We start from the raw sequence: 112,298 nt of genomic DNA, 5'->3' as shown, positions 1-112,298 counted from the left end.
TTCAATGTTCGGCTGGCGGCCGATGGAAACAAGCATTTGTTCCGCGTGATACGTTTCTTTTTTTCCATTCTTTTCAGCGGCAATTGAAACGCCGTCCGCTTTTTCCAATGTATCCGGAAGCACTTTCGCACCCGTTACGATCTTAATTCCTTTTTTCGTTAACAGTTTTTCCATCTCGCTTGAAATATCACGGTCTTCAGTCGGCAAAATGCGGTCCGCATATTCAATCACAGTGATATTGACGCCGAAATCGTTCAGCATGGATGCCCATTCAATTCCGATGACACCGCCGCCGACGATCATCATGGATTTGGGCAGACGCTCAAGCTCTAACGCTTCATCTGATGTCAGAATATATGTACCGTCTGCTTCTAAACCCGGCAGCATTTTCGGCCTTGAACCGGTTGCGATAATCAATTGTTTCGGTATCAGCATGTCGTTTTCTTCACCATTTGCGTATTCGACAGAAACCGTACCGGGAAGAGGTGAGAAGATGGAAGGGCCGAGCATACGTCCGTACCCGTTGAATACATCAATCTTCCCCTTTTTCATCAAGTGGGCGACACCGCCGGCCAGACGGTCAACGATTCCCTGCTTTCGTTTTTGCACGCTGTCAAAGCGGAGGGAGACACCTTCCGTTTCAATGCCGAATGCTGCCGCTTCCTTTGCGGTTCGGTACACTTCCGCGCTTCTTAACAGCGCTTTACTCGGGATACATCCTTTATGCAGGCATGTTCCGCCGAGCTTTTCTTTTTCTACAACGGCCGTTTTTAAGCCGAGCTGGGCCGCTCTGATGGCGGCTACATAACCGCCCGTCCCGCCGCCCAGAATGACCACATCATATTCAGTCGCCATTTGTTTTCACTCCTTCGCCGATCTGATATTGCTTTGACTGCTCCTCACCGGCTAAAACCCGAAGCGCGCCTTGCGCGAGAGATTGCAGTTCATTTTCTCCCGGGTACACCAGTACATCCGAAATCCAATCTATGTACGATCTGATGGCGGATACGAAACTTTTCCCGTACGCCAATCCGCCCGTCAGGACGATAATGTCTACTTTTCCTTTTAATACGGCGCTTGCCGCCCCGATTTCTTTTGCTACTTGATAAGCCATGGCGTCATAAATGAGCCTCGCATGCTCATCTCCGGCCTGAATGCGTTTTTCCACCTTCACCGCGTCCGTTGTCCCCAGGTAGCCGGAGAGTCCGCCCGTGCCGACAAGTTTTTTCATCATATCGGCTTTTGAATACTTGCCGGAAAAACACATCTCCACCAAATCACCCGCAGGAACGGTTCCCGCGCGCTCCGGGCTGAAGGGCCCTTCTCCGTGAAGCCCGTTGTTGACATCCGTCACCCGTCCGCAATCATGGACACCGACTGTGATGCCGCCGCCCATATGAGTGACGATCATCTTCATCTGTTCATACCGTTTGCCGAGGGACGCCGCCGCCTGACGGGCAACAGCTTTTTGGTTCAAAGCATGAAAAATGCTTTTCCGCTTGATTTCAGGCATCCCTGATACTTTAGCGAGCGGAGTCATCTCATCCACCACGACCGGATCGACGATATACGCGGGGATATTTAGTCCGTCAGCTATTTCCCTGGCAATAATTCCGCCCAGATTAGAAGCATGCTGGCCGTTGTAGCCGTTTTTCAAATCAGTGATCATGGCGTCATTCACTTCATATGTGCCGCCCTCAATCGGTCTGAGCAGGCCGCCCCTGGCACAAACGGCATCAAACTTTGAAATGTTGATGCCCTGTTCGTGCAAAGACTCAAGAATGCTTATTTTTCGAAATTCGTACTGGTCGATAATGCCGTTAAATGTTTTCAGCTCTTCTTCGGGATGTCGCAGCGTCTTTTCAAAGATACAGCGTTCATTGTGAAAGACACCGATTTTCGTTGATGTTGAGCCTGGATTCAGAATGAGAATGCGTTTTTCCTTTTCGAACATTTTCATACCTCCAGATCAAATTCCTATCGTCTGCTTAATATACTTTGGCCGTTTTGCAGAAACTGGCTTCTTGAACGGCGCATGCGTTCAATTCGTTCCTCAGCCAGACGGTCGGCCGCTAAGTATGTCGGAATGCCGTCACGCGCGGAAATATCGAGCACCCGCTCAATGTTTGCATAGATGCCTTCAACTTTTTTCAAAGCCCGCTCAGCATTGTAGCCGTAAAGCTCATCGGCCACATTGATGACGCCGCCTGCATTGATGACATAATCCGGAGCGTACACGATTCCCATTTCATGAATGGTATCGCCGTGACGTGTTTCTTTCAGCTGGTTATTGGCCGCTCCCGCAATGACTTTCGCCTTCAGCTGTTTAATCGTGTCATCGTTAATGACGGCGCCGAGAGCACATGGGGCATAAATATCGCACGCCTGTGAGTAAATGTCGCCGGGATCAACTGCGCGGGCGCCGAAGTCCTCAACGGCACGTTTAACAGATTCTTTATTGATATCCGTTACGATTAAAGAAGCGCCTTCTTCGTGAAGGTGGCGGCATAGATTGTAAGCCACATTTCCCACGCCCTGCACGGCAATTGTTTTACCTTCCAGTGAATCAGTGCCAAACGCCGCTTTCGCTGCGGCTTTCATCCCTTTGTAGACGCCGTACGCCGTAACCGGGGACGGATTTCCTGATGAACCGAATGCCGGAGAAATTCCGGTTACATAGTCTGTTTCATCATGAATAATGTCCATATCTTCAACGGTGGTGCCGACGTCTTCCGCCGTAATATACCTTCCGTTTAAGCCTTGGATGTAGCGGCCGAACGCGCGGAACATTTCTTCATTTTTATCTTTGCGCGGGTCTCCGATAATAACGGTTTTCCCGCCGCCTAAGTTTAAACCGGCAGCCGCATTTTTATAAGTCATGCCTTTTGCGAGTCTCAGTGCATCTTCAATCGCCGCTTCTTCACTGTCATATGTCCACATTCTTGTTCCGCCGAGTGCAGGGCCGAGCGTCGTATCATGAATCGCGATGATCGCTTTTAATCCGGATTGTTCATCTTGGCAGAATACCAATTGTTCGTAATCGTAAGTCTCCATATATTTGAAAATTTCCATAGGTTCGTTCCTCCTACTGTTCTTGTGATGCGCAAATCGCAAGCGCAATTGAATACAGTTTATTTTCTGCGGTATCCGCTCTGCTCGTTAATGCGATCGGCGCTTTTGCACCGGCGATGACGGCAGCAACATTTGCTTTCGCAAAATAAATCATTGACTTATAAAGCATATTTCCGGCCTCGATTGAAGGAACCAAGAGAATATCCGCCTGGCCCGCTACGCTTCCGGAAATCCCTTTTTGCAGCGCAGCCGCTTGGGATACGGCATTATCCAAAGCAAGCGGTCCGTCCGCAATGCAGCCGGTAATCTGTCCTCTATTGCACATCTGGACGATCGCAGCCGCGTTCAGCGTCGCCTCCATTTTCGGATTAACCGTTTCAATAGCGGCAAGGACTGCGGCTTTCGGCATAGGGTTCCCTACAGAATGTGCGACATGAACCGCATTTTGCAGAATATGCCCGAGCTCTTCAAGAGACGGGGCAATGTTCAGCGCTGAATCAGTCACATACATCAGCCGGTCATAGTCCGGCACCTCAAAAACGGCTACATGTGATAACACCCTTTTTGAACGAAGCCCTTCCTGGCGGTTTAAAACCGATTTCAGAAGAGTTGAGCTCGGGAGATTCCCTTTCATTAAAACGTCCGCCTCTTGTTCACGCACTGCGCGCACTGCTTTTGCCGCAGATTCTTCGGGTGAATCGGCGTGGATGATGTCAGCATTGAACTTCGGCTCACTTGCCAGAAGCTCTTTCAGCTTTCCGCTGTCACCCGTCAGTAAAAATCGTGCCGACAAGTGTTCTGCCGCCATTTTGACGGCCTGGATCACTTCTTTATCTGCTGCGTGGGCCACTGCAATGGTTTTTGCGTTTTTTGCCGCGGCTTTTTCAACTAGGTCTTTCAGCTTCATTTTGTACCACCTTTCTTGTGCGAATCCGCTTTTAACAATGCAAGTTCCGTGCCAAATATGCGAAAGGGTTTATTCCGGCTTTTTTCAAGAACACATGCAGCTGTTTGCGCTTTCTCTGCAACTTATTGCATGCCGTCATTTGCAAGGCCGTACTTGTCCATTTTGTAGTACAGATTCCGAATGCTGACACCAAGCGCTTTCGCCGTTTTGGTTCGGTTGAATTTATGCTTTTCAAGCGTTTTTTGAATGACGTGCGCTTCAAATTTTTCAACAGCCTGAGACAGCTTTTCCCCTTCTATATCCGGAAAATCACTTTGGGTGCCGTTTTTTTCATTCAGCTCTGATTCGAAAACAGGCAGATGCTGCTGTTCGATCCGTTCCATGTGCGGCTCTAAAAATATCATTGCCCGTCCGAGAACATTTTCAAGCTCCCGTACGTTTCCCGGCCAGCTGTAGGCTGATAAAGCTCGCAGCGCGTTCGGCGTGAGCCCCTTTACATTGCGGCCGTAATCCTGATTGATTTTTTCAATGAGCCGAATGCTCAGCGCTTCAATATCTTCTTTGCGCTGCCGAAGCGGCGGGATTGAGATCGGATAGCGGTTAATCCGGTAATACAGGTCTTCACGGAACGCGCCTTCCGCCATGGCCTTTTCGATGTTGACGTTTGTCGCTGCGATAATTCTGACATTGACAGAAATCGCTTTAGCGCCGCCGACTCTGATAATTTCTTTTTCCTGCAGAACTCTGAGCAGCTTTGCCTGGGTGCTTTGGGTCAGCTCTCCGATTTCATCTAAGAAAATGCTGCCGTTATTCGCTTCCTCAAAAAGTCCTTTTTTGCCCCCGCGCCTCGCGCCCGTAAACGCGCCTTCCTCATAGCCGAAAAGCTCGGATTCAAGCAGGGATTCAGACAGGGCCGCACAATTGACCCGGATGAATTTATTGTATTTTCGGTCGCTTTCATTATGGATGGCGTGGGCGAAAAGTTCTTTCCCTGTGCCGGATTCTCCCCGCAGCAGAATCGTCGCCGGCGTTTTCGCCCCGAGCTTCGCCTGTTCAAGGGCGACCAGCATTTGTTCACTCGTGCCGATAATGTCATCAAACGTGTATTTCGCTTCAAGGGTGCGGATGATCTGGCGCGCCCGATTCAGCTCAGCAGTCAGCGTTTTAATTTCTGACACGTCGTGGATGACGCCGACGCTGCCTTTTAAAATACCGTCCACAATAACGGGGGCAACATTTACGATGACATCCTTTTTATTGGGGCCGACCTTCATCCTCACACCCCGCACGGGCCGCCTTGTCCCCAATACTTTCAGGTGCATGCTTTCCCCTTCTGAGATATCGGTGGAAGCGGGTTTTCCGATGACTTCGCTTTCTGACAGCCCGGTCATTTTTGTATAAGCTTTGTTGATTAACATTCCGATGCCGTTTTCATCAACGACGGAAATGGCCTCGTCTGACGATTGAATAATCGCTTCAAGCATGGTGCGGATTTGTTTTAAGTTCGTGACCTCTTCCGCCAGTTCAACTGCGTCGGTGATGTCTTTAAACACGCATAACGCGCCGAGAAGTTTTCCGCCTTCATCAATGATCGGCAGTCTTGTCGTGACAATCTGCAGGTGCTTGCCGAGAAGCTGCTTCTGGTTATATTCCGGCTCTCTCGTTTCCAGAATCCGCGGCAGCTTTGTGTTCGGCACTACATCTTTAATTTGGCGGCCGATGACATCCTCCCGTTTTCGGCCGACCATTTTTTCTGCCATCTGATTAAATAAAATGATCGTTTCGTTGACGTCTATAAAAATCATACCGTCGTGCGTTGAATTAAAAATGCGGTCATGCTTATACGTCTGCGACTTCAGCATTTGGATAAGCTGCTGTTTTTCCTCCATCAGCTGAAACACCATGTACGCCAATTTTCCCGGCATGACGATGGTTTGTTCTTTTTTCTCATGGAGCAGCTCATCCATGACCGCTTTATCGCCTGTTGTATGGATGATAATATCTATATCTTCAGTTATGTAGGGTTTCCAATCTGATGAGGTTGCAATTCCATATCTCCGGGCTTCTTGCAGCCCTTGCGCCTCCGGATCTTGATCAACCACCGCAATAATCCGGATCAGTTTTGTTTTCATCAAAATCTGTAGGAGCGCCGTGCCTCCTTTACCAGCACCTATAATCAGCACCTTCTGCATCCCGATACCCCTTTATATGAAAAAATTTGCACACCTGTATTTCCCGTTGCAATAATTTGCACAACCCCTATGTTACCACGTTTTGATCTCTTGACAAAATATTTTTTCGATTGGACAATAAAGGAAATCATATCGTAAAGGGGTTTTCTGAATATGAGCCGGCTTGTTGCGCTTTTGATTCTGGTCCTCCCCGGCGCTGTCGCGGCGCTCGGCATTAAGCTGATGAGAGATGCATTATTCGGGCATGCGTTTTCCCCGTTTCCGTCCCTTTTTCTTCAGGGGGCGGCCGGATTGGCGTTTTTTTTGTTCGGCCTTTATGTTCTGGCCGGGTTTATTTTGTACAGAGATCGGAAACGCAATCAAGTCAGCCCGCGGTTCAGGAAAAAAAAGCTGTAAAAAAAGCCCTTGCAAAAAAGGGCTTTTTCAGTCGTCCGGCAGTATCGTTTTGGCAATGGATTGATCCAGTTCTTCATAGTCATCGTAAGCGATCGTTTCATATAATTCTTTTCTCGTCTGCATATCCGAAAGCCCCTCTTTTTGAGAGCCTTCTTCTTTCAGAAGGCGGAAAATACGCTCAAAAGCCTTGGCAGCCGTTCTGAGTGACGTGACCGGGTAAATGACCATCTGACAGCCCATATCGGAAAATTCATCAGCACTGTAATACGGCGTTTGTCCGAATTCAGTCATATTTGCGAGAATCGGCACACTGATTTGTTTGGAAAACGCTCTGAATTCACTTTCGGATTGGAGCGCTTCCGGAAAAACAGCGTCAGCACCCGCTTTTATATAAGCGGACGCCCTTTTTAATGCCCCCTCCAGCCCTTCCTGCTGTCTGGCGTCTGTTCTCGCAACAACAAGAAGAGTCGGCGCTGCCCGCTTGACCGCTTGGATTTTTTGCGCCATTTCTTCAATCGGCACGAGCTGCTTCCCATTCAGATGTCCGCATTTTTTCGGCAGGCGCTGATCCTCCATTTGGACGGCGGCCGCGCGCGCTTCATACATTTCTTTCGCCGTCCGGGCGGCATTCAGCACGCCTCCGAAACCCGTGTCAATATCGACGAGGACGGGCAGATCAGACGAGCGGACCAGATCTTTAACCCGTTCAGCCATTTCCGCCGACGTGATGATGCCTAAATCGGGCAGCCCTCTGCTCGCCGTGTAAGCCGCGCCTGATAAATAAAGAGCCGAAAAACCCGTTTTCTTGGCAATAAGAGCGGCCATCGCATCGTGAGCGCCGGGAATCTGCAATAGATCCGGCGCTGCCATCAGCGCACGGAACCGCTCTGCAAGCTCCTCTTGAGACGACTGCTTGCTGACGATCCACGTCATGTTTGTCACCCTCCTATTTTATATGAGAAATAAGTCCATAAATTCACTAACGCTGAGCTTCTGCATTCGGCCGCTATCTTTACAGGCCTCTTCGATTTTCCGCTGCTGCTTCAATGAAAAATGAGTGCTGATGTTTGCTGAAAACTTGGCAAGAATCTTCGGAACGGCTTCTTTTCTGCGGAACCGGTGCCCGAGCGGATATTCACATTCAATCCGTCCCGTAGCCGTGCCGTCTGTAAAATGCACCTGTACGGCATTTGAGATGGATCGCTTATTCGGGTCTAGGTAATCTTTTGAGTACGCTTTATGTTCTGTCACCTCCATTTTGCTCCGCAATGTATCAATTCGCGGGTCAGACGCCGTTTCCTCTTCATAATGATCCGCCGTGATATCTCCGAAAAGCAGCCCGATTGCCGTAATATACTGGAGGCAGTGATCCCGGTCAGCCGGATTGTGAAGCGGCCCTTTTTTATCGATAATCCGGATTGCCGACTCATGGGTCATAATCGTGATCCTGTCAATGTCTTCGATGCGGTCTTTCACCTCCGGATGAAGCCGGACCGCGCACTCCGCCGCTGTCTGGGCGTGGAATTCAGCCGGGTAGGATACTTTAAACAAAACATTCTCCATCACATAGGACCCAAGCGGGCGGGCAAGCTTCATTTCCTGCCGGTTAAATAATACGTCTTGAAATCCCCACCCGGATGCGGTCAGAGCCGTCGGGTACCCCATCTCACCTTTTTGCGCCATAAGGGCCAAATATACGCCTCTGCTCGTCGCGTCGCCGGCCGCCCATGATTTGCGTGATCCGGTGTTCGGCGCATGACGATACGTTCTGAGGCTTGAATTATCAATCCAAGCGTGAGATACGGCGTTATTGATTTCCTCTCTTGAGCCGCCCAGCATTTGTGCGCAAACAGCCGCAGTCGCCACCTTCACAAACAGCACATGGTCAAGCCCGACTCTGTTTAAACTGTTTTCCAAAGCGAGAATTCCTTGAATTTCGTGCGCTTTGATCATTGCGCAAAGCACATCACGCACGGTAAGCGGTTCTTTCCCTTCTGAAATCCGCACTCTGGATATATAATCCGCACAAGCCAATATGCCTCCGAGATTGTCAGACGGATGCCCCCATTCGGCCGCAAGCCACGTATCATTATAATCGAGCCACCTGTTGATACAGCCGATATTAAAGGCAGCCGTGACCGGGTCTAAAACAAAAGGCGTGCCCGGGACTCTGCTGCCGTTGGGTACTGAGGTTCCCGGGACAATCGGGCCGAGCAGCTTTGTACATTCGGGATAGCTGAGCGCCAAAATTCCGCAGCCTATCGTATCAAGAAGCACATGTCCTGCCGTAGTGAAAGCTTCCGAACTGTCAATCTCCTGATGGAGCACGTAGTCAGAAATCTCTTCGATTACGGCGTCCATTCGGCGGGGTTCTGTCATGTTTTCATCTTCCTTTCTCATCTGTTTACAGACGCGCTCCGGTATAGCGGACACGCGGGCGGAAAAGCCGGTTTCGGCTGTGCTGTTCAATGACGTGGGCGCACAGCCCGACCGTCCGTGCGCTGAAGAATATAGGCGTATACAGCGGGATCGGGATGCCGAGCATGTAATAGACCGGCGCTGCGTAGTAATCTAAGTTCGGATAAAGGCCTTTTTTCTCCCGCATGACGGTTTCTCCTGCTTCACACATATGATAAAGACGGAAATCACCTGAAAGATCAGACAGTTTTTTCAATGCTTCTTTCATCATGAGCGCCCTCGGGTCCATTTTTTTCATGTAGACACGGTGGCCGAAGCCCATGATTTTTTCTTTGTTTGCGAGTTTTTGAGTTAATAATTGTGTAAACCCGTCTGTATCCTTCGCTTCCTCAAGCATGTACATAACTGCTTCATTCGCTCCGCCGTGAAGGTTTCCCTTAAGCGAGGCGACGGCTCCGGTCAGAGCGCCGTAAATATCCGATTGCGTCGAAGCAATGACACGGGCCGTAAACGTTGAGTTCGGCAATTCATGCTCACTGTATAAAAGAAGCGACCGGTCGAATATTTCTTCTTCCAAGGAGGACGGCGTTTTTCCGGTAATCATATATAAAAAGTTTGCGCTGTACGATAAGGTTCCGACAGGCGCTAAAGGCTCCAGTCCGTTGATGACTCGATAGCTGTTGACGGTCAGATTGGGCATTTTGCCTATCAGCCCGCGGACACGGTGCCGATTTACAGAAGAGGTGCGGTTATCAATATCCTTATCAAAGCCTCCAAGCGCGGACAAACCTGTCCTCAGTCCGTCCATCGGGTGAGTACGTTCGGGCAGCAGACGGCATATACGCAAGATTTCCTCGGGAAGGTGTCCGCCGCGCCGAACGTCTTCTTCAAGCGCCTTCTTCTCTTTCGCATCAGGAAGTCTGTCTTCCAATAAGAGATGAACAATGTCCATATAGCCGGCCGTTTTAGAAAGCTCAATCAGATCGTGGCCTTTGATTAAAATACTGCCCTGCTGTGTATCCAGGAAAGAAATCCCCGTTTCCACCGCAATGACGCCATCTAAACCGGGAGAATAAGATTCCATGGTTTCGCTCCTTTGCGCACTTTTTATTGAAGAAGATACTTAGAAATAATCAGCCTTTGAATCTCATTGGTTCCTTCATAGATTTGCGTGACTTTCGCATCCCGAAATAAACGCTCCGCGGGATACTCTTTCATATAGCCGTAGCCGCCGTGAATCTGCACAGCCTCCACCGCCGCTTTCATCGCCGCATCGGACGCGAATTGCTTCGCCATAGATGCTTCTTTTCCGCACGGAAGCCCTCGCTGATACAGGTCAGCCGCATGATAGACCAATAATTTGGCAGCTTCCGCATTCGTTGCCATGTCAGATAATTTAAATGAAACGGCCTGATTCGAAGCGATGGGTCTGCCGAACTGGCTGCGGGTTTTGGCGTACTCCACCGAGCAGCCGAGCGCCGCTTCGATAATCCCGAGCGCCTGAGCCGCTATGCCGATCCGTCCGACGTCAAGGTTTTTCATGGCGATTGAAAAACCCTCGCCCTCTTCGCCGAGCCGGTTTTCAATCGGAATTTCCGCTTGGTCAAACTGCAATTCGACAGTATTGGAACCTAACAATCCGAGCTTTTTTTCTTTTTTTCCGACAGAAAAACCGGGTGTGTTTTTTTCAACGATAAACGCTGAAATTCCCTTTCTCCCTTTACCCGGATCGGTTATGGCGAATGTCAGATACAGATCTGCCGCTCCGCCGTTTGTAATAAAGATTTTTGAACCGTTCAGAATATATGAACCGCCTCGTCGCACGGCTGTTGTTTTCAGACTTCCCGCATCAGATCCGGATTGAGGCTCAGTAAGCGCAAAAGCCCCAATATATTCGCCCGCTGCCAGCTTCGGAATATACGTTTGTTTTTGGGCTTCTGTCCCGAAATGCAAAATCGGGATTGTGCCTACCGATGTGTGGACGGACAAAATGACGCCGACGGCCGCGCTGACTTTTGATATTTCATGAATCGCTAAAATGTAAGATGTTGTATCAGCACCCGCCCCGCCGTAAGCTTCCGGGACGGGAATGCCCATCAATCCCGCTTCGCCCATTTTTTTAATCAGCCGCTCCGGAAATTCATCTGTTGATTCCATGAGCTCAACCACCGGCGCGATTTCCTTGCGGGCAAAATCACGCACCATTTTTCTCATCATGATGTGCTCTTCTGTAAAATGCATGGCTGCCGTCTCCCCTCATGATCTTTACATCATCTGCCGTACTCATAAAAACCGCGCCCGCTTTTTTTGCCGAGCCAGCCGGCGCTGACATATTTTCTGAGCAGAGGGCATGGGCGGTATTTCGGATCTCCGAGCCCCGCGTAGAGAACCTCCATAATGGAAAGGCACGTATCCAGCCCGATGAAGTCAGCTAATGTTAAAGGACCCATCGGATGACGCATGCCGAGCTTCATCACCTCATCAATCGCTTCCTTTGAAGCTGCTCCTTCGTAAAGGCAATAAACGGCTTCGTTAATCATCGGCATTAATATGCGATTAGATATAAAGCCCGGGAAGTCATTGACTTCGACAGGGGTTTTATTCATCCGGACGGCAAGCTTCTTTACTGTTTCCGCCGTTTCTTCCGATGTGGCGAGTCCTCTGATGACTTCGACAAGCTCCATGACAGGAACCGGATTCATAAAATGCATGCCGATTACTTTTTCAGGCCTTTTTGTGGCCGCGGCAAGCTCCGTAATGGGAAGAGAAGACGTATTGCTTGCCAATACGGCATGAGGGGGACAGATTTTATCAAGTGTGTCAAACAATTCCGCTTTTGCTTTTTTGTTTTCGGCAATGGCTTCAATGATAAAATCAGCATCTCCCGCTTCTGTGAGCTCTGTCGGGGAAATACGGCTGAAAACGGCATCTGTCTCCTGCTGTGACTTCCGTCCTTTTGCCTGATCTTTCTCCAGGTTTGTCTTTATGCGGTGAAGACCTTTTGTTACCGTTTCCGGCTCCCAATCGTATAACTTGACGGCAAACCCGGCTTCTGCAGCCGTCTGAGCGATGCCTGCTCCCATCTGACCGGCACCTGCGACCATGATTGTTTTCATCTTCATCCGGCGCTCCCTCCTTTGATCAGTACACCTCCAGCAGGACGGCATCTCCTTGAGCCGCTCCGCTGCATATAGCCGCTATGCCTAAACCTCCTCCGCGACGCTTTAATTCGTATATTAAACTCATGATGATTCTCGCTCCGCTTGCGCCGATCGGGTGGCCGAACGCGATTGCCCCTCCGTTTACATTCACTTTCTCCCGGCTGAACCCGGCTATTTTTTCACTCACGAGCACGACGGACGCAAATGCTTCATTTACTTCAAACAAATCAATATCGTCAACGGACAGTCCTGTTTTTTTCAAGAGCCGGCTGATGGCCTCTCCCGGCGCGCTTGCCAGCTCGGACGCTTCCAGTCCGACTGACGCAAAGCCAAGTATTGCTGCGAGCGGCCTGACATGCTGCTTTGCTGCTTTTTCCTCTGACATCAGCACAAATGCTCCGGCCCCGTCATTTACACCGGGAGCATTTCCGGCTGTAACCGTTCCGTCGGCTGTAAAAATTGGCTTGAGCGCTGCGAGCTGCTCAAGGCTTGTATCAGGACGCAGCCCCTCATCCGCTTCAACGATATGCTGTTTGCCCTTTTTGCCGATCCAGGTGACGGGGACAATTTCTTCACGCAATTTGCCCGCCTCAGCCGCCTCAGCCGCGCGTTTCTGGCTCAAAAGAGCGTAATGATCCTGTTCATCCCGGGAAATGCCGTACTTTTTGGCCGCAGTGCTTCCGTGGACAGCCATATGCACCTGGTCGAACGCACAGGTGAGCCCGTCATGAACCATTAAATCCTGAAAAACCCCGTCCCCCATCCTCACACCCCAGCGGCCGGCCGGAATGGCGTACGGAATGTTGCTCATGCTTTCCATTCCGCCTGCAATCAGCACGTCCGCATCTTTCGCCCGGATCATTTGATCACAGATAGTAACGGCCCTGAGCCCTGATGCACAGACCTTATTAATGGTTTCAGCCGGAACAGACCATGGAAGCCCGGCATATCTTGCAGCCTGCCGTGCCGGAATCTGCCCGGCACCCGCCTGGACGACCATTCCTATCACCGCTCCTTCCGCTTCGCTTTCACTGATAGCGGCGCGCTTCATTGCTTCTTTTATGGCAATGCCGCCAAGCTCGGCTGCCTTTACCTCTTTTAATGCACCGCCGAATTTTCCGAACGGCGTTCTTGCCGCACTGACGATAACCGTTTTTCCCACAATTTTGCCTCACTTTCAATAAGATAAAAGATAACGCTTACAGAAAACGCCCTGTTACAATATATGAACCGGCTGACCGAGTTATGAGTGCACCGCCTTTTTCCCGCCCATAAAAAAAGAAGACTGTCTGAACAGTCTTCTCAGCTGCGGCATTCTTCTTTTATAGAAACAGCCAGCTTTGGATAATCGGTAAAAATTGCGTCTATCCCCGCTTTCATCATCTGCTTCATATCCTCAGGACGATTGACAGTGAACGGACGGAGCGCCGCTTGGTGTTTTGCAAGATGTGTGATCACTTCAGCGCTGACCGCAGGCGTACCGAGCTTCGGATGATAACCCGAAGCGGGAATGGCGGCAAGATACCGTTCAGGCCGGTACAGCACATCCATTGTCAGCACCGCCCGTTCAATTTCAGGCGCCAGGGCGTGGCAAACCGCGAGACTCTCATGATTAAATGAAGAAAAAATAACGCGCTTTTCCAGTCCGTAATATCTGACTTTTTTAATCACTTCTTCTTCCATTCCTTCGTAACGGAATACACTGTTTTTCAGCTCAATGTTTATCAGAAAATCAGCACGTTCCGCAAAACGCAGCACATCTGACAAAAGCGGAACTCTGACACCTTTAAAAGCATCTTTCCATTTTCCGGCGGCATCGGCGGTTCTGATTTTGTCATACGCCGTATCTTTCACAAATCCTTTCAAAGACGTCGTGCGGTCGAGGGTTTCATCGTGAATGACCACGATCCGGCCGTCTTTTGTCATCTGTACATCAAGTTCGATTCCGTCAGCCCCGTCCTCAATCGCTTTTTTGAATGCGGGCATCGTATTTTCAGGGCAGTCGCCCGACGCCCCCCGGTGGGCAAAAATATTCGTCATATGTGTCACCTCAGATGTTTGTCATCGGTTTTCTCTATTATAATCGTTATGCACATCAGGAGGGCGCTATTTACACATATTTTATCATTACCGTCCGCTGTAATAGGTTTCGATTCCGTTTACAACGGCGTCCGCGGCGTGCTCTTGTCCGTTATCGCTTTTCAGCTTGTCCGCATCTTGAGGATTTGTGATAAAACCTAATTCAGCCAGCACACTCGGCATCTTTGAATATGTAATAACATAAAAAGGAGCTTCTTTTACGCCTCTGTCCCTCATCCCTAAAGACGTGACAAGCTGCTGCTGAATGTCGGAAGCAAGCCTTTCGCTGTCCGCGCCTTCATATGTCGAATTAAAATACGTTTCCGTGCCCGATGCCGTTGATACGGCTGAATTCGTATGGAGGCTGACGAATAAATCGGATTGGCTGGCGCTCGCTTTCGCCACCCGCTCGTCCAAACGTAAAAAAGTATCGTCAGTCCTTGAAGCTACAGGTTTTGCACCTTCTGCCTCCAATTTGGCGATCACCTTGTTTGACACCGCTAAATTGATGTTTTTCTCAAGCAGTCCATTTCCGCCGGCCCCGCTGTCTTCTCCGCCATGTCCGGCATCGATATAAATGGTTTTCCCTTGCAAAGGTTCGGCTGCATAAGCGGACGGCGCAAGCAGAAGCAGAGCGGCACCGAAGGCAGCAGCGCTTTTTGTCAGTAAACCCACGTTTTTTCCTCCCCGTTTTCACATATCTGTTTCTTTTTTCAGTTTCTCAAGCCGTAATTGTCCGTTGCTCTCTTTTTTATAGGTGATTTGCACCGCCGTATGTTCAGGCAGCGACTGACATTCAAACCGCTTAGCGAAAGGCACCTTCACCTCTTGCCTTTCTCCGTCAATTTCGACCGCGATCGTATCGTTTCCGGCCGCTTTTATAAATGTTCCTTCCTGTGTAAATGACGGCGCCGCATCAGCCTCCGCGGTATACTCGCAGCCTGATAACAGCCATGCGGTGAAGATCAGAAGTATGACAGACTTCACACAGATCACCTCACGTTTTCTCATTCGGCTTTATCTTTGAACAGAATGGCCGATTTGTAAAGGGAGCCTCCATTCCTCCAGCGTTTTTCCATATTTGGAATGAAGGCTATCTGACCTGCTGTTTACCTGAACTTAGAAAGAAAACAAGCTGATCAGTCTATGAAAAAGGTTCTGTCTGAAGGCCGAATATGCAGAATTTAACGGAAACGGACGACTTTCTGTTCATTTTGAAAAAATATCAGATCGGCAAAAAAAAGAGAGCCGCGTCATGCACTCTCCCGAATAGAAACATTCATATTTATTTTGAGCTTTTCATAAAATGAACGGGACAACTTAAAAGAGCAGCGTATTGGCGGCAATGATGAGAATAATCACTCCGCTCAGCACCGTGCTGAACTGTCCGACGTGAAAAGAACCGATGCGCAATGAAGCGGCTTTTTTTCCAAGCGAGCAGCCGATCCATATGGTCAGAAAGCTTCCGACCGCCGCAGTAATGGAAATGGCAGCGGGAGAAAGCCCGATCAACCCCGCGCTTAATCCGTTGGTCAGCGCATTTGCGGATACGGCCACCCCGAGAACCATGGATTCCAATATACCGATTTCTCCCGAACCGTCGGCATCCGCTGCCTCCGGATTTTGCAGCAGACCGGCAAAACGGCCTTTTTTTCCTGACGCGCCAACACGCGCTGTTTTTCTCGGCACAGCCAGCAGAATGATGCGGATACCGATGACAGATAAAATAAACGCCGCCAGCAATACAGGAAGAAAGCCCGGTAAAACGGCTGAAATCCATTTGCCGAAATAAATTCCGATATAACTGAATACAAAACAGATAAAAGCGATCATCATATTTGACGCATGCGATATTTTGATTTTTCTGATGCCGTATGACATCCCCACTCCTAAATTATCAATGCTTGAGGACACTGCCAAACCTAAAATCAATAACCAAGCCATGTTCGTTTCTCTCCATTCTTTGATGTCTTTTCAACATGTTGTGCCGTTGAATCTACACTATCCTATTCAGCAGCACAGAAAAGGTACCTTTTCTGCAAAAATTATTGATTGACGATCATCATTCCGGCGGAAACGAGGTGACACCCTTGACAGAAAATAAAAATAAGACACTGGGACCCCTTTTAAAATCACTGCTTGATAAGCACTCGCTCTCCATGAGAAAGCTCGGCGCCTTAACAAACATTGATACGGCCACCATCTCCCGGATTATCAACGGCAAACAGAAGGCCAATTTAAAGCATCTTCAGGAATTTTCAAAACACCTCCGCACCCCGCTGGAGGAATTGCTTGAGGCGTCAGGCATAGACATCGGTCATGAAAAAGAAGCTGCGCCGCAAGACCCGATGCACGCGATTCAGGATATGCTGAATATGGCCGAGATGTTTGATCAGCCTTTTTCCCGGGAGCAAATTGAGCGCGAACTGACCAGATATGAACAATACGCCAAAACCCAGCAGGGCCATCGCCTGATTTGCGATGAGTTTCAAAAGAAAATGGACAATGAAGAAAGCGTCGGCCCTTTTATTGATCATTTGAAAAACATGCATCATCAGTATATGGATGAATCAACACCGGCTGAAGACCGCGCGATTCTCGGGAGCGCGCTGCTGTATTATATTTTAGCGACCGACGTCATTCCGGATTACATGTTTCCGATCGGCTACCTGGATGACGCCATCGCCGTTCAAATCGCTTTGAACCGGCTGAAAAAAAAAAGTAAAGGCGCTTAAAAAAGCGCCCTTTTTGTGTTGAAAAATATGAAACACCGCATTACGGTTTTGTCAAAACAGAGACAGCTGTCATATGATACATCAACCTAACAAAAAGGAGGGTGTCTTCTATGGACAGCAACACAGTAGTGGCAGTGTGCGCTCTGTTAAGTGTTGTGATTCAGATCGGAACGATATTCGCCGCAGCAAAGTGGAAAAAAGAATAAACAAATTGACGGTTTTTTCGCACAAGCGTATGCTTATAAATAACCTTGTAAAAGATAAGAAAGAAGATATGCATATGAAAAAAATCATTCTCCTCTTCGCCGCCGCTGTCATATTCAGCTCGATCGGCCATCAAATTTCAGGAGGATATAAAGATCCTGAAAAGGAACGGAGAAAACCGTTTCATTCGTTTAAATGGTTCAGCCGGTCATAACCTCCGGAAGAAGAACAAGCAAAATAATTGCACACAATGAAAACATAAGCTAGAATACGGACGAGTTAAACTCCTAAGGAAGAAGGCGAAATGATGAAGCAAACTTATCAACCGCTGTTTGAACCTTTTACTTTCGAAAGCGGCGTCACCATACCAAACCGTATTTCAGTCGCACCGATGACACATTATTCATCAAATGATGACGGAACGATTTCCGACCGTGAATTAAGCTACATTACTCCCCGTTCAAAAGAAATGGGCATGGTCATTACGGCATGTGCAAACGTAACGCCGGACGGCAAAGCGTTTCCAGGCCAGCCCGGCATCTATGATGATTCTCACATTCCCGGCTTGAAAAAACTCGCTCAGGCGATCAAGTCTCAAGGAGCGAAAGCCGTTGTGCAGATTCATCACGGAGGATTGGAATGCCCTCCTGAACTCGTGCCAAACAACGACGTCGTCAGTCCGAGCGGCTCAGAAGAAGACGGCAGACAAACGTCCCGGGCTCTCACCGAACAAGAAATTGAGCACATCGTGAAAGCATTCGGCGAAGCGACACGCAGAGCGATTGAAGCCGGCTTTGACGGTGTTGAAATTCACGGGGCAAACGGGTACCTGATTCACCAATTTTATTCACCGAAAACAAACCGGCGCACAGACCGCTGGGGCGGAAGCGATGAAAAGCGCCTTGCGTTCCCGCTTGCAGTCGTTGACGCTGTCAAACAGGCGATTGATACACACGCTGAAAATCCATTCGTTCTCGGCTACCGCCTGTCACCGGAAGAGCCGGAAACACCGGGGCTTACAATGAAAGAAACATTCATGCTCGCCGACGCGCTTGCGGAAGAGAACTTGGATTATCTGCATATTTCACTGATGGATGTCAATTCCAAAGCCCGCCGCGGCGCGGATACTTCACGGACCCGGATGGATTTATTAAACGAACGCGTCGGCCATAAAGTGCCGCTGATGGCCGTCGGTTCCATCTATACCGCGGACGAAGCGCTTGCCGTATTAGAAAGCGGAATTCCGCTGGTGGCTCTGGGACGTGTCATTTTGATTAACCCCGAATGGGCGGTGCTGGTCAAAGAAGGCCGCGAACAGGAAATCGAAAAAGCCATTCAAGCATCTGAAATTGAGAAATACCGACTTCCTGAACCGTTATGGGAAATGATTCAGAATACAGGCGGCTGGGTGCCGTTTGAAAAGTAGACTAAAAAAACTGCCGGATGTCCGGCAGTTTTTTTGATTCACAAGTTTTTACCGCTTTGTTTACTCCTATTTCCAACACACAGCGTACATATAGTAAATAGATTAATAGAAAGGAGACCGTATATGATGGCTGGTTTCCCTATTACGATTAACAGTCTTTCCGGAAACGGGGTTGTCAATGTCGGCGGTGCGTTTTCGATAAGTCATTTAACCGTATCAAAAACCGTCTACGGCTCAGGAGGGGGAAATACAGGTATGGTCCTGCAAATGAATCAATCCAGCACATCTCAATCTTCAAACTCTCAATACTCTGATCAAAATGTAACGAAAACATTATGACATCCGTATTTCCCTCCCTTTCCGGCTGGCAAGCAGCCGGATTCTTTTTTGCCGTTTTGTTTAATCTTATTCAAATATCACAGCGTACATATAGTTAGTAGACTGAGAGAGAAAGGAGAAAAAATAGAATGAGCGGTTGCCCGATTACGATAAACAACGTATCAGGAAACGGAGTTGTCAATGTTGGCGGCGCCATATCCATCAGTCCGCTGACTGCATCAAAAACCGTTTTCGGTGCCGGAGGGGGAAATATCGGCATTGTCATTCAAAACAATGCTGTAAGCCAGTCCAAAATGTTTGAACATCAATTTTCAGATCAGAATATTGTAAAGTCAATTTAAGGGCTGCCAAGCAGCCCTAACTGCATAAATAAAGCAGGCACACTGATTTCCCGAAAACTTGATTTTAAACATCAGCGGTCACCTTCTCATGTTTTGAATGATTTCAGTTAAAGATGAATAGAATGCAGATTGAAAGCATGAGTACTGAATCTCATTAAGGAAAGAAGGAATCGTGATGAAAAAACTTTGCCGGGAAGTTTGGATTGAAGTTGACCTTGATGCGATAAAAAAGAATGTACGGGCGATCCGCCGCCATATTCCGAATACGTCTAAAATTATGGCCGTCGTAAAAGCGAACGCTTATGGCCACGGGTCTGTGGAAGTAGCGCGGCAGGCACTGGAAAGCGGGGCGAGCGAGCTTGCTGTCGCAAGCGTCGAAGAGGGAATTGTGTTACGGAGAGCGGGAATTACGGTACCTATTCTCGTGCTCGGCTTTACAGCTCTCAGCTGTGTGAAAAAATCTGCCGTTTGGAACATCACATTATCAGCGTTTCAGGTCAGCTGGATCAAAAAAGCGAATCGGATATTGGAAAAAGAAGCAGATTCGAAACGGCTGTCCATTCATATCAATGTGGATACCGGAATGGGCCGGCTGGGTGTGCGCACGGAAGAAGATCTTTTAGCAGTGGTGAAAGCGCTCAAGTCGAGTACATACCTGTCATGGGATGGCATCTTTACACATTTTTCAACAGCGGATGAACCGGACACTGAGCTGACGATGCTGCAGCACGAAAAGTTTATCAGCTTTCTCCGCTTTTTAAGGAATCAAGACATTACGCTGCCCACCGTGCATATGTGCAATACAGCCGCCGCTATCGCATTCCCGGAATTCAGCGCCGACATGATCCGTTTAGGTATTGGGTTATATGGTTTATATCCGTCCGCCTCGATAAAAGAGCTGAGCCTCGTGGATCTCACGCCCGCACTAAGTTTAAAGGCGCGTATCGCTTATGTGAAAGCCATGGTGACAGATCCCCGGACCGTCAGTTATGGTGCCACATATATCGCCGAACCGGGTGAAATCATCGCGACGATTCCGATCGGCTATGCTGACGGTTACTCCCGCGCCCTGTCCAACCGCGGGTTTATTCTGCACCGCGGCAGACGGGTGCAGGTAGCGGGGAGAGTGACAATGGATATGATAATGGTCAGTTTAGGTGAGAATGAGGGCAAACAAGGAGAAGAAGTCGTCATCTACGGCAAACAAAAAGAAGCCGAGATTTCCGTTGATGAAATTGCCGAAATGCTCGGTACGATCAGCTACGAAGTCCTGTCTGTGTTAAGCCGCCGCATCCCCCGCTTTTATTTCAGAGAGGGCAAAATCATTAAAATATCAGCTCCGGTATTATACGTATAGACGCCATAGTTCCCGCATTTATGTATAGAACAAGTACCAGCGTGAGTGGTTCCCATTGTTTTCGTCAGCAAAATCTCAAAACGCCTTCTCTTCCGCGTTCATGCACGGAATAGAAGGCGCAAAAAGACATTTAGCCAAAGGCTTGCGTTACGAAGCTTTATGCTCCAATCTCAGCTTGTCAGCAACCATCGCGATGAACTCTGAGTTGGTTGGTTTTGCTTTTGTCATGCTTACGGTATATCCGAACAGTGAAGAAATGGAATCAATATTTCCCCTGCTCCATGCGACTTCAATGGCGTGGCGGATGGCCCGTTCTACACGGCTTGCGGTCGTGTTGAATTTTTTGGCAATGTCGGGATAAAGGACTTTTGTGATGCTGCCGAGGAGTTCAATATCGTTATACACCATGGAAATGGCTTCACGCAAATAAAGATAGCCTTTGATATGGGCAGGCACACCGATCTCATGGATAATGCTTGTAATGCTGGCATCGAGATTTTTCCGTTTCGGCTCCGGCTGGCTGCGGATAATGCTGCTTTGCGCGGACGGCGCACGGTGTGTGACACTGCTGACATTTCCGCTTACCTGGCGGATATGGCCGACAAGGTTTTCCATATCAAACGGCTTCAGGATAAAATAGGACGCGCCTAAATCGACGGCTTTTTTCGTAACGTCTTCCTGACCGAATGCCGTCAGCATGATGACGTTCGGCTGCTTCTCGAGCTCTGATTCCCGCAGACGCTCCAAAACCGCAAGTCCGTCCAGATGCGGCATGATAATGTCTAACACGAGCACATCGGGATTCTTATCTTTAAACAAAGAAAGACATTCCTGTCCGTTATAAGCAACGCCGATCACTTCCATATCATCCTGTCCCTCTATATATTCACTCAACAGGCTTACAAGCTCTCGATTATCATCAGCAACACAAACTTTAATTTTCTCCACGTTTCTTCCTCCCCCAATGTATTAACAGGACGCAACCCATTTGACTGCTATATGTTACATTCGACAAAACCACTACTTCCCCTTTTAAAAAATCCATATTTACCAATAATAGTGGTATATCTTTGTTTTTCTAGCATTTTCTAGGTTTTTCGACTAAAAATTAAGTTTGACAAATCAGGAAACGTGAATTTGTCGAAAAATCTTCATGTCTTATTTTACATGAATCCCGGAAAGAAGTGAAGAACGCATCACATAAAAAAACTGCCGGATCATCCGGCAGTCAGCTTGCTTTGTCTTTCCCGTAAACATCAACACCCGCTTCAGACAGCATCCATTCGATATGAACGCCGTAGCCGCTTGTCGGATCATTGACAAATACGTGGGTTACGGCTCCGACGACCTTTCCATTCTGAATGATCGGACTTCCGCTCATCCCCTGAACGATTCCGCCGGTTCTTTTCAGCAGTTTCGGATCTGTCACTTTCAACACCATTCCCTTTGTCGCCGGGAATTTTTGCGGCGTGGTGCTGACGATTTCAATATCAAATTTCTCTACTTTATCGTTTTCGATAACCGTCAGCATTTGCGCAGGTCCTTTTTTTACTTCATTTGACAAAGCAATCGGAAGCGCTTTGTCGGAAATGTTGTTTTTAATCGGCTGATGCAGTGTCCCAAAAATGCCGAACGGGCTGTTGCGGTTAATATCGCCGATTGTTTTCCGTTCTGACGAAAACCTTGCCAGTTTTTCGCCGGGATTGCCGCCTTTTCCTTTTTCAATCGATGTTACAGTAGAACGGACGATTTCTCCGTCTTCTACAACAATCGGTTTTTTTGTATCCATATCAGAGATGACGTGGCCCAATGCGCCGTATTTTTTTGTTTTCGGTTCAAAAAATGTCATGGTGCCGATGCCGGCTGCCGAATCGCGGATATAAAGGCCGATTCGATATTTCCCCTCGGCTTCGTCCTTTGTCGGAATCAGCTTTGTTTTGATTTTTTGCTTATCGCGTTTCACCAATAAATCCAAAGATTCACCGGTTTTGCCCGCTTTTTGAATAAACGGGGCGATGTCGCTCATTTTTTCAATTTTATGTCCGTTCATTTTAATAATGATGTCGCCAGATTCAATACCCGCTTGTTCTCCCGGAGACTTTTTCCCATCCTTTGTCATCACCTGGTGAAAACCGACGACCAAAACACCGACTGAATGCAGTTTTACACCGATGGACTGTCCGCCCGGAATGACCTTCAATTCTGGAAGGACACGCACTTTCGTTTTTTTAATGGGAAACCCGGCAAGATCATATACTACTTCTGACCGGCCTTGTGTTTGCCCTGTTATGTTTGCATGACCGTGCTCTTCTTTCAGCGTAAAGGCTTCTGATAATTCGCCCTTTTCAGCGCTTATTGATGCATTGACCGGAACGGCCTGAGTCTGGTTTTCAAAGACGCTCATTTCTGACGGTATCAGTAAATATTCTTTAAACGGCTTAAAAAAGCCTACACTTAGTAAAGAAACAAGGAGAATTACACCTATTGCTTTCCTCATGTTATCGTGCATTCATTCCTTCACTCTCCTCGCTCCTATCCCACACCACTTTCTTTTTCTGCTACATCTATACTTTTGCCTTCCTGCGCTTGATTTATAACCGGCATACGAAGAAAAACATTGGATACACTGTTAGAGAAATGGAACAAAAAAATAAGCTGCCTGTATCAGCAGCTTATCCTGTCGTTTTTACCTGTCCGGCCTGTTTTAAAAGCTCTTGTGCATGCCGCTTCGTCAGCTCGGTCACTTCAACACCCGCAATCATACGGCCGATTTCCGCTACCTTATCCTGCTTGGAAAGCGGCGTGACATGCGTTGTAGTCCGTCCGTCTTTGAATTCTTTTGCGATCAGAAGGTGCGTATCCGCCATGGCGGCAACCTGGGGCAGGTGTGTAATGCAGAGCACCTGTGAACCGGTCGATACTTTATGGATTTTTTCCGCGATGGCTTGGGCAACCCGCCCGCTTACACCGGTGTCCACTTCGTCAAAGATGATGGAGGTGACATCCTGCTGGGAAGAAAAAATACTCTTCATCGCCAGCATCACCCTTGAAAGCTCGCCTCCGGAAGCGACCTTTGACAGCGGTTTTAAAGGCTCACCGGTGTTTGTTGAAATTAAAAACTTCACAAGGTCAATCCCCTTTTGGGTAAGCTGCACGGGCTGCCCGTTGACAACCGGTGCTTCACTGGCTGACGGATCGGTTTTCACGAGAAATTCCGTATCAAACGTTGATTTGCCCATATACAGACTTTTTAATTCCTGATGAATCGCTTCCGCCAGTTTCTTGGCCCATGCTTTTCTGATTTTTGATAAATTGGCGGCTTCTACGGCCACATCTTTGCCGACCGACTCCAATTCCTTCTTCAGGGCTTCAAGGTGGCTGTCGCGGTTCTCGATTTGATCGATTTCCTCTTCTATTTTAGAGCCGTATTCCAAAATGTCTTCTACCGTCGCTCCGTATTTGCGCTTCAGCTGTTTGATCTCATTTAAACGGGTTTCAATAAAATTCAGCCGTTCCGGATCATATTCCAGATCATCTAACAGATTGCGCATCTGAAAGGTTGCATCCTCCAACAGATAATAGGAACTTGACACACTTTCAGACAGCTTTTGCAGCGGTTCATTGATATCCGAAATATCTTCAAGCTGGGCAGAGGCCATTCCGACCCAGTCAAGCCCCCCCTGCTCGCTGCGGAGCGCATTATAGGCGTTTTGCAATGATTCATAAATTTTTTCAAAGTTGGATATCTGCTTCCGCTCTTCCTGAAGAAGTTCGTCTTCATTCAATTCAAGCTTCGCCGACTCGATTTCTTCAAGCTGAAATTGAATCAGGTCTAACCGATGCGCCATTTCCTGCTCGCTTTCTGACAGCTTCTTCACTTTTTTGAGCAGCTTCATATAACGCTCATAGCCTTCATGGTAAGCCTGAAGCGCGGATTCGGCCTCAGCGCCCGCAAATTTATCCAAAAGCTCCAAGTGTTTGTCGTCCTCCATTAACAGCTGGTTATCATGCTGTCCGTGAATATCTAATAAAAGTCTGCCGATTTCCCTTAAAGCCGCAATCGTCACTAATTTTCCGTTGACACGGCAGACGCTTTTTCCTCCGGCATTGATGTCCCTTCTCATGACAATCATGTCGTCAGATGCGTCTATTCCCTGCTCACGGCATACTTCAAAAACGGGATGACCGCTGTCCAATAGAAACAGTCCTTCAAGCTCGGCCTTTGTTTCACCGTAACGGACAAATTCAGACGAGCCGCGGCCGCCGACTAATAGGGAAACGGCGTCTATAATAATTGACTTGCCGGCCCCTGTTTCTCCCGTCAGGACGGTGAGCCCCCGTTCAAACGAAATCGTCAGTTCCTCTATAATGGCAAAGTTTTTTATTGATAGTTCAGCTAACAAACAGCATTCCACCTTTTATCTGATAATTACGCTACAGCAGCTCCAAAAGACGGCTTTGTACGCCTTCCGTATCTTCAGGCGTCCTGCAGATGATTAAGATCGTGTCATCTCCGCAGATCGTGCCCATGATTTCTTCCCATTCGAGGTTATCCATCAGAGCGCCGATTGCCTGAGCATTCCCCGGCATCGTTTTTAATACGATCATATGGCTTGCTGAGTCAATTTTTACGAACGCATCCATTAATGAACGCTTCAGTTTTGACAGCGGATTGAACCGCTGATCCGCCGGCAGGCTGTATTTGTAGGAGCCGTTGTTCGTCGGCACCTTTACGAGATGCAGCTCTTTAATGTCTCTGGAGACAGTCGCCTGGGTTACCTTATATCCTTCTTCTCTCAGCATGTCAACTAAGTCATCCTGCGTTTCAATCTCATGGCTTGTAATAAGCTCTCTGATTTTTATATGCCTTTGGCCTTTTGTCATGTAAGCACCTCTGTTTTCAAGCTGTTTGTCATTATGTTAACCGCTTCTTGATAAAAAGTACATGATGGCAGAAAAAAGGAATAATAGCCCCCTATTATTCCGGTACATCTGTCTTTTTGGCTTTTAATGTCTCATGTGCTTCACGGACGGTACGGAGAATGTCTTCTTCCGGCAGTTCAGCGCCGTTTCCGTCTTCTCCGCCCCATTCCAAATGAAGCAGAAACTCAATATTGCCGTCTCCCCCCGTAATCGGTGAGAAGGACAGTCCTTTTACTGTATATCCTTCAGAAGCGGCAAATTGATTCATGCGGCGGAGAACGTCAGCATGAACGCCGGGATCTCTGACAATGCCTTTTTTTCCGACGGATTCCCGTCCGGCTTCAAATTGCGGTTTCACCAGTGCGATACAATCGCTCCCCGGTACAAGCAGCGTTTTTAAAACCGGCAGAATGAGGCGGAGTGAGATGAAAGAAACATCGATTGTCGCAAATTCCGGCAAACCCTCTGTGAAATCGGAAGGCTCGGAATAGCGGAAATTCGTCCGTTCCATGACGACGACCCTCTCGTCCTGTCTGAGCTTCCAAGCAAGCTGATTATAGCCGACATCCACTGCGTAGGACCGCTCAGCTCCGTTTTGGAGGGCGCAATCCGTGAATCCCCCTGTAGACGAGCCGATGTCAATCATCGTTTTGCCTTTTACCGAGACAGGAAACACTTCCAAGGCTTTTTCAAGCTTTAATCCGCCTCTGCTGACGTATTTAAGAGGGTTTCCTTTTACCGTTAACGGAAGATCCCGGGCGATTTTTTCACCCGGTTTGTCCAATCGGTTTTCATTTGAGTATACGATGCCCGCCATAATGGCGCGTTTCGCTTTTTCCCGCGTTTCCGCAAGGCCTTTTTCTACAAGAAGTACATCTAATCGTTCTTTTTTTGCTGTCATGATCCAATTCCTTTATGTGTCTTCGGCGGCATCAGCAGTTTTATCCGGTTCATAACCTCAGCCTTCGTGAGACCGATTTCTTCAAGCAGGGCGGTTACGCTGCCGTGTTCAATAAACCGGTCAGGGATGCCCATTCTGTCAATCGGTGTATGATACATGCCGAGGTCATGAGCGTATTCAAGAATCGTGCTGCCGAATCCGCCTTCAAGCACGGCTTCTTCTATCGTTAAAATCGGCAGACCTTCATTAAGAATGGCCTTCATCATTTGTTTATCAATCGGCTTTATGAACCTCGCATTCACGACACGCACGGACAGGCCTTCTTTTTGCAGTTCTTCAGCCGCTTCAAGCGCCATTTCAATGGTCGTACCGAATGTTAAAATGACCGCGTCTTTTCCGGGACGGAGCACTTCCCATGTTCCGATCGGAATGGTTTTCAGCTCTTTATCCATCTTAACGCCGAGCCCGTTTCCGCGCGGGAAGCGCATCGCGATCGGACCTTCCTCATAGGAAAGGGCTGTATTGACCATATGGCGGCCTTCATTTTCATCCTTCGGCATCATTAAAACGAGGTTCGGTATATGCCGCAAAAAGGCGATGTCAAAGACGCCTTGATGCGTCTCCCCGTCAGCGCCGACCAAACCGGCGCGGTCAATGCCGATAAATACATTCGCGTTTTGACGGCAGATATCATGGACGACCTGATCGTACGCCCGCTGCAAAAAGGTCGAATAGATCGCAAGAAACGGCTTCATACCCTGAAGCGCCATTCCCGCGGCCATTGTCGCCGCATGCTGTTCTGCGATTCCGACGTCAAACATGCGCTCAGGAAATTCTTTCGCAAATCCTTCAAGCTTAGAGCCGACCGGCATAGCCGGTGTAATCGCGACAATTCTGTCATCCTCGCGCGCCAGCTCCTGCACGGTGCCGCTGACAAGTCCGCTCCATGAAGGCGCCGCGGCTTTCGGTTTGACAAAATCACCCGTATTGATTTTATAAGGACCCGTTCCGTGCCATGTGCCGATTGTGTCGGTCTCAGCCGGTTTATAGCCTTTGCCCTTTTTCGTAATGACATGTAAAAGGACAGGGCCTTTCGTTTTTTTGGCGTATTGCAGGTTTTCAAACAGTTCGTGGTAGGAATGACCGTCAACCGGGCCTAAATACGTAAAGCCCAGCTCTTCAAAAAACATACCTGACACAAGCATATATTTTAAGCTGTCTTTTATCCGTTCCGCTGTGGCGGCCAATTTTCCGCCGACGGCCGGGATGCGCTTAAATAAATATTCAAGCTCGTCTTTTACCCATTGATATTTGCCGGCCGTGCGAAGCCGTCCCAGCATAGAATGAATCGCCCCGACATTCGGCGCAATGCTCATCTCATTATCATTCAGAATGACGATCATATCTTTTTTCTCATCACCGATATGGTTCAGCGCTTCAAGCGCCATTCCTCCGGTTAAAGCGCCGTCTCCGATAATCGGGATGATATATTCTTTCGATCCTTTAATATCACGGGCGGCAGCCATTCCCATCGCGCCTGAGAGCGATGTTGAGCTGTGGCCTGTTTCCCATACGTCATGTTCGCTTTCGCTGCGTTTCGGGAAACCGCAAAGCCCTTTATATTGGCGCAAGGTTTCAAACTCCTTGCCGCGCCCGGTTAACAGTTTATGAACATAGGACTGATGTCCGACATCCCATAAAAATTTATCTTTCGGACTGTCAAATTCTTTGTGAAGCGCAATTGTCAGCTCGACAACCCCGAGGTTCGGCCCGATATGGCCGCCAGAGGCAGACAGCGATGTGATGAGGAAATTGCGGATCTCCTCACTCAGCTCTTCCAGCTGTTCAATTGACATCTTTTTAAGAAATGACGGGTCCTGTATTGATAAAAGATCCAAAGCGGATCAACTCACTTTCAGCATGAATTTCTGCAAATTAAACAGTGTCTTTTTGAAAAAAGAAAAAGACTCCCTTTGTATTTTCATCGAAACTGCTTACATTTTACCATAGGAGCGGCAGCCCCTTCAAATCAGGACCGTTTTTAATGATCTCTCGCCGCGATTAAATCACAGAGGTCATGCAGCAGTTCTTTCTGAAGAGAAAGGCCGCTGATGATCCGTTTCGCCTCGCTGATATGATACGCCAGCTTCTCTTTCGCGCCTTCAAGCGTTAAAAGCGACGGATACGTTGACTTTTCATTCGACGTGTCTGAGCCGACCGGTTTGCCGATCTTCTCCTCATGCCCTTCAATATCAAGGATGTCATCTCTGATTTGAAATCCGATGCCGATATGGCTGCTGAACAGACGCAGCTTTTCGACTTCATCCTCCGGCGCATCTGCCAAAATGGCGCCCGCCGTCACAGAAAAACCGAGGAGCTTGGCCGTTTTCCGCTCGTGGATGGATTCCAGCTCCTCAAGCGTTATCCGCTTTTGTTCCGCTTCCATGTCGGCAGCCTGCCCGCCGACCATTCCTTCCGTTCCTGCCGCGCTGATCAGCTCATCGACGAGACGGAGCCGTTTTTCTGCTGAAACCGCCTCAGACACGTGAGATGTGATCAATTTAAAGCTTTCTGTCAGAAGCCCGTCTCCGGCCAATACGGCTGCCGCTTCTCCGAAGACTTTATGGTTTGTGGGCTTTCCTCGGCGCAGATCATCATCGTCCATGCAAGGAAGATCATCATGGATTAAGGAATACGTATGAATCATTTCGACAGCGCATCCGACCGGAATCCCGTCTTTTTCATCTTTTCCGTAAGCATTCAGAACGGCTAAGACGACGAGGGGGCGCAGCCTCTTTCCGCCTGCTTCCAAAGAATACAGCATAGATTTTTTGAGGATTTCAGGCATCGCAAGCCGTTCCGTATACAAAGAAAGCTGCTGTTCAATCAGTTGTTTGCGCGATGCTAAAAATGCGTCCAGTTTATTTGTCACCTTCGTCTTCCTCCTGAACGCTGAAAGGTGCAAGTTCGCCGTTATCTTTTAAAATAAAGTCCATTTGCTTTTCGACATGCTGAAGCTTTTCATGGCACATTTTTGAAAGGGCCATCCCTTCCTGAAAATAATTAATCGCCTGCTCAAGCGGCACGTCTCCTTCTTCAAGCTTTGCCACAATGCCTTCAAGGCCTTTCATCGCCTCTTCAAATGTCAGCTCTTCACTTTTTTTGGTTTCTGTCATTTTCGTTCGCCTCTCTTTTGCAATACTTCACACGTCAGAACGCCGTCTGTCATCTTTACTTCAAGCGTATCATTTTGTTCCACTTGATCAACGCTTTTGATCAGCTCTTTATCTTTATAGGCCAGACTGTATCCTCTCTCCATCACCTGAAGGGGACTTAATGCATTCAGTTTACCAAGAACCGTCTGAAACTGCGAATGAAGCTGCTTCAGCTGGACATTCATGCTTCGGGCGAGCTGATTTGAGCGCTCCTCGTACCGTTTTTTCGCCTGTTTCAGCTGGGTTTCAGGGTGGAGCGCCGTTAATCTGTACGTATTCCGCTCCAGCTGCCTTTGTTTCCTGTCCGTAAGCCCTGTGAGCTGTGATTGGAACTGCTGATACAAAAGATCAAACTGCTGTTCTTTTTGGGTATACAATCGTTTCGGAAAACGGAACGCGTAGGATGACTGGAGCGATTGAACCCGTTCTTTTTTCTTGCTGATATGCTGCTGCATCGCTCTTGTCAGCCGGACTTCCGCCGTTTTTGTCCGTTCCATTAAGTCCGTCGTGTGCGGGACGGCGATTTCTGCCGCTCCTGTCGGCGTTGCCGCCCGGATATCCGCGACGAAATCACTGATTGTAAAATCCGTTTCATGTCCGACGGCTGATATAATCGGAATGGCGGAAGCAAAAATCGCCCGGGCCACGATTTCTTCGTTAAATGCCCACAATTCTTCGATCGAGCCCCCTCCCCTTCCGACGATCAGGACGTCACACATTTTTTGTGCATTGGCTTCTTCAATGCGCTTCACAATCGATCTGCTGGCATTTTCACCTTGAACGAGCGCGGGAAGCACAATGACTTTCACAAGGGGGTATCTTCTTTTGAGTGTGGTAATGACGTCTCTGACGGCTGCTCCCGTCGGTGACGTGACGACCCCGATCGTGGCCGGAAAAGCGGGGATGGCCTGCTTATGCCGGTCATCAAACAACCCTTCGCCGGCAAGTTTTTTCTTTAATTCTTCATATGCTAAGTAGAGCGCCCCCACACCGTCCGGCTGCATTTCTTTCGCGTACAGCTGATAGCTTCCGCTCGGTTCATAGACGGAAATGCCGCCTCTTACGATGACCTTCATTCCGTCCTCGGGCTTAAACGCAAGCCTCGAACTTTGTCTTTGAAACATGACGGCCTGCATGCGGGCATGCTCATCTTTTAATGTAAAATAGATGTGGCCTCTCGTATGAATTTTAACATTGGAGAGCTCACCCTTAATCCAAATGTCTTCAAGATGAGGGTCCACATCGAATTTTCGTTTAATGTATTTGGTCAGCGCGGAAACCGTGACATATGCCGCTTCACTCACATCCTGCACTCCTTTCATAAAGGCTTTTTGCCCTAAACTAAGAAAACCCGCTCTGGCTGAAAGGAGCCTTAAGAAGCGGGTATCGTGCTCATTGTCACACTTTTTGTGACTGTCTCCGGTTATCTATGATAACGTACGTCTGGCAGATTTAACAGTATTATGCGCAAGCATTGTGATGGTCATCGGACCTACTCCGCCCGGCACCGGCGTAATGAAAGATGCTTTTTCTTTCGCTTCATCAAACTGAACGTCTCCGCAGAGTTTTCCGCTTTCGAGACGGTTGACGCCGACATCAATGACAATGGCGCCCTCTTTGATTTGATCGGCTTTGATGAAATTCGCTTTACCGACCGCTACCACAAGAATATCTGCTTTTTTCGTATGCTCAGACATATTTTTCGTGCGGGAATGGCAATATGTGACGGTCGCGTTTTCGTTCAGCAGCAGCTGGCCGACCGGTTTACCGACAATATTGCTTCGTCCGACTACAACAACTTCTTTGCCGGAAAGATCTACGTTCGTCTTTTTCAATAACTCGACAATTCCGTGCGGCGTGCATGGAAGAAATGTATCTTCGCCAAGCAGCATTTTCCCGACGTTGAGAGGGTGGAAACCGTCAACATCCTTATCGGGAGAGATCCGCTCGATTACGGCTTTTTCAGAAATATGATCCGGGAGCGGCAGCTGGACGAGAATGCCGTGGAATTCCGGATTTTGATTATACTGATCAATCACTGTTAAAAGCTCCGCCTCGGTTAAGCTTGAGTCAAAGCGGTCAAGCTTAAATTTCATTCCCATTGTTTCAGCGGCTTTTTTCTTGCCTGTCACATATGAAACAGAAGCGGGATCGTCTCCGATTAAAATGACCGCCAAACCGGGCACTACGCCTTGTGCTTTCAGCTCTTCTACTTCTTTTGCCAATTGTTCGCGTTTTTCTTTAGCCGTTTCTTTTCCGTCGATGATTGTTGCAGTCATTTTCTTTCCTCCTATGATTCGATATCAGTTTTAATGTTAGAAAGAACCCCGTTGACGAATTTTGCAGCTTTATCGTCGCCGAACCGTTTTGCCAGCTCGATTGCTTCGTTTAATGACACGTTAGCAGGAATGTCGTCAGTATAAACCATTTCATACACCGCCAGACGCAGGATCGCGCGGTCTACGTTTGCAATCCGGTCAAGCTTCCAATTGACGAGATGGCCGGAAATCATTTCATCAAGCTGAACCTGATGTTCGATCACTCCGTACACCAGCTGTTCAAAGAAGGCATCTGTTTTTTCACCATCAAGCGCGTGCTCAATGGCCTCGTTCGGTGCAATATCGCTGACATCAATCTGAAAAAGTGCCTGCAAAGCTTTTTCTCTAGCTGTTCTTCTTTTCATTTTCTTTCTCCTTCAGATCCGCTTTATCCGCTTGTCGTTAAGCTTAAAGAGATCATAACATATTTTTTTCTCAATCGCATGTCGAAATTTAGGTTTTTTCACCCTAATGCCGAATATTTTCACAAACCGTATTAATTTCATTCGGATTTCACAGCATGAAGAAACTCGGCTGCCGTTTGTAAGCCGGCTTTCTTCATGCCTGAAATGACGGGAAACGTATAAAAAACCAAAGGGCTGCCCATCCCCTTGGTTTTTATACGCTCATTACATTTCTTCGTCGATTTCGACTTCTTGGGCTTTCGTGTCAAATTGAATGCCGACGATATGAATATTGATTTCATTAATGGTCAGAGACGTCATGTTTAATAAGGTTTGGCGGATATTCTCCTGAACGCTTGCCGCCACTTTCGGGATCGAGATCCCGAATTGAACGACGCAATAGACGTCGATGGTAATCCCGTCATCGGCTAAATCGACCTTTACGCCTTTACCGTGATTGATTTTGCCGAAGCGTTCTACGACGCCGGTGGCGAAATTGCCGCGCATTTCAGCAACTCCTTCAACTTCGGAAGCGGCGATGCCGGCAATGACTTCAATGACCTCAGGAGCAATTTCAACCTTGCCTAAATGAGCCTCGTCATGATCCATTTTAAGCACACTGTTGTCTTCCATTCAATTCACCTCCCGCAAAAATTATGAGCCCATTACATCATATGTTTCTAAAAACTTTGTATTAAACTCTCCGCTGACAAATGTTTCGTGTTCAAGCAGTTTCAGATGGAACGGAATCGTCGTTTCAATACCTTCAATCACGAATTCGCTCAGCGCGCGTTTCATCCGTGCGACTGCCTCATCACGCGTTGTTCCGTATGTGATGACTTTAGCAATCATACTGTCATAGTACGGCGGGATCGAATAGCCGGGATATGCGGCTGAATCCACGCGTACGCCGAGTCCGCCCGGCGGCAGGTACATGTTAATTTTACCGGGTGAAGGCATGAAGTTTTTCGCAGGATTTTCAGCATTGATGCGGCATTCAATCGCCCAGCCGTTAAATTCAACGTCTTCCTGTCTGAGCGAAAGCTCCTGTCCGGATGCCACTTTGATCTGTTCTTTGATCAGATCCGTTCCCGTCACCATTTCTGTGACAGGGTGCTCTACTTGAATACGCGTGTTCATTTCCATGAAGTAGTAGCGCTGTTCTCTGTAGTCATAAATGAATTCTACTGTGCCGGCTCCCGTGTAACCGACGGCCTTCGCTGCTTTTACCGCAGCTTCGCCCATCTGCTCCCTGATTTCAGAATCAAGCGCAGGTGACGGTGACTCTTCAAGAAGTTTTTGCAGACGTCTTTGGATAGAACAGTCACGCTCTCCGAGATGGATCGTGTTTCCGTAATTATCCGCAAGCACCTGAATTTCAACATGGCGGAAATCTTCTATGTACTTCTCGATGTACACACCCGGATTTCCGAATGCCGTAGCGGCTTCCTGCTGGGTAATCTCAATGCCTTTGATCAGTTCTTCTTCTGTGCGTGCGACCCGGATGCCTTTTCCGCCTCCGCCCGCAGTGGCTTTTATAATGACAGGATACCCAATTTCACCTGCAAGCGAAACCGCTTCTTCCGTATTTTTTATGATTCCTTTTGAACCGGGTACAATCGGCACGCCCGCCAGCTGCATCGTGTCGCGCGCGATATCTTTTGTTCCCATTTTTGAAATAGCGTCAGCCGTAGGGCCGACAAACGTTACGTTTAATTCCTCGCACAGCTCGGCAAAGTCGGCGTTTTCAGCTAAAAACCCGTATCCCGGATGAATCGCATCCGTGCCGGTCAGCTTTGCGACGCTGACGATGTTCGTTACATTTAAATAGCTTTCTTTTGATGTTTTCGGCCCGATACAAAAAGCCTCATCGGCCATTTGGACATGCAGGGCGTCTTTATCTGCCTCAGAATAAACGGCTACAGTTTCAATGCCCAGCTCTTTGCAGGCCCGGATGATTCTGACGGCGATTTCTCCTCGGTTGGCGATCAATAGCTTTTTAATCATAATAGCAGGTCTCCTTACTCAGCTTTTACAAGAAATAGAGGTTGTCCGTATTCGACCAGCTGGCCGTTTTCAACTAACACTTCAACGATTTCTCCTTTTACTTCGGCTTCAATCTCGTTAAAGAGTTTCATTGCTTCTACGATACAAACAACTGTATTTTCGCTCACTTTTGAACCTTGGTTTACGTAAGGGCCGGCTTCCGGCGATGAAGAAGCATAAAACGTTCCGACCATCGGAGACGTAATTTTGTGCAGGTTTTCGTCTTGTTTCGGCGCTTCCTGAACAGGAGCGGCTTCACGCGCTTCCGGTTTTGCAGCCTGCGGAGCAGGTGCGTAAGCGGCGGGAACGGCTTGGGCTTGTCCCGTTACATTCACTGCCGGCGCTTCATTTTTTTTCAGTTTGAGGCTTACGCCTTCGATTTCGTAAACGAATTCGTCGATGGAAGATTCATCGATTCTTTTTATCAGTTCATGAATTTCGTTGATTTTTAACATCAGTTTCCACTCCTATGTATAAAAAATAGAAATTTATGGGTTGCTACTAAAAGTACATACTATGTTTATCTTACAGGAGCGCTTGTGTAAATTCAACACTGATCTAAAATGACATCAGAAAAGCCCGCAGCAGGTGCGGGCGGTGGAGATCTCTTATTTTGTCGGTTCAAACGTGACGGCGACGTCTTTCATCGTCTTGATTTCTTTTTCCACCAGGTCAATGATAGCGGAAGCTTTTGCGTTTGAATGTTTGTCAGACATGACCGTAATATTGATTTTGTCTCCTTCAGCATCCACGAGCGCATCTTTGTAGCCTTGTGTTTTAATCAGCGTTTCCAGCTGTTTTTCCGTCCCTTCAGCATTGCTCAGCGCCGTCATTTTATCGTAGGCTTCGCTTTTTTCCTTTGCGGTCGCATCATCGCTTGAAACAATGCTGTTTAACTGTTCCCTTTCTTTGCTTCTCGCGTCTTCAAGCTCCATGCGGTATGCGGTAAATAAGTTTTCATCAGCTGTTTCTGTAGCGACCGCTCCGTCTTTGTCCGATGCTTCGGCTGATGTTTCTTTATCTTCTTTTGTGCCTTTAGAATCTTTCGTTCCTTTTGTTCCGTCTTCTTTATCCGTGCCGCTTCCGTTCTTATCTTTCGTTTCAGGAGCCGGCGTTTTTTCAGTTGCCACTTCTCCGCTGCTTTTTTCGCTTTTCATCTGCACGGCATTTTTGCTTTCCGGCGACATAATATAATAAACACTTAATACCACGACGAGACTGAGCATTGTTAAAAGCCAAACCGTTTGTTTTTTCAGCATGATTTATGAATCCTCCTTGATTTTTTTAGGGGCAACCGCTACACGGTAGCTCGGAACATCAAGCACCCTTGTGACGGCATCAATGATGGTTTTTTTTATTTGAACGTTGTCCACTCCCTGAGCGACAACGAGTACACCGCGGATATCGGGTTTTTTCGTCTGGACGACGACCGGGGTTTCCTGATCCCCGTTTCGAATCATGACAATTTGTTCCTCTGAGGTTTGATCGGTTACGCTTCTTTTGCCGCCTTCTTTATCGGTTTCTTCGGTGGTGGTGTCTTTTTTCGTTTTATTTTTCTCAAACACTTTTAAAGATGTTGCGTCTACGTTTACGACAATTGATACATCCTCCACGCCGATAATCGTTTCAAGGATTTCTTTCAGCTGGTTTTCATAGTCTCTTTCATAATCATCGATCGTGTTTTTGGCGCTGCTGTCTTTCGATGCCTTAAAAACGGGTGCGCTTTTTTGCCCGCTTTTGTCTTCCGTTCGGCCGGACATGACGGTCTGCGCCGCTTGGTCCTTCCCGGTTTTCTCCGGTGAAGAGAACAGCTGGCTCACCAGCATAAAAGATACCCCGAGCACAAACACGAACAGAAAGTAATGATATTTTGTCAGTTTTGGTTTTTCTCCGTCTTTCGCCTGTCCGATCATCAGCTGTTTTTTGAGTATGGTCCATAGTCCGTTTTTATTCATGGCCGTTTTTCTCCCCGCCTTCCATATAAACCGTAATTTTCTCACTGCCGATTTCCCATATATCCGCAAGTTTCTCTTTGATGTCTGCGGCCTCTTTTTTGTCGGCTGCGCCTTCCGGTTCGTATTTGCGGTCTGTGCGGATGTCGATCGGTGCGACGGTTTGCACGGTTTTTTCAGAAGATGGGGCCATATACACGCTGATCGTTTTTACATCTTCTTCTGAACGAACCTGTTCTTCCGCTGTAAGGCGGATGTCGTCTATTTTGTATTCGTCATGACTGAACATCTCCTCCGCTTTCTTTTTTAGTTGGACAGCCATTTCTTCTAAAACATATGCGCGGTTTGATGCTTGTATTTCTTTTTTTTTCTGATTTGATTTGATTTTTTATATCAGCGGATTGAGATTGCTCTTGTTTTGTCAAATAATCGAAGATGATTTCCGGGTCTGTTTTGAAAAGTTTGAAGATCGGGTTGAGCATGACAATGATTAACAGCAGGCTGACAACCATCTTGGCGTATTTTTGCATACTGGAGCTTGGCAGCAGCATGTCGATGACGATGGCGAATAAGATAAATAAAATAATGCTTGTCAGCCATTCTGTTAAAAAGCTCATATCCAATGGGCCTCCTTTATTTCATCATCATGGTGAGGTTGCCTGCTGTAATAATGACTGTAATACTGAGGAAAAACATGAGAGAGACGATGGCGAGCGCCGCGAAAATATACAGCACGCTTCTGCTGATGACGCCGAGGCACGTAATGACGGGCCCGCCTCCGAGCGGCTGCAGAATAGCGGCCGCGAGCTTATAAATAAAAGCGAGCGAGAGCACTTTAATCGCCGGAAATGCGGAGATGCAGATCAAAATTCCGACTCCTAGGATTCCTACGGTGTTTTTTAATAGGAGCGAGGCGCTGATGACCGTATCCGTCGCATCCGTAAACATCCGGCCGAGCACGGGAATAAAATTGCCTGTGATAAATTTTGCAGTCCTGAGGGTAATCCCGTCCGTCACGGCAGCCGAAGCCCCCTGTACGGAGATGACGCCGAGAAACACGGTGAGAAATACGGCAAGCGCGCCGATCGCGATATTTCTGAGCAGATTGGCAAGCTGCGTGACTTTATATTGATCCGTCATCGTGCTGACGATGCTTAAAATCGCTGACAGGAAGATAAGCGGCATGACAATGTTTTGAATGAGAAGGCCGCTCGTATTCATCAGAAATAAAATAACGGGGTGAAAAAAAGCTGCGGAGACGGCTCCCCCGGAAGACGCCAAAAGCGCGAGTAAAAGCGGGATGAGCGCGAGAATGAAACTTGTCATCGTCTGGATCGCTTCACTGGCATAATTGACGGCAACATGAAAGCTGTTTAAAGCGAGAATAATCAGCACCATGTAGACGATTGCATAAGCCACTTTGCTGACGGTGCTCTGCTGGAACGCATTTTGCAAAAGCTGCAGAATGACACAAAAAATGGTGAGAAGAATCAAAGTTCCCAGGAGCTTTCCGTTTGCGAGCACTTCATGAAACAAGTATGAAAATAAAGCCTTCAGCCATGCCTCCGGCGAGAACGTTTTTTCTCCGTTAATAAAGTCGATGATGCTTCCCTTTTGGCTTTCAGGCAGAAGACCGCCGTATTCTGTCATGATGTCGTCCCAAAACTTTCCGATGCCTTCTGTTTTCAGCGCTTCAGCCTGCTTTTTCGCCACTTCATCAGCGGATTCTTGGTGAACTGCGGTTTCCTGCGACGCACCGTCTGTTCCGGCAGCTTGTACACATTCAGTCTGAAAAAATAAGAGGATGAACAAAAAAGCCCCCGCCCACCGAAAGCGCTTCATTTTTTGTGCCCCCCCCTTTCCATTTTATTGATGATCAAGAAGGAATAAGTCCGAGAATCGTTTCAATAATGACGGTGAGTATCGGCACGGCCATTACCAGTATCAAAATTTTTCCGGCCAGCTCTATTTTCGAAGCAATCGCTCCCTGGCCCGCATCCTTTGTCAGCTGCGCACCGAATTCAGCGATGTAGGCGATGCCGATAATTTTTAAAATGGTTTCCACATAGACCATATTGACATTTGCATTGACGGCTATTTTTTCTATCATTCTGATAATGTCGTAAATCTGATCGATGAGATAGAGAAAGATCACGCAGCCGCTGAAGACGACAATCATAAACGCGAAAGTCGGTTTCTGTTCTTTTACGATCAGGGAGAGAAATGTGGCGATCAGGCCTAAACCTACAATTTGAACAATCTCAATCTGTAAGCCCCCCTATCCTTGGAATAGAAACACAGCTTTGATCTTTTTGAACAGGTCATCGACAATCGTCGCCACCATAAATAAAATATAGATAAAGCCAAGCAGCGTCACCCATTGGGCGTATTCTTTTTTTCCCATTTGGTCAAGTATGGTGTGCAGAAACGCAACCACGATACCGACTCCGGCGATTTGAAAAATGACATTTACGTCGACTCCCATTTTATGTTTGCTCCCCTCATGTTTACATCAATAGAAGAATGAGTAACAGTCCGGCTAAAAATCCTAAGCTTTTCACCATTTTTTCATTTTTCGCCTGCGCCCGTCCGGCATCCGCTTCCGCCGCTTCCAAATGTGTAAGCGCAAGCTTGATATGTTTCTGCTGAGAAACACGGTCATGGAGCCCGAGCGTCTCTCCGAATTGCTTCAGCACATCGTATTCGCTTTTTTTCATCGCCATGGAGGGCCAGTTATGTTTCAAGCTCTGTTCCCAGGCCGTTTTGGCGGAATCGCTTCCCTGCTCAAGCCTCCTGCTGAAAGCTTGAAACAATGACGATACAGGCTTGGAAAGCTGTGCGGCGATTTGTCCCGAAGCTATGTGCAGCGGCGTATGCCCGAACATGATTTCCGCTTCAAGCGATTGCAGCGCCGCGCGCAGCTGACGGATCTGTCTCGGCCTTTCAATATACATTTTGGCGATCTCAAATCCCGTCCATGTCGTCGCTGTCAGAATGAACACGGCACCCAAAAGCTTCAGCATGTCATCACGCTTTCAGCATGCGGAACAGGTTCCCCGTCCTTTCCGTACATCCTGCTGATCGTTCCCGGACCGCGGCGTCTTGACAGTTCAACATACCGGTCAAACACGTTTTCCTCCCAAAGCATTTTCAGCGACGGCCTCTTGACCAAGTCTTTCATATTCCATCCGTGCGCAGAGACGATAACGGATACGCCCGCATGGAGCGCCTCCATCAGCGCTTGTGAGTCTTCCATTCTGCCGATCTCATCCACAATTATGACATCAGGACTCATAGAACGGATCATCATCATCAGCCCTTCCGCCTTCGGACAGGCATCAAGGACATCGACTCTGCGGCCGAAACTGTGCTGGGGAATGCCCCGCAGGCAGCCGGCAATTTCCGACCGTTCATCTACGATACCTGTCTTTTTTGCCGGGATGCGTTTTGATCCGGTGCTGGAAAGCCGGGCCAAATCACGAAGCAAGGTCGTTTTCCCCGTTTGCGGAGGACCGATGATCAGCGTGTTCAGCCAGTTTTCTTTCCATAAGAAAGGAATGAGCGGTTCTGCGATCCCCAGCTTCTCCCGGGCGATTCGGATATTAAAAGAAGTAATATCCCGGAGTCCTTTGACGGCTCCGTTTTCGACGATGACTCTTCCGGCCAGCCCCACACGGTGGCCTCCTCTGATTGTGATGTATCCTTTTTTCAGCTCTTCTTCCAGCGTGTACATACTGTAGTTGCTGAGCCGGCTGAGGATCAGCTGTGCGTCGCCGGCCGTACACACATATGACAAATACAAAGGTTGTCCTTTTTGGATCAGTTCAACCGGCCTGTCGACCCGGATTCTGATTTCTTCTGTATCCCGCCTCGCTTCTTCGGGCACGGCGGAGATGGCATCTCTCAATAATTCAGGGAGAACCTCTGTAATTTCATTCAATAGAGTCCCCTCCTTTTTACCGATTGGCTTCTTTAAAATGTATGATCCGGGACAGACTTTATGACACCCCGGCCCTCTATTTATGCACACCGGCCAAAATCAGCACCACCCCCGCAAAAATCAATATTAATTTTGCATATGAGAGCTGTCCGGCAATCTGATAAATGCCGATCGTCATTGTGATGATAAAGATCAGAGGGCCGACGATTGCCAAAATACTATTCACCACAACCGCTTTTCTGATGTCGTTTGTCAAAAGCATGATAATAGCGGCAGATAATTCAATGAGCGAGGACAAAACTCGTAAACCGGCCATCGTTAAAACAGTAGAATTGATTGAACCGAACAAAAATTTCATTGCAATCCCCCAACTTCAAGCATTTTGTTACACTATATGCTCTAGCTGACGGAAGTAGTCTCACTATTTTCATATAGAAGAAAGATTCTGAGGCAGAACGCAAAAAAAGCCTGCCCCGTAAAAGGAGCAGACTCCGAATTTCTTTAACTACGCTCTTGACACGTAAGAACCGTCTGATGTATTTACAACCAGCGTATCGCCTTCGTTCACGAAGAACGGTACGTTTACGACAAGGCCTGTTTCCGTTTTGGCAGGTTTCGTGCCGCCTGACGCCGTGTCGCCTTTAATTCCCGGCTCTGTTTCAACAACTTTCAGTTCAACTGTGTTCGGCAGTTCAATACCGAGCGTTTCAGACTGATACATCATGATATGCACAGACATATTTTCCAGAAGGTATTTCAATTCTTCTTCGATTTGGTTTTCGTTCAATTCAAGCTGTTCATATGAGCTTGTATCCATGAACACGTGCTGATCACCGTTGGCATAAAGATACTGCATCGTTTTTGTTTCGATTTGAGCTTTCGCGACTTTTTCACCTGCACGGAATGTTTTCTCCTGAATAGCGCCCGTGCGCAGGTTACGCAATTTAGAACGGACAAATGCCGCTCCTTTTCCCGGTTTTACGTGCTGAAAGTCAACGACGCGCCAAATGCCGCCGTCTACTTCAATCGTTAGTCCTGTACGAAAATCGTTAACTGAAATCATGTTTGATGTCCTCCTATATTCCGATCACAAAATAATTAATTCTTTAGGGGAATGCGTAATTGTCCGGTTGCCGTCCTCAGTGATGATGATATCATCTTCGATTCTTGCGCCCCCGACTTCCGGTATGTATATGCCCGGCTCAACCGTTACCGCCATGCCCGGCTCAAGAACGGCCGATGACCTGAAAGACAGCCCCGGTGATTCATGGACTTCCATTCCGAACCCGTGTCCTGTCGAATGGCCGAAATACTGTCCGTAGCCTTTTGCGGTGATATGATCCCTCGTCAGGGCATCCGCTTCTTTTCCCGTCATGCCGGGTTTAATATGCAGGACACCAAGCGCTTGGGCATCGTATACGACCTGATAAATCTCTTTCAGTTTATCACTTGGCTCTCCGACCGCGACGGTGCGTGTGATATCAGAACAATAGCCTTTATAATAAGCGCCGAAATCGAGCGTGACCAAGTCTCCCTTTTCAATCAATTTGCCGCTTGCCACTCCGTGGGGAAGGCTGGATCTGACTCCCGAGGCGACGATCATATCAAAGGAAGAGCCGTCTGCTCCTTGACGTCTCATATAAAATTCAAGCTCGTTTGCAACTGAAATCTCTGAGATGCCCGGTTTGATAAACGTCAGAATATGTTCAAACGCATCATCCGCAATCTTCGCAGCTTCCTCTAATATCTTAATCTCTTCACTTGACTTAATCAAGCGCAACTTTTCAACGGAATCCGCGACGGGAACCATCTCCGCTTCCTGCAGCACCGCTTGGTAGGATGCATATGTTCCGTACGTCATGCTGTTTTGCTCGAAGCCGAGTTTTTTAATGCCGTACTCAAGAATCGTATCCGCAGCCGTTTGGATTAAGCTTCCGCCGTGCTCGATAATGTCAAAACCCTTCACTTGCGTCTTCGCCTGCTCGGTGTAACGGAAATCCGTGATAAATGCCGCACGTTCTTTCGATATGACCGCAAGGCCTGACGAACCCGTAAATCCCGTCATATACTGCAGATTGGCGGAGCTTGTCACCAACATTCCGTCTATATCCAGCTGACCGAAAAGATTTCGCAATTTCTCAAGTTTCATTCCCTTTCTCCTCCTCGCCGATTCTTGACTGCCGCCTGACAACGCGGGAGCATCCCCGCCCGGTTTTCAGCATAAAAAATGTTCACTTCTCGTGAACATTTTACCATACCGGACAGGGATTATACACTTATTCACTTGTTGCCGAGCGCCCTTGCAAGCTTGTCTGACGTAAGTTCATTGTAGTTGAAGGAAATTGAGTAGCCGACAAACAAACCGTACAGAATGTAAAGGCAAAGCGTCGTCACGATTGTATCTGATTTCAATTCAGTGACGGATTTCACATCTTCGAAAATCGGATTGAATAAGAAAAAAACCGCACACCATAAAATGACGCCGTACACCATCCCCGGCCACATGGTTTTAAAACGCTTCAGGCAGACGAAATAAATAAACGCCCCGGCAATTGAAATGAATCCGATGACAACGATGCTGACCATCGTGCCCAGCCATTGTTTTTTCCATTCTCCGATCATAAACGGCTGAAGAATCATGTTGGGGCTGATCTCTGAAAAATGAAAGACATACCCGAGATAGCCGATCAAACTCCAAAATACACCGCCGGCAAATCCGATACCGCAAATTCTGCCGGTAAATGAAACAGGCTGCTGATCATCATCCCGCTTCTTTTTTTCTTCCTGTTCTGAATGTTTTTCGCTTGTCATCATGGCACCTCCAGTCATAGACTGCCCAAAAATTGAAAAGTCATAAAAAGCTGCGCCATATTTTCATTCAATGAGTAAAATCTAAAGAAACGGGGTATACTGCATGTAGAAAAAGCATTGATTTTCCGGCTGTCTAACTAGAGGTTTACCGCGGTTTCCTGTACAATAGAGTGAAAGGAAATGGTTAGTAAATCCTAAGAAAACAGGCAGGTTGATAAACAATGTCCAAACAAAAAACGCCCCCTGCATACGGCGGGCAGGCTGTCGTTGAAGGGGTAATGTTCGGCGGCAGAAAAAATTATGTTACCGCCATCCGCAGGAATGACGGAAGCATTGATTTTTTCAAGCTTCCGAGAGTGCCGAACGCCAAGCTTTCGGCTTTAAAAAAGATTCCTTTTTTGCGGGGAATCGTCGCCATCATTGAGGCGAGCGCCAACGGCACAAAGCATTTAAACTTTTCCAGCGAACGTTACGGGCTTGATCCTCAGGATGACGCCAAGCTGGAGCAGGAAGATAAGAAGGGTTCCGGCTTATCGATGTTTTTCAGCCTGGCGGTGATCGGCGTTTTGTCGTTTTTGTTCAGCAAATTCGTTTTTACGCTCGTCCCGGTCTTCTTAGCGGAGCTTGTAAGGCCCGTATTTTCCTCAGACGCCGCGCAGATCGGAATCGAAAGTCTGTTTAAGCTGATTCTGCTTCTCGGCTACATTTATTTTTTATCAATGACGCCGTTAATTAAAAGAGTGTTTCAATATCATGGAGCCGAACATAAGGTCATAAACTGTTATGAACAGAATTTGCCAATTACAATAGAAAATGTTCAGAAACAGTCACGGCTTCATTACCGTTGCGGTTCAAGCTTTATTTTATTTACGATCATTGTCGGCATGTTCGTCTATTTACTCGTTCCGACAGATCCGCTTTGGGTGCGGATTTTAGACAGGATTGCGCTTATACCGGTCGTTCTCGGCATCTCCTTTGAAGTGCTCCAGCTGACGAACAGAGTACGGAATATCCCCGTTTTGAAAGTGCTCGGTTATCCCGGCCTGTGGCTGCAGCTTTTAACGACAAAGGAACCGGCGGATGACCAGGTCGAGGTTGCCATAGAAAGCTTTAACGAGCTTCTCAGACTGGAAGACATTTCAGAACAGAGCGAAAAGCCGTCTCACAACGTAATCTGAACCGTTACCGTTATTATTTTGGAGGTGGGCAGTTATGAATCATCGTGTACAACCTTTTTTTGCTGTATTGATAGCGCTTGGCGCATTCGGTTTCATTTATGCGGCGGTAACCAACCCCGGGCAGATGATTTCAAGAGCAATCACCGTTATTATCGCAGGCATTATTATTTATTTTATCGTGAGGACGGTCCTGAACCGACGCACCGGCCGTGACGGAACCGCTTTCAAAAAAGCGGCCAGACAATCGCGGCTCCGAATGAAGGAGCAAAAAGCGAAGCACCGCGCCGGACACAGAGGCCGGGTCAGCCATTTGCGGAGCGTGCCGAGCAGCAGCAGACCGAAGCCGATGATTCTTAAGAAAAAAAGCCAGACCCAGCTTACCGTCATAGAAGGCAAAAAGAATAAAAAGAAAAACAGAGCGCTTTTTTAATAGCTCCATTGCTTCAAAAATTGCTCTGTTCTGCTTTTTCCTAGCTCAATGAGAGCTAGTTTTTTTTGCGGTGTGAGATGAAACTCCGTCGCCATCACATGTTCCACCGGAATAAAAATAATATTCTGTTCGTACTTTGTCGCGATATGCCTGGCATCATGAGCGTCTTTCATCGTTTCAAACAAAGCCCCGAACAGCTCAAAAGCGTTGCGGATTGATTTTTTCGGGCGCTCTTTTTCGTTGGGCGAAAGCGAAATTCCGATGACCGGCCGTTTGCGTTCTTTTGAATACAGCCAAATCGGGAAATTGCTTAACACGCCGCCGTCAACGACCGTTGAGGTGCCTTTTTCGGTCTTCAGTTTTATCGGTTCAAAAAAATAAGGAATGCTGCAGCTCATTCTGACGGCTCTGGCAACCGGGAACATCTCCGGATTTAATCCGTAGCGGGGAAGATCGTCAGGAAGCACGATCATCGTTCCGTTCGTCAGATCTGAAGCGATGAGACGGAGCGAGCCTTTTTTCAAATCGCCGAACGCGATGATGCCCTTCGCTTTTAATTTATCCGCAATCCACTTTTCCAGCATATCGCCTCTGTATAGTCCGAGGCGCCAATATATCGACACCCACTGCAGGATTTTCAGCGGGAGGAATGAGTATCTCTGATCAAGCAATTGCCTTCCGTCCACCTCATCTATGATGGAATGAACCTCTCTGCTCGTATAGCCCGCAGCGATAAATGCGGCAATAATCGCGCCGGCGCTTGTTCCGGCGAGCCTTTCAAAGCGAAAGCCCTTTTCTTCCAGCGCTTCATAAGCGCCGGCAAGCGCCACCCCTTTTATCCCCCCGCCCGAAAATACGCCGTCAATCTGCATAGCGCGCCCTCTCCCTTCCATCTCAAGGTGTATTATTATTTTAAGAAACGGCTGGGCGAAATAGACCAAAGAATGAAGACATTAAAAAAAGGGCGCCCCATTTCGGGCTGCCCTTTATTCACCGGGATTTTCGGTTTTTTTCTGTACGGATTTCAATTCTTTTTTCCGGCTTTCGTCATCTTCAAAATACTGAACGAGGTCGCCGATGCGGTCAATGCTGTTCCAGCTCAGATGATGTTCGATTCCTTCAACATCATTGTAAATCTTCTCTTCATCAACACCAATGATTCTTAAAAACTGCTCAAGCAATTCGTGTCTGTATACGAGCCGTTTGCCGATCTTTTTGCCTTTTGACGTCAATACGAGCCCGCGATATTTTTCATAAATCAAATACTCGTCTTTATCTAGTTTTTGAACCATTTTCGTTACAGAGGAGGGGTGGACTGCCAAAGCTTCCGCGATATCAGAAACCCGTGCATATCCTTTTTCTTCTATCAGCATATAAATCTGTTCAATATAATCTTCCATACTTGGTGTTGTCATAAGTAACCCTCCCAAAAAGCACCTTAACTTTATAAACCATTACAAGTTTACACTAACGGTCATGAAAAAACAAGGATGCTTCCGGTCTGTCAAGCCTTATCAGCGCTTATAATTCCATTCATCAGACGCGTATTTCGTCTCAGCCAGCTCATTGACAAATGCAAGCTCTTCAGACGTGAGTGTGTAAGGCTCAAGATGAATGTTCAGCCCTTCCTCAAAACCGGCTTTAAAAGCGATTCTGGCCTCATCCATCGTTACCCGTTTCGGCGCTAAGGCGTTGATGGCTACCGCTTTGTTTTTGAAATTCCGCTGCATGCGCTCACGGACTCTGTCGCTCGGATATAAAAACAGATCAAACAGTTTATCCTCATCAATGTCAAGCAGGATGGAACCGTGCTGAAGAATGACGCCTTTTTGGCGTGTCTGTGCGCTTCCGGCAACTTTCCGTCCTTCAACGACCAGTTCATACCACGAAGGCGCATCAAAGCAGACGGACGAGCGCGGATTTTTCAAGCTTTCTTTTTCTTTCTCCGTTCGCGGAATCGCAAAGCAGGCATCAAGTCCAAGGTTTCTGAATCCCTGCAGAATACCTTCTGAAATCACCCGGTACGCCTCTGTCACCGTGGCCGGCATTTCCGGGTGATCCTCTGAAACGATTACGCTGTATGTCAATTCTTTATCATGCAGAACACCCCGTCCGCCTGTCGGTCTTCTGACAAACCCGAGGCCGTGTTTATGTACTGCGTCAAAGTTAATTTCCTTCTTAATATTTTGAAAATACCCGACAGACAAAGTTGCCGGATTCCAGCCGTAAAAACGGATCACCGGAGGAATTTTTTTTTGGCTGTGCCAATATAAAAGCGCTTCATCCAGCGCCATGTTAAATGCCGGGCTTTCATTCCCTGAGTCAATAAACCGCCATGTTTCTTTTTCCATACACTGAACCCTCCTTTATCGTTTTAATAAAATCAGTTTAACAAACTGCCTTGAAAATGAAAAATATTTCGTTTCATTAAGGATGACAATCGCTTCATGCTTTACTATAATAGTATTTGTCCCAAAACGTCCGGTAAGCCTTGTTTTCAGGAAGCAGGGTTTTGATTTTATAAGCTAAAGGAGTAGAATTGCATTGTCTAATATGATTGCTTTAATTATTGTTGCGGCGTTTATCGTTTATATGATCGTTTCGTATTTTTACCAGCAGCGTTTAATGAAAACACTTACGGAAGAGGAATTCCGCGCGGGCTACAGAAAAGCGCAGCTGATTGACGTCCGTGAACCGAATGAATTTGAAGGCGGCCATATTCTCGGCGCGCGCAACATTCCGCTGTCACAGCTGAAACAGCGCAAAAGTGAAATCCGTCCTGATAAACCCGTTTATCTGTACTGCCAAAACAATGTCCGCAGCGGACGCGCGGCACAGACGCTCCGCAAACACGGCTGCAAAGATATTTACAACCTGAAAGGCGGATTTAAAAAATGGGGCGGAAAAATTAAAGCAAAAAACTAATCATGAAAAAAGAGCTGTCCGTTTTATACGGAAGCTCTTTTTTTATACCGTGTCAGCGGCTGACGTCAGGTGTACGTTCGTATTTTAAAACCGGCTTTCTTGCCGCCTTGGTTTCATCCATTCTTTTGACAACTGTTGTATGCGGCGCCTCCTGAACGATTTCAGGCGATTCCTCCGCTTCCCGCGCAATTTGAATCATGGCATCTATAAACGCATCAAGCGTTTCCTTCGATTCCGTTTCCGTCGGTTCGATCATGATGCTTTCTTCAACATTGAGAGGAAAATACACAGTCGGCGGATGATAGCCGAAATCCAAAAGCCGTTTGGCAATATCAAGCGTTCTTACGCCGAGCTTTTTCTGCCTTCTTCCCGATAACACAAATTCATGCTTGCAATGACGGTCAAACGGGAGATCATAATAAGGCGCGAGTCTTCTCATCATATAATTTGCATTTAAAACCGCGTTTTCGGTCACAGCTTTTAAGCCGTCAGGCCCCATGGAACGGATATACGTGTAGGCTCTGACATTAATGCCGAAGTTGCCGTAATAAGGTTTTACGCGCCCGATCGACTGCGGCCGGTCATAGTCAAAAGTCAAACGGCCCTCTTTTTTCGTGAGAACGGGTTTCGGCAGATACGGAATGAATTCTTTTTTCACTCCGACCGGCCCTGAGCCCGGTCCTCCCCCGCCGTGCGGCCCGGTAAATGTTTTATGCAGATTAAGGTGAACGACGTCAAATCCCATATCTCCCGGTCTTGCTTTACTTAAAACGGCATTTAAATTCGCTCCGTCATAATAAAGCTTTCCGCCGGCCTGATGGACGATTTCAGCCATTTCCGTAATGTTTTCTTCAAATAACCCGAGGGTGTTCGGATTCGTCAGCATCAGCGCCGCTGTTTCTTCGTTTACCGCTCTTTTCAAATCTTCAATGTCAACCAGCCCGTGCTCATTTGACTTAACGGTAATCGTTTCAAAACCGGCGACCGTGGCGGATGCCGGATTCGTACCGTGGGCTGAATCAGGGACAATCACCTTCGTCCGTCCGAAGTCTCCCCGCGCTTCGTGATAGGCGCGGATCATCATCAGGCCGGTCCATTCGCCGTGAGCGCCCGCCGCAGGCTGCAGCGTCACCTCGTCCATGCCCGTAATCTCCTCCAAGTGTCCGCTTAAATCGTATAAAAGCTCAAGCGCCCCCTGAACTGTGTCCTCGTCCTGAAGCGGATGAATAGCGGAAAAACCTGCGAACCGGGCAATTTTTTCATTTAATTTCGGATTGTATTTCATCGTACAGGAGCCGAGCGGATAAAAGCCTGAATCAACTCCGTGGTTTCTCTTAGAAAGAGCGGTATAATGCCGCATAATATCAAGCTCTGATACTTCCGGCAGCTTTGCGTCTTCATCGCGGATATAGTCACCGGGAAGAAGGCTTTCAAGCTCTGTTTCCGGCACATCAAGCTCCGGAAGGCTGTAACCGACACGCCCTTCGCGGGACATTTCAAAAATAAGCGCCTGATCTTGATTATTCATGTTGATCCCCCAATCCCGCAATAAGCGAATCGATCTCTTCTTTCGTTCTCAGCTCTGTGACGGCAATCAGCATATGCTGATTCAGTTCCGGATACGCAAGACCTAAGTCATATCCGCCGATGATGCCGTCTTGCAGGAGCCGCCGGTTTGCTTCCTTGACGGGAAGATTCAGCCTGACGGCAAATTCATTAAATATCGGGCCGTCAAATGCTACGTGCAAGCCGGCTTTTTCCGCTTGGCGTCTCGCGTAATCAGCTTTCAATATATTTTGACGGGCCATGTCTTTGACGCCGTTTTTTCCGAGCGCCGTCATTGCGACTGAAGCCGCTAAAGCATTCAGCGCCTGATTTGAACAAATGTTAGACGTGGCTTTGTCTCTTCTGATATGCTGCTCGCGCGCCTGAAGAGTGAGAACAAAACCTCTTCGCCCGTTTTCATCCTCCGTTTGGCCGACAAGCCGGCCCGGCACCTTTCTCATCAGTTTTTTCGTTACTGCAAAATAGCCGCAGTGCGGGCCGCCGAATGCCGCAGGTATGCCGAAAGGCTGCGCGTCCCCGACGACAATATCAGCTCCGTATGCCCCGGGCGGTGTCAAAATACCGAGCGCGAGCGGGTTTGAAGAAACAATCAGCTGGCTGTTTCCTTTATGTGCGAGCGGCTCAATGCCCTTTAACGGCTCGATTTGTCCGAAGAAGTTCGGATACTGAACGATCACGGCGGCCGTCTCATCACAAACGGCATGTTCCAATGCTTCAAGATCTGTGACGCCGTTTTTCGCGGGCACCTCTACAACCTCAATATATTGGCCCTTTGCGTATGTTTTCAAAACATCCCGTGATTCCGGATGAACGGCTGCGGAAATGACGATTTTTTTCTTTTTCGTATGTCCCGATGCAAGCATCGCCGCTTCCGCAAGCGCCGTTCCCCCGTCGTACATAGAGGAGTTTGCGATATCCATTCCCGTTAATTCACAGATCATCGTTTGAAATTCAAAAATCGCCTGCAGCTCCCCTTGTGAGATTTCAGGCTGGTAAGGCGTATAAGCCGTGTAAAACTCTGATCGGGAAATCACATGATCGACGATAACCGGCTGATAGTGATCGTACACTCCTGCGCCCAGAAAAGATGCATATGTAACAGCGTCTTTATTTTTCGCCGCAAGCTTTGTCAGCTCTCTCGTCAGCTCCGTTTCAGATTTTGCTTGTTTAATTTGGTAGTCTTTTTGAAACCTCACATCTTCCGGAATATCGGCAAACAGTTCATCAATTGTTTCTGCGCCGATGGCTTTCAGCATTTCTTTTTTATCCTGTTCTGTCGCGGGCAAATATCGATGCTTCATATGACTCTCCTTTTTCAGTTCTGTTTTGGACGTTTATAAAACGGTGTGCGGACAACCTTCGCTTTTACCGTTTTTTTACGGATTTCCACTTCTACTTCCGTTCCGACTTCACTGAATTCCGTTTTGATTAAGGCAAGGCCGATATTTTTCTTTAAAGTCGGAGATTGCGTGCCTGTCGTGACTTCCCCGATCGGAACACCGTCTTTTTTCACGGCGTACCCGTGTCTCGGAATCCCTTTTTCAATCATCTCAAGTCCGACCAGCTTTCGCGGGGCTCCTTTTTCTTTCTGTTCACGCAATACAGATTTCCCGAAAAAATCGGAATCTTTCTTGTGTTTCACGGCAAATCCGATTCCGGCTTCAATCGGTGTAATATCTTTCGTCAATTCCTGACCGTATAAAGCAAGCTTCGCTTCAAATCTCAGCGTATCACGGGCGCCGAGGCCGCACGGAACGAGGCCTTCATGCTCTCCCGCTGCAAGTATCTCCTTAAATAGATGAACTGCATCTTCATTTCGGCAATATAACTCAAACCCGTCTTCACCGGTATAGCCTGTTCTTGAAAGCAGGACTTGGCGTCCGGCAACGTCCGCCTCGTCAATAAATGCAAACGGTTTTAAGGAGGACAAATCACATTCAGTCAGCTTCGCAAGAACCGTCTGGGCATTCGGCCCCTGAACGGCAAGCAGTGAAATCCCGTCAGACTGATTCGTCAGCGTGACGTCGCCTTCCGCATGTTCCGTCAGCCAGGCGATGTCTTTTTCAATATTAGACGCGTTTATCACGAGCAGATAGCAGCTCTCGCTTTTCTGATAGATCAGCAAATCATCAACCGTACCGCCGTCAGGATAACACATGGCGGTATAAAGCGCGTTTCCCGGCTTTAAATCGGCAACGTCATTTGTCATCATTTTTTGCAGAAAAGACAGGGCGTCTTTACCGGATACTTCAACTTCCCCCATATGAGACACATCAAACAGTCCCGCTTTTGTGCGGACGGCTTCATGCTCCTCTTTAATAGAAGAAAATTGAACCGGCAGCTCCCATCCTCCAAAATCAATCGTTTTTCCGCCGTATTCTTTATACACGTCATAAAGCGGTGTTCGTTTCAGCATCATCTTCCCCCTTCAGTCATTGGCGCATTGTAAAAACATATAAAAAAGGACAGAGAAACACCTCATGAAAATGAAGGTTTCTCTGTCCCGGCACCTGAAAGTTTACTTTATGAACATATCATAAAGACGTCCCCTTTGGTGGCCTGCTTCTTCTAAGTGCAGACACTCTCCAGAGTTGCGTCGAGCAAGAGTTCTTTTGCCTGAGAGATTCACTCCGCAGTTTGCTCCTTCGGCGCCCGGACGCCCATCTTTCGTCCGAGTCTCTCCCCTTGCTGTCATTCGCTCATATTTACCAATTTTATGGACATACTAAAGCAATATCTTTTAGTGAAATCATTACTTATATCCTACCACCCTCATTTACGTCCGGCAACAAAAATTATGATAAATCAGTTTTTTAAAAGAAAGGCGGTTTTGTTACATATGACAGCAGAGATCATATTTGATGCAAACTGGCCGGGAGAGTTTTCTGAGCGGCTGAAAACGGACGGTCCCTGGTCAAATTGGGAGCTGTACAAACTGTCGGCTGAAGTCCAGCAGACCCTTGCCATTCCTGAATTTGAAGGGTTGAGAGCTCCTTTATACCTGCCCGATTTCACTCCGCTTCCCCATCAGCTTGAGGTCGCGCAGAAAGTCGTTGAAAAAATGAACGGCAAGGCGATTTTGGCTGATGAAGTGGGGCTCGGAAAAACGGTGGAAGCAGGCCTGATTTTAAAAGAATATATGATTCGCGGGCTGGCCAAGAAAATCCTGATTCTTGTGCCGGCATCACTCGTTTCCCAGTGGGTGAAAGAGCTTCAGGAGAAGTTTTTAATACCCGCTGTTGAACAGAAGAAAAGCTATGTGTGGGAACAGTGCGATATCGTCGTTTCTTCTATTGATACGGCCAAACGCTCCCCTCACAAAGACATTGTCCTTTCTATTCCGTATGATCTCGTCATTATTGACGAGGCGCACAAGCTCAAAAACAGCAAAACGAAAAATTATGAATTTGCGAGAAGTCTTGTGAAGAAATACTGCCTGCTTCTGACGGCGACGCCGATTCAAAACCGGATCGAAGAAATCTTCAATTTAGTGTCACTGTTAAAGCCCGGCCATTTAGGAAACGAAAGCGGATTTCAAGAAACCTTCAATCAGAAGGACGGGATTGACGCTCATGAGCATTTGAAAGAACTCGTCAATAAGGTGATGATCCGCAACACGCGGAGCGACACCGGCCTTACATGGACGAAGCGCCACGTGGAAACAGTGCCGATCACCTTTTCACCGACGGAACAGGCGCTTTACGATGACATTGCCGCACTGAAAAACGGCACGGAAAAGCCCGCAAGCGCATTTTCCATTATGACGCTGCAAAGAGAGTGCTGTTCAAGCCGGGAAGCCGTGTATATGACGCTCAAAAAAATGCTTGACCAAAAAGACAAACAAGCGCCCGCATTCGATGAACAGACGATCGCTAATTTAATGGACCGCATCAATCAAGTCACGCAAAACTCAAAAGCGATTCAAGTTGTTGACTTGATCCAAAAGATTAATGACAAAGTCATTATTTTTACTGAATACAGGGCGACACAGATTTACCTGCAATGGTTCCTTCAGCAGAACGGCATAAGCTCCGTTCCGTTCAGAGGCGGATTTAAACGCGGAAAAAAAGACTGGATGAAGGATCTCTTCCGCGGCAAAGTGCAGGTGCTGATCGCTACAGAAGCAGGAGGCGAAGGGATCAACCTGCAATTCTGCAACCATATTATCAATTATGACCTCCCGTGGAACCCGATGCGGCTTGAACAAAGAATCGGAAGGATTCACAGACTCGGTCAGGAAAGAGATGTCCATATCTACAATATGGCGACAAAACATACGGTGGAAGAGCATATCTTAAAACTTCTGTATGACAAAATTCATTTATTTGAAAATGTCGTCGGAGAATTAGATGACATTTTAACAAAAATCAAAGTGAGCAATTTTGAAGACCATTTGCATGATATTTTATGCCATTCGCTGACAGAGGAGGAAATGAGAATCAAAATGGACAATCTCACCTCTTTTCTGTCGTACAGTACGGAAAAGCCCGCCACAAAAAAAGGCTCTTAAAAAGGAGGAAGCGCGACATGAGACAGCAGGAGGTTCACCAATTTTTACTGCGCTTTTTTGAAGCGAACCACTGCCCGATTACAGAACACGGGCCGGGTTTTATGACGGTTCAGTTGACGGTCGAGATGGACAAACAAATTATGAACCGCCCGTTTTATTGGCATTGGCGTGAAAAAACGGGCGGCGAACCGAACCCGATGAAGATTACGTTCATCACTGATAAAGAAACGGCTCCGGAGGATATGGACGGCGAGTTTATTTACTTTGGAGCCCCGCGCCTCTTTCAAATCTTTCAAGCAGTTAAACAAAATGGGAGATTTACAAGAATATATGAGAAAATTGTATCAGCCGGAGCCAGAGTGCCGCTTCAGCCCTGGCTTGGATTAAATGTAGTGATTTCATACCAATCCGACATGAAAAAAGACAGACTTTTGTCTTTAGGCCTGCATCTTGTTTCTGGAACAATTATAGAAGGGTTTCAGCAGAAGCTTGCACCGCTTCCGCTGACCTCGCAAATATCAGACTATTGCTTTACCATATCGCCAATGATTAAGCCGGAAAGCGGGATTAAAAGGATGGAGCATTACTTAAAAGACGCTGCCGCCAAAGAGCCGTCAGACTGGGCTGACAGCGCGATCGCCAGATGGAAAAAGGACCTCAGGCTGCTCGATCAGTTTTATGAGCAGACAGAAGAAAAACCTGAGGAATACCATTTGGAAAAACAAGCGCTGAAAGCCTTATATCAGCCGAAAATTCACATTCAGATTGAAAATGGCGGTTTATTTTTCCTGCAAAGTAATTTTTCTGGATAAGCGTTATCCATTCGACACCTTTCCCGTTTTTTCTGGAAATTCTATATTATAATAAAAGTATATAGAAAAAATTTCTGGCGTTTCGCATGCGATGAATCACTTCCAGACATGTAAAGATAAGGTCATGGGCGGATTGGCTGAAATACATAAACAAGTATTTTAGGAGGAGAAAATGCATGAAAAATGCAAAAATGGAATTTTCGCAATTAGATAAGGAATGGGTTGAGCTGATATTAGAAGCCCAAAAAGCAAATATCAGCCTAGAAGAAATACGCAAATACCTGCTTTCGCATAAAAAGTCTTCTCAACATATCCAGGCAGCCAGAAGTCATACCGTAAATCCTTTCTGAATGTGCTATAATATCACAAGGAAGGTGATGACATTGATTGGCCAGCGTATTAAACAATACCGAAAAGAAAAAGGCTACTCACTATCAGAACTAGCTGAAAAAGCTGGGGTAGCGAAGTCTTATTTAAGCTCAATAGAACGAAATTTACAGACGAACCCCTCCATTCAATTTCTCGAAAAAGTCTCCGCTGTTCTGGACGTCTCGGTTCATACTTTACTTGATGAAAAACATGAAACCGAATACGATGGTCAATTAGATAGTGAATGGGAGAAATTAGTTCGCGATGCGATGACATCCGGGGTATCAAAAAAACAATTTCGTGAATTTTTAGATTATCAAAAATGGAGAAAAGCGCAAAAAGAGGAGTAGTGCCGCCATATGTGCACAACTCCTCTTTTAACTGTCCGACTTTCGGATTAGTTTTTATCCTCACTGTGAGCCTTTTCATTTTCCTTGACGTAACCGTCTTTATCCGTATGATCTTTCGTAATGGTCAAGCCGTTCCATTGCGTTGCTTCAAAAGAGAATTGAAGAGAAATCGCATTGCCTTGGAACTTGTTTTGCACACTTAATCCGTCCGCAGTTTTTGCGGTGTCATTTTTAAATTGGATTTCCATTCTCACCTGGTCATAATCAGCAGGCGTTTTCGGAACTCCGTCGTACTCAGGAGCTGTTTTGCCGTTAATGGTTGCCACATTGACTTTTCCGCTCTCACTCAGGAATTTCGGATCAATGTGCTTGCTGATCGCTTCGGCAGCTGCTTTATCCTGTTTTGTTGACATTAAGTATAAGTCTTTCAGGCTGGCCGCCTTTAAAATGATATTTTTAGGATAGCCGTTGCCCCCTTCTTTACCGACTGTCAGAACCGTAATTTCAAACTGGTTGAGGAAATCCTCCGCAGATTCATTTCCTTTCTTTGCTCCTTTAAAGTCAGTAAAATTCAAAGCCATCAGCACTTCTTTAATGGCAAGTGAACCGTTGTTTCTGAATTCAAAATCTTTCGTCAATTTATCACCTGGTTTTAAGTTTGACAAATTGACATTGGCTGATTGTTCTTTAGCCGATAAATCAAGTGTTCCTGACGCAAATGTAGCGTCCGTCGACTTCACATCATTAAATGCGGCCCATGTGCCTCCTCCTACTAATGCTAAACCGAGTGCGGCAGAGGCAACGCCCAAGCTTAATTTCTTTTTCATACCCATGTTTGTACTCCCCTTACTTTTTATTTTTTGTTATCAAATCCTGTCGCCAGGTTGCAACCGTATTCATGTGGAGATGGTTCCCTTTTTCGCATGTTCTTCCAGCGCTTTCGTTTTCCGCTCAATATCGCGGAGGGCGCTGACGATGACTGTTATTGAGTAAATCAAAAGCATGACGCCGGGAACGATTAACAGAATCGCCGTTCCGATCGGCTGGCTTGCCAAATGTATGACATATCCTGCATACGGAAGCTGATATCCCGTATACTGGGCCGCCACTTTTTCAGCTTGAACGGGTGCGGCATCCGGGGCGGCATTATGGTCCCCTTTTGTCTCAAACAGCAGGTTCCCGTCCTTTTTTGTGATCCCGATTATTCTGTGTGTGACGGCTGTTCCGTCATCTTGCGTAAAGGTGATCACATCCCCTTTTTTTAAGTCATTCACGTCAGAAATTTTCTTTACCGCTATGAGCGAACCCGTCTTAAATTCCGGGTCCATTGAACCCGACAGCACGGATTTCAGCGTATAGCCGAAGATGGCCGGCTCACCCCCGGAAGCCCGGGTCGAAATCACCGTTAACGTCAGCACAATAATCAGACTGAAGATGACGGCATACAAAATATTACTGATCAGTTTCAGCGTTTTTTTCATGTTCTTCCCCGCTTTCTTTTACCGGCTCAGCCGGCTCTTTCTCCGTTTTCTTTAGATCAGAAACGGTTGCCTGTTCCCGGCATTTGACGAGTTTCATCGGTTTTGACCACTCAAATTTTTCTTCGTCCGCCGGATACCCTTCAGGCTTGTAAACCTTGAATGCGTATATGCCCGGCTGCAAAGACCGCTTTGACTCAATTTTATAAATCGTTTTGCTTTTTTTATCAGTAATAAGCCCTTTATCCACAACATTGCCGTTTCGTAAAGGCTGCTGCTGAGAAGCGATTTTATGGAGCTCCCATTTCCAGTCAGAAACAGTCCGCTCTTTTCCCTTATTCTCCAGCTCGGCATAGAGTTGAAGCGGCGCACACACGGTGCCTGACGTATCAGTTTGATTTGTTATATGTAAATCACTCTGATCCCAGCGTTCGTCATAACGGCAATCGTCATCCGTATATTGAAAATCTCCGCACGTTTGAACCGGGAGACTGAAGCTTTTCACATCATTGAAGGAGGAACTTGTATCACCTGTGAACTGAGCACATATCGTCACGGACAGGCAAAAAATGAACGAAAGCCGTAAAAATAGCATCATCCGCCATCTCACCTTGCCCTTTTTTTCCATTCGCAACCATCGGAACATGCCTTACCCCCTGTAAAACTGTTAATAAATATGAGAACCGTTCTTTTTAAAGAACCGCATGAACAAAGTATAATCAAGGATTATCGTCTTGAAAAATGTCAAAATCGGTCAAATTGTTCGTTTTTAAGAATGGTATCTTTCAAAAACATCGTTTTGCTTCAAATTACACACCTTTTTGGAATTTTTTCTAATAAAACGTGAGAAAATAACGAGGTGACTAGAACAAAATGGAAAGTATATACAGCGAAAGGACGAAGAATGATGATCACACAAAGTCTGATTTGCCTTTCTCTTCTTGTTTTCGGGGTTTCAGGAACAGCTCAGGCGGAAACGGTGCCTTATTATGCTGTTCACCATAAATCAAAATGGGAAAAGTTAGCAGAAAAAGAAGCTAAAAAAAGATATCCGCTCGCCCAAACATTATTTATTCAAAAGGTGTGGGATCGGAAAAGAACGGATGAAGCAGTCAAACAATACCACTTGACATTGCGGGATGGCGCAAAAGAATTTGGTGTGTTTGTTACGATTTCTTTTAATCCCTACAGCCAAAAGGTAAATAAAATTGCCGTCATTGAGGAATACCAATAAGGCCCTCCTGATACAGGAGGACCTTTCGTGTGATTCACTTTATTTTTTCCGCTGCATCCACAGCTTAAAACTGTACGGCAATATTCCGAACCAGTGCTGAGAAGCCGGCACTTTCTTTTCTTTCCGCACTTCTTTTCGCTCTCTCCGTTCCTGTTTCGGCGTATCGAAATATTTAACGAATTGCTCAGTCATATATTTTACATAATCATTTGTTTTCACGGCTCTCACCTCATAGTGCTGTCTTTACTATGAAGTGTTGTCCCGCCGCCTCTTTTTTATACTTCCGTCCATTGAATCAGCTGTTTCTTCTTCTGATCGAACAAAAGGTGAGCCTCGCGTCTCGTGCCTGACACTGTTTCGGCCTGAATTGTAACCTGAACCGTTTCCCGGCGATCACTCCCGGTGATGTGGAAGGAAACAGTTCCGTACGGAAAACGCTGTGTACCAGTTTGGACCTTTTGTCCCTGTGTCATATGGCGGCTTGACAGCAGCGCGCCGTTTTGGAGCAGATTCTCTCCGATCCAGTACTCCCCGGCCTCTTTCGCAAATGTTTTTCGGGTGATGAAATCAGATGAAGTATAGCTGATGACAAGTAAAACTGCGGCAGAAACAAACAGAACCGCGGGATAGATAAAACCGTCAGATTTGTGCATTTAATCACCTTTTAAAGAGCTGTAAACCGGAATGACCGCCTGATTCTTTTTACCTGTAACGCTTGAGATCTCTAATAAGAGCAGGCCGTTTTTCACATCAGCCGTTAATGATGCCGCGTTTTGCAGGATCGGCACGTGGCCTTTTCCGTTTACTCTTTTCCTTATCATCTTATGATAAATTTCAAAACGCACTTCTTCGCCTCCTGTTTCCCGGCATGCTAACGCCCGTCCGCCGTCCGCCGGCTTCACAGTCTCAGCCTGTTTACATTCGTTCATGATCTGCTGAACGGCAATTTGATGCTCCCGGCTGTCTAATCCGCCGTTATCGGTCCGGTTTGATAAAAACAGATGTAAAATCGGGCCCAGGGTGCCTGATAGGAAAAGACAGACTGCCAAGGAGAACAAAACATTAAGAAGCGTAAAGCCAGTCTGTTTTGAGAATGCTGAGGCACATTTCTTTTTCGCCGCGGTCAGCCGCACACACTTTGTAATACTCACCATCCTCCTTCCACTTCACACCGGGAGACGGCGGCTTTTTTCCGGTCATCATATAAGTGCTGATATGTTTCTGAAGAAGCTGGTACGCTTCCTGGCGATCTTCTATTTTCAGACCATCTGTCAGCATGCCCGTCCAGACCGGAATGATAGACGTCATAAGGAACAGCCAAATGGCCATTGCTGATAGTGTTTCAATAGTAGAGAACCCTTTATTTCCGTTTAGCATGGACATTTCCGCTCCCTAAGTAAACTGTGATCTCATAGGTGAACCCGGCGCTCTTCAATTGAATCTTTCCTCCCGAATTCGGATGGCCTTTTTCGTTAAATTCAAGGCTCTCCGGTAAAGTCACAAGTGTAATGTGAAGCGAATCAAAAGAACGCTCGACAATCCTTCCGGCTGACTGCAGTTTGTATTTATGCTCTTTTGGAAGAAAAGTGATTTTTGTTCTTTTATGTTCTGCGATAGCCGTTTCCTGCGCAAGCTGAATATCTTTTTGAAGCTGTTCTGTTTTTTGCCGCACGGCAAGGTGGGTGCAGACCGGCGGAACCGTCGTGAACAAAACCGTCAGCAGGACGGACGCCAGGCTTAACACAATCAGGCTTTCAAGAAGGGTAAACCCGTTTTCTGTCCGCCTGTTATTGTTCAACTGTAACTTCTCCGCCACTAATTAAGATCTGTTTACCATTCGGGCAGGCTGTATTCTTTTTGATATACCCCTCTGATTGTAAATCGTTCATATCCGGCATTTTACCTTCATGGTCGATTTCGTACGCCGTCACTTGGGCTTTCACCATATTCTGCAGTCCTTCACAGCCTTTATGCTGAATGCTTTGATTATGTTTTGTAACGTTAGGAATGGTGATTAAAAGCAGAATGGAAACGATAAATAAAACGATCAGCATTTCAATTAAAGTAAATCCATCTTGATTTTTCAGACGAAGCACTCCCTTACATTTGGTTCATCATCTGGTACATCGGCATCAGCATTGACATGTAGACAATTAAAATCATACCGGCCACAACACCGTAAATGACAGGCTGGAGAATGCCGGTATACTTCGCCGCGTTTTGTTCAAGACGCTCCATCATAAACTGGCTGTACGTATAAAGTTCGCGGTGAAGCAGGCCGTTTGCCTGTCCGTGGCTGACTGCAGCCGCAAGATCTTTTTCATAACACGGATGCCCGGAAAGAGCGGATTCTATGGTTTCTCCGGCTTTCAGACGTGTAATGAGCATCTCTGCTTCTTCACGATAAAAAGGCAGAAAAGATTGTTCTTTAAAAGCTGTTAAGCTGTCATAGATAGAAAGGCCGGATTTCAGAAGACTGCTGAGCTGTAAAGAGAAAAAGTAGCTGTTAAAAAGAACGGCCGCTTTTCCTAAGAGGGGTATTTTCACAACAATGAGCATTTTATCTTGCGGGGATTTTTTCTTACATAAGAACCAAACGTACAAAAACAAGCAGAAAGCGGCGGACAGCGCCAGTGCGCAGGCTTCATGAAAATGCCGAAAAAACGCAAAGATGAAAGCAGTCGCACCGGATGTATTCATATTCATTGATTGATAAATCCCAGAAAACTGCGGAATAATTAAACTTTGCAGAATATAAAACATGACACAGACGGAAGAAATTAAAAACATCGGATACCGGAGCATTTTTTTGATTTGATTCGTCTGCATGAGCTTTCTCTGTAATAATTCGCCGCTTTGTTTCATCGCCCCCGGCAATTCTCCGTGTTTCTCTGCGAAATAGCAGATAGAGACGGCTTCTTTATGAAAAGACAGTGCCTCAAGCACTTCGTAAAACGCATCACCTTCCCTCAGCCGGCGGATTCCGTCCGTCAGCTCTGCAAGCTGACGTTTATGCAGCTGGAGTTTCAGCAGTCTGAGCCCTTCAATCAGACTGTATCCTTTTTCCGTCATTTCACCGAGCCTTTTCAAAAAAGCCGCTTGATCCTTCAACGGCCAGGTTCGTTTAATCCGCTTCATGATACACCCACCGATCGTAATTGTCGGTCGTGACATAGCCGAGCGCGATTCCTTTTCTGATCAGCCTGCGGAGCGTCTGATATTGAAAATTGGCGTGCTCTCCCTTTGCTTCCCGAAAGCATTGGGTGAGGTTTTTCCCGTAGAGCAGTTCATAAATGCCCGCACGGCGTGTCTGCCTGTACATCCGGCAGTACACCGAACAGTTTTCCTCTTTGCAGAACGGACATGTTAAATCAACCAGACGCTGAGCAGCGATGGCAATGACGGTTTGTTCAATTTCTGTCATGTTCACCCCAAACTCCAGCAGTCTGTATATGGCGCCCTTAGCATCCCTTGTGTGCAGGCTTGAAAGAACGAGGTGTCCCGTCATGGCCGCGCGGACTGCGATTTCAGCCGTCTCGGCATCCCTGATTTCCCCTAAGATGATCATATCGGGATCATGTCTTAAAATCGCTTTTAAACCGGCGGAATATGTGACTCCGGCTTTTTCATTCACCTGGACTTGCAACACATCCTCATCTCTTGTTTCTACGGGGTCTTCAAGCGTGACAATCCGCCGGTTGAAATGCCTTTTTGCATAGTTGACAAGCGAGTAAAGGGTGGTCGTTTTTCCAGATCCGGTCGGTCCGGTAAACAGAAGCAGGCCGTGCGAATGCTTCAGAAAGGACAATAGTGCGGCGCCCGCCCCCCGAAATAAAGACAGTTTATCCAGAGGGGGAATCTGCCGCTTAGGCAAAAGCCTGATGACAAGACTTTCATCATTCATTGTCGGCAAGGTTGACATTCTCAAATGAACGGTTTCCGTCGGAAGCGGCAGAGACAATGACCCGTTTTGCGGCTTACGTCTTTCTCCTATATCCATGGCCGATAAAAACTTGAAATGAGAAATAAGCCTTACGCATTCCTCTTTTTTTAAGACTCTTTTTTTCACAAGAGCATGGCCGATGCGAAAATGAATGAAAGCATCCTTTTCTCTCGGCACAATGTGTATATCTGAAGCCCTTGCTGTATAGGCCTCATTTATGATGTTCCTGCTGTATGTTTCAATATTTTTCACAAGACTTTCCTCCTTCCGCACGTATTGTAAATCAGATACACAAAAGCCGGCAAAGGAGAGATTATGCGTTTTACACTGTGTAAAACGCAAAAAAATAAAAAATAAGCCCCCTGACTTTGATTTACTGAATGAAATCCGGAACCATTCGGCCATTTTCAGCCATCAAAAAAGCAGGCGTATGCCTGCTCTTCTTAGCGTTTCTTTTCTTTCCGCAAATATTTTTTTTGATGCTCCCTCAAAATGTCCCCTGTCCAGCCTTTCTGCCGCAGATAAATATAAATCAGCAGGGTTGATACAATAATGAGCACGATGGAACAGATATACGCATATTTCCAATGAAGCTCCGGCATGTTATCAAAGTTCATCCCCCAGAGAGCTCCAAGCGCGGTCATCGGTGTAAAGAGAGTTGTAAAGATCGTCAAGGCTTTCACAATTTCATTTCCTCTTTGGGAGGTAATGACTTCCTCGGCGTGCAGCAGATTGCTCAGTTCCTGATCAAACTCATTGATATATGTAATCCCTCTTTCCATCTTATGATGAGCCCTGAGGTAATCTTTCTGCCTGTCATTTTTCGGGAGAAACGCTTCTTTTAAAGCCATTTCCACTTTTTTTAGCTCCCAGTGTAAGACCTTTCCAAATGAACAGCTCATGGCGCAGTTTATGCACATTTTCCAAGATTCCTTTGCTGTTGTCATCATGAATCTGCCATTTCAGCGTCCGCTGCTTGACTTCAAATTCATCCAGTCCGATCAGATAGGAATTCATCAGCTCTCCCAGCAGAACAAAAAAGCCTTCAATCGGATTTTCACAGGTTTGAATCTGCTGTGTGGCATGCTTTTCTTTTACACCGCGCAGCAGCGAAAAATCAAAATTAATCGTAAAAAAGAAGTCTCTCGTAATATAAAAGTGAAATACGGTATGGTTTTTTTCATCATCTAATCCTTGATGATAGATTAAAGATCCGAAAACCGCTTCATTATTCTGATCATTTGTATCTGAGCGCAGAAAGTTTATATGATTTTCATGTTCAAACCACTTTTCGCATTGCGGCCAGTGATTGTGATGGATCATTTTTTTCGCTTCCGCTTTTTCATGCGGACCGAGCTGGTACCACAGCCAGTCCGCTCCCGAATGTACCTTCATCTCTTGTCATCCTCCAGTATCGCTTTCTTGTTTTATTACCGTAAATGAAGCAGGCTAAACCAGGTTCGATGTTTGAGCAGCTTTCTACAGTGGTATTATTCCGAAAAAAGGGAGGTGCAAGCCTTCCTTCGCGGAAGGCGTTACATTGTATATCATCAAACTATCTGCCATCGTACTATTTATTTTATTAACGGCGTGTTTTGTCGCCATAGAGTTTTCAATTGTTAAAGCAAGGCGCTCCCGCATTAATCAGCTCATTGAGGAAGATGTAAAAGGAGCAAAAGCAGCCAAGCATGTCATTACACACCTCGATGAATATTTATCGGCGTGCCAATTGGGCATCACCGTCACCGCTTTGGGGATCGGCTGGCTGGGTGAACCGACAGTCAAAGCAATGCTTCAGCCGTTATTTTTAAAAACCGGAGTTCACGAAGCGGTTGCCCAAGTACTGTCATTGATCATCGCCTTTCTGCTGGTTACATATGTGAATGTCGTCATCGGCGAACTCGCCCCGAAAAGTTTTGCTATCCAAAAAGCCGAGCGGATTACACTTTTATCTGCCAGACCGATGATTTTGTTTTATAAGTTAATGTTTCCGTTCATCTGGCTGCTCAATCATTCCGCCCGCCTGATTACAGCCATGTTCGGCTTGAAGCCTGCTTCCGAACATGAAATGGCTTATACGGAAGAGGAATTGCGGGTGCTCCTTGCCGAAAGCTATCGAAGCGGCATGATCAAAAAAAGCGAGCTGCATTACGTAAATAACATTTTTACATTTGATAAGCGCACTGCCAAAGAAATTATGGTGCCCCGGAATGAAATGGTGAGCCTGCCGTTAGACAGCGGATCGGGACATATGCTCCGGGACATTATCAAAACAAATAAATATACCCGGTATCCCGTAGTAAAAGGAGATAAAGATCATGTAGTCGGCATCATCAATATTAAAGAAGTTTTATTCAGATTCCTGTCAGAAGGAGGGGCGTTTACAAAACACGAACTCAGCCCTTACATCCAGCCGGCGATCCACGTGATTGAGACGATTCCGATTTATCAATTGTTCGTTAAAATGCAGCGGGAACACGCCCATATGGCCATTCTCATTGATGAGTACGGCGGGACCGCGGGATTAGTAACGGCGGAAGATATCATTGAAGAGATCGTCGGCGAAATCCGCGACGAATTTGATACAGACGAAACACCTTCCGTTCAAAAGCTTGGGAAGAACCGCTATCTCCTGAACGCCAAATTGCTGATCAGTGACGTCAATGATTTACTCGGAACAGAGATTACGGCTGATCAAGTCGATACACTCGGGGGCTGGTTTCTTACTCAGCATATTGAGGCGAAGCCCGGGAGCACCATTGATTTTGAAGGCTACACATTTACGGTAAAAGAAATCGACAGCCATCATATCATGACGATTGAAGCTGACAAAGCTGAATAGCTGAGGGAGAAATCCTCCCCGGCCATTCAGCTTTTTATCATCTTAATGATTCCTTTACGATAAATCCGTTTTTTGCCAGCGCCTTCGCCAGACTCTGCTCTGTTTTCACCTGAGAAAAATCGATGCCGAGCTTCACGACGGTCTGCGCGATTTCCGGTCTGATGCCTGAGATTGTCGTTTCTATGCCAAGAAGTTTTGTGCTGTCAATCACTTTGAAAATCTGATAAGCGACCATCGTATCCACAATCGGCACTCCTGATATATCTAAAAATAAATAAGAAAGACGGAGTGAAGAACATTGGTCAAGCACCGATTCCAAAATCATTTTTGCCCGGTAGGTATCAATTTCGCCGACGAGCGGCAAAATTCCAATACCGTCGGCAATCGGCATAATCGGCGCGCTTAGTTCGTTAATCATTTCCTTTTGGGCGTTTAATTGTGTAACCGTCACTTTATAATATTCCTCTGTAAATACTTCAATCATATGGTCAATTGCTTTGTTCAGCTTCTCTCCCCAATGGAATACCGCATTCGCCCCGGGCTTCTCAGACATCGTTTCACAGCATGTCTGTATGCGGTTCCAGACCAATCTCCGGAATTCTTTAAAGCTCGTGACGCTTTCATAGACCGGTACTTCATGGACGGCCCGGTCCCTTGCGAACTGAAGCGCCCACTTTGTCAGCTCCTCTTCCCCGCCGTCTTTTTCCGATAAAATGCCGGCAACGATTTCAATTAACAGACGGTGCTGCATTTCCGCTTTCTGATCATTTGAAGGCCGCCCCGATTTTGGTATGAGCAGCCACTGGCGTGTGATTTCACCTGATTCTTCAATTAAGGTTCGAGATAATGTTTCATTCAAATGTTTCACGGGTCTCCTCCATTCAAATTACTTTGTATGTATAAATCGGCGCCGGACGCACATACTGTAATTACATCCGATGGGCTATAGCCAAGCGGTAAGGCAATGGACTTTGACTCCGTGATCGTTGGTTCGAATCCAGCTAGCCCAGTCCCGCAACCGCAAAAAACGAAGATTAGCTGATAAATTTGATCAGCGGATCTTCGTTTTTCTCTTATGATACAGATTGATGTACCGTTTTTTTCTTCGTCAGCTTCATCAGTTCTCCCGGATTGTATCCGATAACGAGCTTATTGCGATCGATCAGAATCGGACGCCGCAGCAGTTTCGGCTTCTCAGTCAAAAGCTTCAGCACTTCATTTACAGTCATTTCTTCAATGTTCAGGTTGAGGTTTTTAAATGTTTGGCTTCTCGTCGCCAATATTTCATCAATTCCTTCGGTCGTTAATGATAAGATCTGCTTCAATTCATCAATTGTCGGTGTCTCCCTGAATAGATGGCGCTCTTGAAAGTCAACATTGTGGGCTTTTAGCCAATGTTTCGTTTTTCGGCATGATGTGCAGCTCGGGTATGAATAAAAAATAAGTTCTTTCATTTTTAAAAATTCCTCCCTCGGATAATCCGTCTCTTTGTTAACATAAGTACCCTGAACTTTTTTTCCCTAAACGTATTTCAAAAAGATTTTTCGGATCTTTTTTAGAGAGCGGCATAAGATATAAAACACAGGGAAAGACATAAATTCCACAATAAATATAATCATGAAAATGTTTACATTTTGAGTGCCGATCTATTATAATAAACTTCAGATAGACTCTCGGGAGGGGATAAGGAATGAATCGCATGTTCCGGGTGTTAGGATTTTGGACGGGGATATTTGCAGTCATGTTTTTTCTAGGGGGCATGAAAGACGCTTCTCTTTTGTTTTTTGGACAGACGATCTTTTTCGTATTTCTTTCTTATTTGAATCTGACTGAGCGGATGTATATTTATATTTTTGGAGCTTACTTAACCGTATTTTTCGCCGGATTTACATATTACTCTATTTTTATTATGACACCGGGCGGCGGAACCCATTGAACAGAAAAAGACAGACCGATTATGGTCTGTCTTTTTTCATTTACAGTGAAAAACCATTGATAAACGGGTTTCGCTCCTGCTCTGTCTGGATGTCCGTTTCCGGCCCGTGCCCGCTTAATACAAGTGTATGTCCGGGAAGCGTGAGCAGTTTTTGATGAATGGAATCAAGCAATACGTCCTGACTTCCGCCGTGTAAATCAGTTCGGCCGATGCCTCCCTGAAAGAGCACATCACCTGAAATCACCAGATCCGCGTCCTTCACATAATAAGAAACGCTTCCCGGTGAATGTCCCGGCGTAAACAATGTCTCCAAATGGAAAGGCCCGATGTCCAAAATGCCGTCGCCTTCGATGAGCCGTTCGGCGGGCCGTGCCGTTACGGCAATGCCCCGCAATATGCCTGATCCGTTTAAGGAAGAGTCCTCCAGCCACTTTTCTTCATTTTTGTGAAGATAGACGGGAACATCCCATCTGTCTCTTACTTCGTCAAGTGCGCCGATATGGTCAAAATGGGCGTGCGTCAGTAAGATGGCCAGCGGCTTCAGATTGTTTTCTTTTATGTAATTGTTGATTTTGTCCGCTTCCCCGCCCGGATCAAAAATAAGACAGGACTGATCCTCACTGACAAGAAAATACGCGTTTGCCTGAATCGGACCGGCCGGCATTCGTCTCCATTTCACTTTCATCACCTCTTTATGTATATGCCCTTATTATGAAGGTTTTCTGCGGAAGATTCAATGAATGCGGCCGGGAAAACGCTATCGACAAACAAAATGAAAACGGTTAAAATAAAATGGAAAGATTTTCAGGTTCCAATGACAAAGGAGGAGCATGATGTTACTTGTTGTAATCTTCGGCCTTGTCGCATTATTAGCTGTATTAGGAGTCCTGCGGGCTGTCAGACAGAGAAATATCCTGGGATTTTTGTTAGCCGCCGCCACGCTGGGCGTGTTTGGCTGGTTTACCGTAATGACCGTTGTAACCAGCGGCTATCCGACTGCACATTAAAAGCCTGTATCCAATGGATACAGGCTTATTTTTTATTGCTGCAAATGTTTGCTGACACTTTTGATTTTGCTCTCCAGCGTCGTTTCTTTATCACGTCTGTCATCAATGCGGATATTTGTCGCCACTCTGTGCAGCCCTTTTTGAAACGGGGCTTCGTGAATGTCCTGAATGACTGCGAATAAGTCGCTCAGCTCACCTTCAATCAACGTGTTCATCGGCGTGAGCTGAAATTTGATTTTGCCGGCAGCTTTGTAACCCTCCAAAATGTTTTGCACATCCGCTACATACTCACTGACGCTCGGTGTTTTTGTTCCGATCGGAATGATTGTGACATCTGCAATTGCCATTTGGTTCAAACTCCTTTTTCATTTGTTATGATTGGTTCTGTCATGCCTGTTTTCAGTGAAATCAGACGGTCATACGTAAAGCCGTATAAAGCGTATTCCCCGTTCGGAGAGATCTGAATCGGCTCCATTTCCGTGTTTTTGAGCACCGTCCGCTCCCGTTCGTCTCCTAAGTCAAAGCTGATCAGATTGTAAGAGCGGCCTTCAGGCTTAAATATGTAAAACCGCTTGTGTGTCTGATCGTAATCATATTCCATCGGCGCAAAGCTCTCATACTTTTTTTGGAGAGGAAAGCGGTGTGTCACGGATGCCGGCTTTTGGAAAAGGAACTCGCCGTCTCCGTCCGATTGATCCGTTTGTCTGACGGCAATCGTCATGCCCGGGCGGGAATCAGCCCAGATGACGTGATGAAGCACTCTTTTTTCTTTTTTCGTCTGCAAGTCATAAGAATATAAAGGACCCTCTTCCTCCGTTTTTCCTTGCTTGATATATTGGAATTCATCAGTGGAGGTCCAATGAACAAAAGGGGCCTGAACGGGACTCTTTTTTAAAATGCCGTTGTTCATATCGGCCGTATAGGCTGTGAAGTCCCATGTTTCAGTAAAAACGGTAATCATCATTTGATACGGGTCATACGGATTCCAAGCCGTCTCCAGCTCATAAGAGTTAAAGGCTTTGTGATAAAGTCTTTTCCCCTGCTTGTTCATAAGCACAAGCTCAGTCTGACCGCTGCTTGTCACCTGTACGAGAATCAGCTGTTTTTTCCGGCTGATCTTTACATTGACAATATTGCCCTTTGTTTCATAGAGCCGTTCGGATTTTCCGCTGAAAAGATCATATTTCATCAGCTGATGATGTGCTGTATACAGAATTGTTCTGTTATCCAGCCATCCTTCCGTTTTTTCCGCTTCCTTTTTACTGAGCGGAACGATTTTCTGTTCTGCCGATTTTGCCGAAACGCCTGTGTCTTGCTGCTGATGAGATGGTTCACAGGCCGCTAAACACAGAACGAATGCGGACAGCAGAACACAAACCAAGTATCTCATCAGCCTTCCCTCCATTCTTTTCTATTGTCCCATATTTGTTTATGTAAACAAATGAGAAATTTCACAGATGTCTCAAAAAACAAGCGACCTCCACAAAATACCTTCCGTCGCTTGATAAATATCAGCAAACTGATGAAAAGGCAAAGGGTTTTTTCCCTTCCCGAGCTCAATGGTATAGCCCTCTTTTCCATACTGCTGTATAAACCAATCCCTAAAACCGGCATGGCTGTCAATGGTTTTAACGCCTTGATAGCGGTTTCCGCTTATCGCTTCAAACTCCCGAATCATCTGAGATGATTGCTCCGGTTCACATCCTTCGTATCCCCAATAAATCTCTTCTCCCTGCGTATGAAGCGCGATCAGCCGGTCAGGCGGCTGATCCGTTATCAGCCGATGCATCGCCTGCGCCTCCGGTTCAGTGAGCGGCGCCGTTCCCGGAAAATCACGGTATGAAGGGGCTTTCGGTTTGCGCCTTTGCTCAATATCCCAATTGGATGGGAAATGTTTATTTAAATCCACACCGTTTATATTCGCCTTCCATTCGCGGAAATCCGGGCGGTGCTCATTTAATTCGTTGAGGAATTCATTTTTTTCTGATAAATCTCCACACCCGTAAAGTACGAGATCAACCCCGTCGGGATTTACGAGCGGAACGAATGACAATGATGTCCGGCTGAATATATCAAGCGCAGAGTGCCCGAAAACGGTTTTATTTTCGCATAATGCCGCGCAATATTCTTTACACCATTTAAGCGCGACCGAGGTGGTGATCCATTCATTGGCATGAAATGAGGCGTTTACATGGACTTTTCTTTCGGCCGTATCCGCACCTATTTTCAGCTCATAAAGCGGCTTTCCCAATACGGAACTGCCGATTTTACGGCATGTGACAAACGGAAAGACATCCGTTATTTTCTCAATTTCTTCATAAACCGATTGGGAGCCGTACACCTTTTCTTCCTTCACCCATTGATCAGCGGAAAGAACGCTTTCACAGTGCCGGATGTATCGCGAAAGCCCGCTCAGCGTCTCAAGCGGCGGACCCTCTGACTGCCCGCTCACGGCAAAGCCGGGACAAAATAATTCATCGCTTTCCGCCATTTTATCAGCGGCTTTCAACAGTTTTTCATCAATTGAAAGCACCTTTGCAATATCTTTCATATGCTGTTTCAATTCAGGTTTGACACGAATTCCCGCCATGTTCATCCCCCTTTTTTTAAAACTATATGACAGGGGAGATAAAAAAAGAAAGCTGCCCGCGATATGGGCAGGCAGACTTTCTTCAGCAGTTTTGATGTTTGAGCCATTCATTTTTGGCAATCCACGCCCCGCCGATGACTCCGGCGTCATTTCCAAGTGCCGCAATCGAAATATCGGCCGCTTCCGCAGAACGCGGGAACGCGGTGATTTTGAAGGTCTCTTCCACTTTTGACCGCAGGATTTCACCCGCTTTAGACACGCCTCCGCCGAGCACGATTTTCGTCGGATTCATGGCGCTTGCCAGATTTCCGAGCACGAGGCCTAAATGTTTTGCGACGTAATCAACGACTTCAAGCGCTGTCTTATCCTGCTGTTTAGCCGCTTCGAACACGTCACGTGCCGTCAGATCGCGCACTTGTAAGAGCGAAGAGTCGGAAACCGCTGCAAGCTTTTCTTTCGCGATGCGGACGATGCCGGTTGCGGACGCAATCGTTTCGATGCAGCCGGATTTTCCGCAATTGCACGGAGCTCCTCCTTCCGGAATACTGCAAATATGACCGATTTCTCCGCCGGCCCCGTTTTTACCGTGAACGATTTCTCCGTTGACGATGATGCCTCCGCCGACTCCGGTTCCAAGCGTCACTAAAATGACATCTTTGGCCCCGTCACCTGCACCCTTCCACATTTCTCCGAGCGCCGCGATATTGGCATCGTTTTCAATGACGGCCGGAATACCCGTTTCCGCCTCGAGATGGTCTTTCAGCGGATAGTTTTTCCACCCCATATTTGTCGTCTCATAGACCATTCCCGTCGCCATTTCCACGGGTCCGGGCGCTCCCATTCCGATCCATTTTACGATCCGTTTCGGCTTGTTCAGTTCTTCCAGCTTCTGATCAAGCGCTTTGGCGATCGTGACCGTAATTGTGTTTCCTGATTTATCGGTCGGAACTTCCCATTTATGCTGAATTTCACCGTACATGTTGATAAAGGCCAGCTTGATGGTTGTTCCGCCAAGATCAATCCCCGCAAACCATGTATCTTCCATAATAATCTCCTTTTCTTATTTAAAATCCTGCTGTGTTATCTGCCTTTGATCCGCTCCGATTCTCTCTGAAGAACTCCGGCGGCTTTTTGCCATAATTCTCTTTCAATCACGTTTGACAAGTACATTTCCTTTAATTCATCTTTCATAAAGTCAATTTCGGCTTGTCTGTCACCGAAATAAACGATATGTCCGAATGACTTAAACAGCTGCTGCACGTCATAAAATGAATTCATCTTCTTCACCATTTCTATTCTTCTTAGTATAAGCGTATTTCATCTCTGATCCGGGCGTCAAGCAAAAAACGATTGGAGAAAATATCCTTGTATTATTTTCATAAATTGTATATTCACAATTGTAAAAAAACACTCATTTATGCGTTTTTCTGTTACAATACTTTCGTGCCCAAAAGCACAAAAGGATTAAAGTTTGATGGGGTGTTGTTTTGAAACAAGAAAAAAGGCTGACGTTCATCTCAGCCATCAGTTTATTTGTCTTGATGTTAGCAGTCATCATTTCCTGCCTGTTTTTCTTTCATACAGAGCCGCATATGCCGCTGTTCTTTTGCGTCATTATTCTGTCTCTGGCAGGTTTATGGCTCGGTTTCTCGTGGGACAGTCTTGAAAAAGGAATTGTCAGCGGATTGAAAAACGGTGTGCAGCCGATTATCGTGCTGGCTTTGATCGGTGTGCTGATCGGCGCCTGGATGTACAGCGGCGCCATTCCCACCGTCACCGTTTACGCTCTGTCAATTATACAGCCGAGTCAGCTGCTTTTGACCGCATTATTTTCCTGCATGATTATCAGCACGCTTGTCGGCTCAAGTCTGACAACTGTCAGTACAATCGGCGTCGCGCTGTTAGGGGTAGCAAGCGCGGCGGGAGTTCCGCTCGAATGGACGGCGGGAGCAGTCATTTGCGGAGCTTGTTTCGGTGATAAAATGTCACCGATGTCCGACACGACGAATTTTGCCGCCGGAATCGGCGAAATTCCGATTTTTAAGCATATTCGCCATATGATGGGCACTACCGTTCCGGCACTGCTGATCACGATCGTTCTTTTTTATATTCTCGGTTCATCTGTTTCAATAAATGCCGCTTCAACGCAAAATATTGAGGCGGTCATTTCCGGAATAAAAGAGGCCGTGCACGTTACGCCTTGGTCGCTTCTTTCACCTCTGTTGGTGATCATTTTAGCTGTGAGACGGGTTTCCGTGATTCCGGTGCTTACCGCCGGTATTATTTCCGCAGGGCTTCTGACTGCTGTTTTTATTCCTGACAGCAGCATTCAAGGATTTATATCCGCCCTGCAAAGCGGGACGGCGTTTAAAACCGGCGACCAGGCTGTGGCCAGCATTATCAACAGAGGCGGGCTCCAATCGATGATGGGATCAGTCTCTCTGATCATGATCGCCTTTGCGCTCGGCGGCCTGATGGAAAAAACGGGCCTGATCGCGGCGCTGCTTCAAGGATTGATAAAAGGCGTGCATACGAAAGGACGTCTTGTCATGGCGACCGTCTTCTCAAGTATAGGCGTAAACCTTGCGACAGGTGAACAGTATTTGTCGATCTTAATTCCGGGTCAATCTTATAAACCTTTATATGACAAGCTCAGTATTAAGCGGATTCACCTTGCGCGGTCGCTTGAGGACGGCGGAACATTGATCAACCCGCTGATTCCCTGGGGAGTAAGCGGCGCTTTTATGGCAAGCGCATTAGGGGTTTCCGTCATCGACTACCTGCCGTTTACCTTTTTCCTGTACATTTCTCCTATGATCTCAATTCTGCTCGGTTTCCTGAAAAAAAGCTGACAATACGAGAAAACCTGCCGTTTTTTACCGGCAGGTTTTCTTATGCAAAAAATCCCGCTGAAAAAACGGGATTTGTTTAAAATGCCTGCTGAATGAATTTGTTTCTGATAAACGGTATTTTTAAAAAGAAATGAATGAATGTCCGTCTGATCCCCGGCTGGCTGAGCACGCTGTTCATCAGACGGTAGCGGTTTTGGTAAACGGCTAAAACAGATACGGCGCATAATGAGTAGATCAACAATTTTTTCATCTTATCCCTCCTGCCCCTATCGTTTGTCAAACAGCGAGAATTATTCCGGTGCAAGAAGTTTTTTATGCGATTAAGCGATGGTTTCAGATTCAGTCACGATCATATCGACCGGAATATCGTGGGGCATGCGGGGAATGCGGTCTGTCAGCTGGCAGTCAAAGAGAAGCGACACGGTACGGCCTTTATAACCGGACAGGTACCGATCATAATATCCTCCGCCGTATCCGATTCTGAAGCCTTCCCGGTCAAAAGCCACGCCGGGCACAATCACAAGGTCAATGTCATTTTGGGCGGCTTTTTCCGTCAGACTCTCGATCGGTTCACTGAGGCCCGCATATACGGTTTCCAGCTGATCATACGCAGAAAATGTACGGAACTCCATTGCTCCCGTCTGCGGAAAGCATTTTGGGATACAGACTTGTTTTTTCTCTTTCCAGGCCTGTTCAATAATCGGCCGTGTCGGAATTTCCAGGCGTGTCGAGATGGTAACGGCGATCACGCGGGCCTGTTTCCATTCTTTTAAAGAAAACAGCGTTTCACGCATGCTTCGGCATTTTTTCTCCCATTCACTTTCTGTCATGTCAGAAAGCTTTGCTTTTATATCGGTTCTGATTTGTGCTTTCACGTTTCTCAAACCTCCCTGAAAGACAAAAAAGCCAGAACTTTATTGAAAGCTCCAGCTTTTTCCGCTGTGTTAAACAGCTTATTTTGTTTCACGGTGTAACGTAGATTTTTTATCACGTGGGCAATATTTTTTAAATTCAACGCGGTCCGGATTGTTGCGTTTGTTCTTTTTAGAAATATAGTTACGCTCACCACATTCAGTGCAAGCCAAAGTAATATTAACGCGCATTATTTTCCCTCCAAACTAAATATCATTTACTTATTCAGACTTATATATAATACCACTATAATGGACGGAATGCTAGAGCTGATTTACATGAAATGTTGTTTAAGTGCAGAAAACATCAGTTTACGCTTCTGATCCTCTGAATGAGCTTGCGTCAGAAGAAGGCAAAATATGACGAAACAGGACAAAAAAGGGCTTTCCGATACGAAATCTATAGAGAAATAACCGTTTGCTCCCCGAGTAAAAAAGATTTTCCGACAAAATTCCGTTTTTTTCTCTATTTCCTTTAGAATGGCGGCGTTTTATGGTATAAAAAAGAAGGGCAAATTAATAATAGAAGGTGATGAAACGTGGAAATTGCTATTATTGCGTTGTTTATCGTCAGTATAGCGCTTATTGCATTCTCATATTCTCAAAGAGATCCGATGAAAGACGTGGAACAGGAGCTAGAAACGCTTCAGCTTTCCGCCATGCAGGAAATTTACAAGTTGAAAAAGAAAATGACGGTGCTTGAAGAAGAATTGCTGGAAACCAACCTCGTGATCCGCAAAGCCAAAAGCAGCGGCATTAACCAAAAAATCGCCAAACAAATCATTTCAAAATATAACAACGGAATGTCTGCGGAAGCCATCGCAAAAGCGGAGCACGTGTCTGTCGAGGACGTCAATACCATTATTAAAGATAATGAGAAGGTGCTCGTATGACAAAACGGGGCATTCAGGCTTTTGCAGCAGGCATGATTTTAGCGACGGCCGTTCTCGCCGCTGTCTTCTATTTGACTGACCATGACCAGGCAGCCGCCGTTAAAACTGAAAAAACAGCATTGACAGAAAAAGAAGTAAACAGCTACCTCGACGATCAGCACAAAGTCTCCGTCAACCGGGATGACTATCAAAAACTGCTTGATTCTAAAGAAAAATCATTAAACAACGACCAAAACACAGACGCTAAAAAGAAAAAAGTAACATACAAACTGACGATTAAAGACGGAATGAGCACTGCTGATGTGTCATCCATTCTTGAAAAAGAAGGGATTATTCCTTCAGCGAAAGACTTCAATGATTACGTCATTGACGCAGGCTACCACAAAGAAATCCGCGCCGGCCATTTCAAAGTCGACTCAGATATGAGCTTTAAAAAAATCGTCAAAACATTAACCCGCTAAAAAAGCTTGCAGGCATCGTCCATTCAGATGGATACGGCCGGCAGGCTTTTTTAATAGGCATATAAAAAGGACCCGGTCAATGGCCGGGCCCGTTTTTTTATCCGAATTTTCCGGTGATATAATCATGTGTTTTTTGATGATCCGGCTGACAAAATATTTTTCCTGTATCGCCCCACTCCACCAGTTCGCCCATATAGAAAAACGCGGTTTGATCAGAGACCCTCGCAGCCTGCTGCATGTTATGAGTCACAATGACGATTGTATACTTTTCTTTCAATATCAAAATCAGCTCTTCTATTTTCCGCGTGGACACGGGATCAAGAGCGGACGTCGGTTCATCCATCAGAAGGACGTCCGGTTTGGTGGCGAGCGCCCTTGCGATGCACAGGCGCTGCTGCTGACCGCCTGACAGTGAAAGCGCCTGCTGGTGAAGGCGATCCTTCACTTCATCCCAGAGCGCAGCTGCTTTTAAAGATTCCTCAGCGATTTCAAGCAGTTTCTTTTTATTTTTTTCGCCGTGAATTCTCGGACCGTACACGACATTCTCAAATATTGACTGGGGAAACGGATTGCCTTTTTGAAACACCATACCGATCTGTTTTCTTAATTCTGCCGCATCCGTCTTTTCCTTCAGCAGATTGCGCCCGTTATAGATCATGTCGCCTGTCACTTTGACATTCGGATCCATTTGCAGCATTAAATTTAATGTTTTAATAAAAGTGGATTTCCCGCAGCCGGACGGACCGATGATCGCAGTTACCTTCCGCTCCTCAAAACCGATCGTAATGTCTTTTAAAGCCTGATGGGCTCCGTACCATACGTTCATGCCGTGAATATCAAATAAATTCTGTGTGTGCACCGCTTCCTTCACAAGACTCACAGTCCTTCCCCCTATCCGAACTTTCCGTTAATGTAGTCATCTGTCTTTTGCGCTTTAGGACTCGTAAAAATTTGTTCTGTCTGCCCGTATTCCACCACTTCCCCGTTTAAAAAGAAAGCCGTTCGGTCAGACACCCTCAGCGCCTGCTGCATGTTATGCGTAACGATAATAATCGAATAATCTTTTTTCAGTTCTGTCAAAAGCGTCTCGATTCTGGCGTTTGAAATAGGGTCCAGAGCGGATGCCGGTTCATCTAAAAGAAGCACGGCAGGTTTCATCGCAAGCGTACGGGCGATACAAAGGCGCTGCTGCTGGCCGCCTGATAACGACAGAGCCGATGAATGAAGCCGGTCTTTGACTTCATCCCAAAGCGCCGCCTTCGTTAAGCTTTCCTCGACCGCATCATCCAAAACGGCTTTCCTGCGTTCCCCTGCATACTTCAGCGCATGTGTGATGTTATTGTAAATGGATTTCGGGAACGGATTCGGTTTTTGAAACACCATACCGATCTCCCGTCTGAGAGACACGACATTAATCGCTTCACCCAAAATATTCAGCCCTTCATAAAGGATCTCTCCCTCGCTTCTTGCCGAAGCAATGGCATCGTTCATTCTGTTAATCTGTCTCAAAAATGTTGATTTCCCGCAGCCTGACGGACCGATCAGAGCCGTCACCGCATGTTTTTCAATATTCATGTTTACATCTTTTACCGCTTGTTTGTCACCGTAATAAATTGATAAATGCTTCACTTCCAAAATCGAAGACTCCGGCGAACGCTTTGTCTGTTCCGCTTGTTCCCTGATGATGTGATCAATCATGTTTTCGCCTCTTTCCGATTAATTTGCCGTAAGCTTTTTATAAATGACAGACCCGAGCCATCTCGCAGAAAGGTTAAACAAGAGAACCGAAATCACCAGCACCGCCGAGCCGCCGTTTGCAATCGCTTCGGCGTCAGGGATAATTCCCTGCGTATTGACACTCCATATATGAACCGCCAGCGTCTCAGCCGGCCTGAAAATGTTGAAAGGAGATGATTCAGAAAACGGGTTCAAATCCGTAAAGTTCAGCCGCGGCGTTGTCAGCCCAGCTGTAAATAACAATGCGGCCGCTTCTCCGAATACTCTTCCTGATGCCAGAATGGCTCCGGTTAAAATTGAAGGAATCGCACTCGGAATCAGCACCGTTTTGACGGTATGCCATCTCGATACGCCTAAAGCGAGAGAAGCTTCTTTCAGCTCCTTAGGGACTGCAGTGAGCGCGCCTTCTGTCACCCGGACCATAACGGGAAGGTTAAAGACCGTTAATGCGAGCGCGCCCCCGATAATCGTGTAGCCCCATCCGGTCAGGTTTACAAACATCAGCATGCCGAACATCCCGATAACAATGGACGGAAGCGAAGACAGCACCTCAATACACGTTCTGATAAAATCGGTGATTTTATTTCGGGGCGCATATTCAGCCATAAAGACGCCGCCCCCCACACCAAGCGGTATCGTGATCAGCATGGTGATAAACAGAATGTAAAAGGAGTTAAAAAGCTGATCCCGTATTCCGCCGCCTGAGGCAATGGCGCTCGATTTTGACGTAAGAAAATGCAAGGAGATTTCAGAGACGCCGTGAATAAGAATGTACAAAAACAATCCTGCCAAAATCGCCGCGATTACAGCGGCGCATAACCCGAATACACCGGTGGCCAATTTATCCGTTATTTTCCGGTTCATTACACTTTCCTCCTAGATGACAAGTAGCGTATGAGCAATATAAACAGAAACGACATGATGAGAAGAACAAGCCCCATAGACCATAACGTATTATTTTCAATACTGCCGTATGTGGTATGGCCCATGTTTAACGTGATAATCGTCGTTAATGTTCCCGCCGTATCAAGCAGGCTTTCCGGCAGAAGCTTTGTATTTCCGATAACCATCTGTACGGCGAGTGCTTCTCCGAACGCTCTTGCCATCCCGAGCACGACAGCGGTCAGCAATGTCGGAAACGCCGCCGGGATAAGCACCTTTCTGATTGTCTGCCACCTCGTCGCACCAAGCGCATATGAACCGTCGCGAAGGTGTTTCGGAAGTGACGCAAGCGCATCAGCGGAAATCGATGTAACAGTCGGCAGAATCATTACCGAGAGTACGATCGTCCCCGCCAGAAGGCTGTGACCCGTTCCGCTTGATTTAAATGAGCCGATAAACGGAACCAATACTGTAAGACCTATGAATCCATAAACGACGGACGGAATGCCGACAAGCAGCTCAATTACCGGCTGCAGCACCTTCTTTCCCCAAGTCGGCGCAATTTCCGTCATAAACACGGCACCCGCAATACCGAGGGGCGCTGCGATCAGAGCGGACAGAACCGTGACCGCAAATGATCCGAAAATAAAAGGCAGCGCGCCGAACTCAGGTTTTGCCTGGGTTGGATTCCAATTCAGACTTGTTAAGAACTCAATCGGGCTTACACCATTTACAAAAAAAGATTGCAGCCCCTTTATGCCGAGAAAAATTGTGATCGCCGCTGATGCCGCAATGATAATCGCGGCACACACAGACACAATCACCCTTCCGCGGACTTCATCCAATTGCCTGTTTTGTTTTGAGCTTATTAAGCGTTCGCTTACAGACTCTTTTTCTCTGTGATTTATCATTTGTTTACACTCCTATAAAGAAGAAGAGGCGGGGAGCCCGCCCTCCCCTCAGCTTTGCTTGCCGTTTGCGTCACGTGTGACTTTCATATCAGAGATCGGAATGTAGCCCTGATCTTTTACGATACTTTTCTGTACTTCATCGCTGTTCATATAGTCAAGAAACGTTTTTGTAAGGCCTGACGCTTCATCTTTCGTATAAGAGTGCTCGTAAGCCCAAATCGGATACTCGCCTGTGACGACGTTTTTCTCTTCCGGTTTGATGCCTCCGATCGATAAAGGCGTTACTTTGTCATCGTTTATATAAGAGAATGCCAGATAACCGATTGCTCCCGGCGTTTCCGCAATGATTTTTTTGACTGTATTGGAGGAATCCTCTGTAATGCCCTCTGCAGGCTCTGCTCCGTCAAGAGCATATTTGACGAACGTAGCGCGTGTTCCAGATGAATCAGGACGGTTCACGAGTGTAATTTTTTGATCTTTACCGCCAAGCTCTTTCCAGTTTTTAATTTTTCCTGTAAAGACGTCTGTCAGCTGTTTTTTGGTTATATCCTTTACGCCCGCACCGGGGTTGACCGCAGCCGCCATCGCCACTACCGCTACTCGGTGGTCTTTTAGGGCTTTCGCATCAATGCCTTCTTTTTCTTCAGCAAAGACATCTGAGTTGCCGATTTGCACTGCCCCTTCAGACACTTGCGAAAGTCCTGTTCCTGAACCTCCCGCTTGCACCTGCACATCAGCATCCGGATGTTTTTCCATAAACTTTTCCGCCGCTGCCAGTACTAACGGCTGCATGGCTGATGAACCAGAAATGGTTAAAGAACCTGATGCTTTTTTATCCTCACTTGCAGATTGACTGTCTGTCTTGCCGCTTTCCTTTGCATTTCCGCATGCTGCAGCAACAATCATAACAGCAGCCATCAGAAGCATAAGCATCCATTTGTTTTTTTTCATTTCCTGAATTCCCCCTGCATTTAATGTGTAATTTGTCCTACACGTATAGAGTAAAGGGTTCTTGTAAAATGCGTATAAATCAAGTGTTAAGGTTTTGTAAATCCGGATGTTTTTTTGTATAAAAAAAACGCTCACAGGTTGTGAGCGTTTTTCTGTTAGTTGCTTGTATTGCCGTTTTCAGCGTCTTCCTGAATTTTATCTTCGTTTTTCTGCTTCGTATTATTATCTTCTTGTTTCTTTTTCAGCTCAAAGTATTTGTCCAGAGCTGCTTCCCCGATGTCATTAGTTATTGAATACCTGTCATTGTAATTTTCATAAGCCCATGGAACCACTACCGAAATAGCAACTTCAGGATGATCTGCAGGAGCATAAGCCACCAAAGTTGTGTTATAAGTAGAAGCACCAGTTCTTGATTTTATAGGTCCATCATAGAAAGCTTGTGCTGTTCCAGTTTTACCGGCAGGGTGATAACTTTTATTAGCAAAATTTGCTCTCGCAGTCCCTTGAGCTCCATTCATAACAAGTTTAAAACCTTGTTGAACACGTTTAATTTCACTTTCAGTCATATCAAGACGGTTCATCACTTCCGGATTAACAGATTCAACGACGGCCCCGATACCTTTTTTTGAAGGTTTTCTTACTTCTTTCACGACTTGGGGCTTCATACGATAGCCGCCATTAGCAATGGTCGATACATACTGAGCCATTTGAAGCGGAGTGTATGTGTCATATTGGCCGATCGCAAAATCAAGCAAGAAACCTGACTGTCTTTTTGTTCCCACATATCCTGTAGCTTCGTTAGGCAGATCAATTCCTGTTTTTACCCCTAAACCGAATTCACTGAAGTAATAACGAAATTTATCAAATGCGCTGTAATCAAGCGGAAGTGAATGTCCTGATATATATTTACCCTTACCAATTGCAATCGCAGTTTTGAACATATAAACGTTAGATGAACGCTCAAGTGCAGTTAAATCATTTATCGGCCCCATTACACTTACCGATTTTTTAGGAGGAGAGCCTTTAATATTTAAAACTTCATCCGTAAATATATTTCCGATTTTAATAGCTCCTGTTTGATAACCTGTTAACAATGTTGCCCCTTTTACAGCTGAGCCCATGTTATAAGAGGAAGTCATTGTTCCTAGTGCATAATCATCAATTTTATATTTGCCGCCTGCTTGTTTAATCTGTTTACCCGCCATTGTAAGCACTTCTCCATTACGGGGATCCATCATTACAACAAATGCTCTGTCAAGCAACTGTGTACTCGGTCTTGCCTTTGCAGCCCTTAAATTTTTCTCAATAATTTTTTCAACGTCTTTTTGCAATTCGGTATCTATAGTGAGTACTAAATCATCCCCGGCTTTACCTTTTGAAACCGTTTCTGTATCTGTTACGTTTCCAGAGGAATCTGTCACATTTCTCACTTTCTCTTTTTGGCCCTGCAGCAGATTTTCATATTGATACTCTAAATAACTTTTTCCTACTCTGTCATTCCTGCTGTAGCCGAGTGACAAATAATGCTCAAGAAGATTTGAAGGGAGTCCTTCATTGGAGCTCGAGACACTGCCGAGAACTGATTTTAACAACCCTTTATTTGGATAAGACCGTTCCCAGTCAGACGTCACGTCAACTCCCGGCAGTTCATCTAAATGTTCGCTGACGACGGCCATTTCTTTTGCCGACACCCCTTCATTTTTGATGTATTGAGGCGTCAGTGAGTAGCCTGAATCCATCTGCCTTTTGATTGCAAGGATCTGCATATCTTTTGAAGTGAGCTCATTCAGCTGTTTGTCTGTGATACGTTTCAGCTGAAGCTGATATAAATCATCTTCAGACAGTTTTTTGTCTTCAGCTTTTTGCTTTTCTTCGGCCGTAATCAGTTTTTTCGCTTCATCAGGCCTCGTTAACATCCAATAGTCTTTTTTATCCCGCTCAGTCACCTTTTTGGTGCTTACCTTAATCATACCCGACAGTTTTTTTGCGATTTTTAAACGCTGCGCCTGGGTGGTTGAGGCTGAACGTGTATATGTAATCGCATTTAATGCTTTATTCGTTACGATGGGATTTAGGTTCCGGTCGTATATTTTCCCTCTCGGAACCGCCGTGCTGACATCAGACTCCTCCTGCTTATTAGCGGCGTTTTTATAATCATCACCCTGAACGATCTGCTTGATGCCAAGCTCGACGATAATCCAAGTAAAAATAAGAAACGCGGCCAAAAACAAAAAATTAAGCCGGATCGGCAGTGATTTTTTCTTTTCTTTGTTTACAGCTATTTTCTTTTTATTTCTCCTCATGACATCACCTTTTCTTATTTACAGAAAGAAATGACACCTTCTGTTCAGGTGCCATTTTTCATTCTAAAGGTTTTTTCGATATTTTTCTACAGATAACCCTTTTATCTTTCTCCTTTTATAAAATTCGGTTCCGCCGCCTGTTTTTGTCGGTCTTCTTCTACTGTTTCATCAGAAGTTTCCGTATCCAGTCTGATGTCTTTTATAAAGTAATAAATCAGCGGATGGCCGGCTCCGAGCAGCACGAGCGCCGCCGGTATTCCCACTTTTTCCTTGAATAATGTAACGATTACAAGGAAACAAAGGATGGAAACGATCCGGCCCGCATTTAAAAATAACTCCCTGAGCACAATGTATTCAATTCTGGCTTTTCTGGCAAGACGCGCCCGGCCTATCACATCATATGTAAGCGAGACATACGGCACGAGCAGAACTGGATAGCCGATCGCAATAAACACTCCGTACAAAAGGAGCGTCGTGAAGCTCATTTTAAAAATGATGAGAAACAGGGCGCCGTACAAGATCAATCCGCCGATAAGAATCGCCTTTTTCCGCGCTCTTTTTTTGATGAGCCTTGATGCAAAATAATAGGCAAAAAAAGAAACCGCGGAATTGACGAGACCGAATGTTCCGAGCGCCAGCTCACTGTTTGTCGCAATGAATACAAATACGCTGATTAAAAAAACAAAAATCCCTTCTCTCAAGCCTTGAAAAAAGTGCGCGTTGGTAATCCGGCGCCAATTCAGATTCGTATGGCGCTCATCAAAAACTTTTTTCAGCATAAACCGGCCTTTCGACTCCCTCCGCTTCAGAAAAAAGCTCATGACCACGGCAAGGGCAAATAAGCCGAGCGACAAGCTGAAAATGATTGTATAACCCGTATTGTTTTCAAGTCTTGAAATGACATATCCGGCTACAATCGGACCGATCATGCCCGCCGATGAAGACAAAATGCCTAAAAACCCGTTAAAAAAATCTCTCGTTTCCGGTTCCGTGATTTCGAACGTCAGCACATTAAAAGCCAGCCAGTAAAAGCCGTATCCAACTCCGAGCACGGCCCCTATCAAAACGAGACGGGAAGCCGCAGTTTCTCCGGCAAGCAGCACACTTAAATAAAAAGCAGCCAAAAAGATAACGCCGAACCTGAGAATAAACACCCTGTCAATTTTTTTAGCCAGCCGGCCGGCCAGCAGAAAGGTAACCGGCTGCATCGTTACGACCGACAAATTGTATATGGCCAAATCAATAAATTTTCCCGACTGCTTCCACAAATACACGTTGACAAATGTATTTGACAGCGCGATGCCCAATGAGTAAAGGCCGCCAATCGTCAATAACAGCAGCAGCCCTTTATTTATTTCGATGTCGCCGATAATTTTTTTTATTTTGCTCATCATTGACTCCCCTTTACTACACATTAGTTTGTCTCACTCAAACTGAGATATGTAAAAGGATTCAAAGTCAATAAAAAAACAAGGCCTCCCGCGGGAGACCTTGTTTGATCGAACTATTTATTTTGCTTCGCTGTAAAGACGGGCAACTTCATCCCAGTTCACAACATTCCAGAAAGCTGAAATGTAATCAGGACGGCGGTTTTGGTAGTTCAGGTAGTACGCATGCTCCCAAACATCAAGACCGAGGACAGGCGTTTTACCCTCTGAAAGCGGTGAATCTTGGTTTGGCGTGCTTGTAATTTCAAGTTTGCCGTTGTTTACAACAAGCCAAGCCCAGCCTGAACCGAAACGGCCGGCAGCTGCGGCGGCGAATTTTTCTTTAAATTGATCGAAGCTTCCGAACGTGCTTTTGATCTCTTCAGCAAGCTCACCAGTCGGTTCGCCTCCGCCGTTCGGAGATAAAAGAGTCCAGAATAAAGAGTGGTTGGCATGTCCGCCGCCATTGTTGCGGACAGCTGTGCGGATGTCCTCCGGCACTGCGTTCAAATCAGCAACAAGCTCATCTACAGATTTCTCTGCAAGCGCTGATCCTTCGATCGCTTTGTTGAGGTTTGTCACGTATGTGTTATGGTGCTTCGTATGATGAATCGTCATCGTTTCCTTATCGATATGAGGTTCTAAAGCATCATAAGCGTAAGGCAATTCTGGAAGTTTGTAAGCCATAATTTTTTTCCTCCTTTAAATATATGTACTGAAATGCCGCTTAACGCGAACTTTTCTAATCTCAATGTAACAAAAGAAAGCATGGTAATCAATGAAAAAGCTCACAATCCGGCGATTCCAGCAGACATATTACACTTTATCCGTTCACTGCCGAAATTAAACCTTTCTAAAGCACCGTCCATAAGAAATATCCGATCATAAAGAGCTGAATGACGCCTTTTGCCGCCACGCTTGTTAAAAAGCCGATTAACGAGCCGAGCCCCACTTTTGCCGCGGACTTGATATCCTTTTGATGAACAAACACCTCAGCGCAGACAGCACCGATAAACGGGCCTATTATAATGCCTGCCACGGGAATAACGAAGGGCCCTATCAACAATCCGATCGTGCTTCCCCAGATTGCCGCCCTGCTTCCTCCGTACCTTTTAACGCCAAGTAAATTTGACACATAATCAGCTGCAAATAAAACGGCCGCAAATACCGCCTCAATGAGCCAAAACAGGTAAGAATAAGGACTGAAGGAAAACAAAAATCCGTAGAGAAGAAAACCGGCCACAATAAAAATAACGCTTGGAATCACCGGATATACAAGCCCGATAAAAGCAATGACGAAGACCGCAATGATAATCAGCCAATACAAAACACTCATGACAAAAACACCCTCCTTTGTTTTGCGGGCGATCACCGCTTCCCGCTTTATCTTATTATGTATGATTCCTTATCACCGCTTTAAATACTCTCACTTGTGTTCATCCCCTGTGAACGATACAATAAGCAACATATACCAGTTTAGGCTAGGAAGTGAAGATGTTGAACATATTTACGGCTTTATTGAAAAGTACATACTCTCCGGCAGATATTGCAAAAACACGGTTTCAGGGGATAGGAAAAGCGATCCTTTATGTATTTTTGCTGTCTGTCCTTTTTACGCTGCCAAGCGCTTATTACCTTTGCTCCGGCACCGTAAACTCAATGAACGGTTTCAAAACCGTGTTAAAGAAAGATTTCCCTGATTTCAGCATTTCAAACGGAGAATTGCAGACGAAAGCATCCGCCTCTAAGGAAACGGAAGCGAACGGGTTCGTCATCGTGTTTGATCCCACAGATGCTTACGGCGCTAAACAAATAGCGGCGAAACAAAATGCGATCGGCATTTTGAAAAATAAAATGGTGCTTGCTGTAGACGGACAGGCGACAGAAATGAATTATTCGCTGATGCCTGCCGATATCACAAAAAAAGAAATCATATCAGCATTAAACCAAAATAAAACAATGATCGTCACCGTCCTGTCCGTTTTGCTGTTCATCATGACAGCGGCCGGCAAATTCATTGAAGTATCATTTCTCGCCGTCATCGGCCTGATATTGAAAAATGCGCAAAGAAAGACATTGAATTACCAGCAGCTCTGGAAGCTTTCGGCTTATTCCATTACACTTTCGACCATATTCTTTACGATCATGCGCGCGCTTGTTATTACGGTGCCGAGTGAATTTTTAGTGAATTGGTTTGTAAACTTTATCATCCTTTTCCTCGTCTTAAAAGAGATACCGCGAAGTAAAACAGCTGTGTAACAAAGACTGCCCCCGGCGGTCTTCTTTTTTGTCATGAACAAAACGGGACAAGCATACAATGAAGTAAAAATGTATGCGGGAGGCGGTTGGAATGAAGCGGCTTACTTTTGTATTCGGCAGTTTATTTGTGATATTCATTATCTTTTACGATCTTAAAATCGGCACGATCCCTTCTCAAGACCTTCCAGCATACGCAGCGGCGGCACAGCCAGCCCAACAGGAAGCTTCATACAGAACGGTTACGGTCAAAAAAGGCGATACGGTGATGTCGATAGTCGGCGCACATAAAGCGCCAGATGATATTGCACAAGATTTTGAGGCGCTGAATCCGAATGTAAAAGCAAACGCCATTCAGGCAGGCACCGCTTATAAATTCCCCGTCTACCGCAATTAAACGTTAATTTCTTGTCAGTTCGGCAAATACACTGTTACAATATAACATGTAAATAGAAGTTGCCTGACATGTAAAAGGCTCAGCCTGCAAAAGCGGTAACTACAATTAAGGAGCGATTGACAAGTGAGTGAAATCACACATCGTACAAAAACGCGTCCCGTCAAAGTGGGACCTTTAACAATAGGCGGAAATAACGAAGTCGTCATTCAGAGTATGACGACGACCAAAACACACGACGTAGAAGCAACAGTTGCGGAAATCAACCGTTTAGCCGAAGCCGGCTGCCAAATTGTCCGGGTGGCATGTCCGGACGAACGCGCTGCTAACGCGATTGCCGACATCAAAAAACAAATTTCCATCCCTCTCGTTGTCGATATTCATTTTGACTACAAGCTTGCATTAAAAGCAATTGAGGGCGGGGCCGACAAAATCAGAATCAACCCGGGTAACATCGGCCGGCGCGAAAAAGTGGAAGCCGTCGTAAAAGCGGCGAAAGAAAAAGGAATTCCGATCCGGATCGGCGTAAACGCGGGATCTTTGGAAAAGCGTATTTTAGAAAAATACGGCTATCCGACTGCTGACGGAATGGTTGAGAGTGCGCTTCATCATATCAAAATCCTGGAAGACCTTGACTTTCATGACATCATCGTCAGCATGAAAGCCTCTGACGTCAATCTCGCCATAGAAGCATACGAAAAAGCGTCAAAAGCATTTGATTATCCGCTTCACCTCGGAATTACAGAATCGGGCACGCTGTTTGCCGGAACGGTAAAAAGCGCGGCCGGACTCGGAGCGATTTTAAGCAAAGGAATAGGAAACACGCTCCGGATCTCTCTGAGCGCCGACCCGGTTGAAGAAGTGAAAGTAGCCAGAGAACTGCTGAAATCATTCGGTCTCGCTTCAAACGCGGCTACGCTTATTTCATGCCCGACATGCGGACGGATCGAAATTGATCTCATCAGCATCGCAAATGAAGTGGAAGAATACATTTCTAAAGTCAAAGCGCCGATTAAAGTAGCGGTTCTCGGATGTGCCGTTAACGGACCGGGAGAAGCAAGAGAAGCCGATATCGGGATTGCCGGCGCGCGCGGCGAAGGACTTCTTTTCCGCAAAGGCCAAATCGTCCGCAAAGTCCCTGAAGAAACAATGGTCGAAGAGCTCAAAAAAGAAATCGACAAGCTGGCAGAAGAACACTATGCAAAGCTTGAAGCAGAAAAAGCAAAAGCAGAACAAGAAACACAAAAAGCTTGACGGATATTCCGCCAAGCTTTTTTTTGCGTTGTGTTAAAAAAACGGTGTAATGAAGATGCCAAGCACAAGGGAAACAATACCGATTCCCATCGCCCATCCGCCTAAAGCGCCTGCTCCTCTTCTTCTGGCGATATAGCCGACGATAATGCCGCATGCCCCTAATAAAACAGGGAGCACAAACAGGGAAATGATAGAAATAGCCAATGCTGCATACCCTATCCCCCGGCCTTCACTTACTCCGTCCCGATTATCATCACGGTCTGCTGCCCGGTCAGAAGCACGATATGGCTCTGAGATTTCGGCCGCTGTTTCTTCTGAATAAACATCACGCGTGATATCGGTTCCTTCCGATCCATGATCTACATAGTAATCGTTGCCTTTTCGATTTTCGTAATCGTATGCCACCTTCAATTCCCCCTTTTTCTTTTATGAAAGGAGCTTTTTTAGTTTCCGCGTTTTTTACGAATTCATGTTTGCTAAACTTTTCTGGTATTGTTAATTGTTTATGTTACACTTGAAGGGATGAATTTATAGGAGTGTGGACATGTTACGGTTAGGTATAGATATTGACGGCACAGTTACGGCACAGGATACATTTGTCCCTTATTTAAACCGCTCATTTCATCTTTCCATTACCTTGGATGATATGACTGATTATGATCTGACGAAGCTTTTGAACATTACAGACGAGGAATTTTGGGAATGGATGAACGTTCATGAAGCAGCCATATATAAAGAAGCGAAGCTCGCGGAATTTGCCAAGCAGGCACTGGACGGACTGAAAGAAGAGCACCGTCTTATCTACATTACGGCAAGACGCGGCCACTTAGAAGATGTTACGCTGGACTGGTTTGCAAACCGGGACATTCATTACGATCACATTGAGCTTGTCGGAGGCCATCACAAAGTGGAAGCCGTCAAAAAACACGGCATTGATTTATTTTTCGAAGATCACCACGGCAACGCGACAATGATCGCAAAAGAAGCAGGCATTCCGGTTATCCTTTTTAACTCCCCATATAATCAGCTCCCCATCGATTCCAATATTATCAGGGTGCAGAATTGGCTTGAAGCCGTCGCCTGGGTTCATAAAAACAAACACAGCTTTCAGCATGTTAAAAGCTGAAAAAAACCTCCTGTATAAGCAGGAGGTTTTTTATCGGCACGCCGGACAGGTGCCGTAAATTTCAAACTTATGGCCGCTGATTTCATACCCTTCCAAATCATCGTGCAGCTTATCCATCGGACAGGACTCAATTTCCTTCGTTTTCCCGCAGGTTAAACAGATAAAATGGTGATGATGATGGGTATAAGAGCATGTAAAACGGAACAGTTTTTCTCCGGAAAGCTCCGTCGTTTCCAAAATGCCGAGTTCTTCATATAACGAAAGATTTCTGTATATGGTATCAAAGCTCAGACCCGGATAGTCGTCATTTAATGCGGCAAGCACGTTTTTGGCGGTCAGATATTTATCAGAATCAGCAAAAAGCTGCAGCATGTCTTCTCGCTTACTCGTATATTTATACCCTTTTTCTTTCAGCAGGTTCAACGCTTCTTGTACGTTCATGAGGACCTCCCCTTTACAACACGGTATCGCTCCAAAAAGAAAATGGCAGCTGTCTGAACAGCAGGCCATTTTCTTATGATGTATCAAATTATACCTATAAAATGATGAAAAGTAAATGAAAGCCTAGTGAATCGCGGTTTTGAACTTACCGCCCCTCGTTTCATGGGTATTCATGATCGTAATAAAGGCGTTTTTATCAATTTCAAACACAATGGATTTCAATTTAGTCACTTCAAGCCTTGTCACGACCGCGTAAATGACTTCTTTGGATTCATCCGTATATCCGCCTTTTCCCTGAAGCTTGGTGGTTCCCCTTCCAAGCCGATGCAAGATTGCATCTGAAATTTCCGCATACTGATCTGCCACAATAATGACCGCTTTTGTTTCATCAAGCCCCTGGATGACGGCGTCAATCGTTTTCATGGCAATATAATAAGTCATGAAAGAATACATCGCCTGCTCCGGACCGAACACAAAACCGGCCCAAATAAAAATAAACACATTGATGAGCATAACGAATTCTCCGACTGAGAAGGGCAGCTTTTTTGTGAGAAGGATACCGAGTATTTCAGTACCGTCCATCGAGCCTCCGTTTCGGATGACAAGGCCTACCCCGAAACCGAGCAAAAGCCCGCCGAATACCGTCGCCAAAATAGGCTGGGTCGTAATGGCCTCCACATGGTGCAAGGAGGATTCAATCAGCGCTAAACCGACAATTCCGATAACAGTAGAGATGAGAAATGTTTTTCCGATATATTTATATCCGAAAATCATAAATGGAATGTTGAGTAACACAACGAATAAGGCGAAATTGAGGAGGGGATTGGACATAAAGAGGTGGTCTAAAATTAATGAAACACCGATAATGCCTCCGTCGATAAAATTATTAGGGACCAGAAACAATTCAATACTTACGGCGGCTGAACCCGCCCCGATCAGAATCATGATGACCCTGAAGATAAAGTGTAAAAATGATTCTCTTTTGTGCTGTTTATTTGGGGTCATAAAATCTCCTTTCCTGTAATAACTATTTTAAACAGTAAGCAACTTCATTTTACCATTAAAAGCCGTAACATTTTAATGATTTGCTCAATACATTATGTCTAAAGAGGTGAAAGTATCGATGATTTTAATACAAAGAATTATTTTGCAGCGGCTCAATCAAGTCACTGCGGACGATCTTCTGAAATATTCCAAGCAATACGGAATCAGCATTACGAGAAGTCAAGCGGCTGAGGTAGCGGCTCTGATGCACGGAAAAAACATCAATATTTTTGATGAACAGGAGCGGCTGCGCCTGCTGAAAAAAGTGGAAACGATAACCTCAAAAGAAACGGCTCGGAAAGTTGACGAACTTTTCAATCAATTCTCAGGATAAAAAAGGAGGGCAATTCCCCCTCCTTTTTTATTGAGCTGATATTTTTTCAAGAAGCTCCTGATCAAACTGCTTTTCTTTCAGCATTTCGATTTCAAAACGGTACGGCGGCTTCTTATTTTTCTTGTCTTCGCCTACATACGGTGTTTCGAGGATTTTCGGAATATCGGCAAGCTGCTCGTGATGAACGATGTACTGCAGAGCGTCAAAACCGATCTCTCCGAACCCGATATTTTCATGGCGGTCTTTCCGGGCGCCTTTAATATTTTTACTGTCATTCACATGAAGGACTTTTATCCGATCGATGCCGACGATTTTATCAAACTCGTTAAGAACGCCGTCAAAATCATTGGCGACATCATATCCTGCATCATGGGTGTGGCAAGTGTCAAAGCAGACGGATAGATGTTCATTATGCGTAACCCCCGAAATGATCTCGGCCAGCTCTTCAAAGCTTCTTCCGCATTCTGATCCTTTGCCCGCCATTGTCTCCAGCGCAATCTGCACGTGTTGACCGGGAACAATCACTTCGTTTAAACCTTCAATGATTTTTTTGATGCCCGTTTCAGCCCCGGCTCCGACATGCGCTCCTGGATGAAGCACGATCTGTTTCGCGCCGATCGCTGCCGTTCTTTCAATTTCAGAACGCAGAAAATCAACGCCCAGCTCAAACGTTGCCGGATTTGTCGTATTTCCGATGTTAATGATGTACGGCGCATGCACGACAATCTCGTCGATGCCGTTTTCCTTCATATGGGCGCGGCCCGCTTCAATATTCAAGTCTTCAATTTTTTTGCGGCGCGTATTTTGGGGAGCGCCCGTATAGATCATAAATGTGTTCGCCCCGTATGAAACGGCTTCCTTGCTTGCGGCAAGGAGCATATGTTTTCCGCTCATTGAGACGTGTGAGCCTAATTTCAGCAACCCGATTCCCCCTACTTTCCTCTGTTAGATTGGTTTCTTCTCTGCTTCTTTCTGATTTTTTCCATTTCGTAGCTCATTTTCTTTTTATAGCCCGGCTTTACTTTTTTCGGCTTTTTCACAAGGCGTTTCGCCATTTGGTCAGCCTCATTTGCCGTCTTTTTGCGATTTTTGCGGCGGTGGCGGTCATCGCCTTTCTTCCATTCGCCGTTTACAAGCTCCGCATATTCAAACACAATACCCATCTTTTCGAGTCTTACGAGCGCATCTTCGTCAGAAAGCTCATAAATGGTCAGTGCTTGGCCTGATGAACCGGCGCGTGCGGTTCTCCCGACGCGGTGAACATAAAAATCCAGATCGTCCGGAAGCTCATAGTTGATGACGTGGCTTACGCCTTTAATGTCAATTCCTCTTGCCGCAAGGTCTGTCGCAATGACATAAGTGAATTCCAGATCATTAATCTGCTTCATTACCTTCTTACGCTCACGCGGCGTTAATCCCCCGTGCAGAAGACCGATCCTCATGCCCTTTTCAGTCAGGTATTTCGCAATATGGTCAGCCGTGTTTTTCGTATTGGCAAACACAATGCCCAGATAAGGGTTCAGATGAGACATCATATCAAAAAGCAGTTTGTCTTTATCACGCTGTTTAGAAGGAACCAAAACATGTTCAATCTTTTCGGCTGTGATTCTTTTCGGCTCAACATGCGCGTACTTCGGATTTTCCATATACTTTTTCAAAAACGGCTTCAGCTTTTCCGGAATCGTAGCTGAGAACACAAGCATCTGAAGTTCTTCCGGCATCCGCGATCCGATATAATCAACGTCTTCTAAAAAGCCCATGTCAAGCATCAGATCAGCTTCGTCAATGACGAGAGACTGCGCTTTATAGACGTTCAATGCCTGCGCCTTAATCAGATCCGCGATCCGGCCCGGCGTTCCGACGACGAGATGAGGCTGTGTTTTCAGCTTATCAATTGATTTTTGCTTGTCCGTCCCGCCGATGAAGCATTTTGTCCGGATCGGCTCATCTTCCGCACCCTGTGTGATTTTGAGCGCTTCCTGATGAATCTGATTGGCAAGCTCTCTCGTCGGCGCCGTGATAACAGCCTGCACCGTATCAGAACCCGGATCAATCCGATTCAAAATTGGCAATAAATAGGCGTGGGTTTTCCCCGTCCCCGTCTGGGACTGCCCGATCACGCTTTCGTTTTTCAGTACGGCAGGTATCAGCCGCTTTTGAATATCTGTCGGTTCATAAAAACCAAGGCGGTGAACTGCATCTATAATAAACGGTTTTAAGTTGTATCCATCAAATTTAGTTTCTTTCATTTTTCCCAGCTCCTTAAAGCGGCACATTCTGTGTCCATCATCACATTATAACCGATTTTATTTAAAAACACCATGTCTTGGGGGAATCCTGTTTTCGAGACAGAAAAGCAAATGCCCCCTCCGATGCATATTGTAATAGCAGAGAGACAGAAAGGAGGTACAAGTATGTTTCCACAGCAGCCGATGAGAAATATGGCGCAGCAGGGCCGGCCGTTGATGAATCCGCGTATGAGGATGGGAGGAAGACCGTCATTGCCGGGCCGGCAGCTGATGCAGCAGGGCCGGCAGCTTTTCCCTCAGCAGCAGATTGCCGGAGCGGGCCTGAGAAACGCAGGCACGGGCGGCGGAGGGGGCTTAAAAGGGATGCTTTCCCGTTTTTTACCCGGTTCAGGAGGAGGAAGCGCAGCCGCGTCTGCACCGGCGGCCAGCGGAGGAGCAGGTGCAGGACTGCAGGGAATACAGAACCTGGCAAGTCCGGCATCCCTGTCGAGCATGCTCGGCAACGTTCAGAAGGTGCTCGGCGTGGCGCAGCAGGTTACGCCGATGATCCAGCAGTACGGTCCTTTAGTACGGAGTCTGCCCGCCATGATGAAGCTTTACAGCCAATTAAGCAGCAGCGATGATGAGAATGAATCTGACGAGACAAAAGAAACAGACGAACAGGACAAAAAGGATGAAGCCGAAAAAACAGATGAAACAGAAGATGAAAACAAATCAGACGCCTCATCCAAAACATCAAAGAAGACGTCAAAAAAAGCATCCGCTTCAAAAGAAAAAGACGCCGCACAGGCAGAATCAGCGGAACAGCCGCGTCCAAAAAGAACATCGGGCAGATCAAAGCCGAAATTATATATTTAACATTCTTTGATATCTCACGAAAGATTAGCTATAATGAGATCAGAAGAATGCAAGATTTGAGCCGTTTAACTACGGCTTTTTATATTGCCTCTACACTCACTTTTGATAGGAGGACATCTACATTGGACGTTATCAAAATATCGCCGCGCGGCTACTGTTACGGCGTTGTTGATGCCATGGTCATAGCCAAAAACGCGTCACTCGATAAAACATTGCCAAGACCTATATATATACTCGGAATGATTGTTCATAATAAGCATGTCACAGATGCGTTTGAGGAAGACGGCATTTACACGCTTGACGGCACAAACCGTCTGGAGATTTTAAAGAAGGTGGAAAAAGGAACCGTTATTTTCACAGCTCACGGGGTATCTCCGGAAGTAAGAAAAGCCGCTGAGGAAAAAGGGCTTGTTACGATTGACGCCACATGCCCGGACGTCACGAAAACACATGACTTAATCCGAAAAGTAAAAGCTGAAGGCTATCACGTCATATACATCGGCAAAAAAGGCCACCCCGAGCCTGAAGGAGCCGTCGGCGTCGCTCCTGAAATCGTTCATCTCGTTGAAACAGAAGAAGACGTGAGAAATCTCGATATTCAGGCTGAGAAATTAATCGTTACAAACCAAACGACAATGTCCCAGTGGGACGTCCACGATATTATGGAATCAGTCAAAGAAAAGTACCCGCACGTGGAATACCACCAGGAAATCTGCCTGGCCACACAGGTTCGTCAAGAAGCTGTATCAGAGCAGGCAAAAAAAGCGGACTTAACCATTGTTGTCGGCGATCCGAAAAGCAATAACTCCAACAGGCTGGCTCAAGTGTCAGAAGAAATCGCCGGAACAAAAGCCTACCGAATCGGAGACATCAGTGAACTGAAGCTCGAATGGCTGAAAGACGTCAATACCGTCGCCGTTACCGCGGGCGCATCAACACCGACACCGATTACAAAGGAAGTCATCCGCTTTTTAGAGCAGTTTGACCACAACGATGAATCGACATGGCAGCTTGAACACAGTGTGCCGCTCAAAAAAATCCTTCCGAAAGTAAAAATAAAAAACTGAGGCCCGGGGCCTCAGTTTTTTTTATAAGAAGGTAAATGGGTTTGTATCTGTTTCGGAAGCGAAAATGCGCACGTCATAGTTTTTCTCTACGGCCATTGCCGTAAGCTTCTCAGCCGTGCCTTTTCTCATGATCTTTTCAGCATAATGCCCCGGGTCCACGACGTTTAATCCCATCATCATCGCATCATGCGCTACATGAAAATAAAGGTCGCCCGTCACGTAAACATCTGCACCTTTCCGCTTTGCCTGATTAATATATTTATTTCCGTCGCCGCCAAGAACCGCGACTTTTTTCACCTTGCTGTTTCGCTCTCCGACCATCCGGACTCCGTTAACGTCAAACTTTTCTTTCACAAACAGAGCAAACTCTTCAAGCGTCATGTCCTGCTGAAGTTTTCCGATCCGGCCGAGGCCTTTTTCAAGCGGAGACTGCTCCACCGGATAAATATCATACGCCACCTCTTCATACGGATGGCTTTTTTTCAGCGCTTTTACGACGGTTTTCTCCATACTTGCCGGAAAAACGGTCTCAAGTCTCACTTCATGGACGAGTTCCAGCTCTCCCGTCTGTCCGATAAACGGGTCTGCCCCCTCCAGCGGCTTAAAGCTCCCGATTCCCTCAGAAGAGAACGCGCAATGGCTGTAATTGCCGATATGTCCCGCTCCGGCGTTGCCGAGCGCGGTTCTTACAGCTTCTTCATAATCTTTCGGAACGTATACGGCAAGTTTTTTCATCGGGTCCGAATATGTCGGGACGAGCACTTCTGTGTCTGTCAGACCGAGAGCTTCGGCAAGCAGATCGTTAACACCGCCGTCCGCTACATCAAGATTCGTATGAGCCGCATATACGGCAATATCATGCTTTATACATTTCTCAATCAGTCTTCCGCCCGGCTGATCAGTGGTGATCTGTTTAAGCGGCCGAAAAATCGGCGGATGGTGGGCGATAATTAAGTCAACTTTTTTCTCAATGGCTTCATCTACCGTTTGTTCCAGAACATCCAGTGTCACCATGACATTTTTCACCGGCTTATTCAATGTACCGATCTGCAGTCCGATTTTATCTCCTTCCACCGCATAAGCCTTCGGTGAAAATTGTTCAAACAGCTGGATGATTTCCTGTCCGTTCACATGTTTAGGCATGTCCGATTACCTCCTTCAGCAGAGAAATCCGCTCTTTCAATTCAGCTAATTTTTCATGATTTTCATGCTTTGCGCTGCGGCTGATCTGTTCATAAATTTGTTCAGTATGCTTAAGTTCCTGGCTCCATTTCCGAAGAAACACTTCGTTCCTCTCTTTTAATAAAAACGGACCCGCAAGCATTCCTGCAGCCATCGGCACGTCCCGATACGGCGCATCACGGTCGCCAGTTTCCGCAACGAGGATTTCATAACACTTTCCGTCTTCTTCGAGAATCACTTCATCAAGCAGTTCATAACCTTCCTGATACAGCCACTCTCTTATATGAACGGCATGAATATTCGGCTGCAGAATCAGCCGTTCACGCCCCGTCAATTTCGTTTTTCCCGACTCCAAAATATGAGCGACCAGCGCTCCGCCCATGCCAGCGATCGTAATGGCGCCGGCTTCTCCTTTTTCAAGGACGCTCAGCCCGTCACCTTTCCTTACGGAGATAAGAGTGCTTAAGTCCAGTTTTTCCACCTGCTGTTTGGCGGATAGAAACGGTCCGTCTGTAATTTCACCGGCGATTGCGCGGCTTGCCAAATGATTCAAAACGGCATAGCAAGGGAGGTACGCGTGGTCTGACCCGATATCAGCAACCAGGGCACCCGGAGGGATATATTCCGCCACAGACTGCAATCTTTTAGATAACTTCATTTCATTCACAATATCACAACTTTTCTCAGGTTCTTTTTCCTTTACTATCATATAAAAAAACCGCCCGAAATCCAAGCGGCGGATAGAGTTTTTCATATGTCTTTTATATAGGGACCGGTAAGGCTTTATTTAATGTCAGAAACCCATTTTGCCATGTCATCCAGCTTTTCGGCCGGCACAAGGCCCGCGGGCATCCCGTTGCCGCCTTTTTCAATTTTTGTTTTAATCTCAGCGACATCTTTTCTTTTGCCGACGCCTTTTAAGTTCGGCCCTGACACACCTTCATAGTTTTCCCCGTGACAGGTGATACAGTTCGCTTTATAAATCTCTTCAGGTGAAGCGTTTGCAGTTTCCTTCTCGGCATTTTTGCTTTCACCGCCGCTTGCGATCTGATGCGCATCTCCATTGCCTTTTACAGCTAAAAAGAAAGTCAGCCCTATTCCCAGCACTGCAATGAGCAAAAAAGGAATCAGCGGATTCCACTTCATATCTCCATCCCCCTTTTTCATTCTCCCCCTATGTAAACACTTCTAATTCTAACTTATTTTTACAAAAAGTAAATGGTCTTGCTCAGCAATTTCATTGATTTCACAATTTATACAAAAAGCAAAAATAACTGTTTTGTTTATCACAAAATTATCTTTATTCTATTGTATAATGAATTGTATACGCTTACAATAAAGAATATAAAATAAACTTATCTCATTTTCCCTCTTTCAGGACATGCCGCATTTTTTCCGAACCCATTTGCAAAACATATGCTTATCCAGTAAAATAAAGGTATATTATCCATATATCTTATACATAAAAAAGAACGGATCAAAAAGACCCGTTCCATTCTATTCGAGAAAATCCTTCAGACGTTTGCTTCTGCTCGGATGTCTCAATTTACGAAGCGCTTTTGCTTCAATTTGGCGAATACGCTCTCTCGTTACTCCAAACACTTTGCCGACTTCTTCTAAAGTTCTTGTGCGTCCGTCATCCAGACCGAAACGGAGACGCAGCACGTTTTCTTCACGATCTGTCAACGTATCCAGCACATCTTCCAGCTGTTCTTTTAAAAGCTCATATGCCGCATGATCCGACGGAGATGTCGCTTCCTGGTCTTCGATGAAATCACCGAGATGTGAGTCGTCTTCTTCACCGATCGGCGTTTCTAAAGAAACTGGCTCTTGAGCAATTTTTAATATTTCACGGACTTTTTCAGGCGTAAGATCCATGTCTTCAGCAATCTCTTCCGGTGTCGGCTCTCTGCCAAGATCCTGAAGAAGCTGACGCTGCACCCGGATTAATTTGTTGATGGTTTCCACCATATGAACCGGGATACGGATTGTTCTCGCCTGGTCAGCGATGGCGCGTGTAATCGCCTGTCTGATCCACCAAGTCGCATACGTACTGAATTTATATCCTTTACGGTAGTCAAACTTCTCAACGGCTTTCATGAGACCCATGTTTCCTTCTTGGATCAAGTCTAAGAAAAGCATGCCGCGGCCGACATACCGTTTAGCAATGCTGACAACTAAACGAAGGTTTGCTTCAGCCAGTCTGCGTTTAGATTCCTCGTCACCCTCTTCAATTTTTTGAGCGTAGGTGATTTCTTCTTTAGCAGAAAGAAGATTTACCCGTCCGATTTCCTTAAGGTACATGCGGACTGGATCATTGATCTTTACGCCAGGCGGTACGCTGAGGTCATTAAGGTCAAATTCTTCTTCGGCTTTGGCAAGCTGTTGAATATTAGGATCTTCCGTTTCTTCATTTTCACTAATTAATTCAACACCTTGTTCTCCTAAAAATTCATAATACTCATCCATTTGGTCTGATTCAATTTCAAAGCTGGACATGCGTTCAGCAATTTCTTCATATGTTAAAACACCACGTTTTTTTCCAGTTTCAGTAAGCTGCTCTTTTACCTGGTCTAATGTAAGTTCTGTTTCTGTTTCGTGGGTTTGTTTATCAGCCATTATGGATCCCTCCTTCCAAAGCTTGCAACGAATTCTAAAAGCGGTATGTTTCTTATCCGCCCCGGAAGCCTTCTCTCTTTTTCAGCATGCAGGGCTGCGGATAATAAATGACAATTCATGATGAGGTTAAGCGATCTATTTGCTCCTCCGCAAGGAATCATTGCCAATCAGAACGCAAGCCTCTTTTTGGTGTTACTTTAATGATCGGTTCAATGCAACAATTTCTTGAGCCAGAGACGCAGCTTTCACGAAGTCTTTCTGCCTCTCCGCATCCGCTCTTTCTGCTTCTTTTTCCTTTATCATTGACCATTTTCGGTGATCCAACACTTTTTTTACGTAATCGGATAACTCGGCCTCTGAGAGCTCCTCGTTTACTTGGAGCATCCCTATATCTGAAAGCAGCTGGCTGATTTCCTCATCCTGCATTCTCGCCATAAGATGCTGCGGCGTCATGTCAGCACCCTCTTCATAAACAGCGTACAGGTATGCTGCCAGCGCACGATGTCCGTCAATGTTAAATTCAAAGCCGACACGCTCAATCACTTTCTTTATGACGTTTCGGTCTCTCAGCATATGAGCGAGCAGAAGTCTTTCCGCGTTCTCATATGCGGGACGGAGACGGCGCCGTTTCGCTTTTGTCGTCACCCGGGCCCGTCTTGTCTGCGGTTCGGCGTTTTTGTCGCCGGGGGCGTTTTGTCTGGCGTAGATGGAAAGCTGTTCCGTCAAAGATTCTACCGAAAGAGAAAATTCAGAGGCGAGCTGCTTCACATACATTTCCTGCTCAAGCGACCCGGAAAGAGCGCTGATTTCTTTCAGCACTTCTTTCATGTAAGCGAGCCGGTCTCCTTCGTCAGATAAGTTTTTCCCTTTGCGGAAATATTGCATTTTAAAAGCCATGACCGTAACGCTTGCATCAATGATATCGGTCCGGAATTTTTCTCCGCCCCGGGTTCTGATATAATCATCAGGATCAAGCCCGTCAGGCAGCATGCTTACTCTTACCTTACAATCGGCTTTCTGGAGCAGGCCGGCCGCTTTCAGCGTAGCTTCGTACCCGGCTTTATCCGAATCGTAGCAGAGAATGACCTCCTGAACATTTCTTCTGAGGATTTTCACATGCTCTTCGGTGAGCGACGTCCCCATTGTGGCGATACTTTCTTTTACGCCTGAGCTGACGGCGGATATGACGTCAGCGAAGCCTTCAAACAGAACGGCTCTCTCCTCTTTCCTGATCGGCAGGCGCGCCTTATGAAAGTTATACAGCAGCTTAGATTTATGAAACAGCGGCGTTTCCGGGCTGTTCATATACTTCGGCTGCTGGCTTCCGAGCGCCCTTCCTGAAAAAGCCGCCACGGCTCCGTGGTGATCATGAATGGGAAACATAATTCTGTTTCTGAAACGGTCAAAATACCCGCTGCCGTCTTCCCTTCTGATCAGCAGACCCGCTTTTTCCATCAGTTCTTCCTCAAAACCGCGCTTTTTCAAGAATTTCGTCATGAAATCCCAGGAATCCAGCGCGTAGCCGATTTCAAACTCATCTATGAGCTCTTTCGTAAAACCCCTTGATAAAAGGTAATCTAACGCTTCCTGGCCTTCCTTTGTATTTATTAGCAAATGATGGTAAAATTTCTTCAGAAGCTCGTGGGCTTCCGCCATCTTCTGCTCTCCGGAAGATTCCGGCCTGGATGCAGAGTGAATCGTTATATCATCAGGGAAATCAATCTGATATTTATCCGCAAGGTGAGAAACAGCTTCCGTAAATGAATAGCCTTCCATCTGCCGTAAGAAAGAGAAAACGTTCCCGCCCGCTCCGCATCCGAAGCAATGAAAGATCTGCTTATCGCTGGAGACGGAAAACGAGGGCGTGTTTTCCCCGTGAAACGGACAGAGCCCAAAGTAGTTGCGGCCTTGCTTTTTCAATTGGACATAATCACCTATGACTTCAACAATGTCTGCTGACTGCTGCACCTGATTAACTACTTCATCTGGTATGCGGTTTCCCATCTTATAACACTCCGTCGTACATTATTCGATGTTTTGATTTGAAATCCCTTCATCATTCGACAGGATTTTTTTAAGCAGGGTAACAAATCGATTCCGATCTTCTTTATTTAATTTTTTAGGTCCTTTGGAATGAATGCCGCTTCTTCTCATTTTGCCTGACATATGACGGCTCATCAGAGCGAAGTCAATCGTGTCTTCAGTATAAGAACGGCCCCTTTCCGATAAGACGGCAATATTTCTGTTCAGCAAAAGAGATGCTAAACCGATATCCTGCGTGACTACGACGTCTCCCGATCTCACATGGTTTGCGATATATAAATCTGCCGCTTCTTTATGAGGATCAACGTATACCCAGTTCTCGTCTTTGCTTCTGGAAAGCTGGTAGTGTTCAAATGATGCGACGAAAATAACCCGAACGCTGAATTGCGATGCAATGAGCATTATTTCCTCTTTTACGGGGCATGCGTCTGCATCGACAAAAATCGTCTTTTCTTTTTCATTTAGAAGACTAATTCTCCATCCCTCCATCAATCTCCTGCATAAAAACAAGCGAAATCGCATATGCTCCATGACTGCGGATCTATTTTGAGCTTTGTCGAAAAATTTCCGGGAGTTATTCTTGACATCTTACCCATAATAGTTTATTCGTATCACACGAAGCTTAAACCTAAAAATAAACATTTTATCACAATTTTTTATTATAATACAAACTTCGCGAAGATGCCATCCTTTTTGTTTATTCCCTATTTGCATACCCAAAAACCCAGGATAAAGCGTCCTGAGTTATCGGCCCTTTGTTTTGAGATGATGAATGATGTTCGCTGTTTCTTCGACTGCTTTATTCGAAACGTCAACGACTTGGCAGCCGATCCGGTCCACGATTTTCTCAAAATACTCCAGCTCTTCTTTAATTCTGTTGATATTGGCGTAAATGGCTTTGTCATTTAAGCCGAGAGATTTTAACCGTTCTTTACGTATATGGTTCAGTTTATCAGGGCTGATTTTTAAGCCGATACATTTTTTCGGATCAACGCTGAACAGTTCTTCCGGCGGATCGACCTCAGGAACGATCGGCACATTGGCCACTTTCAGACGCTTATGGGCAAGATATTGTGATAATGGGGTTTTAGACGTTCTGGATACTCCGAGCAGGATGATATCGGCTTTTAAAATGCCTCTTGGATCTCTGCCATCGTCATATTTGACGGCAAACTCGATCGCCTCGACCTTTTTGAAATAATCTTCATCAAGCTGGCGGACGCGGCCGGGCTCATATTTGGCGGTCAGACCGTAAGCCGATTCCATTTTATCGATGAGCGGACCGATAATATCGTAATACAGCACATTCGCTTTTTCCGCTTGTTCAACCAGGTATTTGCGCATTTCAGGAACAACGAGCGTAAAACAAATAATGCCGCCGTCCGCTTTGGCGAGAGACACGACTTCATTAATGGTGCCGATATCTTCCACATAAGGTATTCTTCTGATATGCGTATCATCGGCTGAGCCGTTAAACTGGCTGAGCGAGGCTTTTACAACGAGTTCGGCGGTTTCTCCGACTGAGTCTGATACTACATAAATGATGCGATTGTCCATGTTATCCCCCCGTTAGTTTTCAAGCTTATATGATTTCATTTTCTGATAAACTGACAAGTATCTTAGTCATATTCGTTTTGGTAAACCGGCCGATGACCTCAAAGCCTTTATCCGTATCTTTAATAACGGGCAGGGCATCGATCTGTTTTTCAATTAAATACTTGGCGATGTCCATCACATAATCATCACGCCGGCAGACGGCGATATTCGGCATTCTTGTCATGATAATATGAACCGGTATTGAGGCAAGTTCCTGCTGGCCGATGCTCGCCCGCAGCAAATCTTTGCGTGACAGCACACCGACTAAGACAGCATCACGATCTACGACAAATAACGTGCCGACATCTTCTAAAAACATGGTGCAGATGGCATCGTATACCGAGACATTTTCATTGATGACAACAGGGATCGATTGAAAATCTTTCACTTGCAGCTTTTTCAATTTATCCGCAAGCAGCTGATTTCCCGTTTTCCCCGTATAAAAATAACCGACCCGCGGACGGGCCTCTAAGAAGCCTGACATGGTGAGTATGGCCAAGTCCGGCCGCAGCGTGGCCCTCGTTAAATTGAGCTGCTCTGCGATATGCTCTCCGGTAATCGGGCCGTTTTCCTTTACAATCTGTAAAATTTGTTCTTGCCGTTTATTTAATTCGATCGTACTCACCACCTTTATGGAAGGGTTTCTTTATCTATGTTTTCATTCTGTGATGTTTATGTAAAAGGGGAAAAGACGATTGCCGATCACACAGCAACCGTCTTTTTCTTTATTTTACAATAAGATGATTCATATTAGCAAAAGACTTGATCACATCTGCAAGAGCGGTCATTTGCGCTAAACGGTTGGTTTTTAATGCTTCATCGTCCGCATTTACCATCGTGTGATTAAAGTAATCTTCGATCGGCTCTTTTAATCCGCTGAGCACGGCAAGCGCCTGTTCATAGTTTTTGGAGGCAAAGCTTTCCGCGACACTGTCTTTTGTTTTTTCATAAGCGTCAAACAGCTTTTTCTCCTGTTCATTTTCAAACAGATCCGGCTTGATATCGCGGCTCTCGCCTTTTTTGCTGATGGAGATAACCCGGCCGAGTGATTCAGCCGTTTCTTTAAAGCCGGGTGTGCCGAGGTGCTTCTCAAGCACTCTTGCCTTATGAACGGCTGCATACGGCTCAAGTTCTGTGCTGTCCAGAACGGCTTCAATAACGTCATGACGGATGTCTTCAGCGTTTAAGACGTATTTCAGACGCTGTGTAAAGAAATCAAGGAGCTCATTTTCTTTTTCCGTTTCTGTCAACGACAGCAGTTCTTTAAAAGAAATGCCCCAGTTGCGGTCGATCAGAATGGAAACAATGCCGCTTGCCTGACGGCGCAATCCGTACGGATCCTGAGAACCTGTCGGAATTACGTCAATGCTGAAGAAGGAAGCAATCGTGTCCAGTTTATCAGCTAACGCCACGACCGCGCCGGTAAAGGTTGAAGGCACTTCTCCCCCGGCCGCTCTCGGCATATAGTGCTCATTGACAGCGGCAGCGACGGCTTCATCTTCACCGAGCATGCGCGCATATTTTTCTCCCATCACGCCTTGAAGCTCAGGGAACTCATAGATCATATGTGTAACCAGGTCAAATTTAGAAATCTCTGCGGCGCGCTTCACAAGTTTTTGCGTCTGTTCATCCGCTTTCAGGCGGACGGCAAGTTTGCCCGCAATGGTGACCACTCTTCTCACTTTATCCCCGAGGGAGCCGAGCTCTTCATGGAAAACGATATTTTCCAGTTTCTTCACGTTTTCATCAATGTTCAGCTTTTGGTCTTCTTTGTAGAAGAACGCAGCATCTGAAAGCCTTGCTCTCAGCACTTTCTCGTTTCCGCGGGCAACATTTTCAATTGCATGGCTGTTCCCGTTTCGCACCGTAATAAAATGAGGAAGCAGATTCCCGTTTTCATCTTTTACCGGGAAGTAGCGCTGATGCTCTTTCATTGTTGTCACGAGCACTTCTTCAGGGATAGAAAGAAACTCGGATTCAAAAGATCCGTAAAGCGCCGTCGGATATTCCACCAGATGGTTGACTTCGTTCAGCAGATCCTCATCGACCGGAATGTTCCATTTCTTCTTGGCCGCAAGCGCATCCAGCTGGCTTTGGATCATTTGTTTGCGTTCTTTCGGGTCAGCAATGACGCTTTGTTCTTTCAGCAGCTTTTCGTATGATGACGGCGCATCAACAGATACTTCTTGGCCGAGAAAGCGGTGTCCCTGCGTGTTCCGGCCCGTCTCGACATTTGTGATTTCAAACGGAATGACGTCTTTTCCAAAGAGGGCGGCAATCCATTTGATCGGACGGATATAGCGCAGATCCTGCGTGCCCCAGCGCATGTTTTTCGGAAAATGCATTCCGGCAATCAAATTTTCCAGCTGCGGTAAAAGTGTCTTCGTCTCTTGTCCCGCCTGGAATTTTTGAACGAAGACATATTCCGTGCCGTTTACATCTTTTATATACAGGTCATCCACTCCGGCGCCTTGGCCTTTTGAAAATCCGATAGCGGCTTTTGTCCAGTTTCCGTCAGCATCCAGAGCGATTTTTTTCGCAGGGCCTTTTGCTTCTTCCTGAATATCAGCCTGTTTTTCTGCTACGTCTTTTATATATACTGCCAGACGTCTCGGCGTATTAAAAAGTTTCACTTCGCCGTGGGCGATATTTTTTTCAGCAAGCCAGCCGGTCAGCTTTTCACCGAGCTGCACTATGCTGTCATGTAAAAACCGCGCCGGCATTTCCTCGAGTCCGATCTCTAAAAGCAAGTCTTGTTTACTCATGGGAAGAGCCCTCCTCTTTAAGCATTGGGAACCCTAATTTTTCCCGTTCTTCATAATACGTTTTTGCCACTTTTCTCGCTAAGTTGCGGACACGGCCGATATATCCCGTCCGCTCTGTCACCGAGATCGCGCCTTTTGCATCAAGCAGATTAAATGTGTGAGAGCATTTCAGCACATAATCATAGGCCGGATGCACAAGCCCGTTATCCATTTGTCTGATCGCTTCTTTTTCATAGGTGCTGAACAAATGGAAAAGCATATCCACGTCAGATGTTTCAAAAGTATAAACGGAATGCTCGTATTCAGCCATCATAAATAAATCTTTCACAGTAAATCCTGACGTCCATTCAAGATCAAAGACGTTTTCTTTATCCTGAATATATGACGCGAGACGTTCAATACCATATGTGATCTCAACGGACACCGGTTTACATTCAATTCCGCCCACCTGCTGGAAATATGTAAACTGAGTAATTTCCATCCCGTCAAGCCATACTTCCCAGCCGAGACCTGCACAGCCTAAAGACGGGTTTTCCCAGTTGTCTTCTACGAAACGGATATCATGTTCAAGCGGGTCAATGCCGAGCGCACGCAATGAATCAAGGTAAAGCTCTTGAATGTTATCAGGCGACGGCTTAATAATGACTTGGAATTGGTGATGCTGATAGAGCCTGTTCGGGTTTTCACCGTACCGTCCGTCCGCAGGCCGTCTGGACGGCTCAACGTAAGCCACTCTCCACGGCTCCGGCCCGATGCTTCGTAAAAATGTATACGGGCTCATTGTGCCTGCGCCTTTCTCCACATCATACGACTGCATGAGCACACAGCCTTCATTCGACCAGTGCTTCTGCAAGGTTAAAATCATATCTTGAATGTTCATTTCAAGCACCTCCACTTTCTCCATTCTTTTACAAGTGCGGCGGCAACCAAAAAACTCCCGTCTCTATGCTTGCCGGCCGCAAACATAGGGACGAGAGTTCTCCCGCGGTTCCACCCTAGTTGCTGAGGATGTGAATCACTCAGCCTCTTTTTAAAGGGTTGCTCGAGAATGCCTTTCGTTGCGCGCTCATCCTTAGCTTACACTGTCCTAAGGTCGCTTGTATGAGTTGGACGCAAGTACTTCTTTCTGTCACTGCAACATATTTTATAATAAATGATCATATAAAAAGATGGGCAGAATGTCAACTTTTGTTTTCATCCAAAAGGTTCTTCATGCTTTCCATCTGGTCTAAAAACCGTTTTGACTTTAAATAAAGTCCTGAATATTCCTCGTAATACAGATCAATGACCTGTTTAATTTCGTTTTTGGTTTCCTGTTTTAACGAGACGCTGCCGAGCCTTCCGATATCAAAGTAATAAAAAAGCCTTAGCAGCCTAGCCGTTTGCGGCGAAATCGGAACTCTGTACGGATCCTTTTCAAAGCAGCGGTGGCAGATAAAACCGTTATCTCTTATCGAAAAATGAAACGTCCCTTCCCCGCTTTTGCAGTGGACACAATGATTCAGCTCCGGATACAGCCCCATGACGCCGAGCATTTTCATCTGCACGATGAAGGTGATCACGTCCGGGTCAGTCCCGTCATTCAGCCTCTTAAAGGATTCGAGAATCAATTCGAATAAATAGGGGTTCGGTTTCTTCTCTTCCGTTCCTTTGTCAGTGAGTTCAGCGATAAAAGCGGCATACGCCGTCAAAAATAAATCTTCTCTGATCGTTCTCATGCTGAGAATCATTTCACCCTGCTGGAGCGTGCCGAGTCCGGATGTTCTTTGCATTAAAAATGATCCGTACAAAAACGGCTGGCTGACTGCTGACAGCCGGCTGGCTGACTTCCTGGCGCCCCTTGCCATGACGCCGATTTTGCCGTGTTCCCTCGTCAGCAATGTCACGATTTTATTCGTCTCCCCGTAGTCATTCGTACGGAGCACGATTCCTTCACATTTAGTCAGCATTTCCGCACCTTCCAACAACGGGAGGGGCCAAGAGGTTTACAAAATTGGAAAATCAATTCGGGCTAGCTCATCTTCCGGTTCTTCGGGTCTTTCCAGGTTCTCTTTTTCCAGTTCTTTAAAAAGAAGGTACGTATCAACACTTCCTGTTTGAGAAAATACGTTCCAGGTAAAATTCAACACAAAAAACCCACCTTTCATCATTAAACTAGCTTGCCAATCCAAATTCTTACCCTTATCTTGACCTGATGTCCTCCTTTTCATGTTAAACAAATTTTGCTAACGAAACCCTGTTTCTGTGAGGTAATCCCACACATCAGGCATGCGCTTTAGATGAATTAATATTCATCCTCTTTGAAGCCGAAATCACGCAGCTGAGACATTTTATTCCGCCAGTCCTTCTGCACTTTCACCCATAATTCGAGGTAAACGCGTGAACCCAGCAGCGCTTCAATATCAGCCCGCGCTCTTTTGCCGACTTCTTTCAGAAGCGCTCCTTTTTTCCCGATGACGATCCCTTTTTGAGAATCCCGCTCGACCACAATGGTGGCGGCGACATGGACGGAGCCGTTCTCCTGCCCTTTAATGGACTCGATAGCGACAGCGATGCTGTGCGGCACTTCTTCCCTTGTCAGATGGAGCACCTTTTCCCTGATCAGTTCAGAAATAATGAACCGCTCGGGATGGTCAGTCACCTGATCGCTCGGATAGAACTGAGGCCCTTCCGGTAAATACGCTTCAATCTGCGCGAGAAGGGTTTCGACGTTGTTCCCTTCCAAAGCTGAGATCGGCACGATTTCTTTAAACGGATAGCGCGTACGGTACTCATCAATTAAAAGAAGCAGCTGGTCGGGGTGGATCTTATCAATTTTGTTTACGATCAGAAAGACCGGCGTGGACGTCTGTCCGAGCTTTTCAATGATAAACTCGTCGCCCTTTCCGTACCCTTCTTCGGCGTTAATCATAAATAACACCAAGTCAACTTCTTTCAGCGTATTCTGCGCCACTTTCATCATAAAGTCGCCAAGCTTGTGCTTTGGTTTGTGAATGCCCGGTGTATCAATAAAAATAGTCTGCGACGTGCCGGTTGTCAGTACCCCTTGGACTTTATTTCTTGTCGTCTGGGGTTTGTCGCTCATGATGGCGATCTTTTGACCGATGACCCTGTTTAAAAAGGTAGACTTTCCTACGTTCGGTCTTCCGATGATAGATACAAATCCTGATTTAAAGCTTTCGTTCGTCATGTAAATCCTCCGATGAAAATGCGCCCGGCAATAATTCTTCCGCAGTCATTTCTTTTATTTGTCCTTGTAAGTTGGTCAGAATAACAAGCATATCCTTTGAGCACAGCTCGGAAATTACTTGTCTGCAGGCTCCGCACGGCGAAATCGGTCCCGGAGTATCCGCAGCCACGGCGAGCATCGCAAATTCCGTATCCCCCTCGGAAACAGCTTTGAATATCGCCGTGCGTTCAGCACAGTTGCACATGCTGTATGCCGCATTTTCAATGTTGCAGCCTCTGTACACTTTTCCGTCTTTGGTAAGAAGAGCGGCTCCCACTCTGAAATTTGAATACGGCACATACGCTGTGTCCCGTGCTTTTAATGCTTCTGCAATCAATTCTTGTCTGTTCATGTGTACTTAATTCCTCTCTTACCTTTATCCTGTATGATACCGCTGTCACTTTTATTTTACATAATTATGATCGATTTTTCACGCCCATTTTTGGCAATGTAAAATAATTGTAAGAATCTTCTGCTAACATATCTTCGGCAGGAAGATGAGTAAACCAATGATACACGATATCACGGCAAAGACGCAAACGGCTCCGGCGGCCGCGTCCTTTGCCGCTTTTGCGAGCGGGTGATACTGATCGGTAACTAAATCCACAACATGCTCTATCGCCGTATTTAAAAGCTCCAAAGCAAGCATCCCTCCGATCAGCACCAAAACAACGGCCCATTCGGCTGTGCTCAGCCCGGTGAGAAAACCGCAAACGATAACGGCGCAGGCCGCGGTAATATGAAATTGAAAATTCCGCTCTGACCGCGCCGTTTTCCAGATTCCCCTCCATGCATGGACAAAGCTCTTCAGGAACCTGCTCCACTCATTTTTATGATCTCGTGAGTCCATACTCATCCAGCAAATCCTTTTGCTTTGAAAACATTTCTTCCTCTTCTTCTTTTGTCATGTGATCATAGCCAAGCAAATGCAAAAAGCCGTGCACGGCCAGAAAACCGAGCTCTCTCATAAACGAATGGCCGTACTCTTCCGCCTGCTCTTTCGTTCTGTCTGCGCTGATGATAATATCTCCTAAAACAGGCGGCATGTCGGCGCCTACGATTTCAACCTCGTCTTCGCCTTCTTCTTCAAGCGCAAACGAAATGACGTCAGTCGGAGTGTCTTTTCCCCGGTAGTCTCTGTTGATTTCTCTGATTTCTTCATTTGTCACAATCGTGACCGATACTTCAGCCTGATCCTGAACGCCTTCTTTTTCCGCCGCGAATTGGAGCAGCTTCTCCACTTCTTGGAGCGCATCAGCTGAGACGCTGTTCGTTTCATCAACAATATCTATGAGTAAACCCATTTATTTCACCTTCTTCGTAGCCTCCGGATATTCAATCCGGGAGTGGAAAATTCCTTTTAAAGTCGCACATAGTGTTTTGGCGATCGTATCCAGTTCTCGGAACGTGAGATCACATTCTGAGAATTGTCCGTCCTGAAGCTTATCGGATATAATTCCCCGCACCAGTTTTTCGATCCGCTCGGGATTGGGATTATGCATGGAACGGACGGCGGCTTCAACGCTGTCGGCCACTGAGATAATAGCCGCTTCTTTCGATTGCGGCTTCGGCCCCGGGTAGCGGAACTCTTTCTCTGTAATCTGGTCGCCCTTTTCTTTCGCTTTATAATAAAAGAATTTTAAAAGGGACGTTCCGTGATGCTGCTCCGCGATATCCACAAGCTCTTTCGGAAACTTATAGCTTCTGAGCATATTCGCACCGTCTGTCGTATGTGCGATAATGATATTTTTGCTGAGCTGCGGAGACAGCTTGTCATGCGGATTATCCATATTCATCTGATTTTCAATAAAATATTGCGGACGTTTCGTTTTGCCGAGATCGTGATAATACGCTCCGACCCGTGCCAAAAGACCGTTTGCCCCTACGGCTTCACAAGCCGCTTCCGACAGATTTGCCACCATGACGCTGTGATGATATGTACCGGGTGTTTCCGTTAAAATCTTTCGAAGCAGGGGATGATTCGGATTAGACAGTTCAATCAGCCTCATCGTTGAAAGAATGCCGAATCCCGTCTCAAAAAACGGCATCAGACCGATAATTAAAACGGATGAAGCAAGTCCCGAGACGACCCCCATCAGCATCAGCGTTCCGATTTCAACAGGTGACAGCGCCGTATTTTGTATTAATAAAAGCGACAGCACGATAATCATATTAATAAATGAGACGAACAGTCCCGCCTGCAATATTTTTGATCTCGCATTGTGTTTCCCCAAAAACAGAATGCCTGAAATGCTGCTGATTAAATAGTAAATGCCGATGACGTAATTAAATGTTCCCGTCACACCCTGATTAAACATCATACTGCCGCAGATCGCCAGAATGATGCTTCCTAAAATGGCGAGCCTTTCATTGAGCAGCAGCCTGATTAAAATCGCGCCGGCGGCGATCGGCACAAGATAGCCGATATTGGTGTATTCAATCTTCTGAAAGAGACTGACGACTTCCATAATGACGAGAATAAGCGTTGTAATGATAGAAAACAGCAAAAGAGATTTATTTTTCAGCTTAAGCTCCTGCTGCTGTTTCTCAAAATAGTAGACAAGCGTGGCAATAAACAGCCCGATCATCAGAAGCAGACCGCTGATCGGTTTTAACAGGTTGGAATTATTCAAAAGCCCCGTCAGTTCAAGCTTCCTGTATACTTCCCGGTCGATCAGATCATTCTCTTCCACGAGAACCTGTCCCTGTTTGATCTGTACCGGCTGGACGCTGTCTGACGCTTCCTGGCGTTTTTCATCCGTCGCTTTCGGATCAAATACGTAATTCGGGATGACCGCGTATTTTCCGATTTCAGTCGCAGCCGCTAAATATTTTGACGGCACAGAAGCGCTTTTGAGCTCTTTTGCGACCTTATCCTTCGCTTCGGCAAGCTTTTCAGAAGGAATTTCACTGCTCATCACCGTATTCACCGCGGTAATGACGGAATCCCTCACAAATGAGAAATCTTCATTGTTTGCATGGAGAAGCGATTTAATGGCATCTTCCGAGACGGATTCATTGACATCCTGTGTCAGCTTGTTTTTCACCGATTTGACCAGTGATTTTTCCGAAGGTGACTTTTTGTCTTTTTCCGCATCTTTTTTCACTTCGCCGATGCTGTCAAAAATGGAAGTGATCAGGTCAAGCCGGTTGTCGGTATAGCCTTTTTTCAGAGTGTATTGATCTTCCACCGCATCTTCGGCCGCCTGTTTTTTCGATTCCGTCGCCTGCTGATCTTCCACTGTGGCGGGCGCGTAAATCGTCTTATCACTGACTGAAAACAAATCCAAATTAAGTGATTCAGGTTTTACATGAATAAAGAGCAAACCAAACATGATCGCTGAAAGCAGCAGGTACAGCAGCACATGGGCTGAGCGGGCATGTCTGAAACTGCGGAACCGTTCCCGGGCGCTTTTGCCCTTTCCCTTCTTTTTCAAAACAAGAACCTCCTCCCTGAAACATCAGGAACACATCATATAAAAATGACCCGATAACGGGAGATCGGGTCATTTTCGCATTACTTTTGCTTATCATAAGCTTCAATAATTTTTGCAACAAGCGGATGCCTGACCACATCTGTCTGGTCAAGTTCAATCACGGAGATGCCGTTTATGTCCTTCAGCATATCCTTCGCTACTGCAAGTCCCGATGTGACGCCTTTCGGCAGGTCAATTTGGCTTACGTCGCCCGTAATGATCATTTTAGAGCCAAAACCCAATCTCGTCAAAAACATTTTCATTTGAGCGGGAGTGGTATTCTGGGCTTCATCAAGAATCACATACGCGTCGTCAAGCGTCCGCCCTCTCATATAGGCAAGCGGGGCGATTTCGATAACCCCTCTTTCCATAAGACGCTCCGTATGGTCGCTTCCGAGCACATCATGGAGCGCGTCATACAGCGGGCGCAGATAAGGATCTACTTTTTCCTTTAAATCTCCGGGCAGAAAACCGAGGCTCTCGCCGGCTTCCACAGCGGGTCTTGTTAAAATGATTTTTTTAATGTGGCCGTTTTTTAAAGCATGCACCGCTTTTACGACCGCCAAATAAGTTTTGCCGGTTCCCGCCGGCCCGATGCCGAACACCATGTCGTTTTTCTTCATCGCCGCCACATATTCTCTTTGGCCGAGGGTTTTGACACGGATCGGTTTGCCTTTTGCCGTTTTCGTTATTTCCTCTTCATACATGCTTTCAAAATAGTCCAGTTCAT

At 46.3% G+C, this 112,298-nt stretch carries 128 protein-coding genes, 1 tRNA gene, 2 pseudogenes and 1 riboswitch (2 of these 132 cut by a window edge); of the genes and pseudogenes, 29 read left to right on the top strand and 102 right to left on the bottom strand.

Translation table 11 applies throughout. The features are described from left to right. The 5 genes from lpdA to MJQ52_RS19605 all read right to left on the bottom strand — a co-directional run. On the bottom strand, positions 1 to 855 hold the 5' portion of the coding sequence (gene lpdA, locus MJQ52_RS19625; RefSeq protein WP_017418112.1) for a dihydrolipoyl dehydrogenase. The gene continues 567 nt to the left of window position 1, outside the view; only the first 855 of its 1,422 coding nucleotides appear in the window; the start codon lies at positions 853 to 855; its stop codon lies beyond the left edge, outside the window. Continuing rightward, a complete protein-coding gene (gene buk, locus MJQ52_RS19620) occupies positions 845 to 1,960 on the bottom strand; it encodes a butyrate kinase (RefSeq protein WP_094247799.1) in 1,116 nt (371 codons plus the stop codon). The genes lpdA and buk overlap by 11 nt, the downstream gene beginning before the upstream one ends. 17 nt (positions 1,961 to 1,977) lie before the next feature. Further along, a complete protein-coding gene (bcd, locus tag MJQ52_RS19615) occupies positions 1,978 to 3,072 on the bottom strand; it encodes a branched-chain amino acid dehydrogenase (protein WP_003153209.1) in 1,095 nt (364 codons plus the stop codon). Between the two features lie 13 nt (positions 3,073 to 3,085). Next, complete coding sequence (gene yqiS / locus MJQ52_RS19610) at positions 3,086 to 3,979, bottom strand: phosphate butyryltransferase (protein ID WP_060674587.1); 894 nt, start codon at positions 3,977 to 3,979, stop codon at positions 3,086 to 3,088. A gap of 122 nt (positions 3,980 to 4,101) precedes the next feature. Further along, entirely contained in the window at positions 4,102 to 6,171 is a 2,070-nt protein-coding gene (locus tag MJQ52_RS19605; protein ID WP_025649862.1) for a sigma-54 interaction domain-containing protein, read from the bottom strand. A gap of 153 nt (positions 6,172 to 6,324) precedes the next feature. Here MJQ52_RS19605 and MJQ52_RS19600 point away from each other — a divergent pair, with 153 nt between their 5' ends. After that, positions 6,325 to 6,567: a DUF2627 domain-containing protein gene (locus MJQ52_RS19600; protein ID WP_007408378.1), complete on the top strand. Its 243-nt coding sequence runs from the start codon at positions 6,325 to 6,327 to the stop codon at positions 6,565 to 6,567. A 27-nt stretch (positions 6,568 to 6,594) separates the two neighbouring features. Here MJQ52_RS19600 and prpB read toward each other — a convergent pair whose 3' ends face one another. The 10 genes from prpB to ytaF all read right to left on the bottom strand — a co-directional run bounded on the left by prpB (position 6,595) and on the right by ytaF (position 16,169). Beyond that, positions 6,595 to 7,500 carry a methylisocitrate lyase gene (prpB, locus tag MJQ52_RS19595; protein WP_057080493.1) on the bottom strand — a complete coding sequence of 302 codons (906 nt, stop codon included), beginning with the start codon at positions 7,498 to 7,500 and terminating at the stop codon, positions 6,595 to 6,597. A gap of 18 nt (positions 7,501 to 7,518) precedes the next feature. Then, positions 7,519 to 8,946: a bifunctional 2-methylcitrate dehydratase/aconitate hydratase gene (locus MJQ52_RS19590; RefSeq protein ID WP_014305382.1), complete on the bottom strand. Its 1,428-nt coding sequence runs from the start codon at positions 8,944 to 8,946 to the stop codon at positions 7,519 to 7,521. Positions 8,947 to 8,971: 25 nt separating this feature from the next. Beyond that, entirely contained in the window at positions 8,972 to 10,069 is a 1,098-nt protein-coding gene (gene mmgD / locus MJQ52_RS19585) for a citrate synthase (protein WP_003153198.1), read from the bottom strand. 23 nt (positions 10,070 to 10,092) lie between these two features. Then, entirely contained in the window at positions 10,093 to 11,226 is a 1,134-nt protein-coding gene (locus MJQ52_RS19580; protein WP_060674592.1) for an acyl-CoA dehydrogenase, read from the bottom strand. 29 nt (positions 11,227 to 11,255) lie between these two features. After that, the gene (locus tag MJQ52_RS19575) at positions 11,256 to 12,107 is read right to left on the bottom strand and encodes a 3-hydroxybutyryl-CoA dehydrogenase (RefSeq protein WP_094247798.1); all 852 of its coding nucleotides are present in this window, start codon (positions 12,105 to 12,107) and stop codon (positions 11,256 to 11,258) included. 19 nt (positions 12,108 to 12,126) lie between these two features. Next, the gene (locus MJQ52_RS19570) at positions 12,127 to 13,308 is read right to left on the bottom strand and encodes an acetyl-CoA C-acetyltransferase (protein WP_094247797.1); all 1,182 of its coding nucleotides are present in this window, start codon (positions 13,306 to 13,308) and stop codon (positions 12,127 to 12,129) included. A 140-nt stretch (positions 13,309 to 13,448) separates the two neighbouring features. Beyond that, positions 13,449 to 14,186 (bottom strand): glycerophosphodiester phosphodiesterase, encoded by a 738-nt coding sequence (locus MJQ52_RS19565; RefSeq protein ID WP_094247796.1) that lies wholly within the window; start codon positions 14,184 to 14,186, stop codon positions 13,449 to 13,451. Positions 14,187 to 14,273: 87 nt separating this feature from the next. After that, positions 14,274 to 14,900 (bottom strand): N-acetylmuramoyl-L-alanine amidase family protein, encoded by a 627-nt coding sequence (locus tag MJQ52_RS19560; protein ID WP_003153193.1) that lies wholly within the window; start codon positions 14,898 to 14,900, stop codon positions 14,274 to 14,276. 18 nt (positions 14,901 to 14,918) lie between these two features. Beyond that, positions 14,919 to 15,236, bottom strand: a complete 318-nt coding sequence (locus MJQ52_RS19555) for a hypothetical protein (RefSeq protein WP_003153192.1) — start codon at positions 15,234 to 15,236, stop codon at positions 14,919 to 14,921. A 309-nt stretch (positions 15,237 to 15,545) separates the two neighbouring features. Further along, on the bottom strand, positions 15,546 to 16,169 hold the full coding sequence (ytaF, locus tag MJQ52_RS19550; RefSeq protein ID WP_007408366.1) for a sporulation membrane protein YtaF: 624 nt from the start codon (positions 16,167 to 16,169) through the stop codon (positions 15,546 to 15,548). A gap of 146 nt (positions 16,170 to 16,315) precedes the next feature. Between ytaF and MJQ52_RS19545 the strand changes: the two genes are divergently transcribed. From MJQ52_RS19545 to alr, 6 genes are all read left to right on the top strand, one after another. Beyond that, on the top strand, positions 16,316 to 16,960 hold the full coding sequence (locus MJQ52_RS19545) for a helix-turn-helix domain-containing protein (RefSeq protein WP_434181847.1): 645 nt from the start codon (positions 16,316 to 16,318) through the stop codon (positions 16,958 to 16,960). 280 nt (positions 16,961 to 17,240) lie between these two features. Beyond that, complete coding sequence (locus tag MJQ52_RS19540) at positions 17,241 to 17,378, top strand: hypothetical protein (RefSeq protein ID WP_014470646.1); 138 nt, start codon at positions 17,241 to 17,243, stop codon at positions 17,376 to 17,378. A gap of 93 nt (positions 17,379 to 17,471) precedes the next feature. Then, positions 17,472 to 18,590, top strand: coding sequence for an NADH-dependent flavin oxidoreductase (locus tag MJQ52_RS19535; protein WP_094247935.1), 1,119 nt, complete (start codon positions 17,472 to 17,474; stop codon positions 18,588 to 18,590). 126 nt (positions 18,591 to 18,716) lie between these two features. After that, positions 18,717 to 18,929 carry a spore germination protein gene (locus MJQ52_RS19530; protein ID WP_223883535.1) on the top strand — a complete coding sequence of 71 codons (213 nt, stop codon included), beginning with the start codon at positions 18,717 to 18,719 and terminating at the stop codon, positions 18,927 to 18,929. Between the two features lie 128 nt (positions 18,930 to 19,057). Beyond that, positions 19,058 to 19,270, top strand: a complete 213-nt coding sequence (locus tag MJQ52_RS19525) for a spore germination protein (RefSeq protein ID WP_003153181.1) — start codon at positions 19,058 to 19,060, stop codon at positions 19,268 to 19,270. A 175-nt stretch (positions 19,271 to 19,445) separates the two neighbouring features. Then, positions 19,446 to 20,627, top strand: a complete 1,182-nt coding sequence (alr, locus tag MJQ52_RS19520; protein WP_094247795.1) for an alanine racemase — start codon at positions 19,446 to 19,448, stop codon at positions 20,625 to 20,627. Between the two features lie 147 nt (positions 20,628 to 20,774). On the opposite strand, the gene spo0A is transcribed toward alr, so the two are convergent. From spo0A to MJQ52_RS19390, 26 genes and pseudogenes are all read right to left on the bottom strand, one after another. Then, positions 20,775 to 21,575, bottom strand: a complete 801-nt coding sequence (spo0A, locus tag MJQ52_RS19515) for a sporulation transcription factor Spo0A (protein WP_003153177.1) — start codon at positions 21,573 to 21,575, stop codon at positions 20,775 to 20,777. 280 nt (positions 21,576 to 21,855) lie between these two features. Next, entirely contained in the window at positions 21,856 to 23,136 is a 1,281-nt protein-coding gene (gene spoIVB, locus MJQ52_RS19510) for a SpoIVB peptidase (protein ID WP_007408360.1), read from the bottom strand. Positions 23,137 to 23,299: 163 nt separating this feature from the next. Continuing rightward, on the bottom strand, positions 23,300 to 25,030 hold the full coding sequence (gene recN, locus MJQ52_RS19505; RefSeq protein ID WP_094247738.1) for a DNA repair protein RecN: 1,731 nt from the start codon (positions 25,028 to 25,030) through the stop codon (positions 23,300 to 23,302). A gap of 31 nt (positions 25,031 to 25,061) precedes the next feature. Continuing rightward, positions 25,062 to 25,511: a transcriptional regulator AhrC/ArgR gene (gene ahrC / locus MJQ52_RS19500; RefSeq protein ID WP_003153173.1), complete on the bottom strand. Its 450-nt coding sequence runs from the start codon at positions 25,509 to 25,511 to the stop codon at positions 25,062 to 25,064. 94 nt (positions 25,512 to 25,605) lie between these two features. Further along, complete coding sequence (locus MJQ52_RS19495) at positions 25,606 to 26,451, bottom strand: TlyA family RNA methyltransferase (protein WP_003153172.1); 846 nt, start codon at positions 26,449 to 26,451, stop codon at positions 25,606 to 25,608. Beyond that, positions 26,448 to 28,349, bottom strand: a complete 1,902-nt coding sequence (dxs, locus tag MJQ52_RS19490) for a 1-deoxy-D-xylulose-5-phosphate synthase (protein WP_024085592.1) — start codon at positions 28,347 to 28,349, stop codon at positions 26,448 to 26,450. The genes MJQ52_RS19495 and dxs overlap by 4 nt, the downstream gene beginning before the upstream one ends. A 143-nt stretch (positions 28,350 to 28,492) precedes the next feature. After that, positions 28,493 to 29,383, bottom strand: coding sequence for a polyprenyl synthetase family protein (locus MJQ52_RS19485; protein WP_043867281.1), 891 nt, complete (start codon positions 29,381 to 29,383; stop codon positions 28,493 to 28,495). After that, a complete protein-coding gene (locus tag MJQ52_RS19480; RefSeq protein ID WP_007408352.1) occupies positions 29,373 to 29,627 on the bottom strand; it encodes an exodeoxyribonuclease VII small subunit in 255 nt (84 codons plus the stop codon). Before MJQ52_RS19480 ends, MJQ52_RS19485 begins: the two co-directional genes overlap by 11 nt. After that, positions 29,624 to 30,970 (bottom strand): exodeoxyribonuclease VII large subunit, encoded by a 1,347-nt coding sequence (gene xseA, locus MJQ52_RS19475; protein ID WP_003153166.1) that lies wholly within the window; start codon positions 30,968 to 30,970, stop codon positions 29,624 to 29,626. Before xseA ends, MJQ52_RS19480 begins: the two co-directional genes overlap by 4 nt. Before the next feature lie 123 nt (positions 30,971 to 31,093). Further along, the gene (gene folD / locus MJQ52_RS19470) at positions 31,094 to 31,945 is read right to left on the bottom strand and encodes a bifunctional methylenetetrahydrofolate dehydrogenase/methenyltetrahydrofolate cyclohydrolase FolD (protein WP_007408350.1); all 852 of its coding nucleotides are present in this window, start codon (positions 31,943 to 31,945) and stop codon (positions 31,094 to 31,096) included. A gap of 11 nt (positions 31,946 to 31,956) precedes the next feature. Further along, on the bottom strand, positions 31,957 to 32,349 hold the full coding sequence (gene nusB / locus MJQ52_RS19465; RefSeq protein WP_003153163.1) for a transcription antitermination factor NusB: 393 nt from the start codon (positions 32,347 to 32,349) through the stop codon (positions 31,957 to 31,959). A gap of 264 nt (positions 32,350 to 32,613) precedes the next feature. Then, positions 32,614 to 33,021: an Asp23/Gls24 family envelope stress response protein gene (locus MJQ52_RS19460; RefSeq protein WP_003153156.1), complete on the bottom strand. Its 408-nt coding sequence runs from the start codon at positions 33,019 to 33,021 to the stop codon at positions 32,614 to 32,616. A 21-nt stretch (positions 33,022 to 33,042) separates the two neighbouring features. Next, positions 33,043 to 34,395, bottom strand: a complete 1,353-nt coding sequence (gene accC / locus MJQ52_RS19455) for an acetyl-CoA carboxylase biotin carboxylase subunit (RefSeq protein WP_007408348.1) — start codon at positions 34,393 to 34,395, stop codon at positions 33,043 to 33,045. Between the two features lie 14 nt (positions 34,396 to 34,409). Next, on the bottom strand, positions 34,410 to 34,889 hold the full coding sequence (accB, locus tag MJQ52_RS19450) for an acetyl-CoA carboxylase biotin carboxyl carrier protein (protein ID WP_070082099.1): 480 nt from the start codon (positions 34,887 to 34,889) through the stop codon (positions 34,410 to 34,412). Positions 34,890 to 35,042: 153 nt separating this feature from the next. Then, positions 35,043 to 35,693, bottom strand: a complete 651-nt coding sequence (locus tag MJQ52_RS19445) for a SpoIIIAH-like family protein (protein WP_070082100.1) — start codon at positions 35,691 to 35,693, stop codon at positions 35,043 to 35,045. Between the two features lie 3 nt (positions 35,694 to 35,696). Further along, positions 35,697 to 36,389 carry a stage III sporulation protein AG gene (spoIIIAG, locus tag MJQ52_RS19440; RefSeq protein ID WP_003153148.1) on the bottom strand — a complete coding sequence of 231 codons (693 nt, stop codon included), beginning with the start codon at positions 36,387 to 36,389 and terminating at the stop codon, positions 35,697 to 35,699. Beyond that, positions 36,382 to 37,003 (bottom strand): annotated as a pseudogene (gene spoIIIAF, locus MJQ52_RS19435) (stage III sporulation protein AF). The gene spoIIIAG and the pseudogene spoIIIAF overlap by 8 nt, the downstream one beginning before the upstream one ends. A 16-nt stretch (positions 37,004 to 37,019) precedes the next feature. Then, on the bottom strand, positions 37,020 to 38,228 hold the full coding sequence (spoIIIAE, locus tag MJQ52_RS19430; protein ID WP_003153145.1) for a stage III sporulation protein AE: 1,209 nt from the start codon (positions 38,226 to 38,228) through the stop codon (positions 37,020 to 37,022). 34 nt (positions 38,229 to 38,262) lie between these two features. Then, the gene (spoIIIAD, locus tag MJQ52_RS19425) at positions 38,263 to 38,652 is read right to left on the bottom strand and encodes a stage III sporulation protein AD (RefSeq protein ID WP_071392571.1); all 390 of its coding nucleotides are present in this window, start codon (positions 38,650 to 38,652) and stop codon (positions 38,263 to 38,265) included. A 12-nt stretch (positions 38,653 to 38,664) separates the two neighbouring features. After that, positions 38,665 to 38,871 (bottom strand): stage III sporulation protein AC, encoded by a 207-nt coding sequence (spoIIIAC, locus tag MJQ52_RS19420; protein WP_003153142.1) that lies wholly within the window; start codon positions 38,869 to 38,871, stop codon positions 38,665 to 38,667. Between the two features lie 22 nt (positions 38,872 to 38,893). Then, the gene (gene spoIIIAB, locus MJQ52_RS19415; protein WP_003153126.1) at positions 38,894 to 39,409 is read right to left on the bottom strand and encodes a stage III sporulation protein SpoIIIAB; all 516 of its coding nucleotides are present in this window, start codon (positions 39,407 to 39,409) and stop codon (positions 38,894 to 38,896) included. Further along, a complete protein-coding gene (gene spoIIIAA, locus MJQ52_RS19410; RefSeq protein ID WP_058906180.1) occupies positions 39,403 to 40,326 on the bottom strand; it encodes a stage III sporulation protein AA in 924 nt (307 codons plus the stop codon). The genes spoIIIAB and spoIIIAA overlap by 7 nt, the downstream gene beginning before the upstream one ends. Positions 40,327 to 40,402: 76 nt before the next feature. After that, positions 40,403 to 40,684 (bottom strand): YqhV family protein, encoded by a 282-nt coding sequence (locus MJQ52_RS19405; protein ID WP_003153124.1) that lies wholly within the window; start codon positions 40,682 to 40,684, stop codon positions 40,403 to 40,405. A 147-nt stretch (positions 40,685 to 40,831) separates the two neighbouring features. Next, a complete protein-coding gene (gene efp / locus MJQ52_RS19400) occupies positions 40,832 to 41,389 on the bottom strand; it encodes an elongation factor P (protein ID WP_003153123.1) in 558 nt (185 codons plus the stop codon). Positions 41,390 to 41,413: 24 nt separating this feature from the next. Continuing rightward, complete coding sequence (locus MJQ52_RS19395; protein ID WP_003153122.1) at positions 41,414 to 42,475, bottom strand: M24 family metallopeptidase; 1,062 nt, start codon at positions 42,473 to 42,475, stop codon at positions 41,414 to 41,416. A 131-nt stretch (positions 42,476 to 42,606) separates the two neighbouring features. Further along, positions 42,607 to 43,137 (bottom strand): YqhR family membrane protein, encoded by a 531-nt coding sequence (locus MJQ52_RS19390; protein ID WP_044053460.1) that lies wholly within the window; start codon positions 43,135 to 43,137, stop codon positions 42,607 to 42,609. A 221-nt stretch (positions 43,138 to 43,358) separates the two neighbouring features. Between MJQ52_RS19390 and MJQ52_RS19385 the strand changes: the two genes are divergently transcribed. Further along, positions 43,359 to 44,315, top strand: coding sequence for a DUF1385 domain-containing protein (locus tag MJQ52_RS19385; RefSeq protein ID WP_003153120.1), 957 nt, complete (start codon positions 43,359 to 43,361; stop codon positions 44,313 to 44,315). Positions 44,316 to 44,349: 34 nt separating this feature from the next. Further along, positions 44,350 to 44,745, top strand: coding sequence for an SA1362 family protein (locus MJQ52_RS19380; RefSeq protein ID WP_003153119.1), 396 nt, complete (start codon positions 44,350 to 44,352; stop codon positions 44,743 to 44,745). On the opposite strand, the gene MJQ52_RS19375 is transcribed toward MJQ52_RS19380, so the two are convergent. The 3 genes from MJQ52_RS19375 to MJQ52_RS19365 all read right to left on the bottom strand — a co-directional run bounded on the left by MJQ52_RS19375 (position 44,742) and on the right by MJQ52_RS19365 (position 47,096). After that, on the bottom strand, positions 44,742 to 45,617 hold the full coding sequence (locus tag MJQ52_RS19375; protein WP_003153118.1) for a patatin-like phospholipase family protein: 876 nt from the start codon (positions 45,615 to 45,617) through the stop codon (positions 44,742 to 44,744). The genes MJQ52_RS19380 and MJQ52_RS19375 overlap by 4 nt on opposite strands. A gap of 114 nt (positions 45,618 to 45,731) precedes the next feature. After that, positions 45,732 to 46,160: a transcriptional regulator MntR gene (mntR, locus tag MJQ52_RS19370; RefSeq protein ID WP_007408338.1), complete on the bottom strand. Its 429-nt coding sequence runs from the start codon at positions 46,158 to 46,160 to the stop codon at positions 45,732 to 45,734. 99 nt (positions 46,161 to 46,259) lie between these two features. Further along, positions 46,260 to 47,096 (bottom strand): lipoate--protein ligase family protein, encoded by an 837-nt coding sequence (locus MJQ52_RS19365; protein ID WP_003153114.1) that lies wholly within the window; start codon positions 47,094 to 47,096, stop codon positions 46,260 to 46,262. Between the two features lie 193 nt (positions 47,097 to 47,289). Here MJQ52_RS19365 and MJQ52_RS19360 point away from each other — a divergent pair, with 193 nt between their 5' ends. Beyond that, entirely contained in the window at positions 47,290 to 47,670 is a 381-nt protein-coding gene (locus MJQ52_RS19360) for a rhodanese-like domain-containing protein (RefSeq protein ID WP_007408335.1), read from the top strand. A 52-nt stretch (positions 47,671 to 47,722) separates the two neighbouring features. Here MJQ52_RS19360 and gcvPB read toward each other — a convergent pair whose 3' ends face one another. Genes gcvPB through gcvT form a run of 3 tightly spaced genes read right to left on the bottom strand, consistent with a single transcriptional unit; the run spans position 47,723 to position 51,652 of the window. Beyond that, on the bottom strand, positions 47,723 to 49,198 hold the full coding sequence (gcvPB, locus tag MJQ52_RS19355) for an aminomethyl-transferring glycine dehydrogenase subunit GcvPB (RefSeq protein ID WP_014305403.1): 1,476 nt from the start codon (positions 49,196 to 49,198) through the stop codon (positions 47,723 to 47,725). Continuing rightward, the gene (gcvPA, locus tag MJQ52_RS19350; protein WP_077722590.1) at positions 49,191 to 50,537 is read right to left on the bottom strand and encodes an aminomethyl-transferring glycine dehydrogenase subunit GcvPA; all 1,347 of its coding nucleotides are present in this window, start codon (positions 50,535 to 50,537) and stop codon (positions 49,191 to 49,193) included. The genes gcvPB and gcvPA overlap by 8 nt, the downstream gene beginning before the upstream one ends. Positions 50,538 to 50,551: 14 nt before the next feature. Next, entirely contained in the window at positions 50,552 to 51,652 is a 1,101-nt protein-coding gene (gene gcvT / locus MJQ52_RS19345) for a glycine cleavage system aminomethyltransferase GcvT (protein WP_094247736.1), read from the bottom strand. 178 nt (positions 51,653 to 51,830) lie between these two features. Further along, positions 51,831 to 51,931, bottom strand: a riboswitch (glycine riboswitch). Positions 51,932 to 52,075: 144 nt separating this feature from the next. Between gcvT and MJQ52_RS19340 the strand changes: the two genes are divergently transcribed. The 4 genes from MJQ52_RS19340 (at position 52,076) to sinR (ending at position 55,277) form a co-directional block, all read left to right on the top strand. Beyond that, the gene (locus MJQ52_RS19340) at positions 52,076 to 53,746 is read left to right on the top strand and encodes a DEAD/DEAH box helicase (RefSeq protein WP_069013074.1); all 1,671 of its coding nucleotides are present in this window, start codon (positions 52,076 to 52,078) and stop codon (positions 53,744 to 53,746) included. 17 nt (positions 53,747 to 53,763) lie between these two features. Continuing rightward, a complete protein-coding gene (locus MJQ52_RS19335; protein WP_014305407.1) occupies positions 53,764 to 54,558 on the top strand; it encodes a YqhG family protein in 795 nt (264 codons plus the stop codon). A gap of 176 nt (positions 54,559 to 54,734) precedes the next feature. After that, a complete protein-coding gene (gene sinI, locus MJQ52_RS19330) occupies positions 54,735 to 54,908 on the top strand; it encodes an anti-repressor SinI (protein WP_003153105.1) in 174 nt (57 codons plus the stop codon). 33 nt (positions 54,909 to 54,941) lie between these two features. Continuing rightward, on the top strand, positions 54,942 to 55,277 hold the full coding sequence (gene sinR, locus MJQ52_RS19325) for a transcriptional regulator SinR (protein WP_003153104.1): 336 nt from the start codon (positions 54,942 to 54,944) through the stop codon (positions 55,275 to 55,277). A 47-nt stretch (positions 55,278 to 55,324) separates the two neighbouring features. Here the strand turns inward: sinR and tasA are convergent, their stop codons facing one another. The 3 genes from tasA to tapA all read right to left on the bottom strand — a co-directional run bounded on the left by tasA (position 55,325) and on the right by tapA (position 57,401). Further along, entirely contained in the window at positions 55,325 to 56,110 is a 786-nt protein-coding gene (gene tasA / locus MJQ52_RS19320; protein WP_094247735.1) for a biofilm matrix protein TasA, read from the bottom strand. Between the two features lie 63 nt (positions 56,111 to 56,173). Continuing rightward, positions 56,174 to 56,758: a signal peptidase I SipW gene (gene sipW / locus MJQ52_RS19315; RefSeq protein ID WP_012117977.1), complete on the bottom strand. Its 585-nt coding sequence runs from the start codon at positions 56,756 to 56,758 to the stop codon at positions 56,174 to 56,176. Next, on the bottom strand, positions 56,730 to 57,401 hold the full coding sequence (tapA, locus tag MJQ52_RS19310; RefSeq protein WP_070082109.1) for an amyloid fiber anchoring/assembly protein TapA: 672 nt from the start codon (positions 57,399 to 57,401) through the stop codon (positions 56,730 to 56,732). The genes sipW and tapA overlap by 29 nt, the downstream gene beginning before the upstream one ends. 258 nt (positions 57,402 to 57,659) lie before the next feature. On the opposite strand from tapA, the gene MJQ52_RS19305 reads away from it, so the two are divergent. Then, positions 57,660 to 57,989, top strand: a complete 330-nt coding sequence (locus tag MJQ52_RS19305; RefSeq protein ID WP_003153097.1) for a DUF3889 domain-containing protein — start codon at positions 57,660 to 57,662, stop codon at positions 57,987 to 57,989. A 39-nt stretch (positions 57,990 to 58,028) separates the two neighbouring features. Here MJQ52_RS19305 and MJQ52_RS19300 read toward each other — a convergent pair whose 3' ends face one another. The 9 genes and pseudogenes from MJQ52_RS19300 to MJQ52_RS19260 form a co-directional block, all read right to left on the bottom strand. Next, positions 58,029 to 58,208 (bottom strand): YqzE family protein, encoded by a 180-nt coding sequence (locus MJQ52_RS19300; RefSeq protein ID WP_003153093.1) that lies wholly within the window; start codon positions 58,206 to 58,208, stop codon positions 58,029 to 58,031. A 56-nt stretch (positions 58,209 to 58,264) separates the two neighbouring features. Next, complete coding sequence (gene comGG / locus MJQ52_RS19295; RefSeq protein ID WP_094247734.1) at positions 58,265 to 58,642, bottom strand: competence type IV pilus minor pilin ComGG; 378 nt, start codon at positions 58,640 to 58,642, stop codon at positions 58,265 to 58,267. Next, complete coding sequence (comGF, locus tag MJQ52_RS19290) at positions 58,643 to 59,038, bottom strand: competence type IV pilus minor pilin ComGF (protein WP_094247733.1); 396 nt, start codon at positions 59,036 to 59,038, stop codon at positions 58,643 to 58,645. Positions 59,039 to 59,051: 13 nt separating this feature from the next. After that, positions 59,052 to 59,366, bottom strand: a complete 315-nt coding sequence (gene comGE, locus MJQ52_RS19285; protein WP_015388003.1) for a competence type IV pilus minor pilin ComGE — start codon at positions 59,364 to 59,366, stop codon at positions 59,052 to 59,054. Continuing rightward, positions 59,350 to 59,787 (bottom strand): competence type IV pilus minor pilin ComGD, encoded by a 438-nt coding sequence (comGD, locus tag MJQ52_RS19280; protein ID WP_025852922.1) that lies wholly within the window; start codon positions 59,785 to 59,787, stop codon positions 59,350 to 59,352. The genes comGE and comGD overlap by 17 nt, the downstream gene beginning before the upstream one ends. Beyond that, positions 59,777 to 60,085 carry a competence type IV pilus major pilin ComGC gene (comGC, locus tag MJQ52_RS19275; RefSeq protein ID WP_003153087.1) on the bottom strand — a complete coding sequence of 103 codons (309 nt, stop codon included), beginning with the start codon at positions 60,083 to 60,085 and terminating at the stop codon, positions 59,777 to 59,779. Before comGC ends, comGD begins: the two co-directional genes overlap by 11 nt. Positions 60,086 to 60,089: 4 nt before the next feature. Beyond that, positions 60,090 to 61,127, bottom strand: a complete 1,038-nt coding sequence (gene comGB / locus MJQ52_RS19270; RefSeq protein WP_063174751.1) for a competence type IV pilus assembly protein ComGB — start codon at positions 61,125 to 61,127, stop codon at positions 60,090 to 60,092. Then, a complete protein-coding gene (gene comGA, locus MJQ52_RS19265; RefSeq protein ID WP_070082113.1) occupies positions 61,114 to 62,184 on the bottom strand; it encodes a competence type IV pilus ATPase ComGA in 1,071 nt (356 codons plus the stop codon). Before comGA ends, comGB begins: the two co-directional genes overlap by 14 nt. Before the next feature lie 191 nt (positions 62,185 to 62,375). Next, a pseudogene (locus MJQ52_RS19260) lies at positions 62,376 to 63,327 on the bottom strand (magnesium transporter CorA family protein). A gap of 145 nt (positions 63,328 to 63,472) precedes the next feature. On the opposite strand from MJQ52_RS19260, the gene MJQ52_RS19255 reads away from it, so the two are divergent. Further along, positions 63,473 to 64,774 carry a hemolysin family protein gene (locus tag MJQ52_RS19255; protein ID WP_094247732.1) on the top strand — a complete coding sequence of 434 codons (1,302 nt, stop codon included), beginning with the start codon at positions 63,473 to 63,475 and terminating at the stop codon, positions 64,772 to 64,774. 37 nt (positions 64,775 to 64,811) lie between these two features. On the opposite strand, the gene MJQ52_RS19250 is transcribed toward MJQ52_RS19255, so the two are convergent. Next, positions 64,812 to 65,642: an STAS domain-containing protein gene (locus MJQ52_RS19250; RefSeq protein ID WP_321160859.1), complete on the bottom strand. Its 831-nt coding sequence runs from the start codon at positions 65,640 to 65,642 to the stop codon at positions 64,812 to 64,814. A 71-nt stretch (positions 65,643 to 65,713) separates the two neighbouring features. On the opposite strand from MJQ52_RS19250, the gene MJQ52_RS19245 reads away from it, so the two are divergent. Beyond that, a tRNA-Gln gene (locus MJQ52_RS19245) sits at positions 65,714 to 65,784 on the top strand. Positions 65,785 to 65,847: 63 nt separating this feature from the next. On the opposite strand, the gene MJQ52_RS19240 is transcribed toward MJQ52_RS19245, so the two are convergent. Beyond that, a complete protein-coding gene (locus MJQ52_RS19240; RefSeq protein WP_003153079.1) occupies positions 65,848 to 66,228 on the bottom strand; it encodes a Spx/MgsR family RNA polymerase-binding regulatory protein in 381 nt (126 codons plus the stop codon). Between the two features lie 236 nt (positions 66,229 to 66,464). Here MJQ52_RS19240 and MJQ52_RS19235 point away from each other — a divergent pair, with 236 nt between their 5' ends. Further along, the gene (locus MJQ52_RS19235) at positions 66,465 to 66,710 is read left to right on the top strand and encodes a DUF2626 domain-containing protein (RefSeq protein WP_003153078.1); all 246 of its coding nucleotides are present in this window, start codon (positions 66,465 to 66,467) and stop codon (positions 66,708 to 66,710) included. Between the two features lie 40 nt (positions 66,711 to 66,750). Here MJQ52_RS19235 and MJQ52_RS19230 read toward each other — a convergent pair whose 3' ends face one another. Then, positions 66,751 to 67,389: an MBL fold metallo-hydrolase gene (locus MJQ52_RS19230; protein ID WP_003153077.1), complete on the bottom strand. Its 639-nt coding sequence runs from the start codon at positions 67,387 to 67,389 to the stop codon at positions 66,751 to 66,753. A gap of 154 nt (positions 67,390 to 67,543) precedes the next feature. On the opposite strand from MJQ52_RS19230, the gene MJQ52_RS19225 reads away from it, so the two are divergent. Continuing rightward, positions 67,544 to 67,717 carry a DUF2759 domain-containing protein gene (locus MJQ52_RS19225; protein WP_003153076.1) on the top strand — a complete coding sequence of 58 codons (174 nt, stop codon included), beginning with the start codon at positions 67,544 to 67,546 and terminating at the stop codon, positions 67,715 to 67,717. A gap of 32 nt (positions 67,718 to 67,749) precedes the next feature. On the opposite strand, the gene MJQ52_RS19220 is transcribed toward MJQ52_RS19225, so the two are convergent. From MJQ52_RS19220 to MJQ52_RS19200, 5 genes are all read right to left on the bottom strand, one after another. Continuing rightward, complete coding sequence (locus MJQ52_RS19220; RefSeq protein ID WP_003153073.1) at positions 67,750 to 68,064, bottom strand: MTH1187 family thiamine-binding protein; 315 nt, start codon at positions 68,062 to 68,064, stop codon at positions 67,750 to 67,752. 5 nt (positions 68,065 to 68,069) lie between these two features. Further along, entirely contained in the window at positions 68,070 to 69,107 is a 1,038-nt protein-coding gene (locus tag MJQ52_RS19215) for a hypothetical protein (RefSeq protein ID WP_039254477.1), read from the bottom strand. A gap of 72 nt (positions 69,108 to 69,179) precedes the next feature. Beyond that, entirely contained in the window at positions 69,180 to 70,307 is a 1,128-nt protein-coding gene (locus tag MJQ52_RS19210) for a M14 family metallopeptidase (protein ID WP_094247932.1), read from the bottom strand. 82 nt (positions 70,308 to 70,389) lie between these two features. Continuing rightward, a complete protein-coding gene (gene glcK, locus MJQ52_RS19205; protein ID WP_017418148.1) occupies positions 70,390 to 71,352 on the bottom strand; it encodes a glucose kinase GlcK in 963 nt (320 codons plus the stop codon). 35 nt (positions 71,353 to 71,387) lie between these two features. Further along, positions 71,388 to 71,597: a YqgQ family protein gene (locus tag MJQ52_RS19200; protein ID WP_007408313.1), complete on the bottom strand. Its 210-nt coding sequence runs from the start codon at positions 71,595 to 71,597 to the stop codon at positions 71,388 to 71,390. Between the two features lie 251 nt (positions 71,598 to 71,848). On the opposite strand from MJQ52_RS19200, the gene nhaC reads away from it, so the two are divergent. Continuing rightward, complete coding sequence (gene nhaC, locus MJQ52_RS19195) at positions 71,849 to 73,159, top strand: Na+/H+ antiporter NhaC (RefSeq protein WP_052018748.1); 1,311 nt, start codon at positions 71,849 to 71,851, stop codon at positions 73,157 to 73,159. Between the two features lie 76 nt (positions 73,160 to 73,235). On the opposite strand, the gene MJQ52_RS19190 is transcribed toward nhaC, so the two are convergent. The 3 genes from MJQ52_RS19190 to rpmG form a co-directional block, all read right to left on the bottom strand. Beyond that, on the bottom strand, positions 73,236 to 73,409 hold the full coding sequence (locus MJQ52_RS19190; RefSeq protein ID WP_003153061.1) for a hypothetical protein: 174 nt from the start codon (positions 73,407 to 73,409) through the stop codon (positions 73,236 to 73,238). Positions 73,410 to 73,479: 70 nt separating this feature from the next. After that, entirely contained in the window at positions 73,480 to 74,034 is a 555-nt protein-coding gene (locus tag MJQ52_RS19185; RefSeq protein ID WP_038459203.1) for a 5-formyltetrahydrofolate cyclo-ligase, read from the bottom strand. A 78-nt stretch (positions 74,035 to 74,112) separates the two neighbouring features. Further along, on the bottom strand, positions 74,113 to 74,262 hold the full coding sequence (gene rpmG, locus MJQ52_RS19180) for a 50S ribosomal protein L33 (RefSeq protein WP_003153056.1): 150 nt from the start codon (positions 74,260 to 74,262) through the stop codon (positions 74,113 to 74,115). Positions 74,263 to 74,609: 347 nt separating this feature from the next. Here rpmG and MJQ52_RS19175 point away from each other — a divergent pair, with 347 nt between their 5' ends. Both MJQ52_RS19175 and MJQ52_RS19170 read left to right on the top strand, forming a co-directional pair. Beyond that, on the top strand, positions 74,610 to 74,963 hold the full coding sequence (locus MJQ52_RS19175) for a hypothetical protein (protein WP_003153047.1): 354 nt from the start codon (positions 74,610 to 74,612) through the stop codon (positions 74,961 to 74,963). Continuing rightward, positions 74,960 to 75,424, top strand: coding sequence for an endolytic transglycosylase MltG (locus MJQ52_RS19170; RefSeq protein ID WP_003153042.1), 465 nt, complete (start codon positions 74,960 to 74,962; stop codon positions 75,422 to 75,424). Before MJQ52_RS19175 ends, MJQ52_RS19170 begins: the two co-directional genes overlap by 4 nt. Before the next feature lie 97 nt (positions 75,425 to 75,521). Here the strand turns inward: MJQ52_RS19170 and pstB (MJQ52_RS19165) are convergent, their stop codons facing one another. The 9 genes from pstB (MJQ52_RS19165) to MJQ52_RS19125 all read right to left on the bottom strand — a co-directional run bounded on the left by pstB (MJQ52_RS19165) (position 75,522) and on the right by MJQ52_RS19125 (position 84,971). After that, positions 75,522 to 76,304 (bottom strand): phosphate ABC transporter ATP-binding protein PstB, encoded by a 783-nt coding sequence (pstB, locus tag MJQ52_RS19165; RefSeq protein WP_094247731.1) that lies wholly within the window; start codon positions 76,302 to 76,304, stop codon positions 75,522 to 75,524. 11 nt (positions 76,305 to 76,315) lie between these two features. Then, the gene (gene pstB, locus MJQ52_RS19160; protein ID WP_070082116.1) at positions 76,316 to 77,122 is read right to left on the bottom strand and encodes a phosphate ABC transporter ATP-binding protein PstB; all 807 of its coding nucleotides are present in this window, start codon (positions 77,120 to 77,122) and stop codon (positions 76,316 to 76,318) included. A gap of 18 nt (positions 77,123 to 77,140) precedes the next feature. Next, a complete protein-coding gene (pstA, locus tag MJQ52_RS19155; RefSeq protein ID WP_094247730.1) occupies positions 77,141 to 78,025 on the bottom strand; it encodes a phosphate ABC transporter permease PstA in 885 nt (294 codons plus the stop codon). Next, on the bottom strand, positions 78,025 to 78,954 hold the full coding sequence (gene pstC, locus MJQ52_RS19150; RefSeq protein ID WP_007612605.1) for a phosphate ABC transporter permease subunit PstC: 930 nt from the start codon (positions 78,952 to 78,954) through the stop codon (positions 78,025 to 78,027). The genes pstA and pstC overlap by 1 nt, the downstream gene beginning before the upstream one ends. Before the next feature lie 48 nt (positions 78,955 to 79,002). Beyond that, positions 79,003 to 79,905, bottom strand: coding sequence for a phosphate ABC transporter substrate-binding protein (locus MJQ52_RS19145; RefSeq protein ID WP_094247729.1), 903 nt, complete (start codon positions 79,903 to 79,905; stop codon positions 79,003 to 79,005). Between the two features lie 155 nt (positions 79,906 to 80,060). Continuing rightward, entirely contained in the window at positions 80,061 to 82,208 is a 2,148-nt protein-coding gene (locus tag MJQ52_RS19140; RefSeq protein ID WP_094247728.1) for a peptidoglycan D,D-transpeptidase FtsI family protein, read from the bottom strand. Positions 82,209 to 82,309: 101 nt separating this feature from the next. Further along, positions 82,310 to 83,599, bottom strand: coding sequence for an MFS transporter (locus MJQ52_RS19135; RefSeq protein WP_014305429.1), 1,290 nt, complete (start codon positions 83,597 to 83,599; stop codon positions 82,310 to 82,312). A gap of 117 nt (positions 83,600 to 83,716) precedes the next feature. After that, positions 83,717 to 84,322 carry a superoxide dismutase SodA gene (gene sodA / locus MJQ52_RS19130; protein WP_003153025.1) on the bottom strand — a complete coding sequence of 202 codons (606 nt, stop codon included), beginning with the start codon at positions 84,320 to 84,322 and terminating at the stop codon, positions 83,717 to 83,719. A gap of 166 nt (positions 84,323 to 84,488) precedes the next feature. Continuing rightward, a complete protein-coding gene (locus MJQ52_RS19125; protein WP_017418157.1) occupies positions 84,489 to 84,971 on the bottom strand; it encodes a DUF456 domain-containing protein in 483 nt (160 codons plus the stop codon). 158 nt (positions 84,972 to 85,129) lie between these two features. Between MJQ52_RS19125 and MJQ52_RS19120 the strand changes: the two genes are divergently transcribed. From MJQ52_RS19120 to ispG, 3 genes are all read left to right on the top strand, one after another. Beyond that, a complete protein-coding gene (locus MJQ52_RS19120) occupies positions 85,130 to 85,894 on the top strand; it encodes a DUF1189 domain-containing protein (RefSeq protein WP_060562627.1) in 765 nt (254 codons plus the stop codon). Between the two features lie 91 nt (positions 85,895 to 85,985). Then, complete coding sequence (locus MJQ52_RS19115) at positions 85,986 to 86,288, top strand: LysM peptidoglycan-binding domain-containing protein (RefSeq protein WP_003153022.1); 303 nt, start codon at positions 85,986 to 85,988, stop codon at positions 86,286 to 86,288. Between the two features lie 132 nt (positions 86,289 to 86,420). After that, on the top strand, positions 86,421 to 87,539 hold the full coding sequence (ispG, locus tag MJQ52_RS19110; RefSeq protein WP_169510269.1) for a flavodoxin-dependent (E)-4-hydroxy-3-methylbut-2-enyl-diphosphate synthase: 1,119 nt from the start codon (positions 86,421 to 86,423) through the stop codon (positions 87,537 to 87,539). Positions 87,540 to 87,572: 33 nt separating this feature from the next. Here the strand turns inward: ispG and MJQ52_RS19105 are convergent, their stop codons facing one another. Beyond that, entirely contained in the window at positions 87,573 to 87,950 is a 378-nt protein-coding gene (locus tag MJQ52_RS19105) for a DUF308 domain-containing protein (RefSeq protein WP_087920773.1), read from the bottom strand. Between the two features lie 133 nt (positions 87,951 to 88,083). On the opposite strand from MJQ52_RS19105, the gene MJQ52_RS19100 reads away from it, so the two are divergent. Further along, positions 88,084 to 88,665 (top strand): hypothetical protein, encoded by a 582-nt coding sequence (locus MJQ52_RS19100; RefSeq protein WP_094247727.1) that lies wholly within the window; start codon positions 88,084 to 88,086, stop codon positions 88,663 to 88,665. A 30-nt stretch (positions 88,666 to 88,695) separates the two neighbouring features. Here the strand turns inward: MJQ52_RS19100 and MJQ52_RS19095 are convergent, their stop codons facing one another. Together MJQ52_RS19095 and MJQ52_RS19090 are read right to left on the bottom strand one after the other, a co-directional pair. Then, on the bottom strand, positions 88,696 to 89,106 hold the full coding sequence (locus MJQ52_RS19095) for a Fur family transcriptional regulator (protein ID WP_003153018.1): 411 nt from the start codon (positions 89,104 to 89,106) through the stop codon (positions 88,696 to 88,698). Between the two features lie 123 nt (positions 89,107 to 89,229). Then, the gene (locus MJQ52_RS19090; RefSeq protein ID WP_003153016.1) at positions 89,230 to 90,111 is read right to left on the bottom strand and encodes a YitT family protein; all 882 of its coding nucleotides are present in this window, start codon (positions 90,109 to 90,111) and stop codon (positions 89,230 to 89,232) included. A 118-nt stretch (positions 90,112 to 90,229) separates the two neighbouring features. Between MJQ52_RS19090 and MJQ52_RS19085 the strand changes: the two genes are divergently transcribed. Continuing rightward, positions 90,230 to 90,484 (top strand): DUF2624 domain-containing protein, encoded by a 255-nt coding sequence (locus MJQ52_RS19085; protein ID WP_003153013.1) that lies wholly within the window; start codon positions 90,230 to 90,232, stop codon positions 90,482 to 90,484. A 27-nt stretch (positions 90,485 to 90,511) separates the two neighbouring features. Here the strand turns inward: MJQ52_RS19085 and MJQ52_RS19080 are convergent, their stop codons facing one another. Together MJQ52_RS19080 and MJQ52_RS19075 are read right to left on the bottom strand one after the other, a co-directional pair. Continuing rightward, positions 90,512 to 91,405 carry a deoxyribonuclease IV gene (locus MJQ52_RS19080; RefSeq protein WP_094247726.1) on the bottom strand — a complete coding sequence of 298 codons (894 nt, stop codon included), beginning with the start codon at positions 91,403 to 91,405 and terminating at the stop codon, positions 90,512 to 90,514. A gap of 11 nt (positions 91,406 to 91,416) precedes the next feature. Then, positions 91,417 to 92,733, bottom strand: a complete 1,317-nt coding sequence (locus MJQ52_RS19075) for a DEAD/DEAH box helicase (protein WP_017418162.1) — start codon at positions 92,731 to 92,733, stop codon at positions 91,417 to 91,419. A 165-nt stretch (positions 92,734 to 92,898) separates the two neighbouring features. Here MJQ52_RS19075 and vrrA point away from each other — a divergent pair, with 165 nt between their 5' ends. Both vrrA and MJQ52_RS19065 read left to right on the top strand, forming a co-directional pair. Beyond that, a complete protein-coding gene (gene vrrA / locus MJQ52_RS19070) occupies positions 92,899 to 93,591 on the top strand; it encodes a VrrA/YqfQ family protein (RefSeq protein ID WP_094247725.1) in 693 nt (230 codons plus the stop codon). Between the two features lie 122 nt (positions 93,592 to 93,713). Beyond that, positions 93,714 to 94,658, top strand: coding sequence for a 4-hydroxy-3-methylbut-2-enyl diphosphate reductase (locus MJQ52_RS19065; protein WP_069473508.1), 945 nt, complete (start codon positions 93,714 to 93,716; stop codon positions 94,656 to 94,658). A 21-nt stretch (positions 94,659 to 94,679) separates the two neighbouring features. On the opposite strand, the gene MJQ52_RS19060 is transcribed toward MJQ52_RS19065, so the two are convergent. The 18 genes from MJQ52_RS19060 to MJQ52_RS18975 all read right to left on the bottom strand — a co-directional run. Next, positions 94,680 to 95,801, bottom strand: coding sequence for a Nif3-like dinuclear metal center hexameric protein (locus MJQ52_RS19060; RefSeq protein WP_094247724.1), 1,122 nt, complete (start codon positions 95,799 to 95,801; stop codon positions 94,680 to 94,682). Then, positions 95,794 to 96,498 (bottom strand): tRNA (adenine(22)-N(1))-methyltransferase, encoded by a 705-nt coding sequence (locus tag MJQ52_RS19055; RefSeq protein ID WP_094247931.1) that lies wholly within the window; start codon positions 96,496 to 96,498, stop codon positions 95,794 to 95,796. The genes MJQ52_RS19060 and MJQ52_RS19055 overlap by 8 nt, the downstream gene beginning before the upstream one ends. Before the next feature lie 125 nt (positions 96,499 to 96,623). Further along, on the bottom strand, positions 96,624 to 96,986 hold the full coding sequence (gene cccA / locus MJQ52_RS19050; RefSeq protein ID WP_003152999.1) for a cytochrome c550: 363 nt from the start codon (positions 96,984 to 96,986) through the stop codon (positions 96,624 to 96,626). Between the two features lie 351 nt (positions 96,987 to 97,337). After that, positions 97,338 to 98,459 (bottom strand): RNA polymerase sigma factor RpoD, encoded by a 1,122-nt coding sequence (gene rpoD, locus MJQ52_RS19045; protein ID WP_003152998.1) that lies wholly within the window; start codon positions 98,457 to 98,459, stop codon positions 97,338 to 97,340. A 192-nt stretch (positions 98,460 to 98,651) separates the two neighbouring features. Continuing rightward, positions 98,652 to 100,463 (bottom strand): DNA primase, encoded by a 1,812-nt coding sequence (gene dnaG, locus MJQ52_RS19040; RefSeq protein ID WP_007408290.1) that lies wholly within the window; start codon positions 100,461 to 100,463, stop codon positions 98,652 to 98,654. 21 nt (positions 100,464 to 100,484) lie between these two features. Then, positions 100,485 to 100,991 (bottom strand): YaiI/YqxD family protein, encoded by a 507-nt coding sequence (locus MJQ52_RS19035; RefSeq protein WP_014418404.1) that lies wholly within the window; start codon positions 100,989 to 100,991, stop codon positions 100,485 to 100,487. A gap of 255 nt (positions 100,992 to 101,246) precedes the next feature. Continuing rightward, the gene (locus MJQ52_RS19030; RefSeq protein ID WP_003152991.1) at positions 101,247 to 102,059 is read right to left on the bottom strand and encodes a pyruvate, water dikinase regulatory protein; all 813 of its coding nucleotides are present in this window, start codon (positions 102,057 to 102,059) and stop codon (positions 101,247 to 101,249) included. Positions 102,060 to 102,084: 25 nt separating this feature from the next. Beyond that, the gene (gene ccpN / locus MJQ52_RS19025) at positions 102,085 to 102,723 is read right to left on the bottom strand and encodes a transcriptional regulator CcpN (protein ID WP_003152989.1); all 639 of its coding nucleotides are present in this window, start codon (positions 102,721 to 102,723) and stop codon (positions 102,085 to 102,087) included. Positions 102,724 to 102,823: 100 nt separating this feature from the next. Continuing rightward, positions 102,824 to 104,863: a glycine--tRNA ligase subunit beta gene (gene glyS / locus MJQ52_RS19020; protein WP_094247723.1), complete on the bottom strand. Its 2,040-nt coding sequence runs from the start codon at positions 104,861 to 104,863 to the stop codon at positions 102,824 to 102,826. Then, on the bottom strand, positions 104,856 to 105,743 hold the full coding sequence (gene glyQ / locus MJQ52_RS19015) for a glycine--tRNA ligase subunit alpha (protein ID WP_003152984.1): 888 nt from the start codon (positions 105,741 to 105,743) through the stop codon (positions 104,856 to 104,858). The genes glyS and glyQ overlap by 8 nt, the downstream gene beginning before the upstream one ends. Before the next feature lie 301 nt (positions 105,744 to 106,044). Beyond that, positions 106,045 to 106,812 (bottom strand): DNA repair protein RecO, encoded by a 768-nt coding sequence (gene recO / locus MJQ52_RS19010; RefSeq protein ID WP_003152982.1) that lies wholly within the window; start codon positions 106,810 to 106,812, stop codon positions 106,045 to 106,047. A gap of 36 nt (positions 106,813 to 106,848) precedes the next feature. Further along, positions 106,849 to 106,992 (bottom strand): YqzL family protein, encoded by a 144-nt coding sequence (locus tag MJQ52_RS19005; RefSeq protein ID WP_007408286.1) that lies wholly within the window; start codon positions 106,990 to 106,992, stop codon positions 106,849 to 106,851. Positions 106,993 to 107,147: 155 nt separating this feature from the next. Further along, a complete protein-coding gene (era, locus tag MJQ52_RS19000) occupies positions 107,148 to 108,053 on the bottom strand; it encodes a GTPase Era (RefSeq protein WP_007408285.1) in 906 nt (301 codons plus the stop codon). Continuing rightward, on the bottom strand, positions 108,034 to 108,444 hold the full coding sequence (locus MJQ52_RS18995; protein WP_094247722.1) for a cytidine deaminase: 411 nt from the start codon (positions 108,442 to 108,444) through the stop codon (positions 108,034 to 108,036). Before MJQ52_RS18995 ends, era begins: the two co-directional genes overlap by 20 nt. 123 nt (positions 108,445 to 108,567) lie before the next feature. Next, positions 108,568 to 108,942: a diacylglycerol kinase family protein gene (locus MJQ52_RS18990; RefSeq protein WP_003152974.1), complete on the bottom strand. Its 375-nt coding sequence runs from the start codon at positions 108,940 to 108,942 to the stop codon at positions 108,568 to 108,570. After that, positions 108,923 to 109,396 carry an rRNA maturation RNase YbeY gene (gene ybeY / locus MJQ52_RS18985; RefSeq protein WP_003152973.1) on the bottom strand — a complete coding sequence of 158 codons (474 nt, stop codon included), beginning with the start codon at positions 109,394 to 109,396 and terminating at the stop codon, positions 108,923 to 108,925. Before ybeY ends, MJQ52_RS18990 begins: the two co-directional genes overlap by 20 nt. Further along, the gene (locus MJQ52_RS18980) at positions 109,397 to 111,529 is read right to left on the bottom strand and encodes an HD family phosphohydrolase (RefSeq protein ID WP_015387990.1); all 2,133 of its coding nucleotides are present in this window, start codon (positions 111,527 to 111,529) and stop codon (positions 109,397 to 109,399) included. A gap of 80 nt (positions 111,530 to 111,609) precedes the next feature. Beyond that, on the bottom strand, positions 111,610 to 112,298 hold the 3' portion of the coding sequence (locus MJQ52_RS18975; protein WP_003152970.1) for a PhoH family protein. It continues 271 nt past the right edge of the window; only the last 689 of its 960 coding nucleotides appear in the window; its start codon lies beyond the right edge, outside the window; the stop codon is at positions 111,610 to 111,612.

Origin of the sequence: Bacillus sp. jun7 (genome assembly GCF_051034795.1) — a bacterium.
Lineage (GTDB): Bacteria > Bacillota > Bacilli > Bacillales > Bacillaceae > Bacillus > Bacillus velezensis.
This window is presented reverse-complemented; position numbering and strand designations above follow the sequence as displayed.

Bases quoted from the DNA above. Each gene is read 5' to 3' on its own strand.
- MJQ52_RS19220 (WP_003153073.1), bottom strand. From the start codon at position 68,064: ATGGCAATTGCAGATGTCACAATCATTCCGATCGGAACAAAAACACCG.
- mntR (WP_007408338.1), bottom strand. From the start codon at position 46,160: ATGACAACACCAAGTATGGAAGATTATATTGAACAGATTTATATGCTG.
- accB (WP_070082099.1), bottom strand. From the start codon at position 34,889: ATGTTAAAAATCAACGAAATTCATGAACTGATAAAAAGAATCGATGAA.
- yqiS (WP_060674587.1), bottom strand. From the start codon at position 3,979: ATGAAGCTGAAAGACCTAGTTGAAAAAGCCGCGGCAAAAAACGCAAAA.
- comGG (WP_094247734.1), bottom strand. From the start codon at position 58,642: ATGCACAAATCTGACGGTTTTATCTATCCCGCGGTTCTGTTTGTTTCT.
- MJQ52_RS19525 (WP_003153181.1), top strand. From the start codon at position 19,058: ATGAGCGGTTGCCCGATTACGATAAACAACGTATCAGGAAACGGAGTT.
- MJQ52_RS19145 (WP_094247729.1), bottom strand. From the start codon at position 79,905: ATGAAAAAAAACAAATGGATGCTTATGCTTCTGATGGCTGCTGTTATG.
- mmgD (WP_003153198.1), bottom strand. From the start codon at position 10,069: ATGGAATCTTATTCTCCCGGTTTAGATGGCGTCATTGCGGTGGAAACG.
- MJQ52_RS19480 (WP_007408352.1), bottom strand. From the start codon at position 29,627: ATGACAGAAACCAAAAAAAGTGAAGAGCTGACATTTGAAGAGGCGATG.
- gcvPA (WP_077722590.1), bottom strand. From the start codon at position 50,537: ATGAAGCATCGATATTTGCCCGCGACAGAACAGGATAAAAAAGAAATG.
- MJQ52_RS19380 (WP_003153119.1), top strand. From the start codon at position 44,350: ATGAATCATCGTGTACAACCTTTTTTTGCTGTATTGATAGCGCTTGGC.
- era (WP_007408285.1), bottom strand. From the start codon at position 108,053: ATGACGAACGAAAGCTTTAAATCAGGATTTGTATCTATCATCGGAAGA.
- MJQ52_RS19140 (WP_094247728.1), bottom strand. From the start codon at position 82,208: ATGAGGAGAAATAAAAAGAAAATAGCTGTAAACAAAGAAAAGAAAAAA.
- MJQ52_RS19395 (WP_003153122.1), bottom strand. From the start codon at position 42,475: ATGAAACTTGAGAAATTGCGAAATCTTTTCGGTCAGCTGGATATAGAC.
- MJQ52_RS19060 (WP_094247724.1), bottom strand. From the start codon at position 95,801: ATGCCTAAACATGTGAACGGACAGGAAATCATCCAGCTGTTTGAACAA.
- MJQ52_RS19035 (WP_014418404.1), bottom strand. From the start codon at position 100,991: ATGGAGGGATGGAGAATTAGTCTTCTAAATGAAAAAGAAAAGACGATT.
- MJQ52_RS19605 (WP_025649862.1), bottom strand. From the start codon at position 6,171: ATGCAGAAGGTGCTGATTATAGGTGCTGGTAAAGGAGGCACGGCGCTC.
- pstC (WP_007612605.1), bottom strand. From the start codon at position 78,954: ATGATAAATCACAGAGAAAAAGAGTCTGTAAGCGAACGCTTAATAAGC.
- MJQ52_RS19190 (WP_003153061.1), bottom strand. From the start codon at position 73,409: ATGAAAAAATTGTTGATCTACTCATTATGCGCCGTATCTGTTTTAGCC.
- MJQ52_RS19125 (WP_017418157.1), bottom strand. From the start codon at position 84,971: ATGAGTGTTTTGTATTGGCTGATTATCATTGCGGTCTTCGTCATTGCT.
- spoIIIAB (WP_003153126.1), bottom strand. From the start codon at position 39,409: ATGCTGAAGCTTTTGGGTGCCGTGTTCATTCTGACAGCGACGACATGG.
- tasA (WP_094247735.1), bottom strand. From the start codon at position 56,110: ATGGGTATGAAAAAGAAATTAAGCTTGGGCGTTGCCTCTGCCGCACTC.
- MJQ52_RS18990 (WP_003152974.1), bottom strand. From the start codon at position 108,942: ATGGACTCACGAGATCATAAAAATGAGTGGAGCAGGTTCCTGAAGAGC.
- MJQ52_RS19100 (WP_094247727.1), top strand. From the start codon at position 88,084: ATGTTACGGTTAGGTATAGATATTGACGGCACAGTTACGGCACAGGAT.
- MJQ52_RS19580 (WP_060674592.1), bottom strand. From the start codon at position 11,226: ATGCATTTTACAGAAGAGCACATCATGATGAGAAAAATGGTGCGTGAT.
- MJQ52_RS19445 (WP_070082100.1), bottom strand. From the start codon at position 35,693: ATGCTGAAAAAACAAACGGTTTGGCTTTTAACAATGCTCAGTCTCGTC.
- glyQ (WP_003152984.1), bottom strand. From the start codon at position 105,743: ATGAACATTCAAGATATGATTTTAACCTTGCAGAAGCACTGGTCGAAT.
- spoIIIAG (WP_003153148.1), bottom strand. From the start codon at position 36,389: ATGAATAAAAACGGACTATGGACCATACTCAAAAAACAGCTGATGATC.
- bcd (WP_003153209.1), bottom strand. From the start codon at position 3,072: ATGGAAATTTTCAAATATATGGAGACTTACGATTACGAACAATTGGTA.
- gcvPB (WP_014305403.1), bottom strand. From the start codon at position 49,198: ATGAATAATCAAGATCAGGCGCTTATTTTTGAAATGTCCCGCGAAGGG.
- MJQ52_RS19240 (WP_003153079.1), bottom strand. From the start codon at position 66,228: ATGAAAGAACTTATTTTTTATTCATACCCGAGCTGCACATCATGCCGA.
- alr (WP_094247795.1), top strand. From the start codon at position 19,446: ATGAAAAAACTTTGCCGGGAAGTTTGGATTGAAGTTGACCTTGATGCG.
- MJQ52_RS19090 (WP_003153016.1), bottom strand. From the start codon at position 90,111: ATGACCCCAAATAAACAGCACAAAAGAGAATCATTTTTACACTTTATC.
- ytaF (WP_007408366.1), bottom strand. From the start codon at position 16,169: ATGGCTTGGTTATTGATTTTAGGTTTGGCAGTGTCCTCAAGCATTGAT.
- MJQ52_RS19215 (WP_039254477.1), bottom strand. From the start codon at position 69,107: ATGAGATACTTGGTTTGTGTTCTGCTGTCCGCATTCGTTCTGTGTTTA.
- MJQ52_RS19335 (WP_014305407.1), top strand. From the start codon at position 53,764: ATGAGACAGCAGGAGGTTCACCAATTTTTACTGCGCTTTTTTGAAGCG.
- MJQ52_RS19385 (WP_003153120.1), top strand. From the start codon at position 43,359: ATGTCCAAACAAAAAACGCCCCCTGCATACGGCGGGCAGGCTGTCGTT.
- MJQ52_RS19460 (WP_003153156.1), bottom strand. From the start codon at position 33,021: ATGGAAGACAACAGTGTGCTTAAAATGGATCATGACGAGGCTCATTTA.
- MJQ52_RS19390 (WP_044053460.1), bottom strand. From the start codon at position 43,137: ATGACAAGCGAAAAACATTCAGAACAGGAAGAAAAAAAGAAGCGGGAT.
- vrrA (WP_094247725.1), top strand. From the start codon at position 92,899: ATGTTTCCACAGCAGCCGATGAGAAATATGGCGCAGCAGGGCCGGCCG.
- sodA (WP_003153025.1), bottom strand. From the start codon at position 84,322: ATGGCTTACAAACTTCCAGAATTGCCTTACGCTTATGATGCTTTAGAA.
- spoIVB (WP_007408360.1), bottom strand. From the start codon at position 23,136: ATGCACGATAACATGAGGAAAGCAATAGGTGTAATTCTCCTTGTTTCT.
- MJQ52_RS19095 (WP_003153018.1), bottom strand. From the start codon at position 89,106: ATGAACGTACAAGAAGCGTTGAACCTGCTGAAAGAAAAAGGGTATAAA.
- MJQ52_RS19235 (WP_003153078.1), top strand. From the start codon at position 66,465: ATGAATCGCATGTTCCGGGTGTTAGGATTTTGGACGGGGATATTTGCA.
- MJQ52_RS19055 (WP_094247931.1), bottom strand. From the start codon at position 96,498: ATGAAGTTATCTAAAAGATTGCAGTCTGTGGCGGAATATATCCCTCCG.
- pstB (WP_070082116.1), bottom strand. From the start codon at position 77,122: ATGATTGATCACATCATCAGGGAACAAGCGGAACAGACAAAGCGTTCG.
- MJQ52_RS19305 (WP_003153097.1), top strand. From the start codon at position 57,660: ATGATGATCACACAAAGTCTGATTTGCCTTTCTCTTCTTGTTTTCGGG.
- rpoD (WP_003152998.1), bottom strand. From the start codon at position 98,459: ATGGCTGATAAACAAACCCACGAAACAGAAACAGAACTTACATTAGAC.
- MJQ52_RS19495 (WP_003153172.1), bottom strand. From the start codon at position 26,451: ATGACAGCAAAAAAAGAACGATTAGATGTACTTCTTGTAGAAAAAGGC.
- MJQ52_RS19565 (WP_094247796.1), bottom strand. From the start codon at position 14,186: ATGACGAATATTTTTGCCCACCGGGGGGCGTCGGGCGACTGCCCTGAA.
- spoIIIAC (WP_003153142.1), bottom strand. From the start codon at position 38,871: ATGGGAGTCGACGTAAATGTCATTTTTCAAATCGCCGGAGTCGGTATC.
- sinI (WP_003153105.1), top strand. From the start codon at position 54,735: ATGAAAAATGCAAAAATGGAATTTTCGCAATTAGATAAGGAATGGGTT.
- sipW (WP_012117977.1), bottom strand. From the start codon at position 56,758: ATGAAAAAAACGCTGAAACTGATCAGTAATATTTTGTATGCCGTCATC.
- efp (WP_003153123.1), bottom strand. From the start codon at position 41,389: ATGATTTCAGTTAACGATTTTCGTACAGGACTAACGATTGAAGTAGAC.
- rpmG (WP_003153056.1), bottom strand. From the start codon at position 74,262: ATGCGCGTTAATATTACTTTGGCTTGCACTGAATGTGGTGAGCGTAAC.
- MJQ52_RS19170 (WP_003153042.1), top strand. From the start codon at position 74,960: ATGACAAAACGGGGCATTCAGGCTTTTGCAGCAGGCATGATTTTAGCG.
- MJQ52_RS19600 (WP_007408378.1), top strand. From the start codon at position 6,325: ATGAGCCGGCTTGTTGCGCTTTTGATTCTGGTCCTCCCCGGCGCTGTC.
- comGB (WP_063174751.1), bottom strand. From the start codon at position 61,127: ATGAAGCGGATTAAACGAACCTGGCCGTTGAAGGATCAAGCGGCTTTT.
- MJQ52_RS19030 (WP_003152991.1), bottom strand. From the start codon at position 102,059: ATGGACAATCGCATCATTTATGTAGTATCAGACTCAGTCGGAGAAACC.
- comGE (WP_015388003.1), bottom strand. From the start codon at position 59,366: ATGCTAAACGGAAATAAAGGGTTCTCTACTATTGAAACACTATCAGCA.
- MJQ52_RS19135 (WP_014305429.1), bottom strand. From the start codon at position 83,599: ATGAGCAAAATAAAAAAAATTATCGGCGACATCGAAATAAATAAAGGG.
- pstA (WP_094247730.1), bottom strand. From the start codon at position 78,025: ATGAACCGGAAAATAACGGATAAATTGGCCACCGGTGTATTCGGGTTA.
- MJQ52_RS19225 (WP_003153076.1), top strand. From the start codon at position 67,544: ATGTTACTTGTTGTAATCTTCGGCCTTGTCGCATTATTAGCTGTATTA.
- MJQ52_RS19085 (WP_003153013.1), top strand. From the start codon at position 90,230: ATGATTTTAATACAAAGAATTATTTTGCAGCGGCTCAATCAAGTCACT.
- MJQ52_RS19555 (WP_003153192.1), bottom strand. From the start codon at position 15,236: ATGAGAAAACGTGAGGTGATCTGTGTGAAGTCTGTCATACTTCTGATC.
- ybeY (WP_003152973.1), bottom strand. From the start codon at position 109,396: ATGGGTTTACTCATAGATATTGTTGATGAAACGAACAGCGTCTCAGCT.
- dnaG (WP_007408290.1), bottom strand. From the start codon at position 100,463: ATGGGAAACCGCATACCAGATGAAGTAGTTAATCAGGTGCAGCAGTCA.
- MJQ52_RS19530 (WP_223883535.1), top strand. From the start codon at position 18,717: ATGGCTGGTTTCCCTATTACGATTAACAGTCTTTCCGGAAACGGGGTT.
- nusB (WP_003153163.1), bottom strand. From the start codon at position 32,349: ATGAAAAGAAGAACAGCTAGAGAAAAAGCTTTGCAGGCACTTTTTCAG.
- recO (WP_003152982.1), bottom strand. From the start codon at position 106,812: ATGCTGACTAAATGTGAAGGAATCGTGCTCCGTACGAATGACTACGGG.
- folD (WP_007408350.1), bottom strand. From the start codon at position 31,945: ATGACTGCAACAATCATCGACGGAAAAGAAACGGCTAAAGAAAAACGC.
- accC (WP_007408348.1), bottom strand. From the start codon at position 34,395: ATGATTAAAAAGCTATTGATCGCCAACCGAGGAGAAATCGCCGTCAGA.
- MJQ52_RS19075 (WP_017418162.1), bottom strand. From the start codon at position 92,733: ATGAAAGAAACTAAATTTGATGGATACAACTTAAAACCGTTTATTATA.
- glyS (WP_094247723.1), bottom strand. From the start codon at position 104,863: ATGAGTAAACAAGACTTGCTTTTAGAGATCGGACTCGAGGAAATGCCG.
- prpB (WP_057080493.1), bottom strand. From the start codon at position 7,500: ATGACGTGGATCGTCAGCAAGCAGTCGTCTCAAGAGGAGCTTGCAGAG.
- glcK (WP_017418148.1), bottom strand. From the start codon at position 71,352: ATGGAAGATACATGGTTTGCGGGGATTGATCTTGGCGGAACAACCATC.
- ahrC (WP_003153173.1), bottom strand. From the start codon at position 25,511: ATGACAAAAGGCCAAAGGCATATAAAAATCAGAGAGCTTATTACAAGC.
- MJQ52_RS19405 (WP_003153124.1), bottom strand. From the start codon at position 40,684: ATGAAATTTTTGTTCGGTTCAATCAATTCTACTGTTTTAACGATGGCC.
- MJQ52_RS19120 (WP_060562627.1), top strand. From the start codon at position 85,130: ATGTTGAACATATTTACGGCTTTATTGAAAAGTACATACTCTCCGGCA.
- MJQ52_RS19540 (WP_014470646.1), top strand. From the start codon at position 17,241: ATGAAAAAAATCATTCTCCTCTTCGCCGCCGCTGTCATATTCAGCTCG.
- spoIIIAE (WP_003153145.1), bottom strand. From the start codon at position 38,228: ATGAAGCGCTTTCGGTGGGCGGGGGCTTTTTTGTTCATCCTCTTATTT.
- MJQ52_RS19535 (WP_094247935.1), top strand. From the start codon at position 17,472: ATGAAGCAAACTTATCAACCGCTGTTTGAACCTTTTACTTTCGAAAGC.
- MJQ52_RS19575 (WP_094247798.1), bottom strand. From the start codon at position 12,107: ATGAAGATGAAAACAATCATGGTCGCAGGTGCCGGTCAGATGGGAGCA.
- MJQ52_RS18995 (WP_094247722.1), bottom strand. From the start codon at position 108,444: ATGAACAGACAAGAATTGATTGCAGAAGCATTAAAAGCACGGGACACA.
- nhaC (WP_052018748.1), top strand. From the start codon at position 71,849: ATGTTAGCAGTCATCATTTCCTGCCTGTTTTTCTTTCATACAGAGCCG.
- MJQ52_RS19365 (WP_003153114.1), bottom strand. From the start codon at position 47,096: ATGGAAAAAGAAACATGGCGGTTTATTGACTCAGGGAATGAAAGCCCG.
- cccA (WP_003152999.1), bottom strand. From the start codon at position 96,986: ATGAAGTGGAATCCGCTGATTCCTTTTTTGCTCATTGCAGTGCTGGGA.
- MJQ52_RS19340 (WP_069013074.1), top strand. From the start codon at position 52,076: ATGACAGCAGAGATCATATTTGATGCAAACTGGCCGGGAGAGTTTTCT.
- MJQ52_RS19200 (WP_007408313.1), bottom strand. From the start codon at position 71,597: ATGGTGAAGAAGATGAATTCATTTTATGACGTGCAGCAGCTGTTTAAG.
- buk (WP_094247799.1), bottom strand. From the start codon at position 1,960: ATGAAAATGTTCGAAAAGGAAAAACGCATTCTCATTCTGAATCCAGGC.
- MJQ52_RS19210 (WP_094247932.1), bottom strand. From the start codon at position 70,307: ATGGCGGGAATTCGTGTCAAACCTGAATTGAAACAGCATATGAAAGAT.
- MJQ52_RS19590 (WP_014305382.1), bottom strand. From the start codon at position 8,946: ATGACAGAACCCCGCCGAATGGACGCCGTAATCGAAGAGATTTCTGAC.
- MJQ52_RS19115 (WP_003153022.1), top strand. From the start codon at position 85,986: ATGAAGCGGCTTACTTTTGTATTCGGCAGTTTATTTGTGATATTCATT.
- gcvT (WP_094247736.1), bottom strand. From the start codon at position 51,652: ATGCTGAAACGAACACCGCTTTATGACGTGTATAAAGAATACGGCGGA.
- MJQ52_RS19375 (WP_003153118.1), bottom strand. From the start codon at position 45,617: ATGCAGATTGACGGCGTATTTTCGGGCGGGGGGATAAAAGGGGTGGCG.
- tapA (WP_070082109.1), bottom strand. From the start codon at position 57,401: ATGTTCCGATGGTTGCGAATGGAAAAAAAGGGCAAGGTGAGATGGCGG.